Here is a 113,742-nt window from a genome sequence, read left to right as displayed (position 1 = left end):
CCCAGCCGCTTCAGCACCGCGTCCAGCTCCGCCACCGTCGGCGGCTCCTCCAGGTACCTGCGCACCTCGTAGGACACACCCGCCTCGTCCAGGATCGACAGCGCCGAACGGCACTTCGAGCACCGCGGGTTGACCCAGATCTCCACTATTCGCCTCCTGCCAGGGTCGCCAGCACCTGCTCGCCGTAGCGGGCGAGCTTGTTCTCCCCGACACCGCTCACCCCGGCCAGCTCGTCCAAAGTAGACGGCTGCTCGGTGGCGATCTGACGCAGGGTCGCGTCGCTGAAGACGATGTACGCCGGCACGCCCTGGTTCTTCGCCTCCTCGAACCGCCAGGCCCGCAGCTTCTCGAACACCGGGCGGGCCTCCTCCGGCATCTCCGCCGCCGCCTTGCGCTTCGCGGTCGCCGAGGCCGCCCGGCCGGCGCGCTTGGGCTCGCGGCGCATCCGCACCTCGCGCTTGCGGCCCAGCACCTCACCGCTGGCCTCGGTCAGCAGCAGCGCCCCGTAGTCGCCTTCGACGGCCAGCAGCCCCTGCGCCAGCAGCTGCCGCACCACGCCGCGCCACTCGCTCTCCGACAGCTCCTGCCCCACGCCGAACACGGTGAGCTGGTCGTGCCGGTGCTGCGTCACCTTCGGCGTCTGCTTGCCCAGCAGGATGTCGATGATCTGCCCGGCGCCGAACTTCTGGCCCCGCTCGTGCTGCAGCCGGTACACCGCGGACAGCAGCTTCTGCGCGGGGATCGTGCCGTCCCACGACTCCGGCGGCGTCAGGCAGGTGTCGCAGTTGCCGCACGGCTGCCCCGGCTGGCCGAAGTAGTTCAGCAGCTGCGCACGGCGGCACTCGACCGTCTCGCACAGCGCGAGCATCGCGTCCAGGTGCTGCGACAGCCGCCTGCGGTGTGCGTCGTCGCCCTCGGAGGTCTGGATCATGCGCCGCTGCTGCACGACGTCCTGCAGCCCGTAGGCCAGCCACGCGGTCGACGGCAGCCCGTCGCGGCCCGCGCGCCCGGTCTCCTGGTAGTAGCCCTCGACCGACTTCGGCAGGTCCAGGTGCGCCACGAACCGCACGTCCGGCTTGTCGATGCCCATGCCGAACGCGATGGTCGCCACCACGACCAGCCCGTCCTCGCGCAGGAACCGCGCCTGGTTGCGCGCACGGGTGCGGGAATCCAGGCCGGCGTGGTACGGCACCGCGCTGATCCCGTTGGCCACCAGGAACTCCGCGGTCTTCTCCACCGAGTTGCGCGACAGGCAGTACACGATGCCCGCGTCGCCGGGGTGCTCGGTGCGGATCAGGTCGAGCAGCTGCTTCTTCGGCTCGGCCTTCGGCACGATGCGGTACTGGATGTTGGGCCGGTCGAAGCTGGCCACGAACTGGCGCGCCTCGCCGAGGTTGAGCCGGGACACGATCTCGGCGTGCGTGGCCTTCGTGGCGGTCGCGGTCAGCGCGATGCGCGGCACGTCCGGCCAGCGCTCGTGCAGCTCGGACAGGCCCAGGTAGTCGGGCCGGAAGTCGTGGCCCCACTGGGACACGCAGTGCGCCTCGTCGATGGCGAACAACGCGATCTTGCCCCGGTCGAGCAGGTTCCGCGTGGACTCCATGGACAGCCGTTCCGGCGCCAGGTACAGCAGGTCCAGCTCGCCCGCGAGGAACGCGGCCTCCACCTCGCGGCGCTGCTCGAAGTCCTGCGACGAGTTGAGGAACCCGGCGCGCACACCGACCGCCAGCAGCGCGTCGACCTGGTCCTGCATCAGCGCGATCAGCGGCGAGACGACCACACCGACGCCGGGGCGCACCAGCGACGGGATCTGGTAGCACAGCGACTTCCCACCGCCGGTCGGCATCAGCACGACCGCGTCACCGCCGCCGATCACGTGCTCGACGATCGCTTCCTGGTCACCGCGGAAGGAGTCGTAACCGAAGACGCGGCGCAGCGTCTGCAGCGCGTCGCTCACGGGGATGGTTTCAGCGGAGGCCACGCCGCGATCCTAGGGGCTCGCCGGCGTCGCCGGGCGACGCCACACGAGATGCCCGCTCGCTACAGGCCGACGCGCCGGTAGAGGCCGCCGACCTCTTCGCGGTTGAGCTTGCGGATCGTGCCCGGCTTGCCGTTGCCCAGCTGCACGTCGCCGATCGCGGTGCGCACCAGCTTGCGCACCGGGAACCCGACCTCGGCCAGCAGCCGCCGCACGATGTGCTTGCGGCCCTCGTGCAGCACGATCTCCAGCAGGGTGCGCCCGCCCATGCTGTCCTTGACCCGGAACGCGTCGACGCGCACCGGGCCGTCCTCCAGCACGATGCCCTCCTTGAGCTCCTTGCCGAGGCCGCGCGGCACCCTGCCGTCGACCTCCGCCAGGTAGGTCTTGGGCACGTGGTAGGAGGGGTGCATCAGCCGGTGCGCGAGGTCGCCGTCGTTGGTGAGCAGCAACAGGCCCTCGGTGTCGGCGTCGAGACGGCCGACGTGGAACAGCCGTTCGCTGCGGTCGCGCACGTAGTCGCCGACGCACGGGCGGCCCTGGTCGTCGTACATCGTGGTGTGCACGCCGCGGGGCTTGTTCAGCGCCAGGTGGATCAGGTCCTCGCGGAGGATGACCCGGGTGCCGTCGACGTGGATCACGGCGCTGTCCGGGTCGACACGCCGGCCGAGCTCGCGGACCACCTTGCCGTCGACGCTCACGCGGCCCTGCACGATCAGGTCTTCGGCGGCGCGGCGCGAGGCCACGCCCGCCTTGGCGAGCACCTTCTGCAGGCGCACGCCCTCGGCTTCGGGCTCAGATGTCATCGATGGAGTCCACTTCCGGCAACAGGGGGGCGATCGGCGGCAGGTCGGTCAGCGACGACAGGCCCAGCCGCTCGAGGAACAGTTCGGTCGTCACATACAGGGTGCCACCCGTCTCGGGGTCGGCGCCGTTCTCCTCGATGAGACCACGGGCGAGCAGGGTGCGGATCACACCGTCGACGTTGACGCCGCGCACGGCCGCGACGCGGGAACGCGTCACGGGCTGCCGGTAGGCGATGACGGCGAGGGTCTCCAGCGCGGCCCGGGTCAGCTTGGAGCGCTGCCCGTCCAGGAGGAGCTTCTCGACGTAGGGCGCGTAGGTGTCGCGGGTGTAGAGCCGCCACCCCTCGCCGACCCGCCGCAGGTCGATGCCGCTGCCGCGCTGGGTGAGCTCGGCCGACATGACCTGCAGGGTCTGCGTCACGCGCGGCTCGGGCTGGCCGAGCGCGCTCGCGAGCGCCTCTTCGCTGACCGGCGAGTCGACGACCAGCAGGAGGGCTTCGAGCGCCGCGGCCAGCGCGGAGTGCTCGGTGAGGTCCGGAAGCCCGTCCCCCACCGCGACGAGGTCGTCGGGCTCCTCCGGGTAGTCCGGCAGGGGCGCGTCCTCCGGAGGCACGGTGGCTTCACCAGGCGCCTTCCCGGGCTGCGCCGCAGGCGCGGCGTCCGCCTCCGCATCGGGCGCGGACGGCACCTCCTCCGCCGCTGCCTCAGGCTCCACGGCCTCGGCCTCCGCCACCTCAGGCCCAGGCTCCGCGGGTTGCGCCGCAGGCGCGGAGTCCGCACCGAGTGCGGGCGGCGCGTCCTCGGAAGGCGATCCACCGTCGGCGGACTCCTGCTCAGCAAGCGTCTCGGCTTCGCGCGCCGGCGCCACCTCGGGCTCGGCCTCCGCGGCCTCGGGCCGGACCGGCTCCTGTTCGGGACTCACCCGTACTCCTCTTCCTCGACGCGGGCCCGGTCCGCCTCGGCGGCGGCCTCGGCCTCCGAGACCGATCCGCCGGTCCACCGCACCCGCAGCATCGTCAGCGGCTCGTCCTGCTCGAACTGCACGCTGGACTCCCGGTAGAGCTCCAGCAACGCCAGGAACCGGGCCACCACCTCGACCGTGTGCTCGCAGTCCTCGACCAGCTCGGTGAACGTCGCCTCGCCCCGCGAAGCCAGCTTCAGCCGCAGCAGCGCCGCGTGCTCGCGCACCGACACCCGGTGCGCGTGGATGTGGTCCAGGGACACCGTGGGCGGCGGCTTGGGCCGGAACACCGCCAGCGCGATCTCCGCCAGCTTGTCCGCGTCCACCCCGAGCGTCACCTCGGGCAGCAGCCCGACGTAGCGCTCCTCCAGCGCCACCGACCGCGGGTACCGCCGCAGTGCCCCGGCCTCCAGCTCCGCGAACAGCGCCGCGACCTGCTTGTACGCCCGGTATTGCAGCACCCGGGCGAACAGCAGGTCCCGCGCCTCCAGCAGCGCCAGGTCGTCCTCGTCCTCGACCTCGGCCGCGGGCAGCAGCCGCGCGGCCTTCAGGTCGAGCAGGGTCGCCGCGATGACGAGGAACTCCGTCACCTCGTCCAGGTCCCACTCCGGCCCCAGCGCCCGGGTGTAGGCGATGAAGTCGTCGGTGACCTGGTGCAGCGCGACCTCGGTGACGTCGAGCTGGTGCTGCGAGATCAGCTGCAGCAGCAGGTCGAACGGCCCCTCGAAGTTGTCCAGGCGGACCTTGAACTTCGGCGCCGCGGAATCCTCGACGGGCTGGGCCCCGTCGACCGGAGCCCCGTTCTCGCTCACGTCCCGGCGGCTTCCTCGGAGTCGAGGCCGCCCTCACGGAGGCGGCGCACCAGCACCGAGTCGGCGCCGTGTTCGTCGAAGTCCGCCAGCAGCACCGCCACGGCCTCCCGCACGAGACGGCCGCGGTCGATGGCCAGGCCGTGCTGGGCCCGCAGGCTCAGCCGCGCCTGCTCCATCGCGACCAGCTCGTCGCCGGAGACGTAGACGGTGATCTTCGAATCGTGCTTCTGACGTCCGCTTCCGCGCCGCCCGGCGGCGCTGCGCTCCAGCTGCTCGCGGTGCCCGGAGTTCTGCCCGTTGCCCGGCCGCTGCGCCTCCGGGCGCTGCGGGGCGGGCGTGGGCGGTGCGGGCACGTCGAGGGCCGGGCTGCTGGTCAGGCGGAAGAGTTCCGAAGCCCCGGGGAGGGAGGCTCGCCTGCTCACCGAGCGATCACCTCGCGCGCCAGCGCGCGATAAGCCTGCGCGCCGGCGGACTTGGGGGCCCAGCGGGTGATGGGCTCACCGGCCACGGTGGTCTCCGGGAACCGCACGGTGCGGTTGATCACCGTGTCGAACACGGTATCGCCGAAGGCCTCCACGACCCGCGCCATGACCTCCCGTGAGTGGAGGGTCCGCGGGTCGAACATCGTGGCCAGGATGCCGGTGATATCCAGTTTGGGGTTCAAGCGTTCGCGTACCTTCTCGATCGTGTCGATCAACAAAGCCACGCCCCGCAAGCTGAAGAACTCGCACTCCAGCGGGATGATCACGCCGTCGGCGGCCGTGAGCGCGTTCACCGTGAGCAACCCGAGCGATGGCTGGCAGTCGACCAGAACATAGTCGTACTCCGAGATGAGGGGTTGCACGACCCGGAGCAACGTGTGCTCGCGCCCCACCTCGGCGACCAGCTGCACCTCGGCGGCGGACAGGTCGATGTTGCTCGGCAGCAGGTCCATGCCCTCGACACTGGTGTGCCGCAGGATGTCCTGCGCGGTCACCGACCGCTCCATGATCGCGTTGTAGACCGTCTGGTCCAGCTCGTGCGGCTGCACGCCGAGGCCCACCGACAGCGCGCCCTGCGGGTCGAAGTCCACCAGCAGCACCCGGCGGCCGTACTCGGCGAGCGCGGCGCCCAGGTTGATCGTCGACGTGGTCTTGCCGACGCCGCCCTTCTGGTTGCACATGGCCAGCACCGTGGCCGGGCCGTGCTTGTCCAGCAGGGGCGGTTCGGGAATCGCACGCAACGGTCTGCCGGTCGGGCCGAGCTTGGGCTTGCCGTTCGCTTCGGCGCCCACGGCCACGACAGAGTCCACGGTGTCGGGCTCCCCCTCTGTCGCGATGGTCAGGTTGTCGAGGTTCGCGGCGGCCGATGCGGCCGAGACCGATCTGGTCGAGGGCTGCGGTGTCGACATGGCGCGAAACTCCTCGTTCGACGGGTTGGCCGCAGCCTATTCGGCGAGCCGTTTGTCGCCAAAGCAACTCGCCGGAGGCGATCAGGTCAACCCAGCGCCCGAGGATGGGCCGTAGCATATACCTCACGCAGAGTGTTCATCGTAACCAGGGTGTAGACCTGTGTCGTGGTCACCGAAGCGTGGCCTAGCAGCTCTTGGACCACCCGGACGTCCGCGCCGCCCTCCAGCAGGTGGGTCGCGAAACTGTGACGCAGCGTGTGTGGCGACACGCCGGTGGAGATCCCGGCGCGCTCGGCGTTGGTCTTGAGGACCTGCCACGCGCTCTGCCGGGACAGCCGGGTCCCCCTCGCGTTGAGGAACAGCGCCGCGGTGCCGCGTCCGCGCAGCGCCAGCACCGGGCGGGCGCGCACCAGGTAGGCCTCCAGGGCCTCGACCGCGGGACGGCCGATCGGCACCAGCCGCTGCTTGCCGCCCTTGCCGTCGAGCAGCACGGTGCGCTCCTCGCGGTCGACGTCGTCGAGGTCGAGCCCGACGGCCTCGGAGATCCGGGCCCCGGTGGAGTACAGCAGCTCCAGCAGCGCCCGGTCGCGCAGCGGCCGCTCACCCTCGGCGGGCGGCATCGCCAGCAGCCGCAGCACGTCGTCCACCGGCAGCGCTTTGGGCAGCCGCTTCGCCGGCGCCGGTGGCCGCACCTCGCGGGCCGGGTCGTCCTCGGTCAGCCCGTCGAGGTGCGCGAAGCGGTGCAGCCCGCGCACCGCGACCAGCGCCCGCGCCGCCGAGGACGCGGCCAGCGGCGGGTGCACCTCGTCGCCCTCGCGCAGCGCCGCGCCGAACCCGGTCACCTCCGACTCGGTGACGCGCCGGAAGTCCCGCACCCCGGCCTGCTCCAGGTACCGCAGGTACCGGCGCAGGTCGCGGGCGTAGCTGTCCAGGGTGTTGCGTGCCGTCCCGCGCTCCACGGCGAGATGATCGAGATAGGCCGTGACCACCTCGGCGGCCGGCAGAACATGCACGCCGACACCCTAGAGCGTGCCGTCAGGAAATGCGATCGGCGAACCTCGTCGGCCGGTCCCGCCACGGCGCGTCCGACGGCCGCGACGGCGCGCCGTCGTGGACCACCGCGTGCGCGGCGAGCACCCCGCCGACGGTCGCGCCGTTGACGATCTCCCCGGACAGCACCATCCGCACCGCCTCGGCCAGTAGCACCCGGTGCACCACCAGGTCGGCCTCCTCGTCGCCGTGGACGTCCCGGTCGACGGCCGTCAGGTCGCGCGCCAGGAACACCCGCACGACCTCGTCGGTGAACCCGGGCGACGCGGCCACGTCGACCAGCGTCTCCCACCGCGCGGCGGCGAGCCCGGCCTCCTCGGCCAGCTCGCGCCGCGCGGCCTCGACCGGGTCCTCCCCGGCGTGGTCGAGCAGCCCGGCGGGCAGCTCCCAGATCCGCCGTCCCAGCGAGTGCCGGTACTGGTGGACCAGGGTGACCGCGCCGTCGTCGTCGACCGCGGCGATCGCGACCGCGCCGAGGTGCTCCACCACCTCGCGCTTGGCGGTGCCGCCGCCGGGCATCGCGACCTCGTCGATCCGCAGCCCGACCACGCGTCCGATGTGGACGTCCTTGCTGGACACCACCCGGAAGTCGTGCTCACCGGGGGCGGTCAATGCGCGCTCACGGTGGGCTCGGGCAGCTCGACCGGCAGCCGGTCCGCGGTGCGGTACCGGACGACGGCGTCGATGAACGCGTCGAACAGCGGGTGCGGCCGGGTCGGGCGGCTCTTGAGCTCCGGGTGCGCCTGGGTGCCCACGAAGAACGGGTGCACGTCGGCGGGCAGCTCGACGAACTCGACCAGGCGGTCGTCCGGCGAGGTGCCGGAGAAGACCAGCCCGGCGTCGGACAGGCGCTTGCGGTAGGCGTTGTTGACCTCGTAGCGGTGCCGGTGCCGCTCGGACACGTCGGTGCTGCCGTAGGCCTTCGCGACCTGCGAGCCGGGCTTGAGCTTGGCCGGGTAGGCGCCCAGCCGCATCGTGCCGCCCATGTCGCGCTCGCCGGCGACGACGTCCTTCTGGTCGGCCATCGTGGAGATCACCGGGTGCTCGGTGGTGTCGTCGAACTCGGCCGAGTTCGCGCCCTCGATGCCGGCCAGGTTGCGGGCCGCCTCGATAACCATGCACTGCAGGCCGAGGCACAGCCCGAGCACCGGGATGCCGCGGGTGCGGGCGTAGTGGATCGCGCCGATCTTGCCCTCGATGCCGCGCACGCCGAACCCGCCGGGCACCAGGACGCCGTCGACGTCGCCCAGCGCGGCGGCCGCGCCGGCCGGGGTGGTCGCGCGGTCGGAGGCGACCCACACGATCTCGACCTTGGCGCGATGGGCGAACCCGCCCGCGCGCAGCGCCTCGGTGACCGACAGGTAGGCGTCGGGCAGGTCGATGTACTTGCCGACCAGCGCCACCCGGACGGTCTCGGACGGGTTGTGCACCCGGTCGAGCAGGTCGCCCCACACGGTCCAGTCGACGTCGCGGAAGGGCAGGCCGAGGCGGCGCACGACGTAGGCGTCCAGCGCCTCGCGGTGCAGCACCTTCGGGATGTCGTAGATCGACCGGGCGTCCGGGCAGGCGATGACGGCCTCGGTGTCCACGTCGCACATCAGCCCGATCTTGCGCTTGAGGTCCTCGGGCAGGTCGCGGTCGGCCCGGCACACCAGCGCGTCGGGCTGGATGCCGATGTTGCGCAGGGCAGCGACCGAGTGCTGCGTCGGCTTGGTCTTGAGCTCGCCCGACGGCGCCAGGTAGGGCACCAGCGAGACGTGCAGGAAGAAGCAGTTGTCCCGGCCGATCTCGTGCCGCACCTGGCGGCAGGCCTCCAGGAACGGCAGCGACTCGATGTCGCCGACCGTGCCGCCGACCTCGGTGATCACCACGTCCGGCTGCTGCCCGGTCCCGTCGGATTCGGCGACCGCCATGATGCGGCGCTTGATCTCGTCGGTGATGTGCGGGATGACCTGCACGGTGTCGCCGAGGTACTCACCCCGGCGCTCCTTGGCGATGACCTCGGAGTAGACCTGGCCGGTCGTGACGTTCGCCGAGCCGGAGAGGTCCCGGTCGAGGAAGCGCTCGTAGTGGCCGATGTCCAGGTCGGTCTCGGCACCGTCCTCGGTGACGAACACCTCGCCGTGCTGGAACGGGTTCATGGTGCCCGGATCCACGTTGAGGTAGGGATCCAGCTTCTGCATCGTGACCCGCAGGCCGCGAGAGGTGAGGAGCTGACCCAGGCTTGAGGCCGTCAGGCCCTTGCCCAGGGAGGAGGCGACGCCCCCCGTGACGAAAACGTACTTGGCTGTCCGCGGCTGAAGTCCCACGGGCTTCCACCTTATCGCACCGGCCCCCGGACGCTCGCTCGCCGCGCCCACGTAGTTCGATGGGTCACGTCAGACGTTCGCGCGTGAAAGAGGCACCGTGACCCAGCCCCCCGCTTCCCAGCCCACCTGGACCGCGCCGGTCGCGCCCGGCCCGCTCGACGCGACGGTGCGCGTCCCCGGCTCCAAGTCGATCACCAACCGGGCGTTCGTGCTGGCCGCACTGGCCGGTGAGCCGACCCTGGTCCGCGCCCCGCTGGACTCCCGGGACGCCCGGCTCATGCTGGGCGCGCTGGAGTCGCTGGGCGGCGGCTGGGAGCGGCGCGGCGACGACGTGCTGGTCCGCCCGCTGGCGCACGGCTCGACCGAACCGGCGAACGTGGTGCTGGGCAACGCGGGCACGGTCGCGCGGTTCACGCCCGCGCTGGCCGGGCTGGGGTCGGCGCCGGTGACGTTCGACGGGGACGAGGCCATCCGCCGCCGCCCCATCGCGCCGCTGCTGGCCGCGCTGCGCGAGGCGGGCGCGGACATCGACGACGAGGGCCGGGGCGCGCCGCCGTTCACCGTCCGCGGGCACGGCGGCCTGCCCGGCGGGAAGGTCGATCTGGACTCCAGCGCCTCCAGCCAGTTCCTGTCCGCCCTGCTGCTCGCCGGTCCCGCGTTCGAGGCCGGGGTGACGGTGCGGCTGACCGGCGGCACCCCGCCGAGCGAGCCGCATATTGCGATGACAATGGACATGCTGCGCCGGTTCGGCGCGTCGCCGGAGCGGGACGGGCAGGAGTTCCACGTCGGCCCGGCGCGGCTGTCGTGCCCGGACTTCACGGTCGAGCCGGACCTGTCCACGGCGGCGCCCTTCGTGGTGGCCGCGGCGGCCGCGGGCGGCACGGTGCGCATCCCGGGCTGGCCGGAGTACTCCACCCAGCCGGGTGACTGGCTGCGCAGCCTGATGACCGAGCTGGGCCAGCGGGTGGAGCTCACCCCGGAGGGCCTGACCGTCACCGGAACGGGCGAAATCCCGGGCGCGCGGCTCGACCTGCACGAGGTGGGTGAGCTGACCCCGGTGATCGCGGCGCTGCTGTGCTTCGCCGACGGGCCGTCGGTCATCTCCGGCGTCGCGCACCTGCGCGGGCACGAGACCGACCGGCTGGCCGCGCTGGCGACCGAGCTGTCCGCGCTGGGCGCCGGGGTGACCGAGACCGCGGACGGCCTGGCGATCACCCCGGCCACGATGCACGGCGGCGTCTTCCACACCTACGAGGACCACCGGCTGGTGATGGCCGGCGCGGTGCTCGGCCTACGGGTGCCCGGTGTGGAGGTCGAGGACCCGGCGACGGTCGGCAAGACCTTCCCCGGGTTCACCACCGCCTGGTCGGAGATGCTCAGCTGACCACGTCGGCCAGCCTGCCGACCTGGCCCGGGTCGGTGCCCCAGCAGTAGAGCATCAGCTCGTCGGCGCCGAGGTCCGCGAAGTGCTTGGCCGCTTCGCGGACCTGCTCCGGCGTGGTGAGCATGCCCTCGACCATGTTCTTGCCGCAGTCGCTGAAGGCGTAGTAGGCGGCGATGGCCGCGCGTGTTTCGTCCACATCGGACTCGAGTGCGACGTTGACCTGGGCGACCATGCGCGGGCGGCCGTCGCGGCCCGCGGCGGTCCAGAACCGCTCGACCTTGGCGAACAGGTCACCGGCCCACGGCGGGGGCGCGACGCACAGGAACCCGTCGCCGTGCCGGGCGATCCGCTGCAGGGCGGGGTCGGCGAAGGCGCCGAACAGGACCTCGGGACCGCCGGGCGTGGCCGGGGCGGGCCCGATCCCTTCGGCGCCGGACCAGATCCGCCGCATGCGGGTCATCTGCTCGTCGAGGATCCGGCCGCTGACGCGGGTCGGTGCCGGTGGCCTGGTGGTCGTCGGCGCTGCCGCCGACCCCGAGGCCGAGGGTGAAGCGGCCGCCGGAGAGGCGGTCCAGGGTGGCGGCCTGCTTGGCGAGCAGGGCGGGTTCGCGCAGCGGCGCCAGCAGAACCTCGGTCTGCAGGCGGACGCGGGTGGTGGCGCCGGCGAGCACCGCGAGGGTGACCAGCGGCTCGGGGTTGTCGTAGACGATCCGGTCGAGCAGGCCGAGGGTGCGGAACGGGCCGTCGTCGGCCAGACGGGCCCAGTCGGTGAGCTGTTCGGGGCTGCCGATGGGCAGGCCGAGACCGACGTGCATGAATTCCGCGAGAAAACGGGCATCACGAACTGACAGTGCCGCCCGCTCCGGACACGTTTCGCGGCGCTGCCTCTGTGGCTGTGGTTCGGCGGTAGGCACGGTCCCGTGGAGTGCTTTCGATCTTAGCGCGAGATCATCTGGGGAAGGACTGGTTTTTCATGGCCGATCGCCGTTTCCGGTTCGGGGTGGTCACCGGGCAGCCGGGGTGCAGGCGTCGGTCCCGGCGCTGGCCGCGGTCGCCGCGTCGAGCTCCCGGCTGCGGATCGGCACGTTCGTGCTCGCCGCGCCGATGCACTCCCCCGGCCGCATCGCCTGGGAGACCGCGACGCTCGACCAGCTGTCCGAGGGCCGGTTCGAGCTGGGTCTGGGCGCGGGACGCGGGGACGCGGGCGGCACGGCGGAGCTGCTGGGCGTGCCGTTCGGCAGCGCGGGCGAGCGGGTGCGGCAGGTGGGTGAGGCGATCCAGGCGGTGCGGAAGCTGTTCGCCGACGGCACGTTCACGCCGGTGCAGCATCCCGCGCCGGCCCGGTCCCGGAGTGGCTGCGGCATTTCGGGATCGACCCGGCGGCCACGCGGGACAACACGAACCTCGCGGTGCTGACCGGCGACACGGCCACGGTGGTTGACACGTTGCGCCGCCGCCGGGACGAGTTCGGCCTGTCCTACGTCACGATCAACGCCCACGCACTGGAAGCGGCGATCCCGGTGGTGGAGCGCCTCGCCGGAACGTGATGGCCTGGCCGAGCGCCCTTCAGGGTCGCCAGCCCGCGGGCGGGCCCCTCCCGCGCCGCTGACCGCTCAAAGCCACGCGGTATAGGTCGTTATACGCTGCCCGCCTGGCTAACCCCGGCGGGCAGCTACGGTGATCAGCTTCCGGGCTGCGCGACCCCGGGCGCGGGCGACTGCGCGTTGCCCGCGATGCCGTACCGCCCGGTCCCGCCGTCCAGCTGCTCCTTGAGCGCCAGCACCGCGCTGATCCGCCCGGCCGCGGTGTTCGCGTTGTCCACAGTGGACAGGATGGAGGTCGCCGAGGTGTCGGCCCGCACGAAGCCGATCGCGCCGGTGCCCTCGGCCGACGCCGGGTCGCCCGCGAGCACCGTGCCCGCGCCGGAGCGGTCCAGCTGCGCCGCGAACCGGGCCAGCGTCGCGGCCTTGTCACCGGCCCCGTCGCCCGTCGCCTGGCCGCCGGTCAGCACCAGTGCCAGCTGGCCCGGTCCGATGCCCGGGCTGGCGTTGGCGAACCCGCCGTCCTGCAGGCCCGCGATCGCCGCGGCCAGTTCGTCCGTTGTGGACTGCGGCTGCGCGGTGTCCTTGTTGAGCAGCAGCACCGAACCGACGAGCGCGCCGGCAAGCGTGCCCGGGTCACCCGCCGTCGGGAACGTCGAACCGGCCGGCTGCAGCCGGGTCACCACCTGGCGCAGCTGGTCCGCCTTCGCCGGATCGGTGAACGAGTCCGTGAGCTGCAGCTCCCCCGACACCCGCGCACCGGAGGCCTCGATGAGCTGCCGCAGCGCGTCGCGGTCGGCCGGGTTCGCCTCCTGCGTCGTGACGAGCACGACCGAGCGCCGGTCCAGGGCGCTCGCGACGACCTTCGGGCCGAGCGAGCCCGCGAAGGCGTCCGCGTCGGACAGCCGCGCGTTCAGCGCGTTGCGCTGGGCCTCCAGGTCGGACACCTGCGACGCGAGCTTGCCCTTCTCGTCCGACAGCCCGGACAGCAGCGCCCCGTTCAGCGCCGTCGACCCGAGCACGACGCCGACCGCCAGCGCCAGGAACACCGCCGCGATCGAGACGATGTGGTACCGCAGAGAAATCACGTGAAGAGCCCCTTGACCCAGCTTGTGAAGGAATCCCAGGTGGAGCGCGCCCAGTCCAGGTACGCCCCGCCGACGTCGGACATGAGCAGCGCGACCGCGACCGCGACGAGCGCGGCGACGACGAGCAGCACCACCGCGCCCAGCGAGACGCGGCTGCGGTGCAGCGCGGCGACCGCCTTGCCGTCGACCAGGCGGGTGCCGAGCTTGAGCCGGGTCAGGAACGTCGACGGGTTCGACCCGGACCGGCCGTGGTCGAGGAACTCCCGCAGCGTCGCCTGGAATCCGACGGTGACGACCAGCCCGGCCTCGTGTGCGTCGGCGAGCAGCAGCGCCAGGTCCTCCGGGTTTCCGGACGCGGGGAAGGTGACCGCGCCGATGCCCAGGTCCTGGATGCGCGCCACGCCCGGTGCGTGCCCGTCCGGCTGGGCCGGGACGACCACCTCGGCGCCGCACTTGAGCGTCTCGGCGTCGATGCCGAACGGGTCGCCGACGATGATGTCCGGCTGGTACTTCTGCGCGCGCAGGGTGTCCGCGCCGCCGTCCACGCCGATCAGCACCGGCCGGTGCTCGGCGATGTACTTCCTGAGCGCCTTGAGGTCCTCGGCATGCCCCTTGCCCGGCGCGACGACCAGCACGTGCCGGTCGCGCAGCGGCACCCGCACCTCGGGCACGCCGACCCCGTCGAGGATGAGCGTGCGCTCCCGGCGCAGGAACTCGATGGTGTTGGCGGAGAAGGCCTCCAGCTGGGTGGACATCCCGGCCTTGGCCTCGATCATCTGGTCGGCGACGCTGTCCGGCGTCTGCTCGCTGCCGCTGGCGACGTGCCGGTCGCCGACGTAGACGCCGCCCTCGTGCAGCCGGATGCGGCTGCCGTCCTTGATGCGGCGCAGCACCTCGCCGCCGACGTTGTCCAGCAGCGGGATGCCGGCGTTGACCAGGATCTCCGGCCCCAGGTTGGGGAACCTGCCGGAGATCGACGGCGAGGCGTTGACCACCCCGGCAACCTCGGCCTCGACGAGCGCGTCGGCGGTGGCGCGGTCCAGGTCGATCTGGTCCAGCACCACGATGTCGCCGGGGCCGACGCGGCGGAGCAGATCGCGCGTGCGCCGGTCCACCCGGGCGACGCCGACGATGCCGGGGAGGGCCTCGGTGTTGCGGTTGAGCAGACCGGGAAGCTTCATGCGTCCGATGGTGGCAAACGAAAGCCGGATGTCCGCTCGCAACACGCCGTGCACAATCCGGTTTCTCGGCGTGATCTCCCCGGCGGACCGGCGCGTGTGGACGGTCAGCGCTTGGGGCGCTTGCCTGTCTTCCGGCGCGGTTTGGCCGCCGCTTCCTTGTCCGCGTCGGCCACCGCGAGCAGTTCCTCCGCGTGCGCCCGCCCGGTCTCGGTGCTCTCCATCCCGGCGAGCATCCGCGCCAGCTCGACCACCCGCTCGGACTTGCGCAGCGTCTTCACGTCGCTGCGCGTGACGCCCTCCGCGGTGCCCTTGTCGACCACCAGGTGCCGGTCGGCGAACGCGGCCACCTGCGGCAGGTGGGTCACCACCAGCACCTGGTGGGTGCGCGCGAGGCGGGCGAGGCGCCGCCCGATCTCGATGGCCGCGCGGCCGCCGACCCCGGCGTCGACCTCGTCGAACACCAGCGTCTGCACGGTGTCGGCGTCGGCCAGCACGACCTCGATCGCGAGCATCACGCGGGACAGCTCACCGCCGGAGGCGGCCTTGTGCACCGGCATCGCGGGCGCGGCCGGGTGCGCCTTGAGCATCAGCTCGACGTCGTCGACGCCGGAGCCGCCCGCATGCACCAGCTCGCCGTCCACCCGCAGCGCCTGCGGGTCGGACGCGTCGGTGGCCCGGCGCTTCACCGTCACTTCGATCTGGGCCTGGCCCATCGCCAGGCCGGACAGCTCCTCGGTGACCGCGCCGGCCAGCTCGGCGGCGGCGACGGTGCGGGCCGCCGACACCGCGGCGGCGTGTACAGCCAGCTGCGCGGCCAGCTCGTCCCGCCGCGCCGCCAGCGCCGCGAGCGCCTCCTCCGAGGTGTCCATCGACGCCAGGCGCGAGTTCGCGTCCTCGGCCCAGGCCAGGACGCCGTCGATGTCGGGCGCGTACTTGCGGGTCAGGGTCTTCAGCTCGGCCTGCCTGGCGAGGATCTGCTCGAGCAGGCCCGGGTCGGCGTCCAGCCCGTCCAGGTAGCCGCCCAGCTCGGCGCCGACGTCGTTGAGCAGCATCTCGGCCTCGGCCAGCCGCGGCTCCAGGTCGCGCAGGGCCGAATCGTCCGCGCCGGCCAGCCGCCGCCGGGCCTCGCCGATCAGGCCGAGCGCGCCCGGCTGGTCCGGGTCGCCGTCGGCCGCGCCGGACACCGCGGCCTGCGCGCCGCTCGCCGCGGCCCGCAGCTCCTCGGTGGCGGTGAGCCGCTTGACCTGCTCGGCCAGCTCCGCGTCCTCCCCCGGCTTCGGGTCGACCGCCGCGATCTCATCCAGACCGTGCTTGAGCAGGTCCGCCTGCTGCGCCATCTCGCGGGAGCGACTGGTGCGCTCCGTCAGCTCCGCGACCACCGCCAGCCACTCGTCGCGCACCTCCCGGTACTGGCGCAGCGGCTCGGCGACGTCGTCCCCGGCGAACCGGTCGAGCACCTCGCGTTGTTCGGAAGGGCGCAGCAGCCGCAGCTGGTCGTTCTGCCCGTGCACCGCCAGCAGCCGGTCGGCCAGGTCGGACAGCACGCTCACCGGCACCGAACGGCCGCCGAGGTGGGCGCGGGACCGCCCGTCGGCGCCCACCGAGCGCAGCGCGATGAGGCTGCCGTCCTCGTCGGTCTCCCCGCCCGCGTCGGCCACGATCCGGGCGACGTGACCGGCGAACACGCCTTCGAAACGTCCCTCGACGCTCGCCCGGCCGGAGCCGTTGCGGACCTTCGACGCCTCGGCGCGTCCCCCGGACAGCAGGTGCAGCCCGGTGACGACCATGGTCTTGCCCGCGCCGGTCTCGCCGGTGACCACGGTGAATCCCGGGTGCAGTTCGAGCAGGGCGTCCTCGATCACTCCGAGGCCCTGGATGCGCATCTCGGCCAGCACGGGACCACCGTAGCGGTCCGCTCCGACAATCCGCGGACGCCTCGCCTCAGCGCGCGTGCCGCTCCCGCCAGCTCTTGACGGGCAGAGAGAACTTGTGGACCAGCCGGTCGGTGAACGGGCCGGGGTGCAGGCGGGCCAGCCGGACCGGGACCTCACCGGCCACGACCTCGACCCTGGCGCCGCGCGGCAGGGCGATGTGCCGCAGCCCGTCGCAGGTCAGGACCGCGGGCGAGCCGTACGGGTCGACGCCGACGGTGATCACCGAGTCGCGCGAGACGACCAGCGGGCGGGAAAACATCGCGTGCGCGTTGCTGGGGACGACGAGCAGCGCCTCGACGTCGGGCCAGATCACCGGGCCGCCGGCGGAGAACGCGTAGGCGGTGGAGCCGGTCGGCGTGGCGCACAGCACACCGTCGCAGCCGAAGGCGGACACCGGCCTGCCGTCGACCTCGATGAGCGCGTCCAGGATCCGCTCGCGCGTGCTCTTCTCGACGCTGGCCTCGTTGAGCGCCCAGGTGCGGGCCACGACCCGGCCCTCGACCGACACCGTGACGTCGATCGTCATGCGCTCCTCGACGGTGTACTCGCGGGAGACGACCCGCCCGACGGTCTCGGTGAGCGCGTCCGAATCGGCCTCGGTGAGGAAGCCGACGCGGCCGAGGTTGACGCCCAGCACCGGCACCCCGGCGGGGCGGGCCAGTTCGGCGGCGCGCAGCAGGGTGCCGTCGCCGCCGAGCACGAGCACCAGCTCGGCGCCGCGGGCGGGGTCGTCGCCGGGCGCGACGAGGGTGCACAGCTCGTCGAGGGAGTCGTGCTCGATCAGTTCCTTGACCTCGTCGTCGATGACGCGCAGCCCGATGCCGGCCTCGTCGAAGCGGGTGGCGACCTCGCGCGCGGCGTCCTTGGTCGTCTCGCGGTCGGGGTGCATGACCAGCAGCACCTCACGGCGCTCGCTCACTGGGGCCCCTTCCCGACCGCGTCGCGGACCAGTTGCTCGACGTCCTGGTCCGGCGCCGGGTCGCGGCGCAGCCAGGCGAAGTACTCGACGTTGCCGGACGGTCCCGGCAGCGGGCTCGCGACCACGCCGTGCGGGTGCAGGCCCAGCCCGGCGGCCGCGTCCAGGACGTCCAGGACGGCACGGGCGCGCAGTTCCGGGTCACGCACCACGCCGCCGCTGCCGAGGCGTTCCTTGCCGACCTCGAACTGCGGTTTGACCATCGGGACCAGGTCGGCCTCCGCGGTCGCGCAGGCGGCCAGTGCGGGCAGGACGAGGCGCAGCGAGATGAACGACAGGTCGCCGACCACGAGGTCGACGGGACCGCCGCACTGCTCGGGGGTGAGGTTTCGGACGTTGGTCTTGTCCAGCACGACGACGCGCTCGTCGGTCTGCAGCCGCCAGTCGAGCAGGCCGCGGCCAACGTCGGCGGCGACCACCTGGGCGGCGCCGCGGCGGAGCAGGACGTCGGTGAACCCGCCGGTCGACGCGCCGGCGTCCAGGCAGCGTTTGCCGTCCACGGACAGCCCGGCCGGTTCGAAGGCCTCGAGCGCGCCGAGCAGCTTGTGGGCGCCGCGGGACGCCCAGCCCGGGTCGTCGGCGGCTTTCACCACGATCGGCGCGCCGGTCTCGACGCCGGTGGCGGGTTTGCTGGCGACCATGCCGTTGACGGTCACCTTACCCTCGCTGATCAGCGTGCTGGCGTGTTCGCGGGAGCGGGCGAGGCCGCGGCGCACCAGTTCGGCGTCGAGGCGGGCCCTGCGGGGCATCGCCTCACACCTTGTCGATGCTGGACAGAGCGGTGGTGAGCTCGGCGTGCACGGCGTCGAAGCGCTCGACGTGCTCGGCGAGCGGGATGCGGTCCAGGTCGCCGAGCGCGGCCATGGCCTCCTCGATGCCGGCGCGCGGGTCCTGCTGCGGCCCGGCGGTCGGCGGCGGCCCGGGGACCGGCCGCGGGGGTTGCGGAGTCGGTTGGTGCTGCACGGTCACCACGCTAACGGATCGGTCGGCCGCCGGACGGCAGCCCCAGCTCCGCGAGGATTTTTCCGGCTCGGCCGTCCCCTGGCGTGATGCCGGTGACGCCGGTGTCCCAAGCGACGGCGCAGAGGGTGCGCAGCAGGGCCAGCGGGTCGCCGTCGCCGGTCACGACGAGCGTGTCCCCGTCGCGGCGGACGTCCCAGCCGGCCTGCGGGGCGACGCGCAGTTCGTCCGCAGGTTCGGTGAGGGCGCCGAGGTCGGCGCCCAGGTAGGTCGGCCGTTCGGCGGGGACCGCGGTGACGAGGGTGGCGGGGGTCGCGACGCCGGTGAGCACGCACAGCGAGTCCATGCCCGCGGTGACCGCGCCCGCGATGTCGGTGTCCAGCCGGTCCCCGATCGCGAGCGGACGGCTCGCGTTCGCCGACTTCGCGGCGGTGTGGAACAGCGGCGCCTCGGGTTTGCCCGCGACCTCGGGGGTGGCGCCGGTTGCCGTGCGCAGGGCGGCGACCATCGAGCCGTTCCCGGGCAGCAGGCCGCGTTCGGTGGGCAGGGTGGTGTCGACGTTGCAGGCGACCCACAGGGCGCCGCCGCGGATGGCGACGCACGCCTCGGCGAGGTCGGCCCAGCCGGTGGCGGGGTTGTGGCCCTGCACGACGGCGGCGACGTCGTCCCCGGCTTCGCGCACGGGCCGCAGCCCCGCGGCGGTGATCTCGCCGGCGAGGGCGTCGGTGCCGACGACGAGGACGACCGCGCCGGCGGGCAGCCGCTCGCCGAGCAGCCGGGCGGCGGCCTGGGCGCTGGTGCTGACCTCGTCCGGGGTGGCGTCGATGTCGAGCGCGCGGAGGTGGTCCGCGACGTCACCGGGCGCCTTGGAGGCGTTGTTGGTGACGAAGCGGACCGCGGCGCCCTGGTCGCGCAGCTGCCGGATCGCCGCCGCGGCCCCCGGGATGGGCCGGGGGCCGTGGTAGACAGTTCCGTCGAGGTCGAACAGGAACGCGTCGTAGTCGGCCTGGAGGGTGTCAGCCATTCGCGAGCTCCGCGGCGCGCTCGGCGGCGTCGGTCTCGTCGTCGGTGTCGGCCTCGGCGGCGTGCAGGAACCAGCGGAGGGCTTCCTCGGTGCGGTCGGCCGCGACGAGGTTGTCCGCGTAGGCGTAGAACAGCCGGGCGCTCCACGGGTCGCGCTTGCGCGGGTCGAGGTCGTCGCCCTGCAGGGAGACCACGGCGGCGTCCACCTGGCCGAGGTCGCGCCGCGCCCCGGCGGCGACGATCTTCAGCTCGATCTCGACGTCGCGCGGCAGCTTGCGGCCCTGCATCTCCTTGGCGAGGTCGAGGGCCCGCTCGGGGCGGCCGAGGGCCCGTTCGGCGTCGGCGATGACGGCGATGTGCTGGTCGGTGTGGGTCATCCGGCGGACGGCCCGCAGCTCGGCCAGGGCTTCCTGCCAGCGGCCGGCGTGGTAGGACACCAGGCCGAGCGCCTCGCGGACGATGGGGATCCGGGAGGCCCGGGTCTTGGCGTACTTGGCGTGCGCCAGGGCGGCCTCGGGGTCGGTGTCGATGAGGTTGCCCGCCGCGACGAGATGTTTGCCCACGGTCTCGGCGAGCGACTTCGGCAGGGAGCGGAGCTCGCGCCGGACGTCCGGGTCGAGGTCGCTGTACTCGATGTCCTCGGGCAGTTCCGGGGCTTCGAGCAGTTCCCGCGCGAGGGCCGCGTCGTCGAGGTCCCGGCCACCCCGCTTGCCCCGGCGGTCGTCGAAGGACCGGCGCTCCTCGCGGCGCGCGTCGCGGAACTCGGCGTCGGCGATTTCGACGTCGTCCTCCCGGGCGACCGGCGCGGCCACCGGCTCGATGGTCTCGTCCTCGCCGAGGCCGTCCGCAATGTCCTCGTCGCCGAAGCCGTCGGCGACGTCTTCGGCGACGATGTCCGGGTCCGGGAGGTTCGCGGTGTCCTGGTCAGCGGTGCCGGCGCCCTCACCAGGCCTGGCGGCGGAGTCAGCGCCGGGCCTGGCCGCGGTGCTCGCACCGGCCTCGCCGACGTGCGGGGCGGGCCTGCCCGCGGCATCGTCGCCGGGCCTGCCCGCGGCCTCTCGGTCGGCAGCGCCCGCGCTTCCGTCCAGGGTGTCCGCAGCGCGCTCCTCGAAGGTGCTGTCGTCACCGGCAGCGCCGGTAGCGTCCACGAGCTCGGTGCCGGTCGTGTCCGCCTTGGCGGCGGTCTCGCCCTCGCTGATCGCGGCGGCCTCGGAGTTCAGGGCCGGAGCCTCGTCCGGCCGCTCCTCCGTCGTTTCCGCGGCAGCCTCGGACCGTTCGTCGCGCTTCCAGCCCGGCCGGTCGTCCCGGTCGAACTTGCCGCGCGTCCGGCCGGAGTCGCGGTCGTCGAACCGGCGCCCGCCGGACCGGGTGTCGTCACGGCGCGGGCCGGAACGGTCGTCGTCCCGCTTGCCGTAGCCGCCGCCACGCCGGTCGTCGTCGCGCTTCCAGCCCGGCCGCTCCCCACGACGCTCGTCGAAGGAGCGGCCACCGCGCTGCTCGTCGCGGCGCCCCTCGGAAGAACGACCGCCACGGCTGTCGAACGAACGCCCACCACGGTTGAAGTCGCGACGCTCGCCACCACGGCCCTCGGACGAGCGGCCGCCGCGGTTGAAGTCGCGACGCTCGTCGCGGCCCTCGGCGGACCGGCCGCCACGGTCGAAGTCGCGGCGCCCCTCGGAGGAGTGGCCACCGCGCCGGTCGTCACGCCCGCCACGGTTGTCGAACGAGCGCCCACCACGGTTGGCATCGCGGTTCCAGCCGCCGCGCCCCTCGGACGAACGGCCCCCGCGGTTGTCGAACGAACGCTCACCGCGGTTGACGTCCCGGCGCTCACCGCCACGGCCCTCGGACGGACGCCCGCCACGCTTGTCGTCGCGGTTCCAGCCGCCACGCCCTTCGGAGGGGCGGCCGCCACGGTTGTCGAAGGAGCGCTCGCCACGCTTGTCGTCGCGGTTCCCGCCACCGCGCCCTTCGGAGGGGCGGCCGCCACGCTTGTCGTCCCGGTTCCCGCCACCGCGCCCCTCGGACGGGCGGCCGCCACGGCTGTCATCGCGGTTCCAGCCGCCGCGGCGGTTTTCGTCTCGGTTCCAGCCCGGGCGGTCGCCACGCCGGTCGTCGGCGCCGCGGTTGTTCCCGCGGCGGTCGTCGTCGCGGTTCCAGCTCGAGCGGTTGCTCTCGCCGCCTCGGCGGTCGCCGAAGTCGCGTCCGCCGGATCGTTTGTCGTCCTGCCGGCCATATCCGCCCGACCGGCCACCCTGTCCCGCCTTGCCTCGCGGGGTGCCTCGCTGCGCTCCCGATCGTCCTGCGCCGGGAGCCGTATCGCGGCGCCGGGGGCGATCGGATGCAGCGCCGTCGAAGTCGCGCCGCCCGAAGTCCGCCACCTGGGCCTCCTCTTTCTAGGTTGTGAAGATCAGTAAACACACCAAAGGCCCGTCAGGCGAGCCAATCGGCTATCCTAACGGGCCCTTGGGAAAGGGTGTTCGGCGGTGTCCTACTCTCCCACACCCGCGGGGGTGCAGTACCATCGGCGCTGGCAGGCTTAGCTTCCGGGTTCGGAATGGGACCGGGCGTTTCCCTACCGCCATAACCACCGAAACTCTCCGAAACAACACCAGAGATGTTCCAACTGGTGTGGTGTTTCAGAGTTGCAGAGCGGATGCGTAGCAGCTTTGTGGGCAAGTCCTCGGCCTATTAGTACCAGTCCACTCAAAAACACATTACTGTGCGTCCATGTCTGGCCTATCAACCCAATCGTCTCTTGGGGGCCTTAACCCACAAAGGGGTGGGAGACCTCATCTAGGAACAGGCTTCCCGCTTAGATGCCTTCAGCGGTTATCCCTTCCGAACGTAGCTAACCAGCCATGCCACTGGCGTGACAACTGGCATACCAGAGGTTCGTCCGTCCCGGTCCTCTCGTACTAGGGACAGCCTTCCTCAAGTCTCCTACGCGCGCGGCGGATAGGGACCGAACTGTCTCACGACGTTCTAAACCCAGCTCGCGTGCCGCTTTAATGGGCGAACAGCCCAACCCTTGGGACCTACTCCGGCCCCAGGATGCGACGAGCCGACATCGAGGTGCCAAACCATGCCGTCGATATGGACTCTTGGGCAAGATCAGCCTGTTATCCCCGGGGTACCTTTTATCCGTTGAGCGACATCCCTTCCACCAGGAGATGCCGGATCACTAGTCCCTGCTTTCGCACCTGCTCGACCCGTCAGTCTCACAGTCAAGCTCCCTTGTGCACTTACACTCAACACCTGATTGCCAACCAGGCTGAGGGAACCTTTGGGCGCCTCCGTTACCTTTTAGGAGGCAACCGCCCCAGTTAAACTACCCACCAGGCACTGTCCCTGAACCCGATCAGGGCCCTAGGTTAGATTCCCAATCCGACCAGAGTGGTATTTCAACAACGACTCCACGAGAACTAGCGTCCCCGCTTCACAGTCTCCCACCTATCCTACACAAGCCGAACCGAAAACCAATACCAAGCTATAGTAAAGGTCCCGGGGTCTTTCCGTCCTGCCGCGCGTAACGAGCATCTTTACTCGTAGTGCAATTTCACCGGGCCTGTGGTTGAGACAGCCGGAAAGTCGTTACGCCATTCGTGCAGGTCGGAACTTACCCGACAAGGAATTTCGCTACCTTAGGATGGTTATAGTTACCACCGCCGTTTACTGGCGCTTAAATTCTCAGCTTCGCCCCCAAAGGGAGCTAACCGGTCCTCTTAACGTTCCAGCACCGGGCAGGCGTCAGTCCATATACCTCGTCTTACGACTTCGCATGGACCTGTGTTTTTAGTAAACAGTCGCTTTCCGCTGGTCTCTGCGGCCAACTCACCCTAGCCCGCAAAGGGCTTCAAGTGCTTTGGCCCCCCTTCTCCCGAAGTTACGGGGGCATTTTGCCGAGTTCCTTAACCACAGTTCACCCGACCGCCTTAGTATTCTCTACCTGACCACCTGTGTCGGTTTGGGGTACGGGCCGCACATGTTCTCGCTAGAGGCTTTTCTCGGCAGCAGAGGATCACCCTACTTCGCCTCAACGGCTACGCATCACGTCTCACCCTCAACGGGACACGGATTTGCCTATGTCCCAGGCTACACGCTTACACCAGTACAACCACTCACTGGCGGAGCTACCTTCCTGCGTCACCCCATCGCTTGACTACTACACACTCAGGTCCCGCGCGTCCCCGATCAACTCCGAAGAGCCTCACAGTTCAGGGCGGTTAGTATCATGCGCCTCATCATGGGCGAACATACGCGGGTACGGGAATATCAACCCGTTGTCCATCGACTACGCCTGTCGGCCTCGCCTTAGGTCCCGACTTACCCTGGGCAGATTAACTTGACCCAGGAACCCTTGGTCATCCGGCGGCAGAGTTTCTCACTCTGCATTCGCTACTCATGCCTGCATTCTCACTCCCACACCCTCCACGACTCGCTTCCACGGCCGCTTCCCTGGATGCAGGACGCTCCCCTACCCAACAACACCACTAGATAATCACCCGAAGATGAAAACCGATGTAATGTGTTATTGACACGGCTTCGGCGGTGTACTTCAGCCCCGCTACATTATCGGCGCAGGACCACTTGACCAGTGAGCTATTACGCACTCTTTCAAGGGTGGCTGCTTCTAAGCCAACCTCCTGGTTGTCTCAGCGACCCCACATCCTTTCCCACTAAGCACACACTTAGGGGCCTTAGCCGGTGTTCTGGGCTGTTTCCCTCTCGACGACGAAGCTTATCCCCCGCCGTCTCACTGCCGCACTCTCACGTGATGGTATTCGGAGTTTGGTTGACTTCGGTAACCCGGTAAGGCCCCTAGGCCATCCAGTAGCTCTACCCCCACCACGAAACATGCGACGCTGCACCTAAATGCATTTCGGGGAGAACCAGCTATCACGGAGTTTGATTGGCCTTTCACCCCTACCCACAACTCATCCCCCAGGTTTTCAACCCTGGTGGGTTCGGCCCTCCACGAGGTCTTACCCTCGCTTCAGCCTGGCCATGGGTAGATCACTCCGCTTCGGGTCTAGACCACGCGACTCACACGCCCTATTCAGACTCGCTTTCGCTACGGCTACCCCACACGGGTTAACCTCGCCACGCAGCACTAACTCGCAGGCTCATTCTTCAAAAGGCACGCCATCACCATCACAAAGATGGCCCTGACGGCTTGTAGGCACACGGTTTCAGGTACTCTTTCACTCCCCTCCCGGGGTACTTTTCATCTTTCCCTCACGGTACTCGTCCGCTATCGGTCACCAGGAAGTATTTAGGCTTACCGAGTGGTCCCGGCAGATTCACAGCAAATTCCACGAGCTCGCTGCTACTCGGGAACACCACCACACCACACCAACACAGCTTTCGCGTACGGGACTCTCACCCACTCCGGTCCACCATCCCAGGCGGTTCCACTAGCCATGCAGCATCGTGCCAGGAGTGTCAGCTCCTGGAAGGCAGGTCCCACAACCCCGCACACACAACCCCTGACAGGTATCACATGCGCACGGTTTAGCCTCCTCCGCTTTCGCTCGCCACTACTCACGGAATCACTAGTGTTTTCTCTTCCTACGGGTACTGAGATGTTTCACTTCCCCGCGTTCCCCCCACGTACCCTATATATTCAGGTACGGGTAACACCTCATAACAGGTGCTGGGTTTCCCCATTCGGACACCCTCGGATCACAGCTCGGTTGACAGCTCCCCGAGGCTTATCGCAGCCTCCCACGTCCTTCATCGGCTCCTGATGCCAAGACATCCACCATGTGCCCTTAACAACTTGACCACAAAGATGCTCGCATCCACTCTGCAATTCTCAAACACCACACCCAGAAACAACACACCGTGTTGCCTCAGGACCCAACAGCGTACCAACAAGCACCCACCAGCGGACTTCGCTCCAGTCGTTCCACGCCGTTACCGACAGTACTAAACCAGAACCTCCATCCCCCGATGAGCATCAGCCAGCCGTCCACAATTCCTTGAGCGTCTGAGCAGCACCACACTCGGGCACTAGACTCAGCCACTCCATCCCCAAGGGATGGAAGTGAATTGCTCCTTAGAAAGGAGGTGATCCAGCCGCACCTTCCGGTACGGCTACCTTGTTACGACTTCGTCCCAATCGCCAGTCCCACCTTCGACCACTCCCTCCCACAAGGGGTTGGGCCATGGGCTTCGGGTGTTACCGACTTTCATGACGTGACGGGCGGTGTGTACAAGGCCCGGGAACGTATTCACCGCAGCGTTGCTGATCTGCGATTACTAGCGACTCCGACTTCACGCAGTCGAGTTGCAGACTGCGATCCGAACTGAGACCGGCTTTAAGGGATTCGCTCCACCTCACGGTATCGCAGCCCTCTGTACCAGCCATTGTAGCATGTGTGAAGCCCTGGACATAAGGGGCATGATGACTTGACGTCATCCCCACCTTCCTCCGAGTTGACCCCGGCAGTCTCCCGCGAGTCCCCGCCATTACGCGCTGGCAACACAGGACAAGGGTTGCGCTCGTTGCGGGACTTAACCCAACATCTCACGACACGAGCTGACGACAGCCATGCACCACCTGCACACCGGCCACAAGGGGGCCGACATCTCTGCCGGTTTCCAGTGCATGTCAAGCCCAGGTAAGGTTCTTCGCGTTGCATCGAATTAATCCACATGCTCCGCCGCTTGTGCGGGCCCCCGTCAATTCCTTTGAGTTTTAGCCTTGCGGCCGTACTCCCCAGGCGGGGCGCTTAATGCGTTAGCTACGGCACGGACAACGTGGAAGTCGCCCACACCTAGCGCCCAACGTTTACAGCGTGGACTACCAGGGTATCTAATCCTGTTCGCTCCCCACGCTTTCGCTCCTCAGCGTCAGTATCGGCCCAGAGACCCGCCTTCGCCACCGGTGTTCCTCCTGATATCTGCGCATTTCACCGCTACACCAGGAATTCCAGTCTCCCCTACCGAACTCAAGCCTGCCCGTATCCACTGCAGGTCCGGAGTTAAGCCCCGGATTTTCACAGCAGACGCGACAAGCCGCCTACGAGCTCTTTACGCCCAATAATTCCGGACAACGCTTGCACCCTACGTATTACCGCGGCTGCTGGCACGTAGTTAGCCGGTGCTTCTTCTCCAGGTACCGTCACTTACGCTTCGTCCCTGGCGAAAGAGGTTTACAACCCGAAGGCCGTCATCCCTCACGCGGCGTCGCTGCATCAGGCTTCCGCCCATTGTGCAATATTCCCCACTGCTGCCTCCCGTAGGAGTCTGGGCCGTGTCTCAGTCCCAGTGTGGCCGGTCACCCTCTCAGGCCGGCTACCCGTCGTCGCCTTGGTAGGCCACTACCCCACCAACAAGCTGATAGGCCGCGGGCCCATCCCGTACCGCCGAAACTTTCCACCCACCGAGATGCCTCGACAGGTCATATTCGGTATTAGACCCCGTTTCCAGGGCTTATCCCAAAGTACAGGGCAGGTTACCCACGTGTTACTCACCCGTTCGCCACTCATCCACACCCGAAGATGCTTCAGCGTTCGACTTGCATGTGTTAAGCACGCCGCCAGCGTTCGTCCTGAGCCAGGATCAAACTCTCCAACAATGTCAGAAAATCAAACCCGGCTATTCTCATAGCCTCAAAGGAACCCACAAAGGGTTCTAGCTAATCAACTGGCTTTAGCTCATCAATACACTGTTGAGTTCTCAAACAACACGCTTTGTTGTGTCACCCGACGACCCCTCCAGCGCACGAAGTCTCGCAACTCCAATTACGCTGTGGTTTCATCCGGCGGCGGTCACCCACTCTACCACCATCGGTGGGAGCTTGGTTCGTGACCCCCCGCCCGGTACCCCGCGCTCCTGGGGCTCTCGGCCCCGGCCCGGTCTCCCTGGCGACGAAGAGAAGATTACATGCCCCGAAATGGGGCCCGAACAGGGGGGTCCCTTAACCGCGTTTCCCCTGGTCAGGCCAGTAATTTGACCCCAGCGGTGTTCCGCTTGCCCCGGCGGACCACGAGCCACGTCCCGTGCAGCGCGTCCGCCCGCTCCGGCCGCCACTCCTCGTCGGCGATCTTCGCGTTGTTCACGTACGCGCCGCCCTCCTTCACGGTGCGGCGCGCCGCGCCCTTGCTGTCCACGAGACCCGTGGCCACGAGGAGGTCGACGATCGTCGGCTCGTCCGCGAGCCGCACCTCGCCCACCGGCACCTCGGCCATGACCGCGTCGAGCGTGCGGGCGTCCAGCTCCGCCAGCTCACCGCGGCCGAACAGGGCCTGGCTCGCGGCGATGACCTGGCGTGTCTGGTCCTCCCCGTGCACGAGCGTGGTCAGCTCCTCGGCGAGCCGGCGCTGACCGGCCCGCAGGTGCGGCTTCTCCTCGGTCAGCCGCGCGATCTCGTCGATCTCCTCGCGCGGCACGAACGTCAGCATGCGCAGGTAGGGCAGGACGTCGGAGTCCGCGACGTTCACGAAGTACTGGAACCACGCGTACGGCGAGGTCAACTCCGGGTCGAGCCAGAGGTTCCCGCCCCCGGTGGACTTGCCGAACTTGCGGCCCTCGGAGTCGGTGACCAGCGGTGTGGTCAGCGCGTGCACGCTCGCGCCGTCGACCTTGCGGATGTAGTCCACCCCGCCGACGATGTTGCCCCACTGGTCCGAGCCGCCGATCTGCAGCTTCGTCCCGTACTTCCGGAACAGCGTCAGGTAGTCGTAGGACTGCAGGAGCAGGTAGCTGAACTCGGTGTAGGAGATGCCGTCGGAGGCCAGGCGCCGCTTCACCGTCTCCCGCGCCAGCATCACGTTCACCGAGAAGTGCTTGCCGACGTCCCGCAGGAAGTCCAGCGCCGACACGTCCTTGAACCAGTTCAGGTTGTTCTCGACGATCGCCCCGGTCGGCGAGTCGTCGAAGGTCACGAACTTCTCCAGCTGCACCCGGATCTTCTCCAGGCGGGCGGCGGTCACCTCGGGCGTGACCAGCGAGCGCTCACCGATGTCGCGCGGGTCGCCGATCTGCCCGGTCGCTCCCCCACCGAGCACGATCGGCCGGTGGCCGGCCTGCTGGAACCGGGCGAGCGTCAGCAGCTGGACGAGGTGGCCGGCGTGCAGGCTTTCCGCGGTCGGGTCGAAGCCGCCATAGAGGGTGAGCGGACCGGCGTCCAGGTCCTTCCGCAGCGCGTCGATGTCGGTGGACTGCGCGATCAGCCCACGCCAGGACAGTTCGTCGAGGATGTGTTCGCTCACGGCTCGATACTCTCCTACGAGGTCAACGGACTATTTGGCGGGGCGGGCCCGTCCGCCGCGCCGGTAGAGCGACACGGCAGGGGAGTCGTCGATCCAGAACCGCCACGGGGTGTCCATCGCCGCCGCCACCCCGACCCGCGGGCCGGACCGGACGCGCTCGGCGGGCACCTCCTCCCCCGTCAGCAGGCGCACCGGCGAATGCGGGTCCACCAGGTCGGCTCCGTTGTGCTGCGGGCCGATGCCGAGCGCGGAGGTCAGCCGGGCCGGCCCGCGGGCCAGCTCGACGTCCGTGCGCGCGGCCTTGCGCCGGGACCGCGCCACATCGGCCCCCTCGGTGATCTCGGCGGCGCGCAACAGCACCGCTCCCGCCTCGCCGTCCTCCCGGCCGACCACGTTGGCGCAGAAGTGCATGCCGTAGACGAAGTACACGTACAGGTGACCTGCGGGGCCCCACATGACCGTGTTGCGTGCGGTGCGCCCGCGGTAGCAGTGCGACGCGGGATCGTCCTCCCCGCGGTAGGCCTCCACCTCGACCAGCCGCGCGCGCACGACGCCCGCGGGACTCGCGCACTCCAGCACCGAACCGAGCAGGACGCGGGCCAGGTCGACCGGGTCGATCGCCAGCTCCTCGCGTTTGAACAGGCGTCCGGTCATCGCAGCACCACCTGGCCGCCGGGCGTGGCGAGCACCGCCTCCAGCCGCGGGGCGGGGCCGGTGACGACCGTCAGCGCGGCGTCCACCGCGGCGAGCGGGCCCGCGACCAGGCCCGGGTCGGGGTGAACCCCGGTCAGCGACTCCAGCGAGGCGCTCACGGGCAGGTTTTCGCCCGGGTGCGGCGAGTCCTGCCAGTCGATGAGGAACGGCACCACTTCCCCGGCCTCCACGGGAAAGGCCATCGACCAGCTCAGCAGCACGCCGTCCGGCCGCCGTCGCGACATCGGCCGCGGGTCGCCGAACGAGTAGCCGGCGGCGCGCGACCGCACCAGCGCCGCGGCCAGATCCGGCACCCGGACCGCCCAGGCGGCCAGCCGCGGACCGGCCAGGTCGTCGATGCCGAACCAGCGCGGCCCGTCCGGCGCCTCCTGCTCCGGGTCGGGGCCGATGACCTCCAGGTAGGCCCCGTCGCCGAGCCCGGTCAGGTGGTTTCGCGTGCCGCGCCCCGGGTGCGGGCCGCCGGGCACGAGGTCGATCCCGCGCCCGCGCAGGTCCGCCACCGTCCCGGCGAGGTCCGGTGTCGCGTAGACCAGGTGGTCGAGGTTCACCCGATCCACTGCCGGTGGTCGGCGACCCGCGCGACGAGCCGCTCCAGCTGCTCGGCCACGCGTGCCGGGGCGGTGCCGCCGCGGGCGTCGCGGGAAGCCACCGAGCCCTCGACGGTCAGCACCTCCCGCACCCGCGGGGTGAGCGCCGGACTGATCTTCTCCAGCTCCTCGTCGGTGAGCTCGTCGAGGCCCGCGCCGCGCGCCTCGGCCACCCGCACACACTCCCCCGCCGCTTCGTGCGCGACGCGGAACGGCACGCCCTGCCGCACCAGCCACTCGGCGATGTCGGTGGCGAGCGTGAAACCGGCCGGGGCGAGCTCGGCCAGGCGCCCGGTGTGGAAGGTTAGGGTGCCGACCATCCCGGCGATGGCCGGGAACAGCAGCTCCAGCTGCTCGACCGAGTCGAAGACCGGTTCCTTGTCCTCCTGCAGGTCCCGGTTGTAGGCCAGCGGCATGCCCTTGAGCGTGGCGAGCAGGCCGGTCAGGTTGCCGATCAGCCGTCCGGACTTGCCGCGCGTCAGCTCGGCGACGTCGGGGTTCTTCTTCTGCGGCATGATCGAACTGCCGGTCGCCCACGCGTCGTCGAGCGTCACGTAGCCGAACTCGGCGGTGTTCCAGATAATGACCTCTTCGGCGAGGCGGGAGAGGTTCACACCCAGCATGGCCAGCACGAACGCGAACTCGGCGGCGAAGTCGCGGGACGCGGTGCCGTCGATCGAGTTGTCCACGCTGGTGGCGAAACCCAGCTCGGCCGCCACGGCCTCCGGGTCGAGCCCGAGCGACGACCCGGCCAGCGCGCCCGAACCGTAGGGCGACTCGGCCGTGCGGGCGTCCCAGTCGCGCAGCCGGCTCACGTCACGCAGCAGCGACTGCGCGTGCGCGAGCAGGTGGTGCGCCAGCAGCACCGGCTGGGCGTGCTGGAGGTGGGTGCGGCCCGGCAGGATCGCGTCCGGGTGGCGGCGCGCCTGGGCGACCAGGGCGTCGACGACGTCCAGCGTGCCGGCCGCGACGCGCTTGCCCGCGTCGCGCAGCCACATCCGGAACAGGGTGGCGACCTGGTCGTTGCGGGACCGGCCGGCACGTAGCTTGCCACCCAGCTCGGCGCCGGCGCGCTCGATCAGGCCGCGCTCGAGCGCGGTGTGCACGTCCTCGTCGGCGACCGTCGGCGTGAACTCACCCGAGGCGACGTCCGTGGCGAGCGCGTCCAGCGCGGCGAGCATCCGGGTCAGCTCGTCCTCGGTGAGGAGACCGGCCCGGTGCAGCACCCTGGCGTGGGCCCGGGAACCGGCGATGTCGTAGGGCGCCAGCCGCCAGTCGAAGTGGGTCGACGCGCTCAGCGCCGCCATCGCCTCGGCCGGTCCGCTGCTGAAGCGCCCGCCCCAGAGCGCGATCCCCGGTTGGCCGTTGTCTGCCATGTGTTCGTCTCAGCCTTCGCTCATCCGTCGTCGTGCAAGTCCAAAGTAGAGGAACGCCGCGCCAGCGCCGAGAACCGGTCGGCCAGGTCCCGGCCGGTGAGCGGCTCCCTGGCGATCACCGCGACGGTGTCGTCGCCCGCGATCGACCCGACCACCTCCTCCAGCGCGGCCCGGTCGATCGCGCTGGCCAGGAACTGCGCCGCGCCCGGCGGGGTGCGCAGCACCGTCAGGTTCCCGGACGAGTCCACCGACACCATCAGCTCCGCAAGCAGCCGGGACAGCCGCGACGTCCCGCCCTGGACCCCGCGCACCGGGCTGCCGTCCTCGGGGATCACGTACACCGGCGCACCGGAGTCCGCGCCCCGCAGCTTGACCGCGCCCAGCTCGTCGAGGTCCCTGGACAACGTAGCCTGCGTGACCTCGACGCCCTCCGCCGCCAGCAGCTTCGCCAGCTCGGTCTGGCTGCGGATGGCCATCGACGAGACCAGCTCGACGATGCGGGCCTGCCGGGCGGCGCGGTTCATCGTCGCGAAGCCTCCTGCTCCAGGAGCCAGACCAGCAGCGCCTTCTGGGCGTGCAGGCGGTTCTCGGCCTCGTCCCACACCGCGCTGGCCGGGCCGTCGATCACCTCGTCGGTGATCTCCCAGCCGCGGTGGGCGGGCAGGCAGTGCAGCACGATCGCGTCGTCCCCCGCCTCGGCCAGCAGCTCGGTGTTGACCTGCAGCTTCTTGAACGGCGTGACCCGGTCCATGCCGTCGTTCTCCTGGCCCATAGAGGTCCAGGTGTCGGTGACCAGGACATCGGCGCCCTCGACCGCGGCGTGCGGCTCGGTGAACAGGCCGACGCTGCCGCCGGTCTCCGCCGCCCGCTTCTTGGCGTCGGTCACCACGTCGGCGTCCGGCTGAAAGCCCTCCGGCGCCACGACCCGCACGTGCAGGCCCGCGGTGACCCCGCCGAGCAGCAGCGAGTGGGCCATGTTGTTGGCGCCGTCGCCGAGGTAGGTCAGCGTCAGCCCGGCCAGCTTGCCCTTGCGCTCGCGGATGGTCTGCAGGTCCGCCAGCACCTGGCACGGGTGGAACTCGTCGGTGAGGGCGTTGACCACCGGGACCGTGGCGGCCGAGGCCATCGCCACGATGCGCTGCTGGGCGAAGGTGCGCCAGACGACGGCGTCGACGTAGCGCGAGAGCACCCGCGCGGTGTCCTCGATCGTCTCCTCACGGCCGAGCTGCATCGAGCGGCCGTCCACGATGATCGGGTGGCCGCCCAGCTGGGCGATGCCGACCTCGAACGACAGCCGCGTCCGTGTCGAGTTCTTCTCGAACAGCACGGCCACCGACTTCGGGCCGGCCAGTGCCCGGTTCGACAGCGGGTCCTTCTTCAGCTCGGCGGCCAGGTCGAGGACGGCGAGCTGTTCGTCCGGGGTCAGGTCGTCGTCGCGCAGGAAGTGGCGGAGCATCGGGCAGTCAGTCCTTCGTGGTGGTGGTGTCGAGCGCGCCGGGCAGCGCGGCGAGGAAGCCCCCGGCCTGCTCCTGGCTCAGGATCAGGGGCGGGGCCAGCCGGATCGTGTCGGGAGCGACCGGGTTGACCAGGTAGCCCGCGGCCTGGGCGGCCTTGGCGACGGCGGGCGAGACGGGCTCGGCGAGCGTGATGCCGATCAGCAGGCCGGCGCCGCGCACGCCCGTGACCAGCGGGTGGGCCATCTCCTCGACGCCGGCGGCGATGTCCTTGCCCACGCGGGAGACGTGGTCGATCAGGCCGTCGCGGGAGATCGCGCGCAGCACCGCGAGCCCGGCCGCGCAGCAGACCGGGTTCCCGCCGAACGTGGTGCCGTGCTGGCCGGGCTTGAACAACTCGCCCGCCTCGCCGACGCCGATCACCGCGCCCAGCGGCAGGCCGCCGCCGAGGCCCTTGGCCAGGGTGATGACGTCGGGGGTGATCCCGGCCCGCTGGAAGGCGAACCAGTCACCGGTGCGGCCGATGCCGGTCTGCACCTCGTCGAGCACCAGCAGCGCTCCGGCGGCCTTGGTGATCTCTCGCGCGGCCTGCAGGTAGCCGTCGGGCGCGGGAATGACGCCGCCCTCGCCGAGGATCGGCTCGAGGAACACCGCGGCGGTCTCGGCGTCGACGGCCTCGCGCAGGGCGTCCACGTCGCCGAACGGGACGTGCACGACACCCGGGACCAGCGGCTCGAACGGTTGCTTCTTGCCGGGCTGGCCGGTCAGGGACAGGGAGCCCATGGTGCGGCCGTGGAAGGCGCCCTCGCAGGCGATGACCTTGGTGCGGCCGGTCAGCCTGCTGATCTTCAGCGCCGCCTCGTTGGCCTCCGCGCCGGAGTTGACGAACAGGACCTTGCCCTGTCCGGTCAGGCCGGCGACGTCGAGCAGCGCCTCGGCCAGCTCGACGGTCACCGGGTTGACGTAGAGGTTGGAGGTGTGGCCCAGCTTGGTGATCTGCTCGGTCACCGCGGCCACGATGTCCGGGTGGGCGTGACCCAGCGCGTTGACCGCGATGCCGCCGACCAGGTCGACGTACTCGGCGCCGTCGGCGTCCCAGACCCGGGCGCCCTCGCCGCGCACCAGGGTCAGGCCGGGGGTGCCGTAGTTGTCCATGAGCGCGGACTGCCAGTGCTGCCTGCCGTCCGCGTTGGAGGAGAGCTCGTCCATCAGGACTCCTGTTCGGGGAGGACCATGGTGCCGATCCCGCGGGAGGTGAACACCTCGAGCAGGACCGAGTGGGCGATGCGGCCGTCGATCACGTGGGCGCGGCGGGTGCCGCCGCGCACCGCGCGCACGCAGGCCTCCATCTTCGGGATCATGCCGCTGGCCAGGGTCGGCAGCAGCTCCTCGAGCCGGTCCACGCGGATCCGGTCGATCAGCGACGAGCGGTCCGGCCAGTTGGCGTAGAGGCCCTCGACGTCGGTCAGCACGACCAGCTTCTCGGCGTCCAGCGCGGCGGCGAGCGCGCCGGCCGCGGTGTCGGCGTTGACGTTGTGCACCACGCCGTCGGCGTCGGGGGCCACTGTGGACACCACGGGGATGCGGCCCGCGTTGACGATGTCCAGCACCGCGTCCGGGTTGACCGAGGCGACCTCGCCGACCAGGCCGACGTCGACGGACTCGCCGTTCACGGTGGCCTGCTTGCGTTCGGCGGTGAACAGCTGCGCGTCCTCGCCGGAGATGCCGACCGCGTACGGGCCGTGGGCATTGATGAGCCCGACCAGCTCGCGGCTCACCTGCCCGACCAGGACCATGCGGACGATGTCCATGGTCTCGGGGGTGGTGACGCGCAGGCCGCCGCGGAACTCACCTTCGATGCCGAGCCTGCTCAGCATCGCGGTGATCTGCGGGCCACCGCCGTGCACGACGACCGGGCGCAGGCCGGCCAGCCGCAGGAACACCATGTCCTGGGCGAAGGCGCGCTTGAGCTCGTCGTCGATCATCGCGTTGCCGCCGTACTTGACGACGACGGTGGCGCCGTGGAACCGCTGCAGCCACGGCAGGGCCTCGATCAGCACGCCGGCCTTCTCGGCCGCGGTGGCCATCCGGTCGTCGGCCGCGACCAGTTCGGGAGGAGTCATGAGGAGTAGGCGCTGTTCTCTTCGACGTAGGCATGCGACAGGTCGGTGGTGAAGATCGTGGCCTCGCTGGCGCCGACGCCCAGGTCGATCACGATCTCGATGGCGCGGCCGGACAGGTCCGCCGCGCTGCGGTCGGCCGCCGTGGTGCCGTTCGCGAACAACGTGACGCCGTTGATGCTGATCGACAGCGTGCCCGGGTCGATCTCGGCCTGGGCGCGCCCGACGGCCATCGCGACGCGGCCCCAGTTCGGGTCCGAGCCGAACAACGCGGTCTTGACCAGGTTGTCCTCGGCGACGGTGCGGCCGACGTTGATCGCATCCTGCTCGCTGGCCGCGCCGCGCACGACGACGTCGACCTCCTTCGTGACGCCCTCGGAGTCCGCGCGCAGCTGCTGGACGAGGTCCATGCAGGCGGCGGTGAGGACGTCGGTGAACTCGTCCAGGCCCGGCGTGACGCCACTGGCCCCCGAGGCGAGCACGAGGACGGTGTCGTTGGTGGACGTGCCGCCGTCGACGTCGAGGCGGTCGAAGGTGACGCGGGTGGCGGCCCGCAGCGCGGCGTCGAGCGCGTCCGGGTCGACGACCGCGTCGGTGGTGAGGACGGACAGCATCGTGGCCAGGTTCGGGGCTAGCATGCCGGCGCCCTTGGCGAAACCGCCGACGCTCCAGCCACCGTCGTGGCTCCGCAGCGTCTGCTTCGGCTTGGTGTCGGTGGTCATCACGGCGGTGGCGGCGGCCAGCGCCGACTCGCTCGTGGTGTCCAGCGCCTTGACCGCGGCGTCCACACCGGACAGCACGGCGGGCATCGGCAGCCTCTCCCCGATCAGGCCGGTCGAGCACACCGCGACGTCGATCGCGCCGGCCTCCAGCAGCTCGGCGACCTTCTCGGCGGTGGCGTGCGTGTCCTGGAAGCCGCCGGGCCCGGTGGCCGCGTTCGCGCCACCGGAGTTGAGGACGACCGCGCGCAACCGCTTGTGTCGCAGCACTTCCTGGGACCACAGCACCGGCGCCGCCTTGACGACGTTGCGGGTGAAGACCCCCGCCGCCGCCTGCTCGGGCCCGTCGTTGACGACGAGCGCGAGGTCCAGGGCGCCGGATGCCTTGATTCCGGCGGCCACGCCTGCGGCGCGGAACCCCTTCGGTCCGGTCACGGTCACGGTGCGACTCCTACTGTCGGAAGGCCGGTGGTCTCGGGGAGACCGAGTGCGATGTTCATGGACTGGATGGCGCCGCCCGCGGTGCCCTTCGTCAGGTTGTCGATCGCGGCCACGACGACCAGGCGGCCCGCGTCGACGTCCACCGCGACCTGCAGCTGCACGTTGTTCGAGCCCAGCGTCGCCGAGGTGACCGGCCAGCTGCCCTCGGGCAGGACCTGCACGAACGGCTCGGCCTGGTAGGCCTTCTCGTACACCGCGCGCGCCGCCGCCGTGTCGGTCTCGCCCGCCAGCGGCGCGCTCGCCGTGGTGAGGATGCCGCGCGGCATCGGCGCGAGGACCGGCGTGAACGACACGGTCACCGGCACCCCGGCCACGGCGGTCAGGTTCTGCGCGAACTCGGGCGTGTGCCGGTGCGCGCCGCCGACGCCGTACGCGCTCGCCGAGCCCATCACCTCGGAGCCGAGCAGGTGCGGCTTGAGGCTCTTGCCGGCGCCGGACGTGCCCGTCACCGCCGTGATGGTCACCTCCGGCCGCACCAGGCCGGCCGCCAGCGCCGGGGCCAGCGCGAGCGTGCCCCCGGTCGGGAAGCAGCCCGGCACGGCGATCCGCTTGGTGCCGGCCAGCTTCTCGCGCGCGCCCGGCAACTCGGGCAGGCCGTAGGGCCAGGTGCCGGCGTGGTCGCCGCCGTACCAGCGCTGCCAGTCGGCCGCGCTGGCCAGGCGGTGGTCGGCGCCCAGGTCGACGACCAGCACGTCGGGCCCGAGCTGGGCCGCGATCTCCGCTGAATGACCATGCGGCAGCGCGAGGAAGACCACGTCGTGGCCGCCCAGCGTCTCCGCGCTGGTCTCCTGCAGGTTGCGCCCGGCCAGCGGGACCAGGTGGGGCTGGTGCTGACCCAGCGGTGTGCCTGCGCTGCTCGCCGCCGTCACCGCACCGATTTCGACCTCGGGGTGCGCCAGCAGCAGGCGGAGGGCTTCCCCGCCCGCGTACCCGCTCGCCCCGGCCACCGCGACCTTCACCGTCATACGCATGATTATGCATTGCGGCGGAAGATCAATCAAACGAGTTCCGGCAGGGTCACACCGGCCGGGGCGTACGGCGTCAGCGCTCAGCGGTCATCGTCACCTCCGGTGTCCGGCCGATGAGATGGGCTCATGCGAGCGCGCCATCGGGTGGCGTCCTGCTCAGGCCGCATCTCCGCTCCCCTCCGGCACGGCACGCATGCTGGGCGGATCGGGCAGGTACTCGCCGCGGCGTTCCGGATCGCACCCCACCCGCGGCAGGCGCGCCCGGATGCCGCCGGGACTGCGGGCGAGCTCGCGGGCGATGTCCGCGACGCTCTCCCCCGCGATCCACCGCCGCTCGAGTTCCGGCGTCCACGGCTTGCCCTGGCCCGCCGGCCGGTCGCGGCCTCTTCGACCACCCGGATCGGGCAGTGCCGCGTGGTGCCGCAGCGTCTCCGACAGCACCGAGCCGAGAGTCGCCGCCGCACCGGCGGCGACCTCGATCTGGCTGTCGGCCACCGGCTCGCCCTCGGATCCGGCGGCGCCGACCCTGATCACGAGGCGGTCGGCAAGCGCATCACGGCCGCCGCCCGGCACCGCGGTGACTTCGATGGAAAAGGTGGTGTCACCAGCCCGGAGTGTGCTCCGGTGCTCTTCGATGATGTTCATGCCCGGCACGCTAGCGACCCCCACCGACAGTTTTCGGTCACCAAGCGTCGCCGGACGGTCGCGAACCGAAATTGTCGTACCTCCGTCCTAACGTTGTTCACCTCATCGCGGACCACTGGGGGAGACATGAGGAAACACCAGTTCTGGCGCCCGGCGCTGGAGGTCATCCGGTTCCACGACCACTTCCGGCGCTTGCACCTGCGGGCCTGCCGGTGGGACGTGTGGACGGCGTTAGGCCTGGTCCTCAGCGGCGCCGGTGCCGGTCAGCTGCGGGACGGCGTGTGCCGGCTGATGCTGCGGGGGCGGCGCGCGTACCACCGGACGCTGGTGGACCCGGACGTGCTGGCGGGCTACCCGGCCGACCCGCTGGAGATCACCCGATCCGGCGAACTCGCCGGTCTCGCGCTCCGGCTGCTGGCCCCGCCCGGGACCGGCGAGGTGGCCGAGGCGTGCCGGGAGGCCCTCGCGTCCGTCCTGGGCGCGGCCGGTCTGCAGGGGCGCCGCCTGGCGAGCGGCCCGCGCTCGACGCCGCCACGCTCGCGCGCTGCTACCCGCGGCTCACGGCGCGGTACGGGCTCGTGGCCGAGCCGATCCTCGGGCTCGCGCCGGCGAGGACGAGCCGATGATCAGCCTCGAACCGCACCGCGTCGGCCACGTGGACGGGCGGTCAGTGACGCACCGCGGCACGCAGCGCGTCCCGCAGCTCGCCCGGCTGCCCGAACCCTCGGCGATCCGCGCGGGCACCGGACGCGCCCTCCGGCACCGGCTCCGGCAATGGCTCACAGACGGCGTCCGGGCCATCGCCCCTCCGCCGCGGCGGCAACGCCCCCGTGGAGAGGTAGTCCGCGATCCGCTCGTCCACGCACGCGTTGCCGGATAGCGAGCCGGCGTGCGTGGTGCCGCCCGGCTCCGCGATCAGGCTCGACCGCGGGAACCGGCGGCGCACCTCGAGGTTGCCCGCGAACGGGGTCGCCGCATCCAGCTCCTCCCCGATCAGCAGGGCGCCCGCGACACCACGGCCGTCGACGTCGGCCGGCTTGCCCGCAGGCACCGGCCAGGTGCGGCACGGCGCGTTGTACCAGGCGTTGCCCCACGTCTCGAACGGCGCCTTCGCGTGGGTGATCCAGTTGTCCACCTTCCACGTGGTCCAGTTCCGCGGCCAGGGCGCGTCGGTGCACTGCACCGCGTTGTAGACGGCGAACCCGTTGTCGTCGCCGGGCGAGTTCGTCTTGTCGTAGCGGGTCTTGAGCGTCTGCCAGTCGCGCCGGTGCACCCAGCCCGCGAAGGCCTCGGCCAGGTCCGTCCAGGTCGACTGGTAGTAGCCGGCCTGCAGGAAGATGTCGGTCCACTCGGCCGGGCCGATCACGCCGCCCGCCGGCGCCTGGGTCAGCTCACGTTGCTGGGCGTACCACAGGTCCTCGACGGCCTTGCCCGTCGTGCCCAGGTGGTAGACGTCGTCGTGGCGGGCGATCCAGTCGAAGTAGATCTTGATGTTGCGGTCGAAGGCCACGTCCTGGTCGAGGTTGGCCTGGTAGAACACCTTGCGCGGGTCGACGTTGCTGTCCAGCACCATCCGCCGGACCCGCTGCGGGTACAGCGAGGCGTACACCTGGCCGAGGTAGGTGCCGTAGGAGAAGCCGTAGTAGTTGATCTGCTCGGCCCCCAGTGCCTTGCGCAGGCTGTCGAGGTCCTGGGCGACGTCGGTGGTGTGCAGGTGCCCCAGCAGCGGGCCGTTCTTCTCGCACGCCGCAGCGTAGTCGCGGGAGCGCTGCAGCCAGGTGCGCTCCAGGTCCGGTGTGGACGGCACGTAGGCCGGGCGGCGGTAGGCGAAGTGCTCCGGGTCGCAGGACAGCGCCGGCCTGCTGGCCCCGACGCCGCGCGGGTCGAAGCCGATCCAGTCGTAGGACGCTCCCGCGTCCTTCGGCACCGCGCGGCCGATGGCCGACAGACCAAGCCCGGAGCCGCCGGGACCGCCGGGGTTGACGAGCATCACGCCCTGGTAGTCGGCGCTCGTGTGGCGGACGCGCGAGACGGCGAGCGAGATCTTCGCGCCGGCGGGATCCCGGTAGTCCAGCGGCACGTCGAGGAAACCGCATTCGGCGCCGGCGCGGGCCAGGCCGTCCGATCCGCACGCGCCCCAGCTGATCGGGTCAGGCGTGAACTCGGCGGGCGGCGGTGCGGCGGCCGCGGGCACCGCCACCAGGCAACTCGCCAGCGCACCGGCCGCGAGGATCGCGGGCACGAGCTTGCTCACAGTGCTCCTTCTCGTCGACTGCGCGGTCAGAACCTCACGACAAGATCGTGGATCAGGGCGCTTTCCGCCAGCCGACTCGCGGCGGGATCCTCGATGCCACCCGACGGGGAAGGAACCGCGGATGGACGAAGTGGACGAACTGGTCCAGGCGGCGCGCTCGGGCCTGGCGGAGCTGGCCGATCCGGTGCGGGCGGCGCACATGCGCCGGTACCTGAAATCCGCGATGGACTTCCGGGGCGTGTACAAACCGGAGCGAGTCAAGCTGGCGCGGCGAGTGTTCGGGGAGCATCCGCTGCCGGACCGGGACTCGTTCGTCGCGGCGGTCCTGGCGCTGTGGCGGGAGGCCGCCTTCCGGGAGGAGCGTTACCTGGCGATCGACCTCACCGGGCACCGGGCCTATGCACGGTGGCAGGACCACTCGCTGATGCCGCTCTACGAGGAGATGATCGTCACGGGAGCGTGGTGGGACTACGTGGACGACGTCGCCATCCACCGCGTCGGGTCGCTCCTGCGGGCCGACCGCGAGCGGATGACGCCGGTGCTGCGGCGCTGGGCGCACGACGAGGACCGGTGGCGGCGCCGGACGGCGGTGATCTGCCAGGTGACCGCCAAGGCGGACACCGACCGCGACCTGTTGACCGCGGCGATCGAGGCCAACCAGGACGACCAGGACTTCTTCCTGCGCAAGGGAATCGGCTGGGCGTTGCGCGACTACGCGCGCACGGAGCCGGACTGGGTGCGCGCCTTCGTCGAGGCGCATCCCGCACTGTCGCCGTTGTCAGTGCGGGAAGCGCTCAAACACCTCGGCGGTGGACAGCCCTAGGCGCGCAGCTCCGCGCCGTAGCGCGAGGCCGCTTCGGCGACGGCGGCGTCGCGCGCCTGCGTCGCCTCCTCCACGGTGAGCGTGCGGTCCGGGGCGCGGAAGCGCAGCTTGTAGGCCAGCGACCGCTTGCCCTCGCCGACCTGGTCGCCGGTGTAGACGTCGAACAGCGAGGTGTCCTCGAGCAGGTCGCCGCCGCCGGCCACCAGGGCCTCGGCGAGATCCGCGGCGGGCACCTTCGCGTCCACCACCAGCGCGACGTCGAGCAGCACCGGCGGGTACGGCGAGATCACCGGGGCCGGCCTGCGGTCCCGCAGCGGGATCGCGTCCAGGTCCAGTTCCATCGCCACGGTCCGCTTGGGCAGGCCGAGCGCCTCGATCACCTTGGGGTGCAGCTCACCGGCGTGCCCCACCGGCCAGTCGCCGACGAGCAGCTCCGCGCAGCGGCCGGGGTGCCACGGCGCGAGCTCGGCGTTGCGCACCCGCAGCTCGACACCGGCGGCCTGGCCGACAAGGCGCGCGGCCTGGACGGCGTCGGCCCACCCGGCCTGCTCGCCCTTGCCCCACCAGCCGGCCTGCTCGCGCTGGCCGGCCAGCACGACGGCGACATGCTGCGGCTGGGCGGGCACCGCCGCCTCCAGCTGCGCCAGGTCCTCGTCCGACGGGCGACCGCCGACCCCGAGCTCCGGCATCGGCACGGGGCTCGCGCCGGGCAGCACGACCTGTCCGATGTGGAACAACGCGAGGTCCTTGAAGCCGCGGGAAGCGTTGCGCTGCAACGTCTCCAGCAGACCGGGCAGCAGGGTCGTCGCCAGCCGGTCCTTGTCCGCCTCCAGCGGGTTCTGCACCTGCACCGTCTTGCGGCGCACGTCGTCGGCGGGCAGGCCGAACGCGTCCCACACCGTCTCGCCCACGAACGGGAACGGCTGGACCTCGACGTAACCCGCCTCGGCCAGCGCACGCGACACGGTGCGACGGCGGCGCTGCGCGGCGGTCAGACCGGTGCCTGCCGGGGCAGCGGGCAGCACCGACGGGATGCTGTCGTAACCCTCGAGCCGCAGCACCTCCTCGACGAGGTCGGCCGGCTGCTTCAGGTCGCCACGCCAGCTCGGCGGCGTCGCGGTCACCGTCGCGACACCGTCGTCGCCCGCGCCGACCGTGACCTTGCAGCCGACCTGGTTCAGCCGCCGGACGGTGACGCCACGCTCGTAGCGCACACCGGCGATCTGGTCGGGCAGGCTGATCGGCATCGTGATGGGCGACGGCGGTTCGACGGAGCCGACGTCGGTGCGGCCGGGCTGGATGCTGCCGTCGCCGTAGGTGCGCAGAAGGCGGGAGGCCCGCTCCACCGCGGCCGCGCAGACCTGCGGGTCGGTGAACCGCTCAAACCGCTTCGCGGCCTCGGAGAACAGCTTGTGGCGCCGCGCGGTGCGGCTGATCGACGGCGGGTCCCAGTGGGCACCCTCGATCAGGACGTCGGTGCTCTCGGTGCTGATCTCGGTGCTCGCGCCGCCCATCGTGCCCGCCAGCGACACCGGGCCGCGCTCGTCGGCGATCACGACGTCGTCGGCGTCGAGCGTGCGCTCCACGTCGTCGAGGGTGGTGAGCTTCTCCCCCGGCTTCGCGCGGCGGACGACCAGACCGCCCTGCAGCGACGCGGTGTCCCACGCGTGCAGCGGCTGGCCCAGCTCGAGCATGACGTAGTTGGTGACGTCCACGGCCAGCGAGATCGACCGGATCCCGGCGAGCAGCAGGCGGCGGCGCATCCACCACGGGGTCGGGGCGCCGGCGTCCAGGCTGGTCACCCGGCGCACCACGAACCGGTCACAGCCGGTGGGGTCCTCGATCTCGACCGGCCACGCCTCGCCCTCGGCCGGGGGCAGTTCGAGCGCGGCCGGGTCGCCGAAGGGCACGTCCAGCGCGGCGGCCAGCTCGCGCGCCAGCCCGCGGACCGACAGGGCGTAGCCGCGGTCGGGGGTCGGCGTCAGCTCCAGGACGGTGTCGCCGAGGCCGAGCACCTCGTGGCCGGAGTCGCCGGGGCTGGCCGTCGACGGCGGGAGCACCAGGATGCCGGTGTGGTCATCGCCCAGGCCCAGCTCGCGGGCCGAGCAGATCATGCCGTCGCTGACGCGGCCGTAGGTCTTGCGCGAGCCGATCTCGAACGGTCCAGGCAGCACGGTGCCGGGCAGCGCCACGACGACCAGGTCGCCCTCAGCGAAGTTGGTGGCGCCGCAGACGATGCCGCGGGTGCGGATGCCGGACGGGCCCTCGTCGTCGGCGGGCTCGTCCTCGGATGCCTCCTCGCCGACATCGACCCGGCAGAACCGGATCGGCTTCTTGAAGCCGGTCAGCTCCTCGATCTCGGCGACGCGGCCGACCACCAGCGGCCCGGTGACCTGGTCCAGCGGCCGGACCTCGTCGACCTCGATGCCGATGCGGACGAAGGCCTCGGCCAGCTCCTGCGGTCCGACCTCGCCGGCATCCAGATGCTCGAGCAGCCAGCTGACGGGGACTCGCACTTAGGCCTCCGTTCCGAAGGGAAGGGTGAAGCGGACATCGCCCTCGACGATGTCGCGCATGTCGGGGATGCCGTTGCGGAACTGCAGGGTCCGCTCGATGCCCATGCCGAACGCGAAGCCGGAGTAGACCTCCGGGTCGACGCCGCAGGCACGCAGCACGTTCGGGTGCACCATGCCGCAACCACCCCACTCGACCCAGCCGGGGCCGCCCGCCTTCTCCTCGAACCAGACGTCGACCTCGGCGGAGGGCTCGGTGAACGGAAAGAAGTGCGGGCGCAGCCGGGTCCTGGACCTCTCGCCGAACATGGCGCGGGCGAAGGCGTCCAGGGTGCCCTTGAGGTGCGCCATGGTGATGCCCTTGTCCACCGCGAGGCCCTCGACCTGCGAGAACACCGGCGTGTGGGTCGCGTCCAGCTCGTCGGTCCGGTAGGTGCGGCCGGGGCAGACTACGTACACCGGCAGGTCGCGGTGCAGCAGCGTGCGGGCCTGCACCGGCGAGGTGTGCGTGCGCAGCACCAGGCCGGAGCCCGGCTCACCGGCGTAGAAGGTGTCCTGCATCTGCCGGGCGGGGTGGTCCTTGGCGAAGTTGAGGGCGTCGAAGTTGAACCACTCGGCTTCCAGCTCGGGCCCCTCGGCGACCTCCCAGCCCATGGCGACGAAGACGTCGGCGATCCGCTCGCTCACCGTCGTGAGCGGGTGCCGGGCGCCGCGCGGGATCCGGTCCCACGGCAGCGTGACGTCGACGGCCTCCTCGCGCAGGACGCGCTCGTCCCGCTCGGCCAGCAGCGTGGCCCGCCGGGCGTCGAACGCGCCCTGGATGGCCTGGCGCGCCTCGTTGACCCGCTTGCCGACCTCGGCCTTCTCCTGCTTGGACAGGGAACCGATGGCGCGGCGGGCGAGCATCAGCGGCGAGTGGTCACCCAGGTGGGCCGGCTTCACCGCGGCCAGGGCGTCCAGATCGCCTGCGGCCTGGAACTCGGCCTCGGCATGCTTCACCGCCGCCCCCAGGGTCTCGGGCGAGGTGGCCTCGGCCGGGGTCGGGTCCTGCTTCTCGGTGGCTCCGGACATAACTCCTCGGTGTCCGCTGGACGGGATCCGCCGTGCGACACGCACACGTGACGATTACCGGTGGATTCTAGGCGATCGCGATCCGGGACCGGCGCGTCACCCGGCCGGACGACGGGCCGCCATCGCGCTGGTGTAGAGGCACACGGCGGCCGCCGTGGCCAGGTTGAGGCTCTCAGCCGCGCCGTAGAGCGGAATCCGCACGGGCAGGTCGACGGCGGCGAGGACCTCGGGCGAGAGCCCGTGGGCCTCGTTGCCGAAGACCCAGGCGGTGGGCGCGGCGGCGTCGACCGATCCCAGCTCGGTCTCGGCGTAGCCGTGGGCGCCGAGCAGGCACAGCCCGGCCTCGCGGCAGGCGGCGAGCGCCGTGGCGGTGTCGCGCACCCGCGCGAGAGGGAGGTGGAAGAGACTGCCCGCGGAGGCGCGGACGCATTTGCCGTTGTGCGGGTCGACGCTGTCGCCGGTGAGGATGACCGCGTCGGCGCCCGCCGCGTCGGCGACCCGGATGACGGTGCCCGCATTGCCGGGATCGGCCACACCGTCGAGCACGGCGACCAGCCGGGCGGTGCTGCCGAGCAGTCCATCGAGGGGCCGGTCGAGCAGTGCGCAGACGGCGACGATCCCTTGCGGCGTCACGGTTTCCGACAACCCGGCCGCGGCGCGGTCGGTGATCGGCGAGACCCGCACGCCCGCTTCGGCCGCGGCGTTGACCAGGTCCGGGTGTGCCTGCGCGGCGCGGTCGGTGACGAACAGCTCGTGCACCGCGCCGGGATCGCGGGCCAGTGCCGCGCCGACGGCGTTGGCGCCTTCGGCGAGGAACCGGCCGGTCTTGTCGCGCTCGGCGCGGCGCGTGAGGCGCCGCGCAGCAACGACCCGGGGGGTCCGTTCGGTGAACGGAGCCGCCCCGGGCCTGGTCAGATCGGTGTGCTCGCTCAGGCCGACTTCTTCTCGTCGCTCGGCCCGGTCGTCACGTTCTGCTTCGCCAGCTCGGCCAGCGCGGTGAACGCCGCGGGGTCGTTGACGGCGAGGTCGGCGAGGATCTTGCGGTCGACCTCGACACCAGCGGCCTTGAGGCCCTGGATGAAGCGGTTGTAGGTCACGCCGTTCTGGCGGGCGGCCGCGTTGATGCGGGTGATCCACAGCTGGCGGAAGTCACCCTTGCGGGCACGGCGGTCCCGGTAGGCGTAGTTGAGCGAGTGGAGCATCTGCTCCTTCGCCTTGCGGTACAGCCGCGAGCGCTGGCCGCGGTAACCGCTGGCCAGTTCGAGAGTTGCGCGACGCTTCTTCTGGGCGTTGACCGCCCGCTTGACGCGTGCCACGGGTCCGTCCTGTCGATCTCAGGGGGCGCGGTCGGCGCCCCGGGGGGTTTACGGCGGAAGAGGAGAGGCGTCAGCGGCCGAGGAGCCGCTTGACCCGGCTGACGTCGTTCTTGGCGACCTCGCCGGTGCCCTCCAGGCGGCGGGTGACGCGGCTCGACTTCTTCTCCATCAGGTGGCGACGGCCGGCCTTCTGGCGGCGAAGCTTGCCGCTGCCGGTGACCCGAATCCGCTTCGAGGTCCCGCTGTGCGTCTTCATCTTCGGCATTGAGTGCTCTCTTTCATGGTGCAGCACACCGGAGATCCGGTGTGCTGCGAACTGCGTCGGTCGCGGCGCCCGTCAGGAGTCGACGGGTTCCTTGGCGGCCTTCTGCTTGGGCTTGGCGTTCTTGTGCGGAGCCAGCACCATGATCATGTTGCGGCCGTCCTGCTTCGGGGACGCCTCCACGTAACCGAGCTCGGCCACGTCCTCGGAGAGCTTCTGCAGCAGCCGGAAACCCAGCTCCGGCCTCGACTGCTCACGACCGCGGAACATGATGGTCACCTTGACCTTGTTCCCCGCGGCGAGGAAGCGGGACACGTGCCCCTTCTTCGTCTCGTAGTCGTGCTGGTCGATCTTCGGGCGCAGCTTCTGCTCTTTGATGACGGTGAGCTGCTGGTTACGGCGTGACTCGCGGGCCTTCTGCGCGCTCTCGTACTTGAACTTGCCGAAGTCCATGAGCTTGCAGACCGGCGGGCGCGCCTGCGGGGCGACCTCGACGAGGTCGAGATCCGCTTCCTGGGCGAGCCTGAGCGCATCCTCGATCCGGACGATGCCGACCTGTTCGCCGTTCGGTCCGACGAGCCGGACCTCGGGAACGCGGATGCGTTCGTTGATGCGTGTCTCGGCGCTGATGTGGCCTCCTTGGTCCGAGGTGTGTTGTCTAGCCTGCTCGACCTGGTGCCCACATACCACGGGCCCCGTCCCTGACCTCTCGGCCGGGATGCGGGGCCCTGCTTTCCGATCACGTCCGACGGCTACGACGAACGTTCCGCCGCCCACAGACAATGCCCATGGGCGGGACCGGACCCGGCCGCCTCGTGCGGCGACTCGGGTGGGAGCGGGGCTCCACTTGCCGCCCCCGATTCCTCGGGGACTGGTCGCACGTGGAAGGGTACCAGACGTGCTTGACGATGGTTCCAACGCGCCCGACCCGGGCGATATTTCCCCGCCCGTCCGCGACCTGCAGGACATCCCCAGCGTCGAGGTCATCAGCAGGGCCGCGGTGATGCTGCTGTCCGCGGCGGCCGAGCGGCTCGGGCTCGCCGACGAGGACCCGGACACCAGCCCGCACCGCGACCTCGACGAGGCCCGCAGGCTGATCACCGCGCTGGCCGGCCTGGTCACCGCCTCGGCCGAATACCTCGGCGTGCACGCCGCTCCCCTGCGGGACGGGCTGCAGTCGCTGCAGAAGGCGTTCCGGGAGGCCTCGGCCGTGCCGGACGCGCCGGGCGAGGGCCCGGGCGAGAAGTACACCGGCCCCGTCCACTGACGAGACGGCCCGCAGAACGACGACGTCGGCGGAAACGACCGGCAGGGACTCCCTGCCGGTCGTTTTCACATCGGCCTCGAAGCGGCCGGGAAATCAGTCCACCACTGCCAGCAGGTCGATCTCCACCAGCAGCCCCTTCGGCAGCCCGACGTACACCGTGGTGCGGGCCGGGTACGGCTCGGGGATGAGCTGGTTGTAGACCTCGTTGAACTCGGCGAAGTGGCCGGTGTCCGTGAGGTACGCGCGGACCATCACGACGTCCTCCCAGCCGGCGCCGGCCTCGGTGAGCACCGCCTCCAGGTTCCGGAACACCTGGCGCGTCTGCTCACCCACGGAGTCGCCGACGACCTCACCGGTCTTCGGGTCGAACGCGACCTGCCCGGCCAGCTGGAGGATGTTGCCCTTGCGCACCGCCGGTGAGTAGTTCGCCGCGGCCTTGGGGGCGTTCTCCGTGGTGATCGCGACCTTCGCCATGTAGGGGTTCCTTCCTCATCGGGTCCACCCGTTGTGGGTGGACGCGTCCTCGGCGGCGGCCCGCAGGTCCGGCAACAGCGCCAGCAGGCCGTCGTAGTCCAGCAGCACCTTCGGCACCGACAGGGACACCGCCGCGAGCACCGCCCCGCCCGGGCCGCGCACCGGCGCGGCCACGCAGTGGATGAAGTCCTCGTGCTCGGCGTTGTCCACCGCGTACCCGCGCTCCGCGACCCGCGCGAGCTCGGCCAGGTACTCCTCGGCCGTGGTGATCGTGTTCGCGGTCAGCCGCGGGTAGTCCAGGCCGCGCGCGACCTTCAACCGCTGGGCCTCCGGCAGTGCGGCCACCAGGACCTTGCCGACCGCCGTGCAGTGCAGCGGCGCGCGCTTGCCCACGCGCGAGTACATCCGCACGCTATGCCTGCCCTCGTACTTGTCGACGTAGACGACCTCGCCGTCCTCGTAGGTGGCCAGGTGCACGGTGTGCCCGGTGCGGTCGTTGAGCGCGGCCAGCGCGGGCGCGGACTCGCGCCGCACGTCCCGGCCCTCCAGCGCGCGGTTGGCCAGGTCGAACAGGGCGCTGCCGAGCCGGTAGTGCCGCGCGCCCTCGCGCTGCACGAAGTGCTGCGCCTCCAGGGTGCGCAGCAGCCGCAGCACCGTCGACTTGTGCACGCCGAGCGCGTCGGCGAGCTCGTCCAGGGTGCTCGCGCCGCCGGCGAGCGCGGTCAGCAGGCTCAGCCCGCGATCAAGACTCTGGCTCACGTTCGCTCCATTGACCTGCCACGAACCGGATGCTACACCTATCGCATTCATTTTGCGCAACGTGCGTTGCACAACACGCAACGGAGTTCGAATGGCTTCCTCCGACTGCACCCTCGACCCGGCCGCGCTGGCGGCGATCGCGGGCGAACGGCTCGACTGGCGGTTCAAATCCCTCCCCGCCGACCTCTGGGGGCTCACCCTCGCCGAGGCCGCCGCGCGCCGGCCCGGCCTGTTCAGCGGCGGTTTCGTCGGGCCGGTGGTGGTGCTGGAGGCGGACGCGATGGAGCACAACCTGCGGACCATGGCGGAGTGGTGCGCCCAGGCCGGCGTCCGGCTCGCGCCGCACGGCAAGACCACGATGGCGCCGCAGCTGTTCGCGCGGCAGGCGGAGCACGGCGCGTGGGGCCTCACCGCCGCCAACGCGAGCCAGCTGCGGATCTACCGCGCCTTCGGCGTGTCCCGGGTCCTGCTGGCCAACCAGCTCGTCGACCCCGCCGCGCTGCGCTGGCTCGGCGCGGAACTGGACGCGCACCCGGAGTTCGAGTTCAGCTGCTGGGTCGACTCGGTCGCGTCGGTCGACCTGATGACCGAGGCGCTGCGCGGGAGGCGCCGCCAGGTCGACGTGCTGGTCGAGCTGGGCGGCGACGACGGGCGCACCGGTGCGCGGGACCTGGACACGGCGCTGGCGATCGCCGAAGCCGCGCACGCGAGCCCGGCCCTGCGGCTGGCAGGCACCGGCGGCTACGAGGGCGCGCTGGCCCACGACCCGGGTCCGGAGTCGCGGCGAACGGTCGACACCTACCTCGGGCGCCTGCGCGAGCTCACCGTCGCGATCGGCCGGCGCGGCCTGTTCGCCGGGCTGGACCAGGTGATCGTCACGGCAGGCGGCAGCGCCTACTTCGACCAGGTCGCCGCCGCGCTCACCGGGGACTGGGACGGCCTGCCGGTGGTGCCGGTCCTGCGCAGCGGCGCGTACCTGACCCACGACGACGGCTTCTACCGCGGCATCTCCCCGCTCGGCGAGCAGCCGCGCATCGACGGGACCCCGCAGTTGCGCTCCGCGCTGCGCGCCTGGGCCCAGGTCACCTCGCGTCCGACGGACGACCTCGCCCTGCTGACCCTGGGCAAGCGGGACGCCTCCTTCGACGAGGGCCTGCCCAAGCCGCAGTGGCACCGGCGTCCCGGCGAACCGGCGGCGAAGCTGGCCGGCCACACCGTCACCGCGCTCAACGACCAGCACGCCTTCGTCGCGCTGCCACCGGATTCGCCGCTGCGGGTCGGCGACTGGGTCGGGCTCGGCCTGTCCCACCCGTGCACCGTGTTCGACAAGTGGCAGCTGCTGCCGGTGGTCGACGGCGACACCGTCGTCGACTTCGTCCGCACCTACTTCTAGGAGTCCACAATGGACCTCGTTCTGCGTGGCGCGCGGATCGCCGACGGCACCGGCGCCACCCTGTTCCGGGCCGACGTCGGCGTCGATAGCGGCCGGATCGCGGACATCGGCCCAGGCCTGACGGGCACGCGGGTGATCGACGCGGACGGGCTGGTGCTCGCGCCCGGTTTCGTCGACATGCACTCGCACTCCGACCTGCAGCTGCTCGCCGCGCCGGACCACCTCGCGAAGGTGTCCCAGGGCGTGACCACCGAGGTGCTCGGCCAGGACGGGCTGTCCTACGCCCCGGTCGACGACGCCACGCTGGCCGCGCTGCGCGAGCAGCTCGCCGGCTGGAACGACGACCCGCCCGGGTTCGACTGGAACTGGCGCTCGGTCGGCGAGTACCTGGACCGGCTCGACCGCGGCGTCGCCGTCAACGCGGCCTACCTGGTGCCGCAGGGCACCGTCCGGATGCTGGCCGTCGGGTTCGACGACCGGCCGGCCACAGAGTCCGAACTGGACCGGATGCGCGAGCTGATCGCGACGGGCCTGGACGAGGGCGCGGTCGGCATGTCCTCGGGCCTGACCTACACCCCGGGCATGTACGCCAGTGACGACGAACTGGTCGCGCTGTGCGAGGTGGTCGGCGCGCGCGGCGGCTACTACAGCCCGCACCACCGCAGCTACGGCAAGGGCGCGCTGGAGGCGTTCGCGGAGATGGTCGAGGTGTGCCGCCGCGCGAAGTGCCCGCTGCACCTGGCGCATGCCACCATGAACTTCTCCGTCAACAAGGGCCGGGCGCCGGATCTGCTGCGGCTGCTGGACGCCGCGCTCGACGACGGCGTCGACATCACCCTCGACACCTACCCGTACCTGCCCGGCGCGACCTACCTGTCCGCGCTGCTACCGAGCTGGGCGGCCGAGGGCGGGATCGACGCGACACTCGCGCGGCTCGCCGATCCGGAGACGCGGGAGCGAATCCGCGCCGAGATCGAGGAAACCGGTTCCGACGGCGCGCACGGCGTGCCGATCGACTGGGAGTGCATCGAGATCAACGGCGTGCGCAAGGCCGAGAACGCCCACCTGGTCGGGCTTTCGGTCGCCGAGTCCGCCCGCCGCGCCGGGGTGCCCGCCGCGCGGCTGTACTTCGAGGTGCTGGTCTCCGAACGGCTCGGCACCTCGTGCCTGATGCACGTCGGGCACGAGGAGAACGTGCAGGCGATCATGCGGCACCGCACGCACACCGGCGGCAGCGACGGCCTGCTGGTCGGCGACCGGCCGCACCCGCGGGCCTGGGGCACCTTCCCCCGCTACCTCGCCCGGTACGTGCGGGAACTCCGCGTGCTCGACCTCGCCGACTGCGTCGCGCACCTGACCGGGCGGGCCGCGCGACGGCTGCGGCTGACCGACCGCGGGCTGGTGAAGCCGGGGTACGCCGCCGACCTGGTGCTGTTCGACCCGGACACCGTGGCCGACACGGCCACCTTCGGCGCCCCGCGGCAGCAGGCCGCGGGCATCCCCTACGTCTTCGTCAACGGCGTCGCGGCCATCGACGACGGCAGGCCCACCGGCGCGCTCGCCGGCCGTTCCCTCAGGAGGTCCGCTTGATCGACTGGCTGCAGCACTCCACCGGGGGGCTGCTCACGCTCGCGGCGGTGTCGATCGCCGTCCTGCTGGTCATGATCATCCGGTTCAAGACCGAACCGTTCATCGCCCTGATCATCGTCGGGCTGCTCACCGCGCTGGCGGCCGGGCTGCCGGTCGGCACGATCGTCGGCACCGCGCAGAAGACGTCGGACTCGTTGCTGGAAAAGGGTTTCGGCGGGATCCTCGGCCACATCGCCGCGATCATCGGGCTCGGCACGCTGCTCGGCGCGATCCTGGAGAAGTCCGGCGGGGCGCGGGTGCTCACCGGCGCGCTGCTGCGGGCCTTCGGCGAGAAGCGCGCGCCGCTGGCGATGGGCCTGGCCGGCCTGATCTTCGGGGTCCCGGTGTTCTTCGACATCGGTATCTTCGTGCTGGCGCCGCTGGTGTACGTCGCCGCACGCCAGGGCGGCCGGTCGCTGCTGCTGTACTGCCTGCCGCTGCTGGCCGGGCTGTCCATGACGCACGCGTTCATCCCGCCGCACCCGGGCCCGGTGGCCGCGGCCGGGCTGCTGCACGTCGACCTCGGCTGGATCATCCTGATGGGCGCGGTGTGCGGCCTGCCCGCGTGGTTCCTCGCCGGCGTGGTGTTCCCGTCGTGGATCGGCAAGCGGATGAACATCGAGGTGCCCACCGAGATGATCGTCGACGACGACGGCGAGGACGAATCCGGGCCGTCACTGGGGCTGGTGTCGGCCATCATCGCGGTGCCGCTGGTGCTGATCCTGGCCGGCACGTTCGGCAGCATCTGGCTGCCGAAGAACTCCGCGGCCGCGGGGGTGGCGGCGTTCGTCGGCACGCCGGCGGTGGCGCTCACGATCGCCGTGCTGCTCGCGTCCTGGCTGCTGGGCACGCGCCGCGGGATGACCGGCAAGGAGCTGTCCGCGCTGTCGGCCGCCGCGCTGCGCCCGGTGGCGATGCTGCTGCTGGTGGTGGGCGCGGGCGCGTTCTTCGGCGCGGTGCTGTCGGCGACCGGGATCGGCAAGGCGGTGGCCGACTCGCTGCAGGCCGGTGGCCTGCCGGTGATCGCGGCCGCCTACGTGATCAGCTGCGGGCTGCGGCTCGCGCAGGGTTCGGCGACGGTCGCGATCGTGACCACCGGCGGCATCATCGCGCCGAGCCTGGCCGATGCCGGGTACTCGCAGGCGCAGCTGGCGCTGATCGTGGTCGCGATCGCCGCCGGGTCGATCATCGCCTCGCACGTCAACGACGGCGGGTTCTGGATCGTGTCGCGGTACTTCGGGCTGACCGTCGGGGAAACGCTCAAGACCTGGACCGTCCTGGAGACCATCCTGTCCGTGTCGGGGTTCGCGATGTCCGCGATCCTGATGGCGATCGTGTAGGAGGAGTGCCGTGCCGGACCTCCGCCGCCGCACGGTTCTCGGCGCCACCGGCCTGCTGGCGGTTCCGGCGCCTGTCCCCTCGTCGCCGCCGCGCCTGGCGTTCGTGGGCGGTTACGCCGCCGGCCTGGACATAGCGCTGGCCGGCCATGCGGGCCTGCGGCGCGGGTTCACCGTGCCGGGTGTGCCCGCCGCGTCGTGGTTGGCGTTGTCGGCCGACCGGAAGTTGCTGTACGCGACCAACGAGACCGAGGAGGGCACGGTCACCGCGGTCGACGTGCGGGATCCGCTGAAGCCGGCGGTGCTCGGCAGCCGTTCGACGCTGGGGGCCGGTCCGACGCACCTGTCGGTGGCCGGGCGGCACCTGCTGACGGCGAACTACACGTCGGGATCGCTGGTGGTGCACCCGATCCGGCGCGACGGCGCGCTCGACGAGACCACGGACCTGGTGCGGCACACGGGCGCGCAACCGCACGCGCACCAGGTCCTGCCCGATCCGTCCGGCCGGTGGGTGCTGGCCGTGGACCTGGGCACGGACTCGGTGTACGTCTACCGGCTGGACGCGGGGAAACTGGTCGCCCACCAGCAGGTCACGCTGCCTGGGGCGTCAGCACCGACCTGCTGGACGCGTCGGAGTCCACAGTGGAGCTCTTCCGCGCGGTGTTCGACGAGGTGCTCGACATCTCCCCGTCCGAGGTGATCGGCGTCGGCGGCGACGAGGCGCCGGGCGCCACACCCGAGCACGGCAAGTTCACCGCGCGGATGATCGAGCACCTGCACGCGCGCGGGCGGCGGGCGCACGCCTGGGACGAGGTGCTGGACACCGGGACCGCCCTGCCCGCCGGCACCGTGATCGGCGCGTGGCGCGACGAAACCCAGGCGGCGCGGGCGATCGAAGCCGGGTGCCAGGTCGTCGCGTGCCCGGAGCAGGCGGTGTACCTCGACCACCGGCAGGCCGACGGCGACGACGAGCCCGTCCCCGTCGGGTTCGTGCGCACCCTGGCCGACGTCCACCGCTGGGAGCCGCCGCCCGGGGTGCTCGGGGCGCAGGCGCAGGTCTGGACCGAGCACCTGGACTCGGTGCGGCGGGTCGACTACGGGACGTTCCCGCGGTTGTGCGCCTTCGCCGAGGTCGTGTGGAGCCCCGCCCGGCCGCGACCACGCGGAGTTCCACAGGCGACTGGCCGAGCATCACCTGCCGCGGCTGGACGCCCTCGGCGTGGAGTACCGGCCACTCGACGGGCCGCGCCCGTGGCAGCGGCGGCCGGGCGTGCCGGGCCGGCCGCGATGACGGCCGGGCCGGCGCCCGGGGTCACTGCTGCGGCGCGAAGCCCTGCTGGAACTGACCCTGTCCCTGCTGACCCTGCGCCTGCTGACCCTGTGCCTGCGGCTGCTGCTGGTACTGCTGCTGCGCGGCCTGCTGCGCGTTCGGGTCCGTGCCGTCGGGCACCACGTACACCGCCGTGCCGTAGGCGGCGATCTCGCTCGCGGTCTGGGCGATCTCGTTGCAGTCGAAGCGCATGCTCAGCACCGCATTCGCCCCGAAGGCCATCGCCTCCTGGCAGAGCCGCCCCAGCGCCTCGTACCGCGAATCGGACAGCAGCTTCGACAGGCCCTTCAGCTCGCCGCCCGCCATCGCCTTGAAGCCGGCGCCGAGGTTGGAGAACATGTTCCGGCTGCGCACCGTCAGCCCGAACACCTCGCCGTACACCCGCACGACCCGGTAGCCGGGCAAATCATTCATAGTGGACAGCAGGATCGGGAACCGGGGCTGCTGCTGGTAAGGCTGGCTCATGCCGCGGATCGTAGCGTCCTTCACTTCACAGCCCGGTACCAAACCTCCGGCCGCCCGACCTGTCCGTATCGCGGCTCTCGTCGGGCGAGTCCGTTGTCCGCCAGGTATTCCAGGTACCGCCGCGCGGTCACCCTGGACACCCCGGTCGCGGTGGCGGCCGCGCCCGCGGACAGCCCGTCCGGTTCGTCCCGCAGCGCCGAGACCACCGCGTCCAGGGTCTGCCCGCTCATCCCCTTGGGCAGGGCCGTCGCCACCGGCGAGCGCAGCGCCGCGAACGCCCGGTCCACCTCGGACTGTCCGACCTCGCCCGCTTCACCGAAACTTTCCCGGAACTTCGCGTACCGGTCGAGCTTGTCCCGCAGCAAGGCGAAGGTGAACGGCTTGATGAGGTACTGCACGATCCCCACCGACACCGCGGCCTTCACCACCGCCAGGTCCCGCGCCGAGGTCACCGCGATGACGTCCACCAGGTTGCCGGCCGCCCGCAACGCCCGGCACACCGCGAGACCGTGCGTGTCGGGCAGGTAGAAGTCGAGCAGCACCAGGTCGGCGGTGTCGCGCTCGAAGAACCGCAGCGCCTCCGCGCCGGAGTGGACGACCGCGGCGACGGTGAACCCGGCGACCCGTTCCACGTAGGTCCGGTGCGCTTCGGCGGCCACCGGGTCGTCCTCGACCACGAGCACCCGGATCACCGCGGCACCTCCTGCCGCACCGGCAGCCGCACGGTGAACACCGCGCCCTCCCCGGATGCCACGTCCACCCGTCCGCCGTTGCGCCGCACCACCTGCCCGACCAGCGCCAGGCCGAGCCCGTGACCGTCCGGTTTGGTCGTCCAGCCGCGCTCGAACACGCGCCGCCGCGCCTCGTCCGGCACGCCCCGGCCATTGTCGGCGACCCGCAACAGCAGCTCCTCCCCCTCGATCTTCGCGGTCACCGTGACCCGCGGCCGCTCCGGTCGCTCGCCCGCGGCCTCGATGGCCGCGTCGATCGCGTTGTCGATCAGGTTGCCCAGCACGGTGATCAGGTCACGCGGCTCGATGCCGGTGTCGGTGTCCTCGATGGCGGTGTCGTCGGTCAGCACCAGTTCGGCGCCACGCTCGCTGGCCTCGGCGGTCTTGCCGAGCAGCAGCGCGGCCAGCACCGGTTCGGACACCGCGCCGACCACCTGGTCGGTGAGCCGCTGCGCGATCTCCAGCTCCGCAGTGGCGAACTCGATCGCCTCCTGCGTGCGGCCCATCTCCACCAGGGACACCACCGTGTGCAGGCGGTTGGCCGCCTCGTGCGCCTGCGACCGCAGCGACTCGGCGAGCCCGCGCGCGGTGGTCAGCTCGCCGGTGAGCAGCTGCAGGTCGGTGTGGTCGCGCAGGGTGACGACGGTGCCGTGGTCCTTCGCGCGGGCGCGGGACCGCACCGGCGCAGTGCTCACCACCAGCACCCGCACGTCGGTCAGGTGGATCTCGTCGCGCCGGGGCTCCTGGCCGCGCAGCGCCCCGACCAGGCTCGGCGGCAGACCCAGCTCGGTGACCGCCCTGCCGGTCGGGTCGGCGCCGAGCCCGAGCAGGTCGCGGGCGGCGTCGTTGCACAGCACCACCCGCTCGTCCGCGCCGACCAGCACGAGCCCCTCGCGCACCGCGTGCAGGGTCGCCTCGTAGTAGGCGAAGATGCTGCTCAGCTCGGCCGGGGCGAGACCGCGGGTCTGCCGCCGCAGCCTGCTGCTGACCAGGTAGCTGCCCGCGACACCCACCACCAGGGCGGCCCCGGCCACCGCGGCGAGCGTCCAGATCCGCTGCGCCAGGGCGGCCGAGATGGCGTCGACCTTGATGCCCGCCGACACCAGCGCGACCACGCGCCGCTCCGGGTCGAACACCGGCACCACCGCGCGCATCGACGGACCGAGCGTGCCCGTGTAGGTCTCGGTGTAGACGCGGCCCTGCCGGGCGACGTCGATCGTGCCGAGGAACCGCTGCCCGATCAGCTCCGGGTTCGGGTGGGTGTAGCGGATGCCGCCGGGGTCCATGATCGTGATGAAGTCGACCCCGGTGTCGCGCCGCACCTGCTCGGCGAAGGGTTGCAGTTCGGTGCTCGGTGCGGGCAGTCTCAAGGCGGAGAGCACCGTCGGCGAGTCGGCGAGGGTGCTCGCGATGGCGACCACCTTGTCCTGCGCCCGGGCGTCCACCGCGCGGGCGGCGTCGAAGTAGGCCAGCAGCGCCCCCACCGCGACCAGCACTGCCACTCCCGCCACCTGCAGCAGGAGCAGCTGCCGCGCGAGGCTCCAGCGCCTGCTCGTGATCCGCACCCCGCCATCCCAGCACACCCGCCGGGCCACCCGTCCGGGGACGCCGGTCGCGCCGCGAACTCTATGAACACAACGGTGACGGCGGTCATACCCGTGGCCGATAGTTCCACGCGAACTGCGCCGGACTGGGCGCGGCACGTCCCCACAGGAGGCAACGTTGCCTACGGCACCACCGGCTGGCGCGAAGCCGCGCCGCGACCGGATGCACTACCTCTACCTCGCGGTCATCGCCGCGGTCGTCCTCGGTGTCGCGGTCGGGATCCTGTTCCCCGACTTCGGCAAGAGCCTGGCCTGGCTCGGCACCGGCTTCGTGAACCTGATCAAGATGATGATCTCCCCCATCATCTTCTGCACGATCGTGCTCGGCATCGGGTCGGTCGCCAAGGCCGCGAAGGTCGGCAAGGTCGGCCTGATGGCCATCGGCTACTTCCTGGTGATGTCCACGTTCGCGCTGGCCATCGGCCTGATCGTGGGCAACCTGCTGCACCCGGGCAGCGGCCTGCACCTGGACCCGTCGTCGATCGCGAAGGCGCAGGAACAGGCCAGCAAGGGCAGCGAGGGCACGACCGACTTCGTGCTCGGCATCATCCCGACCTCGCTGGTGTCGTCGTTCACCGAGGGTTCGGTGCTGCAGACGCTACTGGTCGCGCTGCTCGCCGGCTTCGCGCTGCAGAAGATGGGTGAGGCGGGCAAGCCGATCCTGCGCGGCATCGAGCACATCCAGAAGCTCGTGTTCCGCATCCTGTCGATGATCATGTGGGCCGCGCCGGTGGGTGCGTTCGGCGCGATCGCTGCGGTGGTGGGCGCGACCGGGTGGAACGCGCTGAAGAGCCTCGCGGTGGTGATGATCGGGTTCTACGTCACGTGCGCGTTGTTCGTGGCGATCGTGCTCGGCGCGATCCTGTGGCTGGGCGCGCGGATCAACATCTTCAGCCTGCTGCGCTACCTCGCCCGCGAGTTCATCCTGATCGTGTCGACGTCGTCGTCGGAGTCGGCGCTGCCGCGGCTGATCGCGAAGATGGAGCACCTGGGCGTGTCCAAGCCGGTCGTCGGCATCACGGTGCCGACCGGGTACTCGTTCAACCTGGACGGCACCGCGATCTACCTGACGATGGCGACGCTGTTCATCGCCACCGCGCAGGGCAGCCCGCTGTCCGTGGGCGAGCAGATCTCCCTGCTGGTGTTCATGATCATCGCGTCGAAGGGCGCGGCCGGCGTGAGCGGCGCGGGCCTGGCGACCCTGGCGGGCGGGCTGCAGTCGCACCGGCCGGACCTGGTCGGCGGCGTCGGGTTCATCCTCGGCATCGACCGGTTCATGTCGGAGGCGCGCGCGGTAACCAACTTCGCGGGCAACGCCGTGGCGACGGTCGTCATCGGGTCCTGGACCAAGGAGTTCGACCGGTCGCGGGCCCAGCGGGTGCTGTCCGGGCAGGACCCGTTCAACGAGACCACGCTGGTGGACGACCACCCGGCGGCCGAGCCGGAGCGGGAGCCGGTGAAGGCCGGCGTCTGATGCGCGCCCGGCGGCTGGTGATCGCGGTGGCGGCCGCGATCACCGGCACCCTCCTGGCCGCTCCGGCCGCCACCGCGTCGGGGATCGTCGATTTCCCCGTGCCGTCCGCCGGCTGCGGCCACCCCGCACCCGTGCCGGCGGGACAGAGCGTGACCCGCACCGTCACCTCGGGCGGGCTCACGCGCAGCTACCTGCTGCACGTTCCGGCGGACTACCGGCCCGACCGGCCGGATCCGCTGGTCCTGTCCTTCCACGGCCACGGCCGCACCGCCGAGTACCAGGAGGAGCTGTCCGGCTTCTCCGGCCGGTCGGTGATCGCGGTCTACCCGCAGGGTCTGACCGGGACCGACGGGGAGAGCGCGTGGACGGGCGCGCCGTACTCGGCCGCCGCGGACGACGTGCTGTTCACCAGCGACCTGCTGAACCAGGTGCAGCGCGAACTGTGCGTCGACCCGCGGCGCGTGTTCGCGGCGGGCAAGTCCAACGGCGGCGGGTTCACCGGGGTGCTGGCCTGCCGGCTTAGCGGGCGGATCGCGGCGTTCGCGCCGGTGTCCGGGGCGTTCTACCCGCAGGGCGGCGAGTGCCACCCGTCGCGGCCGGCGCCGGTGCTGGACTTCCACGGCACCGCGGACGCGACCATCCCCTACGCCGGCGATCCGGCGCGCGGGTTGCCGTCCATTCCGGACTGGCTGGCGGGCTGGGCGTCGCTTGACGGTTGTGCCGCGGAGCCCGTGGTGCGTGATCTCGGGGACGGGGTGCGGGTCGAGCGGTGGCGGTCCTGTGACGCGGACGTCGTGCACTACCGGGTCGAGGGCCTGGGCCACGACTGGCCGAGCACCGCCCCCAACCCGGATTCGGACGTCCCGTCGGTGATCGACGCGACGCCGGTGATCCTCCGGTTCTTCAGCGCGCACCCGCTGCGCTGAGGTGGTGCTGGAGTCCGCGCCTGCCACGCCGCATCATCAGGGCGTGGTTGGCGCGGAACACCGGCCGCGCCAGCGGGGAGAGGGTGCGCAACAGCGGTTTCGTGGCGAGGACCCGCTGGGTGATCTCCAGCCGGGTGCCGCCAGGCCTGCCGAGGACGACCGCCGCGAGTGAGCCTTCGAGGTCGCCGGTCAGGTGGACGCGCAGGCGGCCGCGGTCCGGATCCTGCTCGGCGCGGCGCATGCGGATGACGAGCACGTACGGCAGCGCGGCGCGGCAGACGAGCTGGGCGGTGTCGTCGTCGAGGCGGGTGACCTCACGCACGTCCGGCCACCAGAGCGGATACCCGGCGACGTCGGTGACCGCGTCGAACACGGTGCGCACGGGCGCGGAGAGCAGCCAGGTGTCCCGGAAGTGGTAGTCGTTGACCCGCATGGCACCGAGTATCCGCCGAGATCAATAACCGGACGCGCCGTCGGCGGGGGTGCCGGTCACCTTCACCCCGGACGGGGCGATCACGAACCAGGTGCCGTCGACGCCCTGGCCGTTGACCTGGCCGGGTGCGGTGTCGTTGACGTAACGGTACAGCGGCCAGCCGCCGAGCGTGAGCTGCCGGACGCCGTCCGGGCGGACGAGAACCCCGGCTAGACGAGTAATGCGTAAGTCGGGGTGATGCCCGGAGTGAGGTGAAGGGTGTCCAAGATCAGTTTGTGACGACCGACCTGAACACCCTTCTCACCGCACTCTACGTCAAGATCGACGACCATCTCGCGGGCAGGCGGCGGATGGGCAGACCGCCGAAGCTGACCGACGCTGAGCTGGTCACGCTGGCCGTCGCCCAGGCGTTGCTGGGGTTCACCTCCGAGGCCCGCTGGCTGCGGTTCCTGCCCGCCCGGATGCCCGGCGCGTTCCGCTACCTGCCCGGCCAGTCCGGCTACAACCGTCGCCTGCGCGCTGCGCTGCCACTGATCAAGCACGTGATGCGCTGGCTGGCGGCCGATACCGACCTGTGGACCGACACCACCTGGATCGTCGACTCCACCCCGGTGGAGTGCGGCCGGTCCCGACCGACGGTCAAGCGCTCAGAGCTGGCCGGCTGGGCCAAGTACGGCTTCTGCCGCTCACACTCCCGCTGGTTCTGGGGACTGCGGCTGCATCTGGTCTGCACCCCTGCCGGACTCCCGGTGGCCTGGGCGCTGGCGGACCCGAAGATCGACGAGCGGCAGGTACTCATGGCGATCTGCGACCACGAACCCCACCTGCTCACCGACCGCCCCGGCCTGCTGATCATCGCCGACAAGGGCTACGTCTCCCGCGAACTCGACCACTACCTCACCGAGCGCGGGGTCCGGCTGATCCGACCGTCCTACCGCAACCGCCGGCCCCATCCCGGCGAGCCGCTGCTCAAGTCCATCCGCCAGCTCATCGAGTCAGTCAACGACACCCTCAAAGGCCAACTCGACCTCGAACAGCACGGCGGACGCACCATCGAAGGCGTCGGAACCCGCGTCGCCCAACGCCTCCTGGCCCTCACCGCCGCCATCTGGCACAACCGCGCCACCGGCCAACCCATCACCCGATCACTGACCGCCTACGACCACTAACCGAGATACGCATTACTCGTCTAGCCCGCCGTCGATCCCGTCGGTGGTGGGCCCGGCGGCACCGGCCGCTGCCGGCGGCCACAGGGTCGCGCAGGGGCCGGCGCAGTTGGTCGCCGGTGGAGACGCGCTGTCCAGGTCGAAGCGGTAGAGCGTGCGGCCCTGGCTGTCGGCGACGACGTCCCCGAGCCCGCTGACGAAGGCGACGCGCAGGTCGGCGGGCGCGTGCTCCGGCGCGGACGGGCCGCACGCGGACACGAACGCCGCCACGATCACGGCGATGAGCAGGCGGGTCATCGGGCACCTCCCGCGGTGCGAGCCCGGCACGGCGACCGGGGCACCCCATGACACGAGAGGGCGCGCTTCACGGTTCACCGCTCCGGCACGCTCGGTCGGCGCGGGAACCCGACGGGTCCGGAGCGCCAACCGGCGGGCGCCCGAGGCGCGATGCCGAGCCAGGTCGCCGCACTCGCCCGAAGGCTGCCCGCGAGCACGCGGCGCAGTGACACGGCCGCGGCGGCCTGGTCCGCCAGCGCCACCCGAGGGCCTGCTCCGCCAGCGCACGCCCGAACTTTCGGTGGCGGGTGGTGATCGTCGCGGAGGCGACGATCCGCTCGGAGGGCTCGCCAGGCACCTCGCCCACCTCGCGTGGGAGCGCGGCGGAGAGGCCGGGCCGCCCTGGTTCGGAGGCCGGTGCGCCACCCGCACCGCACTGTCCGGACGCGGCCGGGAACGCGCCGCGCGGCTCGCCGGCCGCGCGGTGCGCCAGGGTCAGTTCAGCAGTTCCTGCAGGAACTTGCCCGTGTAGCTGCCCTCGACCGTGGCCACGTGCTCGGGCGTGCCCTCGGCGACGACGGTGCCTCCGCCGGAGCCGCCTTCCGGGCCCAGGTCGATGACCCAGTCGGAAGTCTTGATCACGTCGAGGTTGTGCTCGATCACGATCACGCTGTTGCCCTTGTCCACCAGGCCGTTGATGACGCCGAGCAGCTTGCGGATGTCCTCGAAGTGCAGGCCGGTGGTCGGCTCGTCGAGGATGTACACCGTCTTGCCGGTCGAGCGCTTCTGCAGCTCGGACGCGAGCTTCACGCGCTGCGCCTCGCCGCCGGACAGCGTCGGCGCGGGCTGGCCCAGCCGGACGTAGCCGAGGCCCACGTCGACCAGCGTCTGCAGGTGCCGGTGGATCGCCTTGATCGGCTCGAAGAACTCGGCGGCCTCCTCGATCGGCATGTCGAGGACGTCGGAGACCGTCTTGCCCTTGTAGTGCACCTCGAGCGTCTCGCGGTTGTACCGGGCGCCCTTGCAGACCTCGCACGGCACGTACACGTCGGGCAGGAAGTTCATCTCGATCTTGATCGTGCCGTCGCCCGCGCACGCCTCGCAGCGTCCGCCCTTGACGTTGAACGAGAACCGGCCCGGCTGGTAGCCGCGCACCTTCGCCTCGGTGGTGGCCGCGAACAGCTTGCGCACGTGGTCCCACACACCCGTGTACGTCGCCGGGTTGGACCGCGGCGTGCGTCCGATCGGCGACTGGTCGACGCGCACCAGCTTGTCCACGTGGTCCAGTCCCCGCACGCGGGTGTGCCGTCCCGGCACCTGGCGGGCGCCGTTGAGCTTGTTCGCCAGCACCGTCGCGAGGATGTCGTTGACCAGCGTCGACTTGCCCGACCCGGACACGCCGGTGACCGACACCAGGCAGCCCAGCGGGAACGACACGTCCACGCCGCGCAGGTTGTGCTCCCGCGCGCCGACCACGGTCAGCTGCCGCTTCTTGTTCGCCGGCCGCCGGATCGCCGGCACCGGGATGACCTCCTGCCCGGACAGGTACTGGCCGGTCAGCGACTTCTTGTTCTTCAGCAGCTTCGCGAACGGTCCGCTGTGGACGATGTGCCCGCCGTGCTCGCCCGCGCCCGGGCCGATGTCGACCACCCAGTCGCTGGCGCGGATCGTGTCCTCGTCGTGCTCGACGACGATCAGCGTGTTGCCCAGGTCGCGCAGCCTCGTCAGCGTGTCAATCAGGCGGCGGTTGTCGCGCTGGTGCAGGCCGATCGACGGCTCGTCCAGCACGTACAGCACGCCCACCAGGCCGGACCCGATCTGGGTGGCGAGCCGGATGCGCTGGGCCTCACCACCGGACAGCGTGGCCGACGCCCGGTCCAGCGACAGGTAGTTGAGGCCGACGTCGAGCAGGAAGCGCAGCCGCGCCTGGATCTCCTTCAGCACCGCGCCGGCGATCATCGCCTCGCGCTGCCCCAGCTTGAGGCCGTCGAGGAACTCCGAGGCCTCCTCGATGGACAGGGCGCACACCTCGGCGATGGACCGCTCGCCGCGCTCGGCGTGCTCCAGGGTGACCGCGAGGATCTCCGGCTTGAGCCTGCTGCCCTGGCACGCCGGGCACGGCACCTCGCGCATGTAGCCCTCGTACCGCTCGCGCATGTACTCGGACTCGGTCTGGTCCAGCCGCCGCTCCAGGAACGGGATGACGCCCTCGAAGCTCGCGTAGTAGCTGCGCTGGCGGCCGTAGCGGTTGCGGTAGCGGACGTGGACCTGCTCGTCGACGCCGTGCAGGACCGCCTTCTGCGCCTTCGCGGGCAGCTTGCGCCACGGCGTGTCCATGCGGAAGCCGATGGTCTCCGACAGCGACTCCAGCAGCCGCTGGAAGTACTCGGCGCTCTGCCCGCCCGACCACGGCGCGATCGCGCCGTCGGCCAGCGACAGCTCGTCGTCGGGCACCACCAGCTCCGGGTCGACCTCCTTGCGGATGCCGATGCCGGTGCACTCCGGGCACGCGCCGTAGGGCGAGTTGAACGAGAACGAGCGCGGCTCGAGGTCCTCAATGGCCAGCGGGTGGCCGTTCGGGCAGGCGAGGTTCTCGGAGAACCCGCGGATGCGGTGCGGGTCGCCCTCCGGCAGGTCGACGAACTCCAGCTCGACCAGGCCGTCCGCCAGGCGCAGCGCGGTCTCGACCGAGTCGGTCAGCCGCTGCTTCGCCGAGGACTTGACCGTCAGCCGGTCGACCACGACGCCGATGTGGTGCTTCTCCTGCTTCTTCAGCTTCGGCGGGTCGGTGAGCTGGTACACCTGCCCGTCGATGCGCGCCCGCGAGTAGCCCTGCTGCTGGAGGTTGCTGAACAGGTCGAGGTACTCGCCCTTGCGGCCGCGCACGACCGGCGCGAGCACCTGGAACCGGGTGCCCTGCTCCATGGCCAGCACCTGGTCGACGATCTGCTGCGGGGTCTGCTTGCTGATCGGCTCCCCGCACTGCGGGCAGTGCGGCTTGCCCGCGCGCGCGTAGAGGAGCCGGAGGTAGTCGTAGACCTCGGTGATGGTGCCCACGGTGGAGCGCGGGTTGCGCGAGGTGGACTTCTGGTCGATCGACACCGCGGGCGACAGGCCCTCGATGAAGTCGACGTCCGGCTTGTCCATCTGCCCCAGGAACTGCCGGGCGTAGGCCGACAGCGACTCCACGTACCGCCGCTGCCCCTCGGCGAAGATCGTGTCGAAGGCCAGGCTCGACTTGCCCGACCCGGACAGGCCGGTGAACACGATCAGGCTGTCCCGGGGCAGGTCGAGGTCGACGCCGCGGAGGTTGTGCTCGCGCGCACCGCGAACAACGAGGCGATCAGCCACGGATGAGGTCCCTTCCCTGGAATGTGACGGCCGGATCAGCCAGCCGCATCCATGCTAGGACGACCCACCGACAGAAACCGGAGCCGGACCGGTCGGCTCGTCGCGGACGAGGTCGTCCGGAGCCCTCCGGGGCGGCGGCGCGGTGGCGCCGCGCGGCGTGGTCAGCCAGCGGTGGGCCGGCCGTTCGACGAACTTCGTGAGCAGCCATCCGGCGCCGATCGCCGCCCCCAGCACGAGCGGCAGCCGCCCCCAGCCCGGCAGTCCCGCGAGTTGCAGCGCCTTGGCGAGGATGTAACCCAGCTCCTGGTGCAACAGGTACACGCCGTAGGAAATTCCGGCGAACCAGCCGATGACCGGCGCCAGCGGCCACAGGAACGTCCAGTCCGGGCCCTTCGCCGCGGCGCACACCAGGACGAGCACGAGCGCGAACCCGATGATGGAGGGCAGCCGCGACGGGTCCGTGGGCAACGCCACGTGGAACGGGTAGAGGTGCAGGTCCTGCGCGGCGACGACGGCGGCGAGCAGCAGCGCCAGGTGCGGCGTGGACAACCGGTCGCGCGACCAGAGCCACACCGCGACGCCGGCGGCGAACGCGTGCAGCCGGTGCAGCCCGAACCCGAAGACGACGGCGAACGCCCACGGCGAGGTGTTCGTGACGCCGAACACCCAGAACCGGAGGACGAGCGGGACGACGACCATCGCCCAGGCGAGCAGCTTCGCGTGCCGCGCCGCGTGCGGCGAGCGGAACCAGGGGGTGCGCGACCACAGCAGCGCGGCGCCGGCGAAGACCATCAGCTGGACGGGCAGCGTCCAGTAGGAGCCGTCGAGCCAGATGAACCCCTGGTGCCAGCCCTGGATCATGGTCAGGTTGACGAGGAGGTCCCAGCCGACCGGCACGTACCAGGAGCTCGCCCACGCGAGGCCGTCGGTGGTGGGGCCGAACAGCTTGTCCCACCAGTGGCTGCCGAACTCCTGGCCGTTGAAGGAGGCGTCCGCCCAGCGCATCACGAAGTAGGTCAGCAGCACCGCGACCAGGTACGGCGGGACGAGCCGGGCGGCCTTCTTCCACATCCACCGCCCGCTGTCGCCGCGCCGGACGGTCTGGCAGACGAAGAACGCGGAGACGACCATCAGGATCGCGGCGCCGAACTGGGCGGTGACCTTGACCGGGTAGTCGTCCAGCTCGGTGTGGGCCAGCGGGCCCTGGTGGGTGATGTGACCGAGCACCACGGACAGGACCGCCAGGACGCGGACGGCGTCCCAGCTGATGCGGCGGGTGCTGGTGCGGGGGTTTTCGGGGAGGAAGCTCGGCACGTCTCGGGGCGTCTCGCAAGATCGGGTTCGGGGACGCACCGGAGCCTACGTTACCGATCCGAGACCAACCTGAACGGGTGGAACACGATGTGGCGCGGCGACTACGGTTGGCAGCGTGAACGTCGTAGAGGACTACACCGGCCACGTGGAGCCGGGCGGGGACGCGGCCCGGCGGGTGCTGGACCGGCTGGCCATCACCAAGCTGTCGGTCGGCCCCATGGACAACAATGCTTACCTGCTGGTTTGCCGCCGGCAGAACGAGGCGCTGCTGATCGACGCCGCGGCGGACCCGGAGCGGATCTCGGACCTCATCGGTCACGGGCCGGACCGTCCCGCGCTGCGCACGATCGTGACGACCCACCAGCACGCCGACCACTGGCAGGCGCTGGGCGCGGTGGCGGGCGCGTACGGAGCGAACACGGCGGCTCACCCGTTGGACGCTTCGGTGCTGCCGGTCCCCCCGGACTTCCTGGTCGAGGACGGCGACACCCTCACGGTGGGTGACTGCGCACTCGAGGTGATTCACCTGAGGGGGCACACTCCGGGCTCGATCGCGTTGTTGTACCGCGACGCGGACGGCAGCACGCACCTCTTCACGGGCGATTCGCTGTTCCCCGGCGGCGTCGGGAAGACGAACTCGCCGGAGGACTTCCAGTCCCTGCTGGGCGACGTGGAGACGCGGGTGTTCGGCCGGCTGCCGGACGAGACGTGGTTCTACCCGGGCCACGGCGACGACTCGACGCTCGGCGCGGAGCGGCCGAAGCTGGCGGAGTGGCGCGAGCGGGGCTGGTGATCACCGGTGGTGGAGGTCGCTCCTGGACGGAAACGATCTCCACCATCCCCTCCAGCCCAGCGAAATCACCGGGATCGCGGGTGCAGAGCGGCAGCCCGCGAACCGACGCGATGGCGGCGATCATGAGATCGAGCCTGCGGGGACTCCGCGGCGGTGCCGACCTGCTCCGACCGCACCGCGCGATCGGACGGGTTCCGCGCCATCGCGACACCCTGGTGCAACTCGGCCAAGATGATCGCGGTGAGCTCCGGGAAGTCGGGCAGGCCGCTCGAATCGAGCTCGGCCGGATCGAGTTCCGCCAGATCGAGGTACACACACGTGTCGAGGACACCCGCCTGGTGCCGCTACCGGATGTCGCCAGGTGTAGCACCTGGCGCTACACCTGGCTCGATCAGTAGAAGAACACGTCCTCCGTCAGGCCGGCGTGCAGCGTGCGGCAGGAGCCGGTGTAGAAGAGCAGCGGTGCGCCGTCCCGGTAGGCCAGGTGCTCGACCTCCCCGAGGTACAGCGTGTGGTCCCCGGCCGGGTGCCGGTCCACGATCCGGCAGCCGATGAACGCCAGACCGCCGGGGACGAAGTCGTACGCGCCCGCCGACGCGAACTCCACGGACAGCGACGGGCGCCCGCCGAAGTGGCGGGACACCTCCTCCTGCTCCGCGGACAGCACGGTCACCGCGTACCGGTCGCCCGCCTCGAGGTGCCGCGCCATCGTGCACGCGCCGAGCGACACCAGGATCAGCGGCGGGTTCAGCGACACCGGCAGGAACCCGTTCGCGGTCATGCCGTGCACGTGCCCCTCGGCGGTCCTCGTCGTGATCACCGTGACCCCGGTGGCGAACCGGCGCGGGTCGGTCGCCACGCCCGCGGTCACGAGCCTTCGACGGGCGTGTAGTGCAGGATCTGCGCCCCGCCCGTCGCGTAGTTCGGCACGTCCCCGGCCACGGCCTGACCCTGCTCCGACGACATCGCCGCGGCCATCGCCTCCGCCGAGTCGAATTCGCCCTCCCAGATCGCGAAATACGGGCTCTCCCCGCCCATCGCGGCCACGTCGAAGCTGTACCGCATGGCCCGCAGGCCGAGCAGCTGCGCCGCGAGCGGCAGGTGCGTGATGACGTAGCACTGCTTGAAGTGCTCCGGGTCCGCCGGCGGCGGGTAAAACACGGTCAGCCGGTACATGTGGATGGCTCCCTTCCGCAGGCCTTCGCGTGGCGGGCCAGGAACTCGTTGGTGCGCTCGGCGGTGGCGAGGATGCGCCACTGCCGGTCGGGGTAGTCGAAGTTGTTGGTGAACTCGTCGGCGATCGCCTTGTCCGCGTGCATCGCGCCGAACAGGCGCAGCAGGTGCTCCGGCGGCGGGCCGATCATCAGGTTGGTCCAGTTCGCCGCGCCCGGCAGGACGTCGGCGCGGCGCGCGGCCACGTCCTGGCAGAACAGCTCGTCGAACCCGTAGTGCTCCAGGATCGCCTGCCCGGTCACCCACGCGGAGTGCGACGCCGAGTTCGCGCCCTGCCCGACGACCGGGTCGACCACGGTGTGCACGTCGCCGATCGCCAGCGCGAACTTGCCGTTCGGCAGCTTCGCGTAGTCCTGCCGCACGGTCGGGGTCAGCGCGCCCTGCAGGATGTCCAGCGGGCCGGTCAGCGCGAAGCTCGCCGGGTCGACGCGTTCGAACGTCTGAACAGCAGCGCGGTGGTGAACCCGTCCTTGCCGTACATGGGATTTCCAGCAGTTCGCCGTGGCCGGGCGAGGCGCTGATGGTGACGCCCTTCGGCTCGGAGTACGTGATGCCGTGGTAGAGGCCGACGGAGAGGACCCGCTGCGGCCCGTCGTACGGGCTCAGCTCCGGGCGGCGCGGGAACAACGCGGCGAACGCGCCCCGTCCGGCCGCGACGACGAGCAGGTCGTGCCGGTCGGCGATCGGCTCGATGTCCTCGGCCTGCAGCGTCCGAACCTCCAGCCGCCCGCCGCGCTCCTCGAACGCCTCGGTGAGCTTGGGCAGGTAGAGGCGGTAGTCGATGGCGCTGGACCATTCGGCGAAGTCGCCGCGCCAGGACATCGGCTCCGGCCCGCGGACGTAGTGGTGGTGGCAGGAGTAGCCGTACTCCTGCCACCGGCCAGAAGTCGATGCCCAGCTCGCGTTCGCGCTTCAGCGTCGGCGCGTGGTGGGCGACGCTGTTGAGCAGCGCCTGCCAGCTGGGCCGCGGTCTTGTCGGTGTAGATCGTCACCGGGACGTCGTGCTTGCGCAGCAGCAGTCCCAGTTGCAGGCCGGCGATCCCGGCGCCGATGATGCCGATGTCCGGCATGGTCGCTCCTTTCCTCACAGGTGGGTCCAGACGCCCTTGATCTCGGTGTACAGCTCGATGGCGTGCCTGCCCATCTCGCGGCCCCACCCGCTGGACTTGAACCCGCCCCCCTGCGCCGCGGCGTCGACCGGGTCGGGCATGGTGATGAAGACGGTGCCGGCGCGGATGGCGTCGGCGAGGCGGTGCGCGGCGCTGACGTCGCGGGTCCACACCGACGCGGCGAGGCCGCATTCGGTGTCGTTGGCGCGGTGCACGACCTCGTCGGTGTCGTCGAACGGCAGCACCGCCAGTACCGGGCCGAAGATCTCGTCGCGGGCGACGGCCATCTCGTCGGTGACCCCGGTGAGGACGGTCGACGGTAGAAGTAGCCGTCGCTGCCGGTGGTTTCGCCGCCGGTGGCGATGCGGGCGCCCTCGGCCGCGGCCTTGCGCACGGCAGTGTCCACAGCGGACAGGTGTTCGGCCGAGACGAGCGGGCCCAGCTGGGTCGTGGGGTCCAGGCCCGGACCGATGACCATCTTCTCGACGGCCCGCGCGAGCCGCTCGCCGAACTCGCCGACCAGGGAGCTGTGCGCGTAGAACCGCGTGTAGGCCGCGCACACCTGGCCGGGAGTTCAGCAGCGCGCCCTGCAGGCAGCCCTGCACCGCGGCGGGCAGGTCGGCGTCGGGCAGGACGACGGCGGGCGCCTTGCCGCCCAGTTCCAGCGACACCCGCTTGAGGTTGCCCGCGCTGCCGCGGACGATCTCGCGGCCGACGTCGGTGGAGCCGGTGAACGACACCTTGTCCACGTCCGGGTGGTCCACCAGGGCGCGGCCGGTCTCCGGGCCGCCGGTGAGGACGTTGAGCACGCCGGCCGGGACACCGGCGTCGACCATCAGCCGCGCGAGGCGCAGCGTGGTGAGCGGGGTCTGCTCGGCGGGCTTGACGATGACGGTGTTGCCGCACGCGAGCGCCGGGGCGAGCTTCCAGGACGCGATCATCAGCGGGAAGTTCCACGGCGTGATGAGCGCGCACACGCCGACCGGCTCGCGGCGGGTGTACTGGAGGACGTCCGGGACCGACACCGGCGAGGTCTCGCCCTAGATCTTGGTGCCCCAGCCCGCGTAGTAGCGGAAGTGCTCGGCGGCCGCGGCGACCGACACGTTCCGCGCGATGCCGATCGGCTGCCCTGGTCGCGCGTCTCCAGCGCGGCCGGCTCGTCGGTGTGCTCGTCGATCAGGTCGCCGACGCGCCACAGGATGCGCGCGCGGGCGGCGGGGCTGAGGCGGCGCCACGGTTCGAACGCGGCGCGGGCGGCGGCGACGGCACTGTCCACATCGGCCTGCCGCGCGTCGGCGGCCGTGCCGATGGGCCGCGCCGTGGCCGAGTCGACGGTCTCGAAGACGCCTCCGCCGGTGGCGGCGACGCCGGTGCCCTGCTCGGCGAACAGCTTCTGCAGGTACCGGGTGGAGATGGGCAGCGCGGCGGCCACCGAATCCGGGCACAGGTCCGGATCGGACAGATGCGTGTCGATGTAGGACTGGGCCTACAGGACGAGCGAAACCGGCGCGGCACCCGCCTGTTCGGTCAGCAGCGCGGCCAGCAGGTCCAGCACGGCGTCGGCCAGCGGTCTCGGCGACGTGGCGCCACCCAGCCGGTGCACCAGCCGCCGGAACAGCGGCGACAGCAGCGAACCCGGCTCGTCGTCGCCGCGGATGGGCTGCCCCAGGACCTGCCGCGCTCCCCGGCGCCGAGGCGCAGCCGCTCGCGCGGGAACATGAACACCGCCATCGAGGTCGGCTCACCGAAGGCCAGCGTGTAGGGCCGGTCGGTGTCGTACAGCGCGAGGTCACCGGGCCCGAGCAGCGCCTCGCCGCCGTCCTGCACGAGCAGGCAGCTGCCGCGCACCTGCAGGCCCAGCTCGTAGTAGCCGCGCTCGCTCGCGTTGATCATCGCTTTCGTACGGCGGACGCGGTGCAGGCCCGCGTCCACTCTGGACACCGGAGTCGAGCCCAGGCGGTCGATGCGCACCTCGCCGCGGAACGACGGCTCCGGCGCGGCCGCCTCCAGCGGCCGCGCCGGAGTGGACGTGCCGCCAGTAGTCGAGGCTCTCGCCGCCGGGTGGCCAGCACGCGCCACTGCCGGTCCGGGTGGGCGAAGCCGCCACGGCGGCGGGTCCAGCACCAGGTTCGTCCACGCCGACGCGCCCAGCGGAACCTCCTCGCGCGCCCGCGCGACCCGGCGGCAGAACACCTCGTCGTAGACGGTTTCGGCAGCGATCTCCGCGGCGACCACGGCCGCGCTGTAGGCGGCGATGTTCGCGCCCTGCCCCATCACCGGGTCCACCACCACGTGGGCGTCGCCGAGCGCGAGGGCGAACCTGTCGTCGCCGAGCGGCAGGAAGTCCTCCCGCACCGCGGGCGTGACCGCGCCCTGCAGCAGGTCGCGTGGGTCGGTGAGGGCGAAGTCGCCAAGCACGCGCTCGGCCGTCGCCGGGTGGTACTCGTGCGGCTTCTCCACGACCGTCTTGCGGAACAGCGCCGGGTCCTCCGCCGGGTCAGCTCGTTCAGGACCGCGAGGTCGCCGCCCGGCACGTTCTCGAACAACAGAGCGGTCACCCGGCCGTGCCGGGACAGCAGCGGGATCTCCAGCAGCTCGCCCTGCCCCGGCGCGACGCCGATGGTGACCGCGGCCGGTTCCGCCGGCGCGATGCCGGTGTACAGGCCGGCGCACACCAGCCGCCGTGGCGCGTCGTGCGGGCTGTGCTCGGGGCGGCGCGGGAACAGGCCGCTCAGCGCGCCGCGGCCGGACGCGACGACGAGCAGGTCGTGCCGCCGGCCCAGCGCGGCCAGGTCTCGCGGGCCGACCTCGCGCACCTCGACGTGCCCGCCGCGCGCGGCCAGGTCCTCGGCCAGCCCCGGCAGGTAGACGCGGTGATCGACGGCGCACGACGGGTGGGTGAACCAGCCGGTGAAGCGGAGGCCGCCGATCCAGTGGTGGTGTGCCCGGTATCCGAACTCCGCCGCGGGCCAGTGGTACACGCCGAGCGCCCGCTCGCGCTCCAGCAGCGGGTGGTGGTGGGCGACCGTGTTGAGCAGCGGTCCGGCCGCCAGCTCGTCGAAGGGCCGGTCGGCACGAGAGAACAGTACGAGGGCGGCATGGCAGAAGGCAGGGTCGTCGGCGGCGCGGGCCTGCAAACACTCGAACGGGGGCTTGCCGTGCTCGAGGCCGTCGCCGAGCACGCCCCGTGCACGACGGCGACGATCGCCGAGGTCACCGGCCTGCACCGGTCGATCGCCTACCGCGTCCTGTGCACGCTGGAGGCGCACGGGTACCTGCAGCGCGACCCGGCGGGCCGCTACGAGGTGGGCCTGGCCGTGCTCACCGTCGCCTCGGCCGTGCGCTCGGACCCGCAGTCGCTGGCGCACTCCGCGCTCACGCCGGTCGCCGAGGCCACCGGGACCGTCGCGTTCCTCGCCGTCCCCCACGGCGAGGAGGCGCTCACGCTGGTCACCGTCGAACCACCGGCCGCGGCCGGCCCGGTGTCCTACCGGCGGGGCGTCTACCACCCGATCACCCGTGGCGCGCCCGGCATCGGCGCGCTCGCGGTGCCCGTCGCGCTGCGGGCCGGGCGGGTGGCGAGCGCGTGCGTGCTGTTCGTCCCCGGCCGCCTGGGCGAGGAGGCCGCGCTGACCGGCCTGCACGCCGCGGCCGCCCAGCTCGCGGGCCGCTGACCTGGCGCCTGGAAGAAGTGGTGTCCCGGGGGGTAGCATCGGGCCTGCGGTTGAGCAGGTAGCCGTCATGACGTAGTCCGACAGGCGCTTGCCGCGCAGTGTGGAGGCCGTGCTCATGGCTCCTCCGGAAACCCGCCCCGCCCCGGTCGCGCAGGGGGCCATCCCGGTTCCGCGATCGATCCAGCCCCCGGACGCCGGCGCGTTCACGGTCGAGGTCTCCCAGCCCGCGCCGCACACCCTCCTCGTCCAGGTCGGCGGCGACGTCGACCTGGCCGCCGCCCCCGAGCTGTCCCAGGCCATCGGTCACCGCTTCCGCGGCCCGGTGACCCTGCTGGTGCTGGACCTGTCCGAGGTCACCTTCCTCGGCACGGCCGGGCTGACGGTGCTCGTGGAGACCCAGCAGGCCGCCGCGCGCCGCGGCGCCGCCCTGCGGGTCACCGGCACCGGCGCCCGCCCGGTGGAACGCGCGCTGCGCGCGGCGGGGATGCTGCACAGCCTGCCCGCCGCCAACGAGCCCGCCGAGGACATCGTGCTGCGGCACGTCGCGGAGCAGAACGCCGGGCGGGCGCCCTGGTGACGCCGCGGGCGTGACGCCCTAGAGGACCAGGTCCGCCGGCCCGCCGACCTCCTTCGCGGTCGTCGCCGATTCCTGCTGCCCCAGCGGATCCGCGTCGCCGAGCGGGCCGAACGACAGCCCGGTCAGCTCCGCGATGCGCCGGACCGGCACCTGGAACGTGCGGTAGGCGCCGTAGGAGAACTCGGCGGCCGCGACCTCCAGGCCCTGCAGCAACTGTTCCTGGCTGAGCAGGTAGCCGGTGGCCGAGAGGCTGCCGTCCTGCCGGACCATCGCCACCACCTTGAAGAACTGCCGCGGCAGCTGCACTCCCCGGTACTGGTCGTCGTCGGCGGCGAACACCGGGCCGGTGACGACGCTGACCCGCAGGTCCCGGTTGTCGGCGTTCTCCAGTACGTAGTCCTCCAGCCCAGCCCACGTCGTGCGGTTCTGGTTGAAGTCCTCGTGCTGCGGCGTGCAGTTGATGAAGTGGAAGGTGTCGTCGTTGGCCGACTTCGCCGCTTCCCGCGACGGCCCCCACGCCGGGTCGAGCCGGCGCACGAGGTGCCCGCGGTCGAGCGGGTTGTCCGCGTAGACCGGCTCACCGGTCTGCTCCTCCTCCGGCACCCGCGGGTCCAGCGACCACTTGTCCTTCTCACGGCGCAGGCGGACGCTCGTCGCGCCGTCGATGTTGACCGCGGTGAAGAACGCGAGCCGGCGCAGCTTGTTCAGCACCGCGCTGAAGTGGTGGTAGGGCAGCACGTGCTTCGGCTCGCTCGTGGCCTGCCGGTTCACCGCCGCCAGCGGCATCAGGTCCGGTGACAGCTCGGGCAGCGGAACCCGGTGCCCGGCCAGGAAATCCGGGTCGTAACCGGCCCGGTTGCCGTAGTCCGGGTCGATGCGGATGGCCTCGGTGACGGGGGCGGCGACCACCGGCGAGGGCTCGCCGAACACACCGGCCAGCAGGGCCTGCTGCTCGGGCGGGAACGTGCGGGCGCGCAGGCCCGCCAGCAGGCGGCTGACGCGCACCCCCTCGTTGACGACGCCGCCGAGTTCGCCCTTCTCCGGCGCGGGGACGCTGGCGTGGTGCAACGCCACGATCTCCCACTGGTCGTTGAAGACCGGCGAGCCCGAGGAGCCCGGTTCGGTGTCGGTCTCGTAGTGCAGGAAACGCTCCAGCACGTCGACGATCCTGTTCTCCCGCAACGCGATCTGCTTCCGCTCGCCGTTCGGGTGCTGCACGATCGTCACGAAGTCGCCGACGATCGCCTTGCCCTCGGCCTCGACGAGCCGGTTGAACCCGAACGGCGCCAGCTCCGCGGCGGTGGCCCGGACCGCGACGAGCGCGAAGTCCAGGCCCGGGTCGGCCGCGAAGAACCGCACCGGGTCCAGCGCGAGCAGCCGCACCGGCAGCGGCAGGCCGTCGGCGCCGTCCTGGTAGTCGAACTCGACGACGCTGCACGCGGCGGTCGCGGCGTCGGCGAGGACGTGGTGGTTGGTGAGCAGCAGCTCCGGCGATACCAGCGATCCGGTGCCGTAGCCGCGCAGGCGGCCGCGGTCGTCGCGGATAGAGATGCGGCCCACCGCCTTCGCCGCGCGCACCCCGCCTTCGAGGTAGCCGACGCCGAGCAGGTCGTCGGTGCGGATGATCCGCTCCAGCACGGTGCCCGCGTCGCGCAGCGCGTCCTCCTCCCCCTCCGCGATCGCCACCGGGTCGACCGGGCGGACGTCCGGGCGGGTCCGGCTCAGCCGGTCGATGCGGGTGGCGACCCGGCCGGGGTCGTCGGCCTTCGCGAGCCCGAACGGCTCGGCCAGGATGGCGATCTTGCGCAGGCGTTCGTCCTCGCGCTCGTGCACGCGCTTTTCGACGGCGTCGCGGTCCGGGTAGGACGTCATGTCAGCGGTCCGTGGGGATCGCGACTTCGCCGTCCTCACCGATGAGCCGCTCGAGAACTTCGTCGGGCAGCCACACCCGGTGCGGGTAGTTGTCGCCCCACGAGTTGAGGATCGGCACGGCGTTCAGCTCGTCGGCGCGCGAGTTGGCGAGCACCTGGTGCACGTCCGCGGCGGAGGTCGCCCAGCGGAAGGCGAGGATCCCGTCCGCCACGTCCGGCTCGTACCCGGCGCGCTCGCCCGAGTCGTCCCCGGCGAAGTCCGCCCGCCAGTCGACGTGACCTGCGGCGACGAGCACTTCAGCGGCGGCGCGGACGGAGGTGCCCTCGTCGTCGCCGGGGTTGGTCTGCGGCCACTCGTCGCGTTCCTTGGCGCGGTCCCACAGCCAGCGCGCGGCGTACAGGCCCTTGTTCAGCAGGGTCATGCAGCGCGACCAGCCGAAACCGACGCAGGCGCCCTCGTGGCCCTGGTCGTAGAAGCGGTACCAGTCGTCGGTGTCCGGGTCGCCGCCGTGTTCCAGGCAGACGCAGTGCCCGCCGCGGATCCGGCCGAGGTCGCCCCGGTGGCCGATGAAGAACTCGCCGGACCGCTCGTCGCGCACCGGCTCGTCGAACGCCTCGTACCAGTTGACGCCGATCACCACGGGCACGGCGCTGGGGCGGTCCACCTCCGGCAGGGCCGTGATCGGGTAGTTCTCCAGGTGGCGCCAGTCGTCCGGGATGTAGCGGCCGAGCCGCCCGTCCAGGGGATCGCTGCCGATGGGCCGATAACGCATGATCCACTCCCGCAGGTGAGTCCGGAGGGCCTCCTCCTGGAGTCGCGGCCGGGGCGCGGAAGTTACTTGATCCGGTGTGGCCGTGGGATGAACGATTCGTTGCCGCTGCTACGCTTCCGCGCGTGCAGGAGGACGGGCCGGTCGTGGACATCTACACCGACGGCGCGTGCAGCGGGAACCCCGGGCCGGGCGGCTGGGGCGCGGTGCTGCGCTACGGGCGGCACGAGAAGGAGCTCTACGGCGGCGAACCCGGCACGACGACGAACAACCGCATGGAGCTGATGGCGCCGATCCGCGCGCTGGAGGCGCTGACGCGGCCCTCGGTGGTGCGGGTGTACACGGACTCGAGCTACGTCCGCAACGGCGTGACGCAGTGGATGCCGCGGTGGAAGACGAACGGCTGGCAGACGGCGAGCCGCGAGCCGGTGAAGAACGCGGACCTGTGGCAACGCCTCGACGCGGCGATCGGCGCCCACGAGGTGCAGTGGCATTGGGTCAAGGGGCACGCCGGACACCCCGAGAACGAACGAGCGGACAAACTGGCCGTGCGAGGCGCGAAGGAAGCCGCCGGGCGCGGGTGATTTCCTGGTGGGTGTTGCTGCTCGGCGCGGAGCTCGCCCGGACGGATGCTCGCCGCTGCCCGCCAGGTGCCCGGCTCCGAAGGGAGCCAGGGCGTGGACCGAAAGCGGCTGGCAAGCAGCGCCGCGGCCCGAGCATCGACCGCGCGCAGCCTAGCCGCGGCGCCGCGCGGCGCCGCACAAGCGGCCACCCCGCCACGCAACGAACGCCACCCAGGCGCGCACCACGATGGCGGGCGAGCACCCGCGCCCCGGGCCGCGCGGTTCCTCAGGCCGAGGCGCCCCGGAAGCGGTCGGCCAGCCGGCGGGCCGACATGCCGAGGCCGGCGGGGAACGCCGGCGCCGCGGGGGTGATCAGGCGCTTCAGCTCCGGCTCGGTGTAGCGCACGCACTGGCGGTGCCACTCGAGGATGCCGGACATCCAGTCCTTCAGCTCGTCGGCGTGGCGGAGGAACGCGTCGCGGGCCGGTTGGTCCAGTTCGGCGTCCTCGAAGAGCTGTGGCAGGTCCGTGGCGAGGATGTGCTCGAACTGCTGCATCCGCGCCATCATCAGGTCGTTCACCACGTCCCGCGCCGCGAGCCGGTCCAGGCCGAGGAAGTGTTCCACGACCAGCACCATGTTGTGCAGCTCGCCCTCGAACTCGATCTCCTTCTGGTAGGAGAACAGGTCGTTCGCGAAGCACGCGTAGTCCTGCGCCGCGGTCTCCAGCTCACGCAGCGTCCTCGTGCCGAACAGCTCCGATGGCACCTCGGTCAGGTGCGTGATCCTGGCCAGGCTCATCGTCATGTCCGAGCCGAACGTGCGCCGCCGCGTCTCGACGTAGTCGATCGGGTCCGGGATGCGGTTCCGCGCCTGGTTGGCCAGCTCCCACCCCCAGCTCGCGGTCATGTCCTCGACTGCCTTCCGGAACACCCGCCGCGCGTCGCCGCTCAGCGGGCTCGCCGCGCGCCGCCACAGGTCCTGCAGGCCGCGCTCCAGCGGGGTCAGCGGCTCCGCGTCTCCCCCGCGTCCAGCGGCATGAACAGCGACAGCCGGTCGTTGGTCACCTTCGCGGCGGGCACGTTGCGGCCCGCGCCGAACACTGGAGGCCGGCGGGGTGTGGGACGAGGACCGGCTGCGCGGGATCGACCTGGCGCACTGCGCGTCGATGATCCACGCGGACGCCGATCCGGACGAGCTGCACCTGTCCACGGCGTGGCTGGCGTGGGGCACCTACGGCGACGACTACTTCCCGGCGGTGGTCACGCTGCTGGGTGCGGGTGCGCAGGACCGGCCCGGCCGTGAGCCGGCTGGAGCCGCCGCCGGCCGCGCCCTCGTTCATGTAGCGGCTGGAGCGCGCGTGCCACTCGTGACCGCCGGACTGCCAGTCCTGCAGTCCCTTGACGTAGGCCCCGACGGCGATCTGCTCGTGCGGCAGGGCCGCGTGCTCGGCCAGCAGCGCGGGCACGTCGACCAGGGCGGTGTCCTCGAACTGCTGCAGCCGGGACGTCAGCAGGTCGTTGACCAGCTCGGCCGCCTCCTGGGCGGAACAGCCGAGGAACCGTTCGAGCACCAGCACGGCGTTGGAGTTCTCGCCCTCCTCCTGCACCTCGCGCTGGTAGGAGAACAGGTCGTTGCGCAGGTGGACGGCGTCGGCGAACGTGTCGGACAGGACCTCGACGGGCCGCGTCGCCGACAGCCGGTCCGGCACCTCGGCCCGCACGGCGTACTCGACCAGGTTCGCCGACCACGGCGCCCCGCCGACCCGCCGCCGCACCTGGATGTACTCGATGGGGTTGGCGACGCGGCCCAGGTCGATGATCGCCAGTTCCCACATCGACTCGCCCATCAGGTTGTGGGTGCTCAGGGTGAACCGCCGCCGGCTCCGGCGGCTCCTGGCCGGGCGCGGTCATGAACAGCTCGAGACGGTCCAGGTACTCCTTCGCGCCCGCCATGTCGCGGGAGTACTTGAACTGTTCGAGGAAGTGCTCGTCGAAGAAGAACACCCAGACGTACCAGTCGGTGATCAGGTCGAGGGCCGGGCCCTCGCAGTCCGGGTGCGTGCAGGCGCACATGAGGGCGTAGTCCATCTCGGCCAGCGCCGCCTCGGTCCACACCACGCCCCCGCCGGGTTTGGCCGCGTCGAGCATCCCCATGCGGCGCGCCCAGTCCATGCTGTGCGCGCGGGTGCCCTCCAAGTTCGGGTTGAGCCTGGCCGGATGGGGGACGTAGAACTCGGGCAGAGTTGAAGGCCTGCATGTCTTCGACGGTGCCACCGGTGATCGGGTGGCGGCAACGGCCAGGTGAGCGACCCGGGGTCCTGTTCGGATGAAACGGCGAGAACACCCTCCGTTGCCGCATTGTCCTTTTCGGACAGTGCCGGTTTTGTCAGTCACGACCAGCTGTTCTTCCCGGAATACTGGGGGCATTTGAAATCTCGCCAGAATTCGGGACTGGGCCGTTCGAGCGATTTCGCCGCAACCGATGAAACCAATGGGGTGAAACGGCGACTATTCCGGCCATGGTCCGCACGATCAACGGCAAGAAGCGCCCCTTCGGGGAGGACCGCCCCAAGAAGGGCGGCAAGGCGATGGTCGCGGCCGTGGCGGTGGGTGCGCTGGCAGCGGGCGGCGCCGGAATGACCACGGGCGGCGGCGTCACCGGCGGTTCCGTCACCTCCGCCCACGGCAAGACGGCGGGCAAGGACGCCGCCCGCAAGGGACAGCGCGGCGAAGCCTGGAACCGCACGGGCCTGCGCCAGCTGCGGCAGGCCGCTCACGCCGCGACGACCTGCGGCGCCCACTCCTACGGCCAGGTCCGGCAGTTCTTCCGGACGCACCCGTGCCGCAAGCTGGACCGGCTCCTCCTCGCGATCGGGGACACGCGCGGCAACACCGTCGTCGTGTCGATCGCGTGGGTCCGCATGCCCAGCGCGGGCACCGCGGCCGACCTCAAGGAGCTGGCCGACACAGACGGCACGGGCAACGTCGAGCCCCTCGCGGCCGGCGCGCTCGGCCTCGCCGGCGTCGAGTTCACGGGGCAGTACTACGGGTCCCGGCACGACGGCCCGCTCGTCGTCATCGCCGAGGCCGCTCCCGGCGGCGGTCGGCCGGACCCCGCGACGATGGACGACGCCGCCGAGGTCGCGGCCGAGTTCCCACCGCCCTAACGCCGCTCCAGGACGCCGCGGATGAACGCGGCCTGCCCGGCGTGCTGGAGGTCGTCGGACAGGATGCTGACCAGCCGGACCCCGAGGGTCACCGGCGGGTCCCACGCCTCGTCGACCACGTCGTCCAGCCGGTCCTCGCGCAGCGAGCCCAGCCACGCGACCGTCGAGTCGTGCACCGCGCCGTGGTAGCCGGTGAGCAGTTTGGCCTCCGCGCGCACCGCGGCCACGTCCTTGGAGCGGTGCCCGTAGCCCGTCGCCCCCGGACGGAACGGCAGCCCGAACCGCTCGTGCCACCCCCGCTCGGTCCACACCTGCGGCGTGCCGGCCAGGTCCGCGATGTGGTCGTCCTGCACGCGCGTGAGGTGCCAGACCAGCCACGCGATCGAGTTGGCGTCCGCGTCGAGGCGCTCGGCCAGCTGGTCCTCGGTCAGCCCGCCGACGGCCTCGTGCACGACCTCCTGGATGCGGCCGAACCCGTCGATCACCAAGTCCGCAACAGTCATGGCCCCACGCTAACCGCGATCGACGAGTCCCGCCGCCACGAGCTGGACCACCACGAGCACGGCGATCGCCTCGGCCGCCAGCAGCCCGATCAGGACCAGCACCTGCGTGACCCCGGCCTGCACCGGGCTGGCCCCGCCGAGCAGCACGCCGACGTAGGCGCCGGGCAGGGTCACCAGGCCGACCGTGCGGGTCTGGTCGAGCGCGGGGATCAGCGCCTGCCCGGCGCTGGGACGGCAGATCTCCAGCGCGGCCGCCCGCGGCAGGAAACCGAGCGCGAGGGCGGCTTCGTACTCGCCGTGCCGCGTGGCCAGCTCGTCGAGGGCGCGGCGGGCGGCCTGGGACGTCGCGCTCATGGCGCCGCCGATGACGATCCCGGCGATCGGCACCACCGCGATCGGCTCCAGCGGCACCACACCCGACCCGAGCACCAGCGCGAGCACCGGGAGGACACCGCACGCCAGCGCGACGGCGATCCACGGCACGCGGCGCAGCGGGAGCCCGACGCGGCGGGCCGAGGTGACCGCGGCGACGGTGAACATGAGCAGCACGAACAGCCCGGTCAGCCAGCCGGACCGGAGCACGGCGGTGATCAGCAGCGACACCGCGCCCAGCTGGACTACCGCGCGGCCGGCCGCCGTGGCGACCGCCCACCCGGGCCCGAGCCGGCCGAGCCACACCGCGAGGGCGCCCACCGCGACGAGCGCGGTGAGGACGACGGCCAGCACCGGCCCGGTCTGCAGCGTCGCACCGTTCACGAGGTGATCGTGCCCCACGGCGATCGCGGGAGGCGGCGCGGACGGGTCAGGGCAGCGACTTCGAGCAACGCACCATGCCCTGCGGCGCCGACACGGACCGCTCGCTCACCACGACCCCGTCGACGATGATGCGGCACGTCAGGGTGCCGCCGCCGGCGTTCTGCGCCGTCAGGCTGAAGTACTGCTCCGAGCCCTGCGGCCCGGTGCGCTCGATCGACACCGACCACGGGGTGTCCGTTTCGAGCACCTGGGCGATGTCGGCGCCCTTCGCCACGTACGTCACGTTCAGCGCACCGGCGCCGCCCCTCAGCTCGTACGTGACGGCGTAGGAGACCTGCGGCACGGGCGCGACCGGCGCCACGACCGGCGCGCTGGCCCCGCTGAGCGACCCCACCGACGGGTCGGCGGACCGGTGCCCGCCGACGAGCAGCGAGGTGAGGCCGACCGTCAGGACCACCCCGAGGGCGGCGAACACCGCCGTCGAACTGGCCAGCGGCCGCCGCGGTCCCGGCCCGGGACCCACGGTGGGAACAACACCCATGGCGTCGTCTTCTCTCGGCTCACCGCGCTTCCACCGAGCGCGTCAACCATTCCTCGCAAGCCGAGCGTCAACCGTTACCTTGCGGGAACATCACCGTCCGCTTTTCACCCGCTCGGGGTAGTGCACCCCCGCTGACCTGCGACTTCTACTCACTCGTATCGTCGATCGCGCCGGTCTCCACCGCCAGGATCCCGGGCTGCTCGGCCAGCTTGGCGAGCAGGTCGTCACCGCCGCGCGGCCCGAGCAGCCGCATGCTCAGGTCGATCACGCCACCGGAGTCGCGGCGGTCGGTCAGGGCCTGCTGGACCGAGTAGCCGGAACGGGTCGCCAGTTCGAGAATCCGCCGCAGCGCCCCCTCGCCGTCCCGGTAGGCCAGCCGGACCGTCGTCGTCGCGGGGCTCCGGCGAGTCAGCAGCCGCACCAGCGGCGGGTAGCCGTAGACCACGACGAAGTGCGCCGCGGTGACGACCACCGCCAGGAGCGGCAGCCCGGCCGCGCACGCGCAGCCCACCGCCACGCTCATCCACACCACCGCCGCGGTGGTCAGGCCGCGCACCACGTCGCGCCGCACGAAGATCAGCCCGCCGCCGATGAACCCGATCCCGGACACGATCTGCGCCGCCACCCGCGACGGATCCAGCACGACCCGCCCCGGCTCGAGCACGTCGGTGAAGCCGTACTTGCTCACCAGGAGGAACAGCGCCGCGCCCACCCCGACCAGCGTGTGCGTGCGCAGGCCTGCGCTCTTCTGCTTCAGTTCGCGTTCCAGGCCGATCAGTGAGCACAGCACCAGCGCGAGCACGAGTTCGCCGACCTGCTGCCAGCCCTGGCCCGAGGGTTCGGAAAACACCCGGCCAGGCTAGTGCCCGCTCTCCCGCTGACGCTCGGCCAGAAAGTGCGTTATGTCCTTTGTGGAGGGGTAGAGTTCGCGGTACCGCGCGTAGAACCGGTCATAGGTGTCCACCGCGGCAGGATCCGGGCGAACCGTGCTCGCCACCGGGTTCCAGCGCGTGATGTCCGGCTCCGCGCCGATCGCGACGGCCGCCAGCAGCGCGTCGCCGAGCGCGGCGCCGATCGTCTCCGCGGGCACCTGCTGGTCGGCGCCCGTCACGTCGCTGACGATCTGCGTCCACAGCCCGCCCTGCGTGCCGCCGCCGACCGCGACCAGCCGGCCCGCCGCGCCGCCGGAGTCGCGCATGGCCTCCAGGTTGTGCCGCACCCCGTAGGCGATGCCCTCGAGCGCGGCGCGGTAGATCTCGCCGATGCCGTGCGAGGTGGTCAGCCCCGCCAGCACGCCGCGGGCGTCCGGGTCGAACAGCGGCGTGCGCTCGCCCGCGAAGTAGGGCAGCATCAGCAGGCCCCGGCTGCCCGGCGGCACCTTCGCGGCCTGGTCGACGAGCGTGGCGAAGTCGCCGCCGACGAGGCGGCGCAGCCAGTCGGTGATCGCGCCGGAGGTCGCCATCCCGGCCGCGAGCGAGTACGTGCCGGGGAAGGCGCCGCACGTCGTCCACAGGCCGGTGTGCGGGCGCGGGTCGGCAACTACCTGGATGAGGAACATCGTGGTGCCGTACATGACCATCGTGTCGCCCGGCTCGGCCACGCCGACGCTCACGGCCTCCGCCCACGCGTCGACGGTGCCGGCGGTGACCGGGAGGCCTTGCGGCAGACCGGTTTCCGCCGCCGCGGCCGCGCTCACCACGCCGGCCACCTCGGTCGGCCACACCAGCCGCGGCATCTCGACCCCGGGCGCGCACAGCGCCGCCCAGTCCGCGGCCCAGTCCCCGGCGCGCAGGTCGTACATCGGGTCGCACTGGCTGGCCGAGTGGTGGTCCAGAACGTACTCGCCGGTCAGCCGGTGCACGAGGTAGGAACTGCACATCAGGAACAGCTGGGTGCGCCGGAACACCTCCGGCTCGCGCCGGGCGAGCCAGCGCCACTTCGGGCCGACCGCCTGCGACGACAACGCCGTCCCGGCCCGCTCCACAATAGACTCCGCGCCGAATTCGGCGGTCAGCTCCTCGATCTCCCGGGACGCCCGGGTGTCCACGCCGTACAGGATGGCGGGCCGCAGCGGCGTGCCGTCGGAGTCGGCGGGCAGCAGCACCGGCCCGATGCCGCTCACCGCCAGCGCGGCCAGTTCGCGGTCGCCCGCCGCCGCGACCAGTTCCCGGGTCAGCGCGAGGAAGTCCTGCCACCACACGGTTTCCGCGTCGTGCTCGACCCAGCCGGGGTGCGGGTACGACGTCTCGTGCGCCCGCGAGGCGCGGGCGACGATCTCGCCGTCCCGGGTCACCAGGACGCCCTTCGAGCTGGACGTCCCGATGTCGATGCCGAGCAGCAGATCAGTCACGGGACCACTCGTGCACGTCGACGCCGAGCAGGCCGGCCGCGGCACGCAGCTCGGCGCGGCGGTCGCCCGGGATGGCGTGGATGTGGTTGGCCCCGAACTGCGACAGGAACGTCTCGGCGTGCGCGTCCAGGCGCGCCCACGCGTGCGGCCACTCCGGCGTGGACTGGCGCATCAGGGACTCGTTGGTTTCGTCGTCGTAGTTCTCGAACTCGCCCAGCATCAGCTGCAGACGGTACTCCCCGGCCTGCCGGGTGAGCCGTCCCAGCGTCATCTGCCCGGGCGCGGCGATATGCTGGACGGACGCGCCGCCCGCGGGGAAGAAGAACACCTCCGGGTAGAAGTGGACCTTGGCCAGGTTCTCCGCCGGGTTGTCGCTGCGCGCGGCGTACCAGGTGGCGTGCTGGCCGGAGTTGCACAGGTCCCAGATGTCGCGCTCGGCGTGGTAGTGGCGCACGTCGGCGAACAGCACCGGGTCGCCGGAGATCTTGTGCATGAGCTGCATGGTCAGCGCGCCGTCCATGTCCGCCTCGGTGGCGGTGACGTGCACCGGCTTGGGGCCGTTCCAGTCGTAGGGGTCGTTGAGGAACGCCTCGGTGACGTCCATCGTGGCGAAGTGCTCGGTCAGCTCGGGCTGGCCCTTGATGCCGGAGAAGTCGAGCTTGCGCTCGTCGATGATGTCGCGGATCGCCAGGTACGACCGGATCTGGCGCTCCAGCAGCTCCGGCGTGAGCTTCCGGCCATCGTAGTGGACCCCGGCCGCGTGCTCCTCGATCCACCGGCGCGCCTTCGCCGCTTCGCCGACGTCGGCCTTCTCCGCGCGCAGCACCAGCTCGTACTGGTCGATCTCCTCGACGTCGACGCCGAACTGGCGAATCCACTGGTCGGTGTTAGCGACCGCGGTGTTCATGCCCATCGGGCGGCCGCCGAAGCGGCCGAAGGTGGACCCGCGCAGCGACGCGACCGCGGCGGCGGCCCGCGCGTGCGCGCCGACGCGGCCGGCCAGGTCCGCGTCGTCCGGCGCGCCCCACATCCGGGTGTGGGCGCGGCCGATCTGGTCCAGCGCGCCGCCGGCGGCGAGCATGCCGACCAGCCCCGGCTCGGTCGGGTCGGTGCTGGCGACCAGGATCAGCGGGCTGGGCGTGGCGTCCGCGGCGAGCATCGTGAAGTGCGGGAAGCTCCACACCGCGTAGTAGAAGATCGTGACGTCCACCCCCGCGGCGGCGACCGCGCGCGCCACCGACGTGGCCAGCGTGTTGGTCGCGACCAGGTCCGGCCCCGCGACCACCTCGTGCCCGGCCGTGGTCAGCGAGCGCACGAGCTCGTCCTGTTTGGACTGGATGAACCGGGCGTTGCGCGCGTGCACATGGTCACGCCCGTCGGAAATGCTGATCACGCCGATGCGGGCCACGATGCCTCCTAGGGCGGGTAATCGATTACTCAAGACGCTATTCTGGACCCCGGACGGTGTCAATAGCCGCCCGTCCACCGCGTGAGCGGCGAGGAAGACGGGAGGTCGCGGTGGCGACCATCAGCGATGTGGCGCGGCGCGCCGGGGTGTCCACGGCCACCGTGTCGCGGGCGCTGAACGGGGTGTCCACAGTGGATCCGGCGCTGGTCGCCAGGGTGCGCGCGGCGGCGGAAGAGCTGGGCTACCAGCCCAACGGGCTCGCGCGGAACCTGCGCAGGCAGGAGACCGCGGTGCTCGCGCTGATCATCTCCGATGTGGAGAACCCGTTCTTCACCGCGATCGCCCGCGGCGTCGAGGACGTGGCGCAGACGGCCGGTTACTCCGTGGTGCTGTGCAATTCCGACGAGAGCGCTGAGAAGGAGCGCCGCTACATCGACGTGGCGCTGCAGGAACGGGTGGCCGGGGTGGTGATCTCGCCGACCGACGAGTGGGCCGGGGTCGAGATGCTGCTGGGGCGCGGGACGCCGGTCGTCGCGGTGGACCGGCCGCTGCGCGCCGGCACCGGCGATCAGGTGCTGGTGGACAGCCGGGCCGCGGCCAGGGCGGCGGCCGAGCACCTGCTGGCGGCCGGTTACCAGCGAGTCGGGTGCGTGACCGGGCCGGCGGGGGTGCGCACGGCCGACGACCGGCTGGCGGGATACCGGGACGCGCTCGGGCGGCGGAAGCGGCGCGAGCAGCGGGCCGAGTACCGGGCGTCCGGCGGCGAGGCGGCGACGCGTGCGCTGCTGGCCGAGGCGGAGCCTCCGGACGCGCTGCTGGTCGCCAACAGCGCGATGGCGATCGGCGTGCTGGAGGCGCTGCGGGCGGCCGGGCTGAGGCTGGGGCGGGACGTCGGGGTGGTGGCCTTCGACGACGTCCCCTGGGCGACGCTCATCGACCCGCCGCTGACCGTCGTGGCACAGCCGGCGTACGAAATCGGAGCGGAAGCGGCGCGGCTGCTGCTGGCCCGCATAGCCGACGGATCACTGCCCCCGACCGCGACGACGCTGGAGGCGAAGCTCATCGAGAGAGGCAGCAGCCACCGCGCCTGAACGGGACCGGGACAGCAGCGCGGTCCCCGGGTGTGTATCGCCGCCCCCGGCGGCGATACACAGCCCGCGCGGCGGCGGCGGTGACAGCGGCGCGCGTAGGCCGCCGTGCGCGAGGTCAGCGGCAGCGCGGGTCCGCGCACGCGGCGGCGACGGGCCCGGGCAACCCGGCCGGGTCCGTCGCCTCCCGGCCCATCACCCGGCAGGCCCGGGTACCCCGGCCGTCAGGAGCCGCCGTTCAGCTCTGCGTACGTGGCGGCCGCGTTGTCCTTCGTCACCAGCTTCGTCGGCAGTGTCTGCGTCTTCGGCACCTGGCGGCAGTCCACCAGGATGCTCTTCGCCGCGGCGATCGCCTCCTGCCCGCCCGTTGGGTAGATGAACGTCGCCGACAGGCGGCCCGCCTCGACCGCCTTCAGCCCGCCCGACTCGATCGGCAGCCCGTCGATCCCGGTGATCGGCAGGTCGGGCCGCCCGGCGTTCGCGGCGGCGATGCGGGCGCCCTCGCCCATCGGGTCGTTGTGCGAGTAGATCGCCTGGATGTCCGGGTTCGCCTTGAGGATCGCGTCGGCCTGCTGCTGCCCCTTGTCCCGCAGCCAGTCGCCGTCCTGCGCGGCCACGATCTCGATCTTCGAACCCTGGATGCCCCGCATGAAGCCGTCGTGCCGTTCCCGCGCCGGGGTCGACCCGGCCAGCCCGCGCAGCTCGCCGATCTTCCCGCCCTCCGGCAGCAACGTCGTCTTGAAGTACTCGCCCGCCTGCCGCCCGATGTCGACGTTGTCCGCGCCGATGAACGACGTGTAGGCGTCGCCGTCGACCTTGCGGTCCAGCACCAGCACCGGGATCCCCTTGTCGTAGGCGCGTTTCACCGGCGCGGTCAGCGGCGTGGCCTCGTTGGGGCTGATGATCAGCAAGTCGACCTGCTGGGTGATGAAGTTGTCGACCTGCTCGACCTGCTTCGAGTTGTCCTGCGCGGCGTCGGCGAAGTTGACGGTGAACTGCGGCACCGACGCGGCACCGACGCGGATGTCGTCGTCCATCCGCTGCCGGTACGGCTCGGCGACGTTGGCCTGGCTCATCCCGATCGTGTACTGCCCGTCGGCGCCGCAACGCTCCGGCGCGCCCTGCGCGCCGCCGCCGCTGCCCGAGTTCTCGTTCGTGGTGCCGCAGGCCGCGAGCAGCAGGCACGCGCCCACCGCCGCCAGGCCACGGGACTTCCTCATGCTTCTTCCCCTCTCGTCAGGAAACCGATGCCGGGCGCAACCGCTGCAACCCCGCGGCGAGCACGATGACCAGGCCGATCACAAGCAGCTGGACGTTGGAGTCCACGTTGTTCAGGCCCAGGATGTTGCGCAGCGCGCCGACCAGCAGCGCGCCGGCCACCGTGCCGACGACCGAGCCGCGCCCGCCCATCAGGCTGGTGCCGCCGATGACCACGGCGGCGATCGCGTCCAGCTCGTACATCGCGCCGTCGTTGGGGCCGCCGAAGTTGAGCTGCCCGGCGTGCACGATCCCGGCCAGCGCCGCGAGCAGCCCGCACAGGCCGAACACGATGATCTTCACCCGCTTGACCGGCACGCCGGACAGGCGCGCGGCCTTCTCGTTGCCGCCGATCGCGTAGACGTGCCGGGAGAACGCGCTGACCCGCAGCAGCACCACGGCCAGCGCGGCGACCACTCCGAAGATCAGCGCGGGTATCGGCACCAGCCCGTTGAAGGTGCGCTCCCCCAGCAGCGAAAACGTCTCGGGCGCCTGCCCAGGCCCGTCGCCGTAGGTGATCGACACGCCCTGCCCGCCCGACCAGATCCGCGCCAGCCCGCGCGCGATCTGCATGCCGGCCAGCGTCACGATGAACGCCTGGATGCCGAACGACGTGATCGCGAAACCCTGCAGCAGCCCGAACCCGAGCCCGATCGCCAGCACCAGCGCCACCGCGGGCACCAGCCCGAGGTCGTTCTCGGTGAGCAGGACCGCCACACCCACGCTGGCCAGGCCCAGCACCGACCCGACGGACAGGTCGATGCCGCCGATGAGGATCACCAGCGTCATCCCGACGGCGAGGATCCCGATCTCCGACATCGAGCGCACGACGTTGAACAGGTTGCCCGAGTCCAGGAACACGAGCTCGCCGTTCTTGCTCGGCGAGTACACCACCGCGGCGATGAACACCAGCACCAGGCCGAACAGGCTCTGGAACCGGAACAGCGTCGCCAGCAGCCCGCCGCCGGGGCGGGCGAGGTCGGGCAGCGCGGCCACCTTGGTCATGACGTCCCTTCCGCCACCAGGTCCTCGACGGCCCCGTCGCCCATCGAGAACGCCAGCAGCTCCGCTTCGGTGGTGCTCGCCGTGTCCAGTTCCCGCACGCTGCGGCCGTCCCGGAGCACGACCACGCGGTGGCAGACGCCGATCAGCTCGGCAGGCTCCGACGACGCGAGCAGGACCCCCACGCCCCTGCCCGCCGCCTCGCCGAGCAGCCGGTAGATCTCGGCCTTCGCGCCGACGTCCACCCCGCGGGTCGGCTCGTCCAGCAGCAGCAACGCCGGTTCGGTGAGCAGGCCGCGCCCGAGCACGACCTTCTGCTGGTTGCCGCCGGACAGCGACCCCGCCGGGTCCCGCAGCGACGCGAGCTTCACGCCGAGGCGGTCGACCATCTCCTTTGCCGCGCCGCGTTCCCGCCGCCGCGGCACCACCCCGGCCCTCGCGATCCGGTCCACTATGGACAGCACCGTGTTGGCGAGCACCGAGTGGTCCAGCGCCAGGCCCGCGACGCGCCGGTCCTCGGGCACGAACGCGATGCCCAGCCGCAGCGCCCCGCGGGGGCCGCGCGGGCGGATCTCCTCGCCGCGCAGCAGGATCCGCCCGGACCAGCGTCCCCCGACGCCGTAGATCGTCTCCAGCAGCTCCGTGCGGCCCGCGCCGAGCAGCCCGGCGACGCCGACGATCTCACCGCGCCCGACCCGCAGGCTGATGCCGGCCGGATCACGACGGCCAGGGCGCCGCGACTGCACGGCCAGGTCCTCGACGCGCAGCAGCTCCCCCGCACCCGCGCCGTCGCCGGTGCGGAACATCGGCTCGACCGGCCTGCCGACCATCGCCTCGGACGCCTGCTGCGCGGTCATCGCCCGCGCGTCGAACTCCGCCACGACCTCGCCGTTGCGCAGCACGGTCGCCCGGTCGGCCACACGCCCGATCTCGTCCATGCGGTGCGAGATGTAGACGACGGCGGCGCCGGCGCGGCGCAGTTCGGCGATCACGGCGAACAGCCGGTCGATCTCCGGCGCGGACAGCGCGGAGGTCGGCTCGTCCATCACGATGATCCGGGCGTCCAGCGACAGCGCCTTCGCGATGGTGACCAGCTGCTGCTCGCCGGTGCGCAGCTCCTCCACCGGACGGCGCGGGTCGAGCGCGATCCCGATCCGGTCCAGCAGGCGCGCCGTCTCGCGCACCATCCGGCGGCGGTCGATGGTGCCGAAGCGGGTGCGTGGTTCGCGGCCCAGGAACACGTTCTCGGCGATCGGCAGCGCCGGGACGAGATCGAGTTCCTGGTGGATCATCGCGACCCCGGCGCGCTGCGCGTCGGCGGGCCGGGCGAATCGGACGGGCTCGCCGTCGATGCGGATTTCCCCGCGGTGGCCACCGACCTCACCGGAGAGGATCTTCATCAAGGTGGACTTGCCCGCGCCGTTCTCGCCGAGCAGCGCGTGCACTTCTCCGGCACGCACAGTGAAATTGACATCACGCACCGCATGAACGCCGCCGTAGGACTTGCTCACCCCGGTCAGTTCGACCAGGGACGACCGTGCCTCCGTGTCCATGCCGAGCCCCTCGCCACGCTGCGAGAAATCGATTACTCGGCCGAACCTAGAGTGACCCGCCCCACATGTCAAGAGCGAACAAGGTCGTGTCCCCTGCGGACAGTTTCCCCCAGGGCGCACGAACCCGCACGTCGAGCGCTATGCTGGGGCCCATGACGGTCGCGCTGGAGAACGTCCTCGCCAAGGCAGGCCTCCGGATCGACGCCGCGGACTTCCTCTCGCTGGTCGAGGACGCCGCGCGCCGCCTCGCCCCGCCGAACCCGGACCCGGCGTCCTTCTTCTCGCCAGCGCAACGGGCCGCGCTCGCCGAGACCGGGCTCGATCTCTCGCCCCGGCGCGACGACGAGCCGGACAGCCGCGCGCCGTCGGTGGCGGCGCACGCGGTGCTGGCCGAGTCCGCCCTCACGGTCGCCGAGGCCGCGCGACGGCTGGGCGTGGACCCGAGCCGGATCCGGCACAAGCTGGCCGACCGCCGCCTGACCGGCTGGAAGGACCAGGGCGGCTGGCGGCTGCCGTCGTGGCAGTTCGGCGAGCGGGGCGCGCTGCCCGGGCTGGAAGCCGTGCTGGCCGCGGTGCCGGACGACCAGCCCGCGCTGGTCGTGGCCGCGTTCATGAACACCGCGCAGGCCGACCTGCAGATCGGCGGGCGGCCCGCCACCCCGCGGCAGTGGCTGCTGGCCGGGGGCGACCCCGGGCCGGTCGCCGCGCTCGCCGCCACGCTCGGCACCCCGCTCTGAGGCCGCGCCGCATCTCATGGCCCGGTTGCCACTCCCGCCGTCGCGGGCTGAGCTCCTCGCTGCCCTGCGCGCCGACGTCGACATCGTGACCGTGCCGCCCACGCGGCGGCTGGTGCGGATCTTCACCGCGGGCGGCAACCACCCGCAGCAGTGGAACACGTTCCGCTACACCGGTCCGCTGCCGCACGGCCGCTTCGACCCGCAGCCGCCCAGCCGCGACGGGTGCGCCACCGCCGACCCCGGCCACGGCGTGCTCTACTTCGGGCTGACCGTGCGGACGAGCGTGGCCGAGGTGTTCCAGACGACGTCGCTGGTCGACCGCAGGACGCGGCTCCCGCGGCTGGTCGTGGTGCGCCCGTCGCGGCCGCTGAGGCTGCTCGACCTGACCGGCCTGTGGCCGACGCGGGTCGGGGCGTCGCAGGAGATTTCGAGCGGGCCGAAGAAGATCACGCAGGCCTGGGCGCGGGCGATCCGCGCGGCCTTCCCCGAGCTGGACGGGCTGTGGTACCGCTCGTCGATGGACGGCGGGCACCCCGCGCTGTGCCTGTGGGACCCGCCGGCAGGCGAGGCGCTGCCACTGGCGCCGGACGTCATGCTGCCGCTCGACCACCCCGGCCTGGACGTGCCGCTGGGCCGGGTGTGCGAGGAACTGAACTACGTGCTGCTCAACTGAAGCGGCCCCGCCCGGTAAGCGGACCGGGCGCCGCGCCGCTCACAGCGCGCCAGTAGCTGGTGCGGGCCCGCTCGGGTGAGCGGGCCCGCACCAGCGCGTCACGCCAGGTGGCGCGACCACCAGTCCAGGATCGCGTCGAAGCGCTGCACCCGGTGGCGCGGCTTGCCGGACCGGCTCAGTTCGTGGCCCTCGCCGGGGAAGAGCAGCATCTCGACCTCCGTGCCGTTGCGCTTGAGCTCCACGAACAGCCGCTGGGCCTGCTCCACCGGGCACCGCCAGTCGTGCTCGGAGTGGACCACCGCGAACGGGATGCGGATCTGCCGGGCGTAGGTCAGCGGGCTGCGCTCGCGCTGCACCACCGGGTCCGCGCCGACGTAGGCCTCGGTGAAGAACCAGCCGATGTCGGAGCTGCCGGTGAACGAGTCCCACGCGTTGACAGCCCGCTCGCTCCACGCGGCGCGGAACCGGGAACCGTGGTGGGCCGCCAGCCACGTCGTCATGAAACCGCCGTACGAACCGCCCATCACGCCGACCCGCGAGTCGTCCAGGTCGTCGCGCTCCAGTGCCGCGTCCAACAGCGCCAGCACGTCGTCGACGTCGACCGTGCCCAGGCCGTGCACGATCGCCTGCCCGTGGCTCTCGCCGTAGCCGGCCGAACCGCGCGGGTTGCCCATCACCACGGCATACCCGGCCGCCGCGTACACCTGCGCCTCGTCGAACAGGCCCCAGTCGTAGGCCGCGAACGGGCCGCCGTGCACCACGAGCAACACCGGGTGCGGCCCGTCGCCCTCGGGCAGCACCAGCCAGCCGTGCACCGGGTACCCGTCCGGCGCCGTGGCGGTCAGCTCCTCGACCGGGCGGATCCCCTTCTCCCGCACCGGCTTCGAGAAGTCGGTGAGCACCAGCTGGTCCGGGCCGTCGAGCAGCACCACGTCACCCGAGCTGTCCGGCCGCGCCACGACCGCGGCGATCCGCTCCCCGTGCACCGTGAACGACCGCACCGCGCCGCGGTCACCGAGCAGCCTGCCCAGGCCGTCCAGCGGCGCCCGGTCGGCATCGCGCGGCACGGCCCGCAGCTCGATCGCGCCGCGGTTGAGCACGGTCACCAGGACCTCGTCGCGGAACGGCGCGGGCGGCACGTCGGCCATGCAGTACACGGACTCCGCGTCGGTCAGGCGGCGCGGCTTCGCCGGCTCGCCGTCGGCGGGCAGCTCGGCCGACCACAGGCCCGGGTTGCGGGCCACGACGTGCGGCCACGTGTACTCCTGGCCGTAGAAAAGGATCGTCCCGTCCGCGGTCACCGACGGCTTGGCCGCGCTGCCCGCGCTGCGCACCGCGAGCACCGGCTCCCCGCCCTCGGCCGGCACCAGGTAGAGGTCGCTCTCCTCGGTGCCGGCGGCGCCCCACTCGCGGGGCGCGACGACGAGCACGGCCGAGCCGTCCGGCAGCCACGCCGGGTCGGAGACGTCGGCCTGGTCGTCGGTCAGCGGCTCGGGTTCACCCGGGTCGGTGACGTCGACGACGAACAGCCGCCGCGGGCGGTCCCGCAGGAAGCCGACGTTGTCGAGCCGGTAGTCGTAGCGGGTGATCCGGCGGGGCGCCTCCGCACCCGGTTCGAGGACCTCACCGTCCTCGTCCGGCGTGCCGTAGCGGCCGGCTTCGGGCACCCGCGCGGTGAACGCGACGCGGCGCGAGTCCGGCGCCCACACCGGGGCGCCGGCGCCGAGCGGAAGTTCGGTGAGGCGCCGGGCGTCGCCGCCGTCGGCGGGCATCACGTGCAGCTGCGGCTTGTCGCCGTCCGCGCGGAGGAAGGCCACCCAGCGGCCGTCCGGGGAGATCGCGGGATCGGTGTCCCGCTCGCCGTGGGTCCACTGCCGGGCCGCCCCGCCGTCGGGGGCGGCCCGCCACAGCGAACTGCGATAGGTGTTGCCGCCGAGGTCGGGGGTGGTGACCGCGGTCAGCAGCAGGGTGCCGTGCAGCGCCGGAGTGCCGGGCACGGCGAGGAGTTCGAGATCCGAGGGACGCATGCCCCCGAACCTACCGGATTTCGTTAGCCTCGCTAAGAGCCTCTGACCCCGACTTCTTCTCGTCCCGCTTGGCCTTGGCCAGGCTGAGGACGGTGGTGGCGGTCAGGACGACCACGATCACGCCCAGCGAGACCCAGTTGTTGATGTCCAGCCAGACCGGCACCGCGTGGTACTCGTGCAGCGCGTGCAGGATCAGCTTCGCGCCGATGAAGGCGAGGATGACCGCCAGGCCGTAGGACAGATAGACCAGCTTGTTCACCAGTCCGCCGAGCAGGAAGTACAGCTGCCGCAGCCCCATCAGCGCGAACGCGTTGGCGGTGAACACCAGGAAGGCTTCCTGGGTGATGCCGAAGATCGCCGGGATCGAGTCGACCGCGAAGAGCAGGTCGGCGCTGCCGATGGCCACGATCACCACGAACATCGGGGTCAGCCAGCGCTTGCCGTCCCGCTTGATCGTCATCTTGTGGCCGTGGAAGTCGTCGGTGACCGGGTAGACCTTGCGGATCCACCGCACGACCGCGTTCTCGTGGTACTCGTCCTCGTGGTCGTTGCCGCGCAGCATGCTGATGGCCGTCCACACGAGGACCGCGCCGAACAGGAAGAACACCCACACGAACTGGGCGATCAGGGCCGCGCCCACCGCGATGAACACGCTGCGCATGGCCAGCGCGAGCAGGATGCCGATCAGCAGCACGCGGTGCTGGTGGATCGCGGGCACCCGGAACGAGGCCATGATGATCATGAAGATGAACAGGTTGTCCACCGAGAGCGAGTACTCGGTGATGTACCCGGTGAAGAACTGGACGCCGTAGTCGTGCCCGGCGAGGACCCACACGCCGATGCCGAACAGCACCGCGCAGGTGACGTAGAAGACGACCCACTTGGCCGCTTCCTTGGTGGTGACTTCATGCGGCTTCCGGTCGACGATCACGAGATCGATCGCGATCAGCACGAGCAGGCCTACGACAGTGGCGGCCCACAGCCACACGGGGACATTCATCTACGCAATACCTCCGGTTAGCGCGCAGCAGCAGCTAGCCGGAGGTCTCTTCCGCCGGTGGATCCGGCCGGCGGTGCCGGGCGCCCCGAAGGACCGCCGTGCTGACGACACCGCCGCGAAGGAATACTCCCCTCCACGTCGTATCCATCTTTCCTGATCAACCGGACGAACACCACCTTAGGTAACCCTCATCACCCGGATTTTCAAGATCAGGCCCCGCGCTGACGCGTTCTCAGGAAAGCTCCCATACGGTTTCGGTGTGCCCCGAATCCCGCTCCCGCACACGCGCCGTTCCCGGATGGTGACCCTCGGGGTCGTCGTCCTGCTGGTGGCGGCCGTCGTGCTCGTCTGGACCCGCTCGTCGAGCGAGCCCGCAGCGGTGCCGACGCAGGACGCCTTCCTCGACGTGCCCGCCGCGCCCGGCTCCGCCGCGAAGGTCACCCTGGACACCACGCTCTACCTGCCGGAGCGCACGCCCGCCCCGGCGGTGCTGCTGCCGCACGGGTTCGGCGGGGACAAGAACAGCGTCGCGGGCGATGCGCAGGAGCTGGCCCGGCGCGGGTTCGTGGTGCTCACCTACTCGGCGCGCGGCTTCGGCCGCAGCACCGGTGAGATCGGGCTGAACGACCCGGACTTCGAGGTCGCGGACGCCGCCCGGCTGGTCGACTGGCTCGCCACCCGCCCGGAGGTCCGCCTGGACGGCCCCGGCGACCCGCGGGTCGGCGTGCTGGGCGCCTCCTACGGCGGCGCGCTGGCGCTGCAGCTGGCCGGACGGGACACGCGGGTCGACGCGATCACGCCGGTGATCACCTACAACGACCTGGCCCAGGGGCTCACGCCGAACGCGGCTGCGGCGACGGCGCCCGCGGCAGGCACCCCGGCGGCGGGCGCGTTCTCCCCGGACGGGGTGTTCAAGAAGTCGTGGGCCGGGCTGCTCTTCTCCGCCGGCACCTCGCCCTCGGGCGCGGGCGGGCTGGGCGCGGAGGCGCCCGAGCCGGGCCAGGAGACCGACGACGACACGCAGAGCGCCGGTACCGCGGGCGGTGGCGGCTCGGCCGCCGCCGCGCCGCTCCCCCAGCAGCCGCCGCAACAGCTCGGCGGGACGACGTGCGGCCGCTTCACCGCCGAGATCTGCCGGGCCTACGCCGACCTGGCCACGACCGGCAAGGTGAGCCCGCAGGTCGCGGCCCTGCTGCAGCGCCTGTCCCCCGCCGCGGTCACCGGGCACATCACCGCGCCGACCCTGCTGGTGCAGGGCGAGGCCGACACGCTGTTCGGGCTCGACCAGTCCGACGCCACCGCGCGCCAGATCACCGCGGCGGGCGGGACGGTGCAACAGGTCTGGTTCACCGGCGGGCACGACGGCGGCCGGCCGGGCCCGCAGCTGCGCGCGAAGCTCGGCGACTGGTTGTGGTTCCAGCTCACCGGCGAGGGCGGCAACCCGTTCAGCGGGTTCTCCTACGACGTGCAGGGCTCGTTGCGCGCGTCGGGTTCGCCGTCGGTGCGCACCGTCGACGCGGGCGAGTACCCGGCGCAGGCGCAGCGGCGGACGCTGCAGCTCACGGGCGACGAACAGACGATCGTCAACCCGCCCGGCGGCACGCCCGCCGCGGTCAGCGGGATCCCCGGCCTGAACGCGCTGGTCAGCGGATCGTCGCGGCTGTCGGGGCTGTTCAGCGTCGACCCGCCCGGCCAGTCCGCGCGGTTCACCACCGCGCCCGTCGACTCGCAGCTGCTGATCACCGGCTCGTCGACGGTCCGGCTCCGGGTGTCCGGCACCGGCGAGGCGGTGCTGTTCGTCAAGCTCTACGACCTCAACCCGGACGGCACCCGCACGCTACCGGCGAACCAGATCGCCCCGGTGCGGGTCGCGATCCCGGCGTCCGGCACCGCCGAGGTGACCGTGACGCTGCCCGGGGTGGTGCGGCCGGTTGAGGCCGGGCACGCCCTGCAGCTCGTGGTCACGACGACCGACCAGGCGTACGCCACCCCGGTGACCCCGGCCGCGTACCGGGTCTCGCTCGCCGACCCGGCCGTCGCGGTGCCGGTCGTGCCGGGCAAGGCCGTCGGCGGCGGGTGGCCGGTCGGCACGCTCGTCGGCATCGCCGTCACGCTCGCGCTCGCCGCGGCGGTCGCCGCGCTGGCCGCGGTGCGCAGGCGGCGGTCGCACCAGGCCGATCCGGACCTGGCCGGGGTGCCGCTGGTGATCGACGGGCTGACCAAGGCCTACCCGGGCGGGCTCACCGCGGTGAAGGACCTGTCCTTCCGCGTCGAACCGGGCCAGGTGCTGGGCCTGCTCGGGCCCAACGGCGCCGGCAAGACCACGACGCTGCGCATGCTGATGGGCCTGATCACCCCCACCGCCGGGGAGATCAGGGTGTTCGGCCACCGGATCACGCCGGGCGCGCCGGTGCTGTCGCGGATCGGCTCGTTCGTCGAGGGCTCCGGGTTCCTGCCGCACCTGTCCGGCACGGCGAACCTGCGCCTGTACTGGGACGCGACCGGCCGCCCGATCGAGCAGGCGCACCTGGAGCAGGCGCTGGAGATCGCCGGGCTGGGCAACGCCGTGCACCGCAAGGTCCGCACCTACAGCCAGGGCATGCGGCAGCGGCTGGCGATCGCGCAGGCCATGCTCGGGCTGCCGGAGCTGCTCGTGCTCGACGAACCGACCAACGGGCTCGACCCGCCGCAGATCCACCAGATGCGCGAGGTGCTGCAGCGGTACGCCGCGACCGGCCGGACCGTGGTGGTCTCCAGCCACCTGCTGGCCGAAGTCGAGCAGACCTGCACGCACGTCGTGGTGATGCACCGCGGCCGGCTGGTCGCCGCGGGCGAGGTCGGCGACATCGTGGCCACCGGCGGCGAGGCCACCTTCCGGGTCGACCGGCCCGACGCGGCGGCCGACGCCCTGCGCGGGGTGCCCGGGGTGTCCGGTGTGGACGTCGAGGGGACCCTCGTGCACGCCGACCTGGACGGCATGCCGCGCGCCGAGGCGGTCGCGGCGCTGGTCCGGGCCGGGGTCGCGGTCGAGCAGGCCGGGCCGCGGCGACGGCTGGAGGACGCGTTCCTCCAGCTCGTGGGAGAGGAAACGTCATGAGCGAGAACGGGGTCCACACCGATCCCGCGGCACTGGACGAGCTGACCGACGCCGCCGAGCACACCCACTCCGGGGTGGGCGCGGACGGCGCGGTCGAGGGCTACCGGGCGCGGCGGACGCTGCGGCTGGGCGTCGAACTGCGGCGCCAGCTGCGGCGGCGGCGCACCCAGCTGGTGCTCGGGTTCGTCGTGCTGCTGCCGTTCATCCTGGTGGTGGCGTTCGAGATCGGCGAGTCCAGCCCGAACCGGCGCTCCGGCGGGTTCGTCGACCTGGCGACGGCGAGCGCGCCGAACTTCGTCGTGCTGGCGCTGTTCGTGTCCGGGACGTTCCTGCTGCCCACGATCGTCGCGTTGTTCTTCGGGGACACGATCGCGAGCGAGGCGTCCTGGTCCAGCCTGAAGTACCTGCTGGCGATGCCGGTGCCGCGGCACCGGCTGCTGCGGCAGAAGGCGATCGCGTCCGGGTTGCTGTCGGTGGTGGCGCTGGTGCTGCTACCGCTGGTGGCCCTGGTGGCGGGACTGATCTTCTACGGCGCCGGGGACGCGGTCAGCCCAACCGGGGACGCGATCCCGTTCGGGCAGAGTCTGATCGCGATCGGGCTGTCCACGGTGTACGTAGTGATCCAGCTGGCGTGGGTGGCCGGGCTGGCGCTGTTGCTGTCGGTGCTCACCGACGCGCCGCTGGGCGCGGTCGGCGGGGCGGTGCTGGCGGCGATCCTGTCGCAGATCCTCGACCAGATCACCGCGCTGGGCACGCTGCGCAACTACCTGCCCACGCACTACTCGTACGGCTGGATGGACCTGATCGCCACCGACATCGACTGGACGAACATGGCCGCCGGCACGCTGTCCGCGGTGATCTACGCGACCGTGTTCACGCTGCTGGCCGCGCGGCGCTTCGCGACCAAGGACATCACCAGCTGACGTGCCCTACGGTGGGCCCATGACGACGATCGAGGTGGACAAGGCCGGCGACATCGCCGTGCTGAAACTGGCCCACGGCAAGGCGAACGCGATGGACACCGAGCTGTGCCGGGAGCTGGTGGCACGGCTGGAGGAGGCCGAGCTCGGCGGCGCGAAGGGCGTGGTGCTGACCGGGCGGGACGGGATGTTCTCCGCCGGCGTCGACCTCAAGCGGGTCGCCGCGGGCCGGGCCGGTTACCTCCGGGAGTTCCTGCCCGCGCTGTCGGACGCGTTCCTGGCCGTGTTCGGGTTCCCCGGCCCGGTCGTCGCGGCGGTGACCGGGCACGCGATCGCCGGCGGGGCAGTGCTGGCGGCGGCGTGCGACCGGCGGATCCTGAACGAGCGGCAGGGCCGGTTCGGCGTCACCGAACTGCTCGTCGGGGTGCCGTTCCCGTTGGTGGCGCTGGAGATCCTGCGCTGCGCGTACGGGACGGAGCGGCTGCCCGGCCTGACGTTCCTCGGCGAGACCTACGCGGGCGGCGAAGCGCTTGCCCGCGGGCTGGTGGACGAGCTGGCCGCGCCGGAGGAGGTGCTGCCGAGGGCGATCGAGATGGCGAGCAGGCTGGCTTCGGTGCCGTCGGACGCGTTCCGGCACACGAAGGCGCAGATCCACCGGCCGTTCGACGAGCGGATCGGCGAGCAGCGCGCCGGGGACGACGCGCACGTCGAGCGGGTGTGGTCGGCGCCGTCCTCGCTGGCGGCGATCGAGGAGTACGTGCGGACCACGCTCGGCGGGTAGCATTCTCGGTTCCCCGCCCACCGCCTCTCGGAGGCCGCCATGCCGCGTCCGGTGCACTTCGAGATCCACGCGAGCGACCCGGAACGAGCCGTCACCTTCTACGCGACGGTCTTCGGGTGGACGTTCGAGCGGTGGGGCAGCAACCCGTACTGGCTGATCAGCACCGGCGACGGACCGGGCATCGACGGCGGGCTGGTGCCGCGCCAGGGCCCCGCGCCCGCCGAGGACGCGCCGGTGAACGCTTTCCCGCTGACCGTCGAGGTGGACGACCTCGATGCGACCGTGCGACGGGTCGAGCAGGCGGGCGGCCAGGTGGCGGTGCCGCGGAGCCCGATCCCGGGGATCGGGTGGCTCGCGTACTGCGTGGACACGGAGGGGAACATCTTCGGGATGCTGGAGCCGGCGCCGGAAGCCGAGTGAGGGTGGCCCGCTGGGTGCTGCGGCGGTCGGCGCGGCGCTGTGCGTTCGGCGCGGTGGCTGTGGCGTTCGGCGCGCGGTGCTGTGGGCTCGGATGGTGCCCGTGGGTGCTGGGTAAGGGTTGCTGCGCGTGCCAGGCCAACGGCTGACCGCCGCGCTGCGCCGACGGCCGCGCGAGCGGCGAGCGGCCGCCACGCAGGCGACAAGCGGCGGCGCGGCGAGCGGCGGCGATCCGGCGCGGACGGCGAGTTCCAGCGTGAGCCGAGGCGAGCAGTGACGTGCGCGCGGCTCGTTCAGGAGCGCGCGTGGTCGTAGGACGCGGCCAGCAGCTCCTGGAGTTCGGCGTCGGGGATTGAACTGTCCAGGGTGATCGTGTTCCAGCCGTGGCGGGACTGGTAGCCCATGGGTCGCATGGCGTCCGGGTGGCGCGCCCGCACGGCGGCGGCCTCCTCGGCGGTGACGCCGCACCGGAGGGCGATCGAGTTCTCCGCGAAGCCGATGTAGGCGAACGCCTTGCCGGTGACCTTCACGACGAGCACGTGCTCACCGAACGGATAGGTCTCCACGGCGCCCGGCTGCGCCAGGCACCAGGCGATCACCTCGTCGCGGGTCAACGGCCGCTCCTTCCATCCGGGGGTGCCGGGCACAAGCACCCCCGATGCCCAGCCCTCCCTGCGGCCACACGGGCCGCCGGCCCTCCGCGCCCCGGTGCCGGTCGCGGCACCCCGATATCGGCCAGACAGAGAGTCACTTCACGCCGGCGGCGTCCATGCCCCGCAGCTCCTTCTTCAGCTCGGCGATCTCGTCGCGGAGGCGGGCCGCCAGTTCGAACTGCAGGTCGCGCGCCGCCTGCATCATCTGGTCCGTCATCTGCTGGATCAGGTCGGCCAGCTCGGCACGCGGCATGCCGGCGACGTCGCGGTCCACCAGCACCCCGGAGCTGCGGCCGCCCTGCTCGGGCTTCTTGCCGCGCGAGGCGTTGCGGCCGGAACCGCCGACCTGCACCGCCTGCTCGGAGTCCTCCGCCTCGCTGTAGACGCGGTCCAGGATGTCCGCGATCTTCTTGCGCAGCGGCTGCGGGTCGATGCCCCGCTCCTTGTTGTACGCCATCTGCTTCTCGCGGCGGCGGTTGGTCTCGTCGATCGCGTACCGCATCGAGTCGGTGATCTTGTCCGCGTACATGTGGACCTCGCCGGAGACGTTGCGCGCCGCGCGGCCGATCGTCTGGATCAGCGACGTGCCGCTGCGCAGGAAACCCTCCTTGTCCGCGTCGAGGATCGCCACCAGCGACACCTCGGGCAGGTCCAGGCCCTCCCGCAGCAAGTTGATGCCGACCAGCACGTCGAAGTCGCCCGACCGCAGCTGCCGCAGCAGCTCCACGCGCCGCAGCGTGTCCACCTCGGAGTGCAGGTACCGCACCCGGATGCCCAGCTCCAGCAGGTAGTCGGTGAGGTCCTCGGCCATCTTCTTGGTCAGCGTGGTCACCAGGACCCGCTCGTCCCGCTCGGCGCGCAACCGGATCTCGTGCACCAGGTCGTCGATCTGGCCCTCGGTGGGCTTGACCACGACCTCCGGGTCGATCAGGCCGGTCGGGCGGATGACCTGCTCGACGAACTCGCCGCCGGTCTGGCCCAGCTCGTACGGCCCCGGCGTCGCCGACAGGTACACCGTCTGGCCGATCCGGTCGGTGAACTCCTCCCACGTCAGCGGCCGGTTGTCCAGCGCGCTGGGCAGCCGGAACCCGTGCTCGACCAGGGTCCGCTTGCGCGACGCGTCACCCTCGTACATGCCGCCGATCTGCGGCACCGTCACGTGCGACTCGTCGATGACCAGGAGGAAGTCCTCCGGGAAGTAGTCGATCAGGGTGGCAGGCGCCGACCCGGCGGGGCGGTCGTCGATGTGCCGCGAGTAGTTCTCGATGCCCGAGCAGAACCCGACCTGCCGCATCATCTCGATGTCGTAGCTGGTGCGCATGCGCAGCCGCTGCGCCTCCAGCAGCTTGCCCTGCTTCTCCAGGCGCTCCAGCTGCTCGGCCAGCTCCGCCTCGATGCCGCGGATCGCCTTCTCCATGCGCTCCGGCCCTGCCACGTAGTGGGTGGCCGGGAAGATCCGCACCTCGTCGACCTCGCGCACGATCTCGCCGGTGAGCGGGTGCAGGTAGTACAGCTTGTCCACCTCGTCGCCGAAGAACTCGACCCGCACGGCCAGCTCCTCGTACGCCGGGATGATCTCCACCGTGTCGCCGCGCACCCGGAACGTGCCGCGCGAGAACGCCAGGTCGTTGCGGGTGTACTGGACGTCGACCAGCGCGCGCAGGAACGTGTCGCGCTCGACCTCCATGCCGACCTCCAGCTTGGAGGACCGGTCGAGGTAGGACTGCGGCGTGCCGAGGCCGTAGATGCAGGACACCGAGGCGACCACGATGACGTCCCGCCGGGACAGCAGGTTCATCGTCGCCGAGTGGCGGAGCCGCTCGACGTCGTCGTTGATCGACGAGTCCTTCTCGATGTAGGTGTCGGTCTGTGGGACGTAGGCTTCCGGCTGGTAATAATCGTAGTAGCTGACGAAGTACTCGACCGCGTTGTGCGGGAACAGTTCGCGCAGCTCGTTGGCCAGCTGCGCGGCCAGGGTCTTGTTGGGCGCCATGACCAGCGTGGGCCGCTGCACCCGCTCGATCAGCCAGGCCGTGGTCGCCGACTTGCCGGTGCCGGTGGCGCCCAGCAGCACGACGTCCTTCTCGCCCCGCTCGAGCCGCCTGGCGAGCTCGTCGATGGCCGCCGGCTGGTCACCGGCGGGCTGGTACTCGCTGACGACCTCGAACCGGCCGCCCGCGCGCGGGATCTCGGAGACGGGCCGGAACTCGGACTGGGCGAGCACGGGGTGTTCGGTTGCGAAAGCCACGGGAACCAGGGTAGGCCGACCCACCGACAGTTTTCAGCGAGGCGGCGTTCTAGCAGGCCAGACGGCGGTCGCGGGCGGCGCGGGCCAGGCACGACTCGCACGGCATGCCGCAGATCCGCTCCAGCAGCTCGGCGCTCCCGCAGGCGATCGGCGCGCCGCAGCGCGCGATCAGGACCGCCGGGATGGGGCCGGTGTCGGGGATCGGGACGAGGTGGCAGACCCGGTCGCGCTCACCCGCGGCGCCCCGGCGCAGGCGCACGAGGGCCATCACTCCGGTCGGCTCGGCGCGGACAACGTTCCCCATGGGCGAAGCGTAAACCGGAATAATCGTGGAATCTTCGTGCCCTCGGCCCAATCCTGGGGGTCAGGACTGGTCCTGAAGGACGAAAGCGCTGGACCGCGGCCTGCCGCGGGCTCGATGAAACACCCGAAAGAGACAAACCGGCGCACCGTTCGGTGTGTCGTCCGGATGAGGTTGGTCGGGCCGCGGGGTTCCAAGGACCGGGCCGGCGGTCGCCCATTCCTCGAGCAGGCTGCGGCGCAAGCGGGTGGAGCGGCGCCGGAGCTAGGGCGCGGTCAGCACGGCCGCGCCGAGCCGGTGGCACAGCCGCAGCGCGAGCTCGACGTCCAGGCGGTTCTCCGACACCGGGCGGCCCAGCATCTCCTCCGCCTTGCGCACCCGGTACTGCACCGAGTTCTTGTGCATCGTCAGCTGGGTGGCCGCCGCGGTGTAGCTGCCGCCCGCGGCGAGGAACACCCGCAGCGTCTCGCGCAGCCGGGCGTGCTGCTCGTCGTCGGTGGCGAGGTCCCGCAGCGTGTCCGCGACCCAGCCGCGCGCGGCCGCTATGTCGCCGGCCATCAGGGCCATCGCCCCGACCTCGCGGAACGTCAGGACCCGGTCGCAGTGCTCGCCCGCGGCGAAGGCCAGGTTGTGGACCCGCTGCGCCTGCCGGTGGCTGCGCCGGAACCCGTCCAGCCCCTCCCCCGGGTCGCCGAGCGCGAGCCGGATGCCCGGATCGGCCTTCTCCAGCACCTTCCGGACGCGCTCCTCGTCCGGCATCGCGGGCCGCTCCAGCGGGAACCACACCCACGCGCAGACCTCGTCGTTCGGCACGAACAGCGGCGCGCCCGTGCTCGGCATGCCCGCGGCGAGCTCGGCGGCGACCGCTTCCAGCCCGCCGAGCACGTGCCCGGCGCCCGGGACCGGGGCCTGCCACACGATCATCGCCAGGTGCGTGCCGCGCAGCCGGTAACCGAGGCTGGTCTCGCTGGTGTCGGTGGCGCCGCCGTCCAGCAGGGTGCGCACCCTGGCGGCCCGGACCGCGCTGCGGTTCACCAGCCAGCGGTCGCGTTCCTCCTGGTAGGCCGACACCACCTGCTGCGTCACGCGGTCGATGAAGGCGAACGCGCCGGTCAGCGCGTGCCCCATCATGCCGCCGAGCAGCTCCGGATCGGACTCGAGTTTGACCGCCTCGCGAAGGGCATAATCGAGGAGCGTGGTCTGGCCGAGGTAATAGGCGCGGATCAGGTCGACCACCGGGGTGCCGCGCTGGGCGAGGCGGCGCGCGTACTCCATCGCGGCGGCGGGCGCCTCCACCCGGCGCGGGTCGATGCCGTGCTGGAAGATCCGCAACGCGGTGTCCACGTTCTGGTAGACGCTCGCCGCTAGCAGGCTGACGACGCTCTCGTCGTCGTTGACCAGGTTCGGCAGCTCGCGCGCGTACAACTGCACCAGTTCGCCGGTGAGCTCGGCGGCCCGCTCCGCGAGCACGGCGGCCACCCGCGCCACTCCTTCGACCGCGTCTGCCTCGTCCGCCACGTGATCACCCTACCGTCGTGACAGTTCCCAAACTTATGTAAACCAGCAGAATGGGAGGTATGACCGCGCACGCCGGGACGATCCACCCCCCGAAGATCGAGACCTTCGACGTCGCGAACCGGACCAACACCGACCCCAAGGGCATCGCCCGCGCGGTCGAGGAGTACCGGGTCGAGCCGTTCGGGCTCTACCTCGCCCGGCCCACCCCCGGCCGCGCACAGTTCCACTACCTCGAATCCTGGTTGCTGCCCGCGCTCGGCCTGCGGCTGACCGACTTCTGGTTCCGCCCCGGTCACGAACGCGACCAGGACTTCTACCTCGACGTCGTCTCGGTCGAGCGCGACGGCGCCACCTGGCGCACCACCGACTGGTACCTGGACCTCGTGGTGCGCGAGGGCGAGCGGGTCGACGTGGTCGACATCGACGAGCTGCTCGCCGCGGCCGGCGCCGGGCTGCTCACCGCGGGCCACGCGCGGCGCGCGCTGGAGATCGCCTACCACGCGGTGGACGGCCTGGCCGCGCACGGCTACCGCGTGGACCGCTGGCTGGCCACCCACGACATCGAGCTGACCTGGCGCCGCCGCTGAGCATCCACCGATCGGTTGATGCCTGGTCACCGGGCGGCTGACCGAAGTCCCGCCGCGGAGTCGATCCAGCGCCCGCCCCCTCCCCCGCATGCTGGTCCGGCGGAGGAAAGGGGGCGACACGATGCCGGTCATCGAGGTGCGGAAGCTCAGGAAGCACTACGGCGGGAAACCCGCCGTGGAGGACGTGTCGTTCACGGTCGGACAGGGCGAGATCTCCGGGATCCTCGGGCCCAACGGCGCGGGCAAGACCACGACGGTCGAGTGCCTGGAAGGACTGCGGTGCCCGGACGGCGGCGCCGCGACGGTGCTCGGGCTCGACCCGTGGCGCGACACCGCGGAACTGCGCCAGCGGCTGGGCGTGCAGCTGCAGGAGAGCAGGCTGCCGGACAAGCTCCGGGTCGGCGAGGCGCTGGAGTTGTACGCGTCGTTCTACCGGAACCCGGCCGATCCAGACGTCCTGCTCGATCAGCTGGGGCTCTCCGGGCGGCGCGGCACGGCCTACCGGAAGGTGCTCGACGAGCTCACCACCGGGCTGGACCCGCGGGCCCGCCGGGACACCTGGGAGGTCATCGAGGGCATCCGCGACCGCGGGGTCACGATCCTGCTGGTCACCCACTTCATGGCGGAGGCCGAACGGCTTTGCGACCGGATCGCGGTGATCGACGCCGGCCGCGTCGTCGCCGTCGGCACGCCGGCCGGGCTCGTCGCGCGCGTCGCCGACGAGCAGGTGATCCGGTTCCGCCCGTCGGAGCCGGTGCCGGACGAGCTGTTCACCGGCCTGCCCGAGGTGCGGACCGTGACGCGGCGTGGCGGGCAGGTCGAGGTCAGCGGCGTGGGCAACGTGCTGCACGCCGTCACGTCCGTCCTCGCGCGGCGCGGGATCCTCGTCGGCGGGCTGCGGGTGGAACAGGCCGGGGTGGACGACGCGTTCGTCGCGCTCACCGGCCGCCGGATCGGACAGGGGGACCACTGGTGCTCACCAGGCTCTCCGCCGTCGAGGCGAAACTGTTCCCGCGCGACCCGGGGGCGCCGGTCACGGTCCTCGGCGTGCCGATCGCGCTGCTGCTGGTGTTCGGGCTGCTGCCGGACGCGAACCAGCCGGGCGAGGAGTTCGGCGGCCAGCCGCCGCTGTCCGGGTTCATCGCGCCGCTCGCGGTGGCGATCCTGATCGGGATGCTGGCGCTGACGCTGTTCCCCGGCGCCATGGCGACCCACCGGGAACGCGGGGTGCTGCGGCGGCTCGCGGCGAGCCCCGTGCCGCCGTCCCGCCTGCTCACCGCGCAACTGCTGGTCAACCTGGCCGCCGCGCTCGTGGTCGTGCTGCTGATCGTCGTCGGCGGGCACGTCGCGCTCGGCCTGGCGCTGCCCGCGAACCCGGGCGGCTTCCTGCTCGCGCTCGTCCTGGGCACCACGGCGCTGTTCGCCGCCGGGCTGCTGGTCGCCGCGCTCGCGCCGACCGGCCGGACCGCGGGCGGGGCCGGGACCGCGCTGTTCTTCCCGATGCTCGCGCTCGGCGGGGTGTGGGTGCCGAAGGAGAACCTGCCGGGGGTGCTGCGGGAGCTGGCCGACGTGCTGCCGCTGGGCGCGGTGCTCAACGCGCTGCGCGCGTGCTGGACCGGCGGCGCGCCGGAGCCGCTGCAGCTGGTGGCGATGATGATCGTGTTCGCCCTGGTCTGCGGTGGTCTGGCGGTCCGCTTCTTCCGGTGGGAGTGAAGAAGTTGACTTTCGTGGGCAACCGAACGACCCCGGGCGGCGTCAGAGTTGCGAAGCTCGCTCGCATTCCCGTGCTCGCCATGGCGGGGGCCGTCGGGCTGCTGTTGCTCGTCACGAGCGGCCGCTACGGCTACCCGGCGACGAGCTGTATTTCCTGGCGGCTGGTCGGCATCTGGCTTGGGGGTATGCCGACCAGCCGCCGGCACTCCCCGTGCTGGCGCACCTGATGGACGCGCTGGCGCCCGGGTCGCTTGGTGTTCCGGTTGCCCGCGACGCTGGCGACCGCCGCCGGGGTGGTCGCCGCCGCGCTGATCGCCAGGGAGCCGGGGCGTTCGCGATCAGCGGGCAGCTCCTCGGCACCGGCCACCTGGCGCCCTCCACGTTCGACCCGCTGCTGTGGACGGTGCTGTGCTGGCTGCTGGTCCGGTGGGTGCGCCCCCGCGCCGACGGGCTGCTGGTGTGGGCCGGGGTGGTGACCGCGGTGGCGGTCAACGTGAAGTTCCTGGTCCTGGCGGTCCGGCTGGTGGCGGGGATCGGCGTGCTGGTGTTCGGGCCGCGCGGGCTGCTGCGGCGGCCGCTGCTGTGGGCAGGCGCGGGAATCGCCGCGGCCGGCGCGGCGCCGACGGTGGTCTGGCAGGCCGCGCACGGCTGGCCGCAGCTGGCGATGAACGCCGCGATCGCCGCGGACGTCTATGGCGGGCGCCTGCTGTTCCTGCCCGGGATGCTGGCCGGCGCAGGGATCGTGGTGGGCGCGGTCCTGCTGGTGTACGGGGTGTGGCGGCTGCTGCGGGCGCCGGAGCTGCGCGCGTACCGGTTCCTCGGGGCGGCCACGGCCGGGCTCACCGCGGTGTTCCTCGTGACGGGCGGGCGGTCCTACTACGTGGCCGGCATGTTCGCGATGTGCTGGGCGGCCGCCGCCGTGAGCCTGGAGGCCGGGGCGGCCGCGCGGTGGTGGCGCTCGCCGAACGCGCGCGGCCCGACGTCGTGCTGATGGACCTGCGGATGCCGGGCACCGACGGGGTGCACGCGATCGGCGAGCTGGCCCGGCGCGGCAATCCCGCGCGGGTGCTCGTGCTGACCACCTACGACACCGACTCGGACATGCTGCCCGCGATCGAGGCCGGCGCGACGGGTTACCTGCTCACGGACGCGCCGCGGGAGGAGCTGTTCCGGGCGGTGCGGGCGGCGGCGCGGGGCGAGCGGTGCTCTCCCCCGCCGTGGCGACGCGGCTGATGGGGCAGGTGCGCGCGCCGGCCCGGGAGGAGCTGAGCCAGCGCGAGATCGAGGTGCTGACGCTCGTCGCGCGCGGCGGCACGAACGAGGACGCGGCCGCGAAGCTGTTCATCAGCGAGGCCACGGTGAAGACGCACCTGCTGCACGCCTACGCGAAGCGCGGTGTGAACGACCGCGCCGCCGCGGTGGCGCTCGCGCTGCGGCGGGGGCTCATCGAGCTGGACTAGGTCCTGGCCGGGAGCGGGGTGCTGGGGCGGGGAGTGCTGCCCGGCGGTGCGGGTGACGCGGCCAGCGAGTGGCGGCGGGCCCGCGCCGACGGTGCGATTCCGCCCCAGCACCCGCCGTGGGTCCCGGACTGCCGCGCGGGCGCGGGTTCTGGACAAGCAGCCACACCGGCGGCACTGCTCACCGGCAGGGGCGCGCGCCGCGGCGCGGGCCTCCGCTCACGCGGCCACCCGGTGGATGACGATGTCGTCCAGGCGGGTGCGGGCGCGCGCGCTGATCCGCTCGCCGGGGCCCTCGGCGTCCTGCGCGGACAGCGAGCTGCGCACCCCCCTTCGTGCTCTTCGCGTCCACCGACGCGGCGGCGCCCTCGCTGATGCCGACCTCGATGCCGCCCGAGGCGTTCGCGAGCTCGGCCTGTCCGCGGGTCATCCGGCCGATCCGGATGGGACAGTCGCCCGCCTTCGCGATGACACCGGCGTCGGCGCGGTCGATGTCGAAGCTGCCCCGCGCGCTACCGAGGTCCACGCCGGACCGGGCGTGGCCGATCCACACCCGGCCGGTCGAGCCCTGGTACCGGACGACGCCGTCGACCTCGCCTATCCTCGGCCCGGCCGCGCCACCGTCCACGTCGGCCGGCCCGGCGACGTGCCCGATCGCGACCGCGCCTGCCGCGAGGTTCCCGCGCAGCGCGGCGATGTGGTCGAGCTGGACGTGCCGGAACCCAGGTTCAGCTCGCAGTCGCCGAACCGGCCCTCGGCCCGCACGTCCGTCCAGGTGCTGTGCAGCACGAACCGGGATCCGGCGGGCAGCTCGATCGTGATGGCGACCGAACCGGTCCGGCCGCCCGGCTTCCGCGTCTTGACCGACAGCTCGCCGCGGGCGAAGGCGACCTCGGTCCGCTCCGCCACCGTCACGTCCGAGGCGTTCGCCGGGTCGAGCGGCTCGACCCCGACCACCGTGTCCGGCCGCTCGCTCGCCGCGGCGCGGACCCGGGCGCCCGCGGTGATCAGGGCGGCGGTGATGGGCGACGGGGTGGCGAAGGTGTGCATCGGGGGCTCCTCATCCGGTGTGCGGTTCGTGGTGATCACCCTCGCCACCGGGTCTGACACCGCGCTGTCACACCGCTGACGCCAGGCGTCAGGCGGACCAGCCGGTGCGCTCCGCCCACTGCTCGGCCCGCCGGAAGCCCTCGTTGACCCAGCTCTGCTTCGCCTCGGCGTAACCGTCCACGCTCGCGTCGGTCGCGTGCGTCTCCGCCAGCGACGCCTTCACCGCGGCGTACGCCTCACGCTCGTCCGGGTTCGCCCGCAGCCACGCGGCGAACAGCAGCGCCAGCCGCCACGCCGGGGTGGCTGTGCTGCGCACGTGCACGTTGACCGGCCGCGCCGGGTCGGCGCCGTAGTGGAACCGCTTCTCCCAGCGCTCACCGCCACCCTGCGGGTCGTCCCACCACTCGCCCTCGGCGCGCAGGAAACCCGCGTCGGACAGGACATCGGCGAACTCGTCGGCCTGCGCGAGCGTCGAGACCGTCACCTGCAGGTCGAGCACGTCCTTCGCGGGCAGCCCGGGCACCGACGTGGACCCGATGTGGTCCACCCGCAACGCGCGCCCCGCGGTCAGCAGCCGCAGGCGGGCCAGCGCGCGGGCGGCCTGCGCCGGCCACGTCCCGTCGTAGGGCACGAGCTTCGGCGGCATCGGCGGGCGCGGGCGGCGCAGCCGGACGTTCTCCTCGAACGGCACGAGCCGCTCGCGCCACAGCCGGTCCACCTCGGACAGCACGTCTTCCGCCGCGCCGGAGTTGTCCAGCCACACGTCGGCCACGGCGCGGCGCTGCTCGTCACTGGCCTGCGCCTTGATCCGGGCGCGGGCGTCCGCCTCGGACATCCCGCGCAGCTCGGTCAGGCGCCGCACCCGGGTTTCCTCGGGGGCGTCCACGATCACCACGAGGTGGTAGTTCGGCGCGTACCCGCCCTCGACGAGCAGCGGCACGTCGTGCAGCACGATCCCGTCCGGCGGCACCTCGGCCATCCGCTCGGCGGTGCGGGCGCCGATCAGCGGGTGCAGGATCCCGTTCAGCAGGCGGCGCGAATCCTCGTCGGCGAACGCCTTCGCGGCCAGGGCGGGGCGGTTCAGCCGGCCGTCCTCGCCCAGGACGTCCGCGCCGAAGGCTTCGACGACCTTCGCGAGCCCCTCGGTGCCCGGTTCCACGACCTCGCGGGCGATCGCGTCGGCGTCCACGTGCACGGCGCCGTGCTCCACGAGTCGCGCCGCGACAGTCGACTTCCCCGCACCGATCCCACCGGACAACCCCACCCGCAACATGGTTCGCATTAGACCAGACGCCACGATCGGGTGTTCTTACTCCCTGATCGGTCTGTGATCGGAACGAGATCGGTGACACGCCGCCGCGCTACTACGCTTCGGGCCTCTCGTTGCGTACGGTGCGCGGCGGGAAAGGTCGCCCGCACGGAGGAACGATGACGCAGAGCAAGCACACCGGAAGGCACCGGCTCGGCACGCCGGGTCTGGTGCATTGCGTCATGCATCGCCCCGTCGCACTAGCGCTGGAGGAGTACCGGCGCACCTGGCTGACCGCGCTGCTGATCCCCGCCAAGCACAGCCTCGCCGGCCTGAAGCGCCGGGCGCGCGCCGCGGCGCTCGAGCGCGCCTGGGCGCCGGCCACCACCTGAGCCCGGACACGACGCAGCCCCCGCCCGGCCGGACGGGGGCTGCGGGTCGTGCCGGTCAGCCGGTGACGAGCGTGAGCCCGTAGGCGGACAGGATCTCATTGACGGGCTGGAAGTAGGTCGTCCCGCCGCTGCTGCAGTTGCCGGACCCGCCGGAGGTCACGCCCTGCGCCTAGCTGCCGCTGACCCACGAACCGCCGGAGTCGCCCGGCTCGGCGCACGCGCTGGTCCTGGTCAGGCCGGAGACGGAACCCTCGGCGTAGTTGACGGTCTGGTTGGTGGCCTGGATGGTGCCGCAGTGCCAGCCGGTAGTGGAACCGGAGCGGCACACCGACGAGCCGACCGGGGCCGGGGTGTGCCCGGTGACCGTCACGTTCCCGTTGCCGTAACCGTCCACGACGGGCGTGGGCGTCCAGGACGAGGTGGTGCGGACGTAGCTGTAGTCGTTACCGGGGAACGAAGAACCCTGGAACGTGCCCATCGCCGAGCCGTCCGGCGCGCTCACCGAGTCGCCCGCGCTGCCGCAGTGGCCGGCCGACACGAACCCGCCCTGCACGGAGAACCCGATGGAGCAGCGCGCGGATCCGTTGATGTAGTAGGCGTCGCCGCCGACGACGTTCCCGGCGAACAGCCGCGGCACGTCGGTGGTCTCCTCGACCTGGACGGGACCGGCGGCGCGGGCCCGGTCGAGGAAGCCCTGGACCTCGGGGCCCCGCGCGCCGCGCACGACGGTCACCACCACACGGTTGGCCCGCTCGTCGACGTACCAGCCGGTGACCTCGCGCGGCGCGGTGAGGGTGTCGAGGCTCGCCTTGGCCGCGTCCAGCGCCGACTCGGTGTGGGCGACCAGCGCGGTGTCGGCGCCGGTGGCCTCGACGGCGCCGGCGCGGGCGGCGTCGGTGATGCCGACGACCAGCTTGCCGGACGCGGCGTCGTACCAGGCGCCGCCGAACGCGGGACCGGCCGCGGCCTCCGCGGCGGGGGCGACGTTCGCGGCCGCCGCCTCCTGGGCGAGCCGGGCGCCGGCCTGCTCGGCGGTGAGCCCGAGGTCCCGTTGCACCGCGCCGAGGAGCGGCGAGGCCGGTGCGGCGCCGGCCGAGTTCACCGTGGCGGCGAGAACCGAGCCGACGGCCAGCGCGGTGAGGCCGAACGTCCGGACGAGGGGTGGTCGCTTCATGGGTGCCTTCCTTCGCTGCCGATGGGGACACGCGCAGTCTGCTTCCCGTCACGACAACTTCACACCCGCCGGAAGTAGGGTTGGAGAATGTCTCACCCAGCCGGCCCCGTCCGTCCGGACTATCCGGCGTAGCGCTCCGCGAGGTCTCGCAGCCCGCGCCCGGCGCGTGCCGCGTTCGCCGCGGACACCGCTGCGCCCGGCGTCCGGCCGAGGAGTTCGACCTGGCCGGCGAGCCGCAGGTGCTCCCGCCGGGCGTGCTCGCGGCAGGCCAGGCAGGTAACGCTTTCCGGGCGGGTGGAGGTCATCGCGTAGGGCACGCGGCGCCGCACCCGGTGGTGACCTCCACCGGCGCGTCGGCGACGAGGCCGAACGTCGAGGCGACCAGGCCGCGGAGCGCGAAGCCGGCGTGCGCGGCGCCCCGCTGGACGTGGATGTGCGGGTCGCGCGTCACGTCAGTTCACGCAGCCGGACAGGTCCGTGCTGGCCGTTTCCGGCGCGATCGTGGACGGGGAGGTCGTGGTCGCGCCTGCCGTCTCCGCGGCCTGCTTCGCCGCGCTCGCCGGCGTCGTGGCGGTGCTGCCGCCCCGCGTCGCGGCGGCCGGGCCGCCCAGCAGGGCGGTGATGAAGTCCCGCACCTGCACCGAGTCGACCTTCACCGCGTCGCCGTCGTCGGGGGTCTGCAGGCTCAGGCTCTGCACCGGGATGGTGGCGAACGTGATCGACCCCGAGGTCAGGCCGTGCATCTGCTCGGCGAAGGTCAGCACGTCCCAGCCCTGGTCGATGACCACCGACTGCTGCACCGCGCCGATCAGCCCGGACAGCCGGACCGGGTTGGTGAGCGTCCCGGTGCCGAGCACCACCTGGGCCATCCCGGCCAGGAACGCCTGCTGGCGCGCGATCCGGTCCAGGTCGCCGCCGGGGAGCCCGTGCCGCTGCCGCACGAACGCCAGCGCCTGCGCCCCGGACAGGGTCTGCTTCCCCGCCGGGAAGTCCGCACCCGAGTAGCTGTCGTGCACCGCCTGCTTCAGGCACACCGGCACCCCGCCGACGGCGTTGCTCAGCGCGTAGAACCCGGCCAGGTTGACCGCCGCGTAGTGGTTGATCGTCAGTCCGGTGAAGTCCTCGACCGTCTCGATGGCGGTCCTGGCCCCGGCCGCCGACGCCGCGCGCTCCAGCGCGGCCCCGGTCAGGCCCTGCTCGCGCAACGTGTCCAGCGCCGCCTGCTTGCCGTAGGTGTACGCGGAGTTGATCTTGTGCTTGCCGAAGCCGCCGGCGATCTGGACGTAGGAGTCGCGCGGGATCGAGATCGCCGACGCGGAACCGCCGCCCGCCGGGATGTGCACCACGATCATCGTGTCGGTGGTGTCGCCGCCGTCCGCGGCGTCCCCGGCGTGCAACTGGTCGAGCACGTCCTGCGGCAGCGGGTTGCCCTGGACGTCGGTGCGCGAGTCCAGGCCGACCAGCAGGATGGTCTGGTCCACCGACAGGCTCGCCCGTCCGGACGGGACCTGCGCGGACGGCGCGATCACGTCCGCGGTGGCCAGGCCGGTATCCAGGCGGGAGAGCTGGGTCCAGGCGAAGCCGGTGCCGCCGAGCACGAGCAGCGACGCCAGCCCGACGGCGGTGTACGCGACCGGGCGCCACCGGTGACCGCGCGCGGGCGCAGC

105 protein-coding genes, 3 rRNA genes and 10 pseudogenes (2 of these 118 cut by a window edge) are annotated in these 113,742 nt (G+C 71.9%); 33 read left to right on the top strand and 85 right to left on the bottom strand.

All coding sequences use genetic code 11. From position 1 onward, the window contains the following. From AMETH_RS13515 to AMETH_RS13470, 10 genes are all read right to left on the bottom strand, one after another. Positions 1–146, bottom strand: the 5' end (the start) of a protein-coding gene (locus AMETH_RS13515; RefSeq protein WP_017982019.1) for an arsenate reductase family protein. It extends 211 nt beyond the left edge of the window; the window shows 146 of its 357 coding nt (coding positions 1–146); its start codon is at positions 144–146; its stop codon lies off the left edge, out of view. After that, entirely contained in the window at positions 146–1,981 is a 1,836-nt protein-coding gene (recQ, locus tag AMETH_RS13510) for a DNA helicase RecQ (RefSeq protein WP_017982018.1), read from the bottom strand. Before recQ ends, AMETH_RS13515 begins: the two co-directional genes overlap by 1 nt. A gap of 59 nt (positions 1,982–2,040) precedes the next feature. Further along, a complete protein-coding gene (locus AMETH_RS13505) occupies positions 2,041–2,784 on the bottom strand; it encodes a pseudouridine synthase (RefSeq protein WP_026153075.1) in 744 nt (247 codons plus the stop codon). Next, on the bottom strand, positions 2,774–3,706 hold the full coding sequence (gene scpB / locus AMETH_RS13500; protein WP_017982016.1) for an SMC-Scp complex subunit ScpB: 933 nt from the start codon (positions 3,704–3,706) through the stop codon (positions 2,774–2,776). Before scpB ends, AMETH_RS13505 begins: the two co-directional genes overlap by 11 nt. Beyond that, positions 3,703–4,557 (bottom strand): segregation and condensation protein A, encoded by an 855-nt coding sequence (locus AMETH_RS13495; protein ID WP_017982015.1) that lies wholly within the window; start codon positions 4,555–4,557, stop codon positions 3,703–3,705. The genes scpB and AMETH_RS13495 overlap by 4 nt, the downstream gene beginning before the upstream one ends. Continuing rightward, complete coding sequence (locus AMETH_RS13490; protein WP_026153074.1) at positions 4,554–4,979, bottom strand: hypothetical protein; 426 nt, start codon at positions 4,977–4,979, stop codon at positions 4,554–4,556. Before AMETH_RS13490 ends, AMETH_RS13495 begins: the two co-directional genes overlap by 4 nt. Beyond that, positions 4,976–5,947, bottom strand: coding sequence for a ParA family protein (locus AMETH_RS13485; protein ID WP_017982013.1), 972 nt, complete (start codon positions 5,945–5,947; stop codon positions 4,976–4,978). Before AMETH_RS13485 ends, AMETH_RS13490 begins: the two co-directional genes overlap by 4 nt. A gap of 86 nt (positions 5,948–6,033) precedes the next feature. Then, complete coding sequence (xerD, locus tag AMETH_RS13480) at positions 6,034–6,936, bottom strand: site-specific tyrosine recombinase XerD (protein ID WP_026153073.1); 903 nt, start codon at positions 6,934–6,936, stop codon at positions 6,034–6,036. Positions 6,937–6,982: 46 nt separating this feature from the next. Continuing rightward, the gene (locus AMETH_RS13475; protein ID WP_017982011.1) at positions 6,983–7,609 is read right to left on the bottom strand and encodes an NUDIX domain-containing protein; all 627 of its coding nucleotides are present in this window, start codon (positions 7,607–7,609) and stop codon (positions 6,983–6,985) included. Continuing rightward, entirely contained in the window at positions 7,606–9,306 is a 1,701-nt protein-coding gene (locus AMETH_RS13470; RefSeq protein WP_017982010.1) for a CTP synthase, read from the bottom strand. Before AMETH_RS13470 ends, AMETH_RS13475 begins: the two co-directional genes overlap by 4 nt. A 97-nt stretch (positions 9,307–9,403) precedes the next feature. On the opposite strand from AMETH_RS13470, the gene aroA reads away from it, so the two are divergent. After that, positions 9,404–10,690 (top strand): 3-phosphoshikimate 1-carboxyvinyltransferase, encoded by a 1,287-nt coding sequence (aroA, locus tag AMETH_RS13465; protein ID WP_017982009.1) that lies wholly within the window; start codon positions 9,404–9,406, stop codon positions 10,688–10,690. Here the strand turns inward: aroA and AMETH_RS41445 are convergent. Together AMETH_RS41445 and AMETH_RS41440 are read right to left on the bottom strand one after the other, a co-directional pair. Next, positions 10,683–11,150, bottom strand: a complete 468-nt coding sequence (locus AMETH_RS41445) for an LLM class flavin-dependent oxidoreductase (protein ID WP_267283430.1) — start codon at positions 11,148–11,150, stop codon at positions 10,683–10,685. The genes aroA and AMETH_RS41445 overlap by 8 nt on opposite strands. A gap of 15 nt (positions 11,151–11,165) precedes the next feature. Then, positions 11,166–11,505, bottom strand: a pseudogene (locus tag AMETH_RS41440) (LLM class flavin-dependent oxidoreductase); the annotation flags it as partial. A gap of 205 nt (positions 11,506–11,710) precedes the next feature. Between AMETH_RS41440 and AMETH_RS38710 the strand changes: the two are divergent. After that, positions 11,711–12,106: an LLM class flavin-dependent oxidoreductase gene (locus AMETH_RS38710; RefSeq protein WP_017982006.1), complete on the top strand. Its 396-nt coding sequence runs from the start codon at positions 11,711–11,713 to the stop codon at positions 12,104–12,106. Between the two features lie 265 nt (positions 12,107–12,371). Here AMETH_RS38710 and AMETH_RS13450 read toward each other — a convergent pair whose 3' ends face one another. The 22 genes from AMETH_RS13450 to AMETH_RS13345 form a co-directional block, all read right to left on the bottom strand. After that, positions 12,372–13,319 (bottom strand): copper transporter, encoded by a 948-nt coding sequence (locus AMETH_RS13450; RefSeq protein ID WP_017982004.1) that lies wholly within the window; start codon positions 13,317–13,319, stop codon positions 12,372–12,374. Further along, complete coding sequence (gene steA / locus AMETH_RS13445) at positions 13,316–14,500, bottom strand: putative cytokinetic ring protein SteA (protein WP_017982003.1); 1,185 nt, start codon at positions 14,498–14,500, stop codon at positions 13,316–13,318. The genes AMETH_RS13450 and steA overlap by 4 nt, the downstream gene beginning before the upstream one ends. 104 nt (positions 14,501–14,604) lie before the next feature. Continuing rightward, positions 14,605–16,395 (bottom strand): DNA repair protein RecN, encoded by a 1,791-nt coding sequence (gene recN / locus AMETH_RS13440; protein WP_017982002.1) that lies wholly within the window; start codon positions 16,393–16,395, stop codon positions 14,605–14,607. A 46-nt stretch (positions 16,396–16,441) separates the two neighbouring features. Beyond that, on the bottom strand, positions 16,442–17,353 hold the full coding sequence (locus AMETH_RS13435; RefSeq protein ID WP_017982001.1) for an NAD kinase: 912 nt from the start codon (positions 17,351–17,353) through the stop codon (positions 16,442–16,444). Beyond that, complete coding sequence (locus tag AMETH_RS13430; protein ID WP_017982000.1) at positions 17,350–18,159, bottom strand: TlyA family RNA methyltransferase; 810 nt, start codon at positions 18,157–18,159, stop codon at positions 17,350–17,352. The genes AMETH_RS13435 and AMETH_RS13430 overlap by 4 nt, the downstream gene beginning before the upstream one ends. A gap of 4 nt (positions 18,160–18,163) precedes the next feature. Beyond that, entirely contained in the window at positions 18,164–18,373 is a 210-nt protein-coding gene (locus tag AMETH_RS13425) for a hypothetical protein (RefSeq protein WP_026153072.1), read from the bottom strand. A 10-nt stretch (positions 18,374–18,383) separates the two neighbouring features. Beyond that, entirely contained in the window at positions 18,384–19,394 is a 1,011-nt protein-coding gene (locus AMETH_RS13420; protein WP_017981998.1) for an HAD-IIA family hydrolase, read from the bottom strand. Further along, positions 19,387–21,774, bottom strand: coding sequence for a hypothetical protein (locus AMETH_RS40090; RefSeq protein ID WP_223843143.1), 2,388 nt, complete (start codon positions 21,772–21,774; stop codon positions 19,387–19,389). The genes AMETH_RS13420 and AMETH_RS40090 overlap by 8 nt, the downstream gene beginning before the upstream one ends. A gap of 97 nt (positions 21,775–21,871) precedes the next feature. Further along, a 5S ribosomal RNA gene (rrf, locus tag AMETH_RS13410) occupies positions 21,872–21,988 on the bottom strand. A gap of 76 nt (positions 21,989–22,064) precedes the next feature. Further along, positions 22,065–25,181 (bottom strand): 23S ribosomal RNA (locus AMETH_RS13405). 277 nt (positions 25,182–25,458) lie between these two features. After that, positions 25,459–26,978 (bottom strand): 16S ribosomal RNA (locus AMETH_RS13400). The 16S, 23S and 5S rRNA genes sit together here, the layout of an rRNA operon. Before the next feature lie 361 nt (positions 26,979–27,339). Further along, a complete protein-coding gene (gene tyrS, locus AMETH_RS13395) occupies positions 27,340–28,614 on the bottom strand; it encodes a tyrosine--tRNA ligase (RefSeq protein ID WP_017981997.1) in 1,275 nt (424 codons plus the stop codon). Between the two features lie 30 nt (positions 28,615–28,644). Beyond that, the gene (locus AMETH_RS13390; RefSeq protein ID WP_017981996.1) at positions 28,645–29,268 is read right to left on the bottom strand and encodes a DNA-3-methyladenine glycosylase; all 624 of its coding nucleotides are present in this window, start codon (positions 29,266–29,268) and stop codon (positions 28,645–28,647) included. Then, entirely contained in the window at positions 29,265–29,876 is a 612-nt protein-coding gene (locus AMETH_RS13385) for a VOC family protein (RefSeq protein WP_156131660.1), read from the bottom strand. The genes AMETH_RS13390 and AMETH_RS13385 overlap by 4 nt, the downstream gene beginning before the upstream one ends. Then, complete coding sequence (gene argH / locus AMETH_RS13380; RefSeq protein WP_017981994.1) at positions 29,873–31,291, bottom strand: argininosuccinate lyase; 1,419 nt, start codon at positions 31,289–31,291, stop codon at positions 29,873–29,875. Before argH ends, AMETH_RS13385 begins: the two co-directional genes overlap by 4 nt. A 20-nt stretch (positions 31,292–31,311) precedes the next feature. After that, the gene (locus AMETH_RS13375; RefSeq protein WP_017981993.1) at positions 31,312–31,815 is read right to left on the bottom strand and encodes an arginine repressor; all 504 of its coding nucleotides are present in this window, start codon (positions 31,813–31,815) and stop codon (positions 31,312–31,314) included. Further along, positions 31,812–32,747 carry an ornithine carbamoyltransferase gene (gene argF / locus AMETH_RS13370; protein ID WP_017981992.1) on the bottom strand — a complete coding sequence of 312 codons (936 nt, stop codon included), beginning with the start codon at positions 32,745–32,747 and terminating at the stop codon, positions 31,812–31,814. The genes AMETH_RS13375 and argF overlap by 4 nt, the downstream gene beginning before the upstream one ends. A gap of 7 nt (positions 32,748–32,754) precedes the next feature. Continuing rightward, positions 32,755–33,954: an acetylornithine transaminase gene (locus tag AMETH_RS13365; protein WP_017981991.1), complete on the bottom strand. Its 1,200-nt coding sequence runs from the start codon at positions 33,952–33,954 to the stop codon at positions 32,755–32,757. Then, positions 33,954–34,868: an acetylglutamate kinase gene (gene argB, locus AMETH_RS13360; RefSeq protein ID WP_017981990.1), complete on the bottom strand. Its 915-nt coding sequence runs from the start codon at positions 34,866–34,868 to the stop codon at positions 33,954–33,956. Before argB ends, AMETH_RS13365 begins: the two co-directional genes overlap by 1 nt. Beyond that, positions 34,865–36,025, bottom strand: a complete 1,161-nt coding sequence (gene argJ / locus AMETH_RS13355; protein ID WP_017981989.1) for a bifunctional glutamate N-acetyltransferase/amino-acid acetyltransferase ArgJ — start codon at positions 36,023–36,025, stop codon at positions 34,865–34,867. Before argJ ends, argB begins: the two co-directional genes overlap by 4 nt. Further along, the gene (gene argC, locus AMETH_RS13350) at positions 36,022–37,050 is read right to left on the bottom strand and encodes an N-acetyl-gamma-glutamyl-phosphate reductase (RefSeq protein WP_017981988.1); all 1,029 of its coding nucleotides are present in this window, start codon (positions 37,048–37,050) and stop codon (positions 36,022–36,024) included. The genes argJ and argC overlap by 4 nt, the downstream gene beginning before the upstream one ends. 159 nt (positions 37,051–37,209) lie before the next feature. After that, complete coding sequence (locus tag AMETH_RS13345; RefSeq protein ID WP_017981987.1) at positions 37,210–37,698, bottom strand: helix-turn-helix domain containing protein; 489 nt, start codon at positions 37,696–37,698, stop codon at positions 37,210–37,212. Between the two features lie 126 nt (positions 37,699–37,824). Here AMETH_RS13345 and AMETH_RS42565 point away from each other — a divergent pair. Then, positions 37,825–38,052: pseudogene (locus AMETH_RS42565) on the top strand (DUF4240 domain-containing protein); the annotation flags it as partial. Between the two features lie 313 nt (positions 38,053–38,365). Here the strand turns inward: AMETH_RS42565 and AMETH_RS13340 are convergent. Next, positions 38,366–39,952: an alpha/beta hydrolase gene (locus AMETH_RS13340; protein ID WP_017981986.1), complete on the bottom strand. Its 1,587-nt coding sequence runs from the start codon at positions 39,950–39,952 to the stop codon at positions 38,366–38,368. 121 nt (positions 39,953–40,073) lie between these two features. Here AMETH_RS13340 and AMETH_RS13335 point away from each other — a divergent pair, with 121 nt between their 5' ends. Then, positions 40,074–40,775, top strand: coding sequence for a DNA alkylation repair protein (locus AMETH_RS13335; protein WP_017981985.1), 702 nt, complete (start codon positions 40,074–40,076; stop codon positions 40,773–40,775). Here the strand turns inward: AMETH_RS13335 and pheT are convergent. From pheT to infC, 6 genes are all read right to left on the bottom strand, one after another. Then, positions 40,772–43,291, bottom strand: a complete 2,520-nt coding sequence (gene pheT / locus AMETH_RS13330; RefSeq protein ID WP_017981984.1) for a phenylalanine--tRNA ligase subunit beta — start codon at positions 43,289–43,291, stop codon at positions 40,772–40,774. The genes AMETH_RS13335 and pheT overlap by 4 nt on opposite strands. Next, positions 43,292–44,359, bottom strand: coding sequence for a phenylalanine--tRNA ligase subunit alpha (pheS, locus tag AMETH_RS13325; RefSeq protein ID WP_017981983.1), 1,068 nt, complete (start codon positions 44,357–44,359; stop codon positions 43,292–43,294). 96 nt (positions 44,360–44,455) lie between these two features. Then, positions 44,456–45,274: a TrmH family RNA methyltransferase gene (locus AMETH_RS13320; protein ID WP_081617700.1), complete on the bottom strand. Its 819-nt coding sequence runs from the start codon at positions 45,272–45,274 to the stop codon at positions 44,456–44,458. A gap of 14 nt (positions 45,275–45,288) precedes the next feature. Further along, positions 45,289–45,675 carry a 50S ribosomal protein L20 gene (gene rplT, locus AMETH_RS13315; RefSeq protein ID WP_017981981.1) on the bottom strand — a complete coding sequence of 129 codons (387 nt, stop codon included), beginning with the start codon at positions 45,673–45,675 and terminating at the stop codon, positions 45,289–45,291. A gap of 70 nt (positions 45,676–45,745) precedes the next feature. Continuing rightward, positions 45,746–45,940 carry a 50S ribosomal protein L35 gene (gene rpmI / locus AMETH_RS13310; RefSeq protein WP_017981980.1) on the bottom strand — a complete coding sequence of 65 codons (195 nt, stop codon included), beginning with the start codon at positions 45,938–45,940 and terminating at the stop codon, positions 45,746–45,748. 72 nt (positions 45,941–46,012) lie between these two features. Further along, a complete protein-coding gene (gene infC / locus AMETH_RS13305; RefSeq protein WP_017981979.1) occupies positions 46,013–46,627 on the bottom strand; it encodes a translation initiation factor IF-3 in 615 nt (204 codons plus the stop codon). A 208-nt stretch (positions 46,628–46,835) separates the two neighbouring features. Here infC and AMETH_RS13300 point away from each other — a divergent pair, with 208 nt between their 5' ends. Continuing rightward, a complete protein-coding gene (locus AMETH_RS13300) occupies positions 46,836–47,204 on the top strand; it encodes a DUF1844 domain-containing protein (protein ID WP_017981978.1) in 369 nt (122 codons plus the stop codon). Positions 47,205–47,297: 93 nt separating this feature from the next. Here AMETH_RS13300 and AMETH_RS13295 read toward each other — a convergent pair whose 3' ends face one another. Continuing rightward, complete coding sequence (locus AMETH_RS13295) at positions 47,298–47,678, bottom strand: RidA family protein (RefSeq protein WP_017981977.1); 381 nt, start codon at positions 47,676–47,678, stop codon at positions 47,298–47,300. 15 nt (positions 47,679–47,693) lie between these two features. Further along, a complete protein-coding gene (locus tag AMETH_RS13290; RefSeq protein WP_017981976.1) occupies positions 47,694–48,437 on the bottom strand; it encodes an IclR family transcriptional regulator in 744 nt (247 codons plus the stop codon). Positions 48,438–48,528: 91 nt separating this feature from the next. On the opposite strand from AMETH_RS13290, the gene AMETH_RS13285 reads away from it, so the two are divergent. The 5 genes and pseudogenes from AMETH_RS13285 to AMETH_RS42560 all read left to right on the top strand — a co-directional run. Next, complete coding sequence (locus tag AMETH_RS13285) at positions 48,529–49,830, top strand: amino acid deaminase (protein WP_017981975.1); 1,302 nt, start codon at positions 48,529–48,531, stop codon at positions 49,828–49,830. Positions 49,831–49,839: 9 nt separating this feature from the next. Continuing rightward, a complete protein-coding gene (locus AMETH_RS13280; RefSeq protein WP_017981974.1) occupies positions 49,840–51,420 on the top strand; it encodes an N-acyl-D-amino-acid deacylase family protein in 1,581 nt (526 codons plus the stop codon). Next, positions 51,417–52,799, top strand: coding sequence for a GntP family permease (locus tag AMETH_RS13275; RefSeq protein WP_017981973.1), 1,383 nt, complete (start codon positions 51,417–51,419; stop codon positions 52,797–52,799). The genes AMETH_RS13280 and AMETH_RS13275 overlap by 4 nt, the downstream gene beginning before the upstream one ends. 10 nt (positions 52,800–52,809) lie before the next feature. Then, on the top strand, positions 52,810–53,496 hold the full coding sequence (locus tag AMETH_RS13270) for a lactonase family protein (RefSeq protein WP_017981972.1): 687 nt from the start codon (positions 52,810–52,812) through the stop codon (positions 53,494–53,496). 62 nt (positions 53,497–53,558) lie between these two features. Continuing rightward, positions 53,559–53,882: pseudogene (locus AMETH_RS42560) on the top strand (family 20 glycosylhydrolase); the annotation flags it as partial. A gap of 226 nt (positions 53,883–54,108) precedes the next feature. On the opposite strand, the gene AMETH_RS13265 reads toward AMETH_RS42560, so the two are convergent. Genes AMETH_RS13265 through AMETH_RS13255 form a run of 3 tightly spaced genes read right to left on the bottom strand, consistent with a single transcriptional unit; the run spans position 54,109 to position 56,887 of the window. Continuing rightward, the gene (locus AMETH_RS13265) at positions 54,109–54,591 is read right to left on the bottom strand and encodes a YbjQ family protein (RefSeq protein WP_038532998.1); all 483 of its coding nucleotides are present in this window, start codon (positions 54,589–54,591) and stop codon (positions 54,109–54,111) included. Between the two features lie 20 nt (positions 54,592–54,611). Beyond that, positions 54,612–55,283: a response regulator gene (locus tag AMETH_RS13260; RefSeq protein WP_017981970.1), complete on the bottom strand. Its 672-nt coding sequence runs from the start codon at positions 55,281–55,283 to the stop codon at positions 54,612–54,614. Then, positions 55,280–56,887, bottom strand: coding sequence for an ATP-binding protein (locus AMETH_RS13255; RefSeq protein WP_017981969.1), 1,608 nt, complete (start codon positions 56,885–56,887; stop codon positions 55,280–55,282). The genes AMETH_RS13260 and AMETH_RS13255 overlap by 4 nt, the downstream gene beginning before the upstream one ends. A gap of 202 nt (positions 56,888–57,089) precedes the next feature. Here AMETH_RS13255 and AMETH_RS13250 point away from each other — a divergent pair, with 202 nt between their 5' ends. Both AMETH_RS13250 and AMETH_RS13245 read left to right on the top strand, forming a co-directional pair. Next, positions 57,090–58,400: a C4-dicarboxylate transporter DctA gene (locus AMETH_RS13250; RefSeq protein ID WP_017981968.1), complete on the top strand. Its 1,311-nt coding sequence runs from the start codon at positions 57,090–57,092 to the stop codon at positions 58,398–58,400. Continuing rightward, positions 58,400–59,326, top strand: coding sequence for a CE1 family esterase (locus AMETH_RS13245; RefSeq protein ID WP_017981967.1), 927 nt, complete (start codon positions 58,400–58,402; stop codon positions 59,324–59,326). Before AMETH_RS13250 ends, AMETH_RS13245 begins: the two co-directional genes overlap by 1 nt. Here the strand turns inward: AMETH_RS13245 and AMETH_RS13240 are convergent. Together AMETH_RS13240 and AMETH_RS42555 are read right to left on the bottom strand one after the other, a co-directional pair. After that, positions 59,304–59,759: an SRPBCC family protein gene (locus AMETH_RS13240; protein ID WP_017981966.1), complete on the bottom strand. Its 456-nt coding sequence runs from the start codon at positions 59,757–59,759 to the stop codon at positions 59,304–59,306. The genes AMETH_RS13245 and AMETH_RS13240 overlap by 23 nt on opposite strands. A gap of 21 nt (positions 59,760–59,780) precedes the next feature. Continuing rightward, positions 59,781–59,981, bottom strand: a complete 201-nt coding sequence (locus tag AMETH_RS42555) for a COG4315 family predicted lipoprotein (protein WP_081617699.1) — start codon at positions 59,979–59,981, stop codon at positions 59,781–59,783. 53 nt (positions 59,982–60,034) lie between these two features. Between AMETH_RS42555 and AMETH_RS13235 the strand changes: the two genes are divergently transcribed. Next, the gene (locus tag AMETH_RS13235) at positions 60,035–60,928 is read left to right on the top strand and encodes an IS982 family transposase (RefSeq protein WP_017983093.1); all 894 of its coding nucleotides are present in this window, start codon (positions 60,035–60,037) and stop codon (positions 60,926–60,928) included. Between the two features lie 12 nt (positions 60,929–60,940). On the opposite strand, the gene AMETH_RS13230 is transcribed toward AMETH_RS13235, so the two are convergent. The 3 genes from AMETH_RS13230 to AMETH_RS13220 form a co-directional block, all read right to left on the bottom strand. Then, complete coding sequence (locus tag AMETH_RS13230; protein ID WP_017981963.1) at positions 60,941–61,222, bottom strand: hypothetical protein; 282 nt, start codon at positions 61,220–61,222, stop codon at positions 60,941–60,943. 474 nt (positions 61,223–61,696) lie between these two features. Further along, positions 61,697–64,552: an excinuclease ABC subunit UvrA gene (uvrA, locus tag AMETH_RS13225; RefSeq protein WP_017981962.1), complete on the bottom strand. Its 2,856-nt coding sequence runs from the start codon at positions 64,550–64,552 to the stop codon at positions 61,697–61,699. Between the two features lie 54 nt (positions 64,553–64,606). Further along, positions 64,607–65,866 (bottom strand): acyltransferase family protein, encoded by a 1,260-nt coding sequence (locus tag AMETH_RS13220; protein ID WP_017981961.1) that lies wholly within the window; start codon positions 65,864–65,866, stop codon positions 64,607–64,609. A gap of 115 nt (positions 65,867–65,981) precedes the next feature. Between AMETH_RS13220 and AMETH_RS13215 the strand changes: the two genes are divergently transcribed. Together AMETH_RS13215 and AMETH_RS37940 are read left to right on the top strand one after the other, a co-directional pair. Beyond that, positions 65,982–66,659, top strand: a complete 678-nt coding sequence (locus tag AMETH_RS13215; protein ID WP_017981960.1) for an MBL fold metallo-hydrolase — start codon at positions 65,982–65,984, stop codon at positions 66,657–66,659. Between the two features lie 80 nt (positions 66,660–66,739). Then, a complete protein-coding gene (locus AMETH_RS37940; RefSeq protein WP_020486694.1) occupies positions 66,740–67,057 on the top strand; it encodes a hypothetical protein in 318 nt (105 codons plus the stop codon). On the opposite strand, the gene AMETH_RS13205 is transcribed toward AMETH_RS37940, so the two are convergent. From AMETH_RS13205 to AMETH_RS40075, 9 genes and pseudogenes are all read right to left on the bottom strand, one after another. Continuing rightward, positions 67,051–67,530 carry a flavin reductase family protein gene (locus AMETH_RS13205; RefSeq protein WP_017981958.1) on the bottom strand — a complete coding sequence of 160 codons (480 nt, stop codon included), beginning with the start codon at positions 67,528–67,530 and terminating at the stop codon, positions 67,051–67,053. The two genes, AMETH_RS37940 and AMETH_RS13205, sit on opposite strands and share 7 nt — an antisense overlap. Further along, on the bottom strand, positions 67,527–67,835 hold the full coding sequence (locus tag AMETH_RS13200) for an EthD family reductase (RefSeq protein WP_017981957.1): 309 nt from the start codon (positions 67,833–67,835) through the stop codon (positions 67,527–67,529). The genes AMETH_RS13205 and AMETH_RS13200 overlap by 4 nt, the downstream gene beginning before the upstream one ends. Next, positions 67,823–68,254: a hypothetical protein gene (locus tag AMETH_RS40085; protein WP_017981956.1), complete on the bottom strand. Its 432-nt coding sequence runs from the start codon at positions 68,252–68,254 to the stop codon at positions 67,823–67,825. The genes AMETH_RS13200 and AMETH_RS40085 overlap by 13 nt, the downstream gene beginning before the upstream one ends. A gap of 157 nt (positions 68,255–68,411) precedes the next feature. Next, positions 68,412–68,714 (bottom strand): annotated as a pseudogene (locus AMETH_RS40080) (styrene monooxygenase/indole monooxygenase family protein); the annotation flags it as partial. 262 nt (positions 68,715–68,976) lie between these two features. After that, positions 68,977–69,563, bottom strand: a pseudogene (locus AMETH_RS42550) (aldehyde dehydrogenase family protein). A 67-nt stretch (positions 69,564–69,630) separates the two neighbouring features. Continuing rightward, positions 69,631–69,978: pseudogene (locus AMETH_RS42545) on the bottom strand (aldehyde dehydrogenase family protein); the annotation flags it as partial. Further along, a complete protein-coding gene (locus tag AMETH_RS42055) occupies positions 69,942–70,433 on the bottom strand; it encodes an aldehyde dehydrogenase family protein (protein ID WP_323806950.1) in 492 nt (163 codons plus the stop codon). The gene AMETH_RS42055 and the pseudogene AMETH_RS42545, both read right to left, overlap by 37 nt. Before the next feature lie 95 nt (positions 70,434–70,528). Further along, positions 70,529–71,275 carry a cupin domain-containing protein gene (locus AMETH_RS13185; protein WP_223843205.1) on the bottom strand — a complete coding sequence of 249 codons (747 nt, stop codon included), beginning with the start codon at positions 71,273–71,275 and terminating at the stop codon, positions 70,529–70,531. Further along, complete coding sequence (locus AMETH_RS40075; protein ID WP_051079396.1) at positions 71,275–72,138, bottom strand: styrene monooxygenase/indole monooxygenase family protein; 864 nt, start codon at positions 72,136–72,138, stop codon at positions 71,275–71,277. The genes AMETH_RS13185 and AMETH_RS40075 overlap by 1 nt, the downstream gene beginning before the upstream one ends. Between AMETH_RS40075 and AMETH_RS13175 the strand changes: the two genes are divergently transcribed. Together AMETH_RS13175 and AMETH_RS13170 are read left to right on the top strand one after the other, a co-directional pair. After that, complete coding sequence (locus AMETH_RS13175) at positions 72,100–72,675, top strand: helix-turn-helix domain-containing protein (protein ID WP_026153070.1); 576 nt, start codon at positions 72,100–72,102, stop codon at positions 72,673–72,675. The genes AMETH_RS40075 and AMETH_RS13175 overlap by 39 nt on opposite strands. Positions 72,676–72,790: 115 nt before the next feature. Then, positions 72,791–73,252, top strand: a complete 462-nt coding sequence (locus AMETH_RS13170; protein WP_223843142.1) for an STAS domain-containing protein — start codon at positions 72,791–72,793, stop codon at positions 73,250–73,252. Between the two features lie 18 nt (positions 73,253–73,270). On the opposite strand, the gene AMETH_RS13165 is transcribed toward AMETH_RS13170, so the two are convergent. Both AMETH_RS13165 and AMETH_RS13160 read right to left on the bottom strand, forming a co-directional pair. Beyond that, positions 73,271–75,124 carry a DNA/RNA non-specific endonuclease gene (locus AMETH_RS13165; protein WP_017981952.1) on the bottom strand — a complete coding sequence of 618 codons (1,854 nt, stop codon included), beginning with the start codon at positions 75,122–75,124 and terminating at the stop codon, positions 73,271–73,273. A gap of 1 nt (position 75,125) precedes the next feature. Then, on the bottom strand, positions 75,126–75,896 hold the full coding sequence (locus AMETH_RS13160; protein ID WP_017981951.1) for a hypothetical protein: 771 nt from the start codon (positions 75,894–75,896) through the stop codon (positions 75,126–75,128). 122 nt (positions 75,897–76,018) lie between these two features. Between AMETH_RS13160 and rnhA the strand changes: the two genes are divergently transcribed. Further along, complete coding sequence (rnhA, locus tag AMETH_RS13155) at positions 76,019–76,477, top strand: ribonuclease HI (RefSeq protein ID WP_026153069.1); 459 nt, start codon at positions 76,019–76,021, stop codon at positions 76,475–76,477. 265 nt (positions 76,478–76,742) lie between these two features. Here the strand turns inward: rnhA and AMETH_RS42905 are convergent, their stop codons facing one another. Continuing rightward, positions 76,743–77,432, bottom strand: coding sequence for a terpene synthase family protein (locus tag AMETH_RS42905; protein WP_323806988.1), 690 nt, complete (start codon positions 77,430–77,432; stop codon positions 76,743–76,745). An 85-nt stretch (positions 77,433–77,517) separates the two neighbouring features. Further along, on the bottom strand, positions 77,518–78,303 hold the full coding sequence (locus AMETH_RS42900; protein WP_017981948.1) for a terpene synthase family protein: 786 nt from the start codon (positions 78,301–78,303) through the stop codon (positions 77,518–77,520). A gap of 672 nt (positions 78,304–78,975) precedes the next feature. On the opposite strand from AMETH_RS42900, the gene AMETH_RS13140 reads away from it, so the two are divergent. After that, positions 78,976–79,623, top strand: coding sequence for a hypothetical protein (locus AMETH_RS13140; RefSeq protein WP_017981946.1), 648 nt, complete (start codon positions 78,976–78,978; stop codon positions 79,621–79,623). On the opposite strand, the gene AMETH_RS13135 is transcribed toward AMETH_RS13140, so the two are convergent. The 6 genes from AMETH_RS13135 to AMETH_RS13110 all read right to left on the bottom strand — a co-directional run bounded on the left by AMETH_RS13135 (position 79,620) and on the right by AMETH_RS13110 (position 85,181). Then, entirely contained in the window at positions 79,620–80,126 is a 507-nt protein-coding gene (locus AMETH_RS13135) for a mycothiol transferase (RefSeq protein WP_026153067.1), read from the bottom strand. The two genes, AMETH_RS13140 and AMETH_RS13135, sit on opposite strands and share 4 nt — an antisense overlap. A 9-nt stretch (positions 80,127–80,135) precedes the next feature. Further along, positions 80,136–80,882, bottom strand: coding sequence for an ABC transporter permease (locus AMETH_RS13130; RefSeq protein ID WP_017981944.1), 747 nt, complete (start codon positions 80,880–80,882; stop codon positions 80,136–80,138). A 46-nt stretch (positions 80,883–80,928) separates the two neighbouring features. Next, on the bottom strand, positions 80,929–81,423 hold the full coding sequence (locus tag AMETH_RS13125; RefSeq protein WP_223843141.1) for an MmpS family transport accessory protein: 495 nt from the start codon (positions 81,421–81,423) through the stop codon (positions 80,929–80,931). Positions 81,424–81,568: 145 nt separating this feature from the next. Further along, on the bottom strand, positions 81,569–82,273 hold the full coding sequence (locus tag AMETH_RS13120; RefSeq protein WP_017981942.1) for an MgtC/SapB family protein: 705 nt from the start codon (positions 82,271–82,273) through the stop codon (positions 81,569–81,571). A gap of 9 nt (positions 82,274–82,282) precedes the next feature. Further along, entirely contained in the window at positions 82,283–83,773 is a 1,491-nt protein-coding gene (locus tag AMETH_RS13115; protein WP_017981941.1) for an FGGY-family carbohydrate kinase, read from the bottom strand. Further along, positions 83,766–85,181, bottom strand: coding sequence for an L-fucose/L-arabinose isomerase family protein (locus tag AMETH_RS13110; RefSeq protein WP_017981940.1), 1,416 nt, complete (start codon positions 85,179–85,181; stop codon positions 83,766–83,768). Before AMETH_RS13110 ends, AMETH_RS13115 begins: the two co-directional genes overlap by 8 nt. A gap of 110 nt (positions 85,182–85,291) precedes the next feature. Here AMETH_RS13110 and AMETH_RS13105 point away from each other — a divergent pair, with 110 nt between their 5' ends. After that, complete coding sequence (locus tag AMETH_RS13105; RefSeq protein WP_017981939.1) at positions 85,292–86,272, top strand: LacI family DNA-binding transcriptional regulator; 981 nt, start codon at positions 85,292–85,294, stop codon at positions 86,270–86,272. 221 nt (positions 86,273–86,493) lie between these two features. Here the strand turns inward: AMETH_RS13105 and AMETH_RS13100 are convergent, their stop codons facing one another. From AMETH_RS13100 to AMETH_RS13090, 3 genes are read right to left on the bottom strand one after another with little or no spacing between them, the layout of a single operon-like run. Beyond that, positions 86,494–87,489: a substrate-binding domain-containing protein gene (locus tag AMETH_RS13100; protein ID WP_026153066.1), complete on the bottom strand. Its 996-nt coding sequence runs from the start codon at positions 87,487–87,489 to the stop codon at positions 86,494–86,496. A 16-nt stretch (positions 87,490–87,505) separates the two neighbouring features. Then, positions 87,506–88,531 carry an ABC transporter permease gene (locus AMETH_RS13095; protein WP_017981937.1) on the bottom strand — a complete coding sequence of 342 codons (1,026 nt, stop codon included), beginning with the start codon at positions 88,529–88,531 and terminating at the stop codon, positions 87,506–87,508. Next, positions 88,528–90,081, bottom strand: a complete 1,554-nt coding sequence (locus tag AMETH_RS13090) for a sugar ABC transporter ATP-binding protein (protein ID WP_017981936.1) — start codon at positions 90,079–90,081, stop codon at positions 88,528–88,530. The genes AMETH_RS13095 and AMETH_RS13090 overlap by 4 nt, the downstream gene beginning before the upstream one ends. Before the next feature lie 152 nt (positions 90,082–90,233). On the opposite strand from AMETH_RS13090, the gene AMETH_RS13085 reads away from it, so the two are divergent. Together AMETH_RS13085 and AMETH_RS13080 are read left to right on the top strand one after the other, a co-directional pair. Next, positions 90,234–90,818 carry a MerR family transcriptional regulator gene (locus AMETH_RS13085; RefSeq protein WP_017981935.1) on the top strand — a complete coding sequence of 195 codons (585 nt, stop codon included), beginning with the start codon at positions 90,234–90,236 and terminating at the stop codon, positions 90,816–90,818. A 16-nt stretch (positions 90,819–90,834) separates the two neighbouring features. Then, complete coding sequence (locus AMETH_RS13080; RefSeq protein WP_017981934.1) at positions 90,835–91,491, top strand: RES family NAD+ phosphorylase; 657 nt, start codon at positions 90,835–90,837, stop codon at positions 91,489–91,491. A gap of 98 nt (positions 91,492–91,589) precedes the next feature. On the opposite strand, the gene AMETH_RS13075 is transcribed toward AMETH_RS13080, so the two are convergent. Beyond that, entirely contained in the window at positions 91,590–93,518 is a 1,929-nt protein-coding gene (locus AMETH_RS13075) for a S9 family peptidase (RefSeq protein WP_017981933.1), read from the bottom strand. A 10-nt stretch (positions 93,519–93,528) separates the two neighbouring features. Next, a complete protein-coding gene (locus AMETH_RS13070; protein WP_038532090.1) occupies positions 93,529–94,518 on the bottom strand; it encodes a TerC family protein in 990 nt (329 codons plus the stop codon). A gap of 298 nt (positions 94,519–94,816) precedes the next feature. On the opposite strand from AMETH_RS13070, the gene AMETH_RS13065 reads away from it, so the two are divergent. Genes AMETH_RS13065 through AMETH_RS13050 form a run of 4 tightly spaced genes read left to right on the top strand, consistent with a single transcriptional unit; the run spans position 94,817 to position 99,736 of the window. Then, entirely contained in the window at positions 94,817–97,615 is a 2,799-nt protein-coding gene (locus AMETH_RS13065) for an alpha/beta fold hydrolase (protein WP_017981931.1), read from the top strand. Continuing rightward, positions 97,612–98,538, top strand: a complete 927-nt coding sequence (locus tag AMETH_RS13060; protein WP_017981930.1) for an ABC transporter permease — start codon at positions 97,612–97,614, stop codon at positions 98,536–98,538. The genes AMETH_RS13065 and AMETH_RS13060 overlap by 4 nt, the downstream gene beginning before the upstream one ends. A 19-nt stretch (positions 98,539–98,557) precedes the next feature. Further along, positions 98,558–99,316 carry an enoyl-CoA hydratase/isomerase family protein gene (locus AMETH_RS13055; RefSeq protein ID WP_017981929.1) on the top strand — a complete coding sequence of 253 codons (759 nt, stop codon included), beginning with the start codon at positions 98,558–98,560 and terminating at the stop codon, positions 99,314–99,316. Between the two features lie 39 nt (positions 99,317–99,355). Further along, positions 99,356–99,736: a VOC family protein gene (locus tag AMETH_RS13050; protein ID WP_017981928.1), complete on the top strand. Its 381-nt coding sequence runs from the start codon at positions 99,356–99,358 to the stop codon at positions 99,734–99,736. A 290-nt stretch (positions 99,737–100,026) separates the two neighbouring features. Here the strand turns inward: AMETH_RS13050 and AMETH_RS13045 are convergent, their stop codons facing one another. The 4 genes from AMETH_RS13045 to AMETH_RS13030 form a co-directional block, all read right to left on the bottom strand. Next, a complete protein-coding gene (locus tag AMETH_RS13045) occupies positions 100,027–100,347 on the bottom strand; it encodes an MmcQ/YjbR family DNA-binding protein (protein WP_017981927.1) in 321 nt (106 codons plus the stop codon). Positions 100,348–100,480: 133 nt separating this feature from the next. Next, on the bottom strand, positions 100,481–102,634 hold the full coding sequence (gene uvrB / locus AMETH_RS13040) for an excinuclease ABC subunit UvrB (protein ID WP_026153064.1): 2,154 nt from the start codon (positions 102,632–102,634) through the stop codon (positions 100,481–100,483). Between the two features lie 49 nt (positions 102,635–102,683). After that, positions 102,684–102,938: a hypothetical protein gene (locus tag AMETH_RS13035; RefSeq protein ID WP_017981925.1), complete on the bottom strand. Its 255-nt coding sequence runs from the start codon at positions 102,936–102,938 to the stop codon at positions 102,684–102,686. 261 nt (positions 102,939–103,199) lie between these two features. Next, positions 103,200–104,453 carry a PucR family transcriptional regulator gene (locus tag AMETH_RS13030; RefSeq protein WP_017981924.1) on the bottom strand — a complete coding sequence of 418 codons (1,254 nt, stop codon included), beginning with the start codon at positions 104,451–104,453 and terminating at the stop codon, positions 103,200–103,202. 59 nt (positions 104,454–104,512) lie between these two features. Between AMETH_RS13030 and AMETH_RS13025 the strand changes: the two genes are divergently transcribed. From AMETH_RS13025 to AMETH_RS39165, 6 genes and pseudogenes are all read left to right on the top strand, one after another. Continuing rightward, positions 104,513–105,040: a ribonuclease FAU-1 family protein gene (locus tag AMETH_RS13025; protein ID WP_017981923.1), complete on the top strand. Its 528-nt coding sequence runs from the start codon at positions 104,513–104,515 to the stop codon at positions 105,038–105,040. Positions 105,041–105,161: 121 nt separating this feature from the next. Further along, positions 105,162–105,998: pseudogene (locus AMETH_RS13020) on the top strand (ABC transporter ATP-binding protein); the annotation flags it as partial. Positions 105,999–106,087: 89 nt separating this feature from the next. Next, positions 106,088–106,753: an ABC transporter permease gene (locus AMETH_RS13015; RefSeq protein ID WP_017981921.1), complete on the top strand. Its 666-nt coding sequence runs from the start codon at positions 106,088–106,090 to the stop codon at positions 106,751–106,753. Further along, on the top strand, positions 106,744–106,980 hold the full coding sequence (locus AMETH_RS38705) for a hypothetical protein (protein WP_167345520.1): 237 nt from the start codon (positions 106,744–106,746) through the stop codon (positions 106,978–106,980). Before AMETH_RS13015 ends, AMETH_RS38705 begins: the two co-directional genes overlap by 10 nt. Next, positions 106,980–107,327 (top strand): annotated as a pseudogene (locus AMETH_RS42535) (glycosyl transferase, family 39); the annotation flags it as partial. The gene AMETH_RS38705 and the pseudogene AMETH_RS42535, both read left to right, overlap by 1 nt. A gap of 275 nt (positions 107,328–107,602) precedes the next feature. Beyond that, positions 107,603–108,213, top strand: a pseudogene (locus tag AMETH_RS39165) (response regulator); the annotation flags it as partial. 594 nt (positions 108,214–108,807) lie between these two features. Here AMETH_RS39165 and AMETH_RS42050 read toward each other — a convergent pair. Then, positions 108,808–109,260 (bottom strand): hypothetical protein, encoded by a 453-nt coding sequence (locus tag AMETH_RS42050; RefSeq protein ID WP_323806949.1) that lies wholly within the window; start codon positions 109,258–109,260, stop codon positions 108,808–108,810. Positions 109,261–109,348: 88 nt separating this feature from the next. Continuing rightward, the gene (gene coaE / locus AMETH_RS12995) at positions 109,349–110,533 is read right to left on the bottom strand and encodes a dephospho-CoA kinase (RefSeq protein ID WP_026153062.1); all 1,185 of its coding nucleotides are present in this window, start codon (positions 110,531–110,533) and stop codon (positions 109,349–109,351) included. Positions 110,534–110,688: 155 nt separating this feature from the next. Between coaE and AMETH_RS12990 the strand changes: the two genes are divergently transcribed. After that, positions 110,689–110,901 (top strand): hypothetical protein, encoded by a 213-nt coding sequence (locus AMETH_RS12990; protein ID WP_017981917.1) that lies wholly within the window; start codon positions 110,689–110,691, stop codon positions 110,899–110,901. A gap of 55 nt (positions 110,902–110,956) precedes the next feature. Here AMETH_RS12990 and AMETH_RS12985 read toward each other — a convergent pair. From AMETH_RS12985 to AMETH_RS12975, 4 genes and pseudogenes are all read right to left on the bottom strand, one after another. Continuing rightward, positions 110,957–112,075 (bottom strand): annotated as a pseudogene (locus AMETH_RS12985) (S1 family peptidase). Between the two features lie 119 nt (positions 112,076–112,194). Beyond that, a complete protein-coding gene (locus AMETH_RS40070; RefSeq protein WP_223843140.1) occupies positions 112,195–112,404 on the bottom strand; it encodes a hypothetical protein in 210 nt (69 codons plus the stop codon). Then, complete coding sequence (locus tag AMETH_RS40065; RefSeq protein WP_223843139.1) at positions 112,377–112,526, bottom strand: hypothetical protein; 150 nt, start codon at positions 112,524–112,526, stop codon at positions 112,377–112,379. The genes AMETH_RS40070 and AMETH_RS40065 overlap by 28 nt, the downstream gene beginning before the upstream one ends. A 1-nt stretch (position 112,527) precedes the next feature. Then, a protein-coding gene (locus tag AMETH_RS12975) for an LCP family protein (protein WP_017981914.1) crosses the window boundary here: on the bottom strand, positions 112,528–113,742 show its 3' portion. The gene runs 6 nt beyond the window's last position; 1,215 of the gene's 1,221 nt are visible here — the last part of the coding sequence; its start codon lies off the right edge, out of view; its stop codon occupies positions 112,528–112,530.

It is taken from the genome of Amycolatopsis methanolica 239 (assembly GCF_000739085.1).
Taxonomy (GTDB): Bacteria; Actinomycetota; Actinomycetes; order Mycobacteriales; family Pseudonocardiaceae; genus Amycolatopsis_E; species Amycolatopsis_E methanolica.
This window is presented reverse-complemented; position numbering and strand designations above follow the sequence as displayed.

What these genes read in the sequence shown, in the direction of transcription:
- AMETH_RS13055 (WP_017981929.1), top strand. Translation starts at nt 98,558, where the DNA reads ATGACGACGATCGAGGTGGACAAGGCCGGCGACATCGCCGTGCTGAAA.
- AMETH_RS42050 (WP_323806949.1), bottom strand. Translation starts at nt 109,260, where the DNA reads ATGCACACCTTCGCCACCCCGTCGCCCATCACCGCCGCCCTGATCACC.
- AMETH_RS13065 (WP_017981931.1), top strand. Translation starts at nt 94,817, where the DNA reads ATGGTGACCCTCGGGGTCGTCGTCCTGCTGGTGGCGGCCGTCGTGCTC.
- AMETH_RS13095 (WP_017981937.1), bottom strand. Translation starts at nt 88,531, where the DNA reads ATGACCAAGGTGGCCGCGCTGCCCGACCTCGCCCGCCCCGGCGGCGGG.
- AMETH_RS13090 (WP_017981936.1), bottom strand. Translation starts at nt 90,081, where the DNA reads ATGGACACGGAGGCACGGTCGTCCCTGGTCGAACTGACCGGGGTGAGC.
- AMETH_RS13295 (WP_017981977.1), bottom strand. Translation starts at nt 47,678, where the DNA reads ATGGCGAAGGTCGCGATCACCACGGAGAACGCCCCCAAGGCCGCGGCG.
- AMETH_RS13200 (WP_017981957.1), bottom strand. Translation starts at nt 67,835, where the DNA reads ATGTACCGGCTGACCGTGTTTTACCCGCCGCCGGCGGACCCGGAGCAC.
- AMETH_RS41445 (WP_267283430.1), bottom strand. Translation starts at nt 11,150, where the DNA reads ATGACCCGCATGCGGCGGATCTGGTCCGGCGCCGAAGGGATCGGGCCC.
- rpmI (WP_017981980.1), bottom strand. Translation starts at nt 45,940, where the DNA reads ATGCCGAAGATGAAGACGCACAGCGGGACCTCGAAGCGGATTCGGGTC.
- AMETH_RS13335 (WP_017981985.1), top strand. Translation starts at nt 40,074, where the DNA reads ATGGACGAAGTGGACGAACTGGTCCAGGCGGCGCGCTCGGGCCTGGCG.
- AMETH_RS13060 (WP_017981930.1), top strand. Translation starts at nt 97,612, where the DNA reads ATGAGCGAGAACGGGGTCCACACCGATCCCGCGGCACTGGACGAGCTG.
- AMETH_RS13185 (WP_223843205.1), bottom strand. Translation starts at nt 71,275, where the DNA reads ATGGGGCAGGGCGCGAACATCGCCGCCTACAGCGCGGCCGTGGTCGCC.
- AMETH_RS13345 (WP_017981987.1), bottom strand. Translation starts at nt 37,698, where the DNA reads ATGAACATCATCGAAGAGCACCGGAGCACACTCCGGGCTGGTGACACC.
- AMETH_RS13365 (WP_017981991.1), bottom strand. Translation starts at nt 33,954, where the DNA reads ATGGACGAGCTCTCCTCCAACGCGGACGGCAGGCAGCACTGGCAGTCC.
- AMETH_RS13125 (WP_223843141.1), bottom strand. Translation starts at nt 81,423, where the DNA reads ATGGGTGTTGTTCCCACCGTGGGTCCCGGGCCGGGACCGCGGCGGCCG.
- AMETH_RS13170 (WP_223843142.1), top strand. Translation starts at nt 72,791, where the DNA reads ATGGCTCCTCCGGAAACCCGCCCCGCCCCGGTCGCGCAGGGGGCCATC.
- AMETH_RS13375 (WP_017981993.1), bottom strand. Translation starts at nt 31,815, where the DNA reads ATGAACCGCGCCGCCCGGCAGGCCCGCATCGTCGAGCTGGTCTCGTCG.
- AMETH_RS13165 (WP_017981952.1), bottom strand. Translation starts at nt 75,124, where the DNA reads ATGACGTCCTACCCGGACCGCGACGCCGTCGAAAAGCGCGTGCACGAG.
- AMETH_RS13245 (WP_017981967.1), top strand. Translation starts at nt 58,400, where the DNA reads ATGCGCGCCCGGCGGCTGGTGATCGCGGTGGCGGCCGCGATCACCGGC.
- AMETH_RS13140 (WP_017981946.1), top strand. Translation starts at nt 78,976, where the DNA reads ATGGTCCGCACGATCAACGGCAAGAAGCGCCCCTTCGGGGAGGACCGC.
- AMETH_RS13230 (WP_017981963.1), bottom strand. Translation starts at nt 61,222, where the DNA reads ATGACCCGCCTGCTCATCGCCGTGATCGTGGCGGCGTTCGTGTCCGCG.
- AMETH_RS13025 (WP_017981923.1), top strand. Translation starts at nt 104,513, where the DNA reads ATGACCGCGCACGCCGGGACGATCCACCCCCCGAAGATCGAGACCTTC.
- argB (WP_017981990.1), bottom strand. Translation starts at nt 34,868, where the DNA reads ATGACTCCTCCCGAACTGGTCGCGGCCGACGACCGGATGGCCACCGCG.
- AMETH_RS13420 (WP_017981998.1), bottom strand. Translation starts at nt 19,394, where the DNA reads ATGGCTGACACCCTCCAGGCCGACTACGACGCGTTCCTGTTCGACCTC.
- argH (WP_017981994.1), bottom strand. Translation starts at nt 31,291, where the DNA reads ATGGCAGACAACGGCCAACCGGGGATCGCGCTCTGGGGCGGGCGCTTC.
- AMETH_RS13080 (WP_017981934.1), top strand. Translation starts at nt 90,835, where the DNA reads ATGGCCCGGTTGCCACTCCCGCCGTCGCGGGCTGAGCTCCTCGCTGCC.
- AMETH_RS13390 (WP_017981996.1), bottom strand. Translation starts at nt 29,268, where the DNA reads ATGACCGGACGCCTGTTCAAACGCGAGGAGCTGGCGATCGACCCGGTC.
- AMETH_RS13250 (WP_017981968.1), top strand. Translation starts at nt 57,090, where the DNA reads ATGCACTACCTCTACCTCGCGGTCATCGCCGCGGTCGTCCTCGGTGTC.
- AMETH_RS12990 (WP_017981917.1), top strand. Translation starts at nt 110,689, where the DNA reads ATGACGCAGAGCAAGCACACCGGAAGGCACCGGCTCGGCACGCCGGGT.
- AMETH_RS13240 (WP_017981966.1), bottom strand. Translation starts at nt 59,759, where the DNA reads ATGCGGGTCAACGACTACCACTTCCGGGACACCTGGCTGCTCTCCGCG.
- AMETH_RS13280 (WP_017981974.1), top strand. Translation starts at nt 49,840, where the DNA reads ATGGACCTCGTTCTGCGTGGCGCGCGGATCGCCGACGGCACCGGCGCC.
- argF (WP_017981992.1), bottom strand. Translation starts at nt 32,747, where the DNA reads ATGCTCCGCCACTTCCTGCGCGACGACGACCTGACCCCGGACGAACAG.
- AMETH_RS13075 (WP_017981933.1), bottom strand. Translation starts at nt 93,518, where the DNA reads ATGCGTCCCTCGGATCTCGAACTCCTCGCCGTGCCCGGCACTCCGGCG.
- AMETH_RS13430 (WP_017982000.1), bottom strand. Translation starts at nt 18,159, where the DNA reads ATGCCCCGCAGGGCCCGCCTCGACGCCGAACTGGTGCGCCGCGGCCTC.
- AMETH_RS13285 (WP_017981975.1), top strand. Translation starts at nt 48,529, where the DNA reads ATGGCTTCCTCCGACTGCACCCTCGACCCGGCCGCGCTGGCGGCGATC.
- steA (WP_017982003.1), bottom strand. Translation starts at nt 14,500, where the DNA reads ATGAAGCTTCCCGGTCTGCTCAACCGCAACACCGAGGCCCTCCCCGGC.
- AMETH_RS13175 (WP_026153070.1), top strand. Translation starts at nt 72,100, where the DNA reads ATGGCAGAAGGCAGGGTCGTCGGCGGCGCGGGCCTGCAAACACTCGAA.
- AMETH_RS13265 (WP_038532998.1), bottom strand. Translation starts at nt 54,591, where the DNA reads ATGAGCCAGCCTTACCAGCAGCAGCCCCGGTTCCCGATCCTGCTGTCC.
- AMETH_RS13050 (WP_017981928.1), top strand. Translation starts at nt 99,356, where the DNA reads ATGCCGCGTCCGGTGCACTTCGAGATCCACGCGAGCGACCCGGAACGA.
- AMETH_RS13035 (WP_017981925.1), bottom strand. Translation starts at nt 102,938, where the DNA reads ATGGGGAACGTTGTCCGCGCCGAGCCGACCGGAGTGATGGCCCTCGTG.
- pheS (WP_017981983.1), bottom strand. Translation starts at nt 44,359, where the DNA reads ATGTCCGGAGCCACCGAGAAGCAGGACCCGACCCCGGCCGAGGCCACC.
- argC (WP_017981988.1), bottom strand. Translation starts at nt 37,050, where the DNA reads ATGACGGTGAAGGTCGCGGTGGCCGGGGCGAGCGGGTACGCGGGCGGG.
- AMETH_RS13160 (WP_017981951.1), bottom strand. Translation starts at nt 75,896, where the DNA reads ATGCGTTATCGGCCCATCGGCAGCGATCCCCTGGACGGGCGGCTCGGC.
- AMETH_RS13100 (WP_026153066.1), bottom strand. Translation starts at nt 87,489, where the DNA reads ATGAGGAAGTCCCGTGGCCTGGCGGCGGTGGGCGCGTGCCTGCTGCTC.
- AMETH_RS13135 (WP_026153067.1), bottom strand. Translation starts at nt 80,126, where the DNA reads ATGACTGTTGCGGACTTGGTGATCGACGGGTTCGGCCGCATCCAGGAG.
- AMETH_RS13485 (WP_017982013.1), bottom strand. Translation starts at nt 5,947, where the DNA reads ATGTCGACACCGCAGCCCTCGACCAGATCGGTCTCGGCCGCATCGGCC.
- AMETH_RS13085 (WP_017981935.1), top strand. Translation starts at nt 90,234, where the DNA reads ATGACGGTCGCGCTGGAGAACGTCCTCGCCAAGGCAGGCCTCCGGATC.
- AMETH_RS13505 (WP_026153075.1), bottom strand. Translation starts at nt 2,784, where the DNA reads ATGACATCTGAGCCCGAAGCCGAGGGCGTGCGCCTGCAGAAGGTGCTC.
- AMETH_RS13070 (WP_038532090.1), bottom strand. Translation starts at nt 94,518, where the DNA reads ATGAATGTCCCCGTGTGGCTGTGGGCCGCCACTGTCGTAGGCCTGCTC.
- AMETH_RS42900 (WP_017981948.1), bottom strand. Translation starts at nt 78,303, where the DNA reads ATGGGCGAGTCGATGTGGGAACTGGCGATCATCGACCTGGGCCGCGTC.
- coaE (WP_026153062.1), bottom strand. Translation starts at nt 110,533, where the DNA reads ATGTTGCGGGTGGGGTTGTCCGGTGGGATCGGTGCGGGGAAGTCGACT.